This window comes from Micromonospora sp. B006, from assembly GCF_003408515.1.
GTDB classification, from domain to species: Bacteria; Actinomycetota; Actinomycetes; order Mycobacteriales; family Micromonosporaceae; genus Micromonospora; species Micromonospora echinospora_A.
The window spans coordinates 724,389-838,088 of sequence record NZ_CP030865.1; the positions used below are offsets into that span (position 1 = coordinate 724,389).

Below are 113,700 nucleotides of genomic sequence, written 5' to 3' on the forward strand. Positions count from 1 at the left end.
TCACCCCGGCGGCCGCCTGGGTCGCCACGGAGTCCGGCGAGGAACTGGAGGGGATCCTGCGCGCGAAGGGCTACCCGCCGGACCGGCTCCAGCAGATCAGTGAGCACGCGTCGTACGGGGACACGCTGTTCTGGTACGCGCTCGGGCTCGGCGCCGCGGCGCTGCTGCTCGTGCTGTCGACGAGCCGCTTCGTCGCGGGCCGGAACCTGCCCCGCTGGCTGCCGATCCTGCTCACCGTCGCGGTGGCGGTGCTGGCGGGCTTCGCGCTCGTGTACGTCTACCTGACCGGCGACAGCGGCGCCAAGATGGTGTGGGACGGCATCGTCTGACCGGTGCCGCACGGCGTTGTTTGACCGGTGCGGCACGGCGTTGTCTGACCGGCGCCGGTCAGAACAGCAGCCGGGAGCAGAGCAGGCAGGTGAGCAGCACCAGCACCACGGCGACGACCGCCCCGACGCCGTAGGTGAGCCGCTGCGCGCGCTGCTCCGCCTGATCCATCGCGGCCATGTCCTGCGGCGGGAGCCGGCGGGGTGGCGCCGGCTGGACGTGCACCGGCGGCCGCCAGCCCGGAGGCGGAGGCGTACTCGGCGGCGGACCGGCGTAGCCACCGGCAGCCGGGTCACCGGCGTACCGGCCCGGCCACGGCCCGCCCGCCACCGTCCAGCCGCCGGCCGCCTCCGGCTTCGCCCACGGGCTCTCGGTGGCCGCCTCGCGCGACCACGGGCTGTTGGGCCCGGCCGCCCCGGAGGCGTCGGCGGCGGTGGTGACGTTCGCCCCGGCCGCGCAGGTTCCGGTCGGCCGGTTCCCGGCTTCGCCGGTTCCGGGCGCGTCCCGCCCGCCGGGGTCGGCGTGGTGGCTCACGGGTTCGAAGCCGGCGGGGCGGCCGACCGGTCCAGGGTCGGCGGGGTGGCTCACGGGTTCGGGGCCGCCCACGGGTTCGGGGCCGGCCGGGTGGCTCACGGGTTCGGGATCGGCGGGGTGGCCCACAGGCCCTGGGTCAGCCGGGCGGCCCAGGGGTCCGGGACCGGCGGGGTCGCCCACATGTCCGGGGTCGGCCTGACCGGAGCCCGTCCCGCCTGGGCGGGACGCCCCGGCGTCGTTCTCCTCGCCCGTGGCCTGTTGCTCCGGGCGTCGCCAGGTCTCGTCGTCGGGGCTGCCACCGCTCGGCGTCGTCACGCCGTCCGACGCTACCAACGCCCCGGCCGGTCGGCCGCCCGACACCGGCACCTCGGCGCCTGCCTCTTGCGCGGCGGGCTCCGGCCCGCTGCCGGGCCCGACGGGATCGAGTGGCCCGTCCGGGCCGGGCCGCCCAGGATCACGGTGCCGCCGTGCCGGGCCGATCAGGATTACGCCCCGTCGTGCCGGCCCGTTCCGGTCATGTCCTCTCCGTGCCGGGCTGTTTGAAATCACGGCCCGGTCCGCGCCGGGCTGTTCCCGATCACGGCCCCCGTCCGCGACGGGCTGTTCCCGATCACGGCCCCCGTCCGCGACGGGCGTCGCGGGATCGAGGTGGCCGCCGGTCCGGCGGTATCGTTGCTGCTCGTGACCGACCCCGGCATCCGGACACCGCGCGGCGACGACGACCGCGTGGTCGACCTCAGCGAAGACTTTGTGGTGCTGCCCGAACAGACCACCGACGACACCGACCGCGGCTGGGGCGAGCGCCCCGGTGGCAACGACGACTGGCTGCTCGCCGAGCGCCCGCCGCACTGGGACTGACCGCCGGCTCCGCGTCACCCGCGTACGACCACGGCGAAGCGGCTGCCCTCCGGCAACCCGACCGCCCGTCGCGCCTGCTCCGGCGGCAGCGCCAGGTAGAGCGCGGAGGACCCGTCGACCGCCCCGGTGGCGCCGACCACGTCTAGCACCAGCGCGCGCGGCGCCAGCAGCATGGGATCGGCCGACCCGCCGGCCGGCACCACCAGGAGATCGACCCGGGCACCCGGGCGCAACACCGCGAGGGCGGCCGGCTCGGCCAGCCGGATCGGCACACCGACCGCACCGGCCGGCAACGCGCGTGGCCCGCCGGGCGGCGTACCGGCCGGTGCCGTCGAGGCTGCCGGTGGCGCGCCGGGTTGGCAGGACGGAGGTGTCTGGAGCACCGCCGCGGCCAGTCCCAGCAGCACCGCGACGAGTGCCACCCGTACCAGCGTCCGGCGCTGCGGCAACCCGCGCCAGCGGACCGGACGCAACGTCGCCTCGCCACCCGCCACCGCTGCCTCCCACCGTCGGTCAACCATCCGACCGCAGGCTAGGACCGGGCCACAGTCGCCCGCCGCCCCACCGCTCGTCCCTGTGGATAACCCGCCGCCCTGTGCACAACCGCAGTCCGGGCAGGGCCCGGCGTCACCACTTCGGGGAGGTGGTCACATCCGGTGCGGCCGGGGCCGCCAGTTCGGGGAAGTGGTGCTTTCCGGGCGGGCTGATGCAGCAACCTCGCCGAGCTGGTGAGCCGGGCGGGCGGATGCAGCAACTTCGCCGGGGTGGCGAGCAACGTGAGAGCCGTCGGGAGCGGGCGCCGCTGGGCGAGTCGGAGCCCGCTGATGCGGTAGAGGTGAGATCAACTCGGGGCTGGTGCAGCCGCCCCGCCGAGGTGGTGAGCAAGGCGGGGGTGACGCAGCAACCTCGCCGAGGTGGAGAGCAAACGCGGGGGGTGACGCAGCAACCTCGCCGAGGTGGAGAGCAAACGCGGGCGTGAGGCAGCAACCTCGCCGAGGTGGAGAGCAAACGCGGGGTGAGGCAGCAACCTCGCCGAGGTGGGGAGCAACTGCGGCGGGCCGGCCTGCCACACGAAACGTGGCCGCCCCGGAGACGGGACGGCCACGTGCAGCGCGAAGCGTTGGTCAGGAAGAGCTGGACGCCGCCGGCGCCTTGCCCGCCGTCGACCCGGAACCCGACCCGGAACCCGAGCCAGAACCCGAACCGGACGACGACCCCGAAGAGGACGACGAGGACGAATCAGACGACGACCCTGAAGAGGACGACGAGGACGACTCGGACTTGGCAGCCGGCTTGCTCGCTGCGCCGGTGCCGTTGTCGGACCCGGACGTACGGGAGTCCGTGCGGTAGAAGCCGGAGCCCTTGAACACGATGCCCACCGAGTTGAAGAGCTTTCGCAGCCGCCCCTCACACGCCGGGCACTCGGTCAGCGGGTCGTCCGAGAAGGACTGCACCGCCTCGAGCTGGTGGCCGCACGCGGTGCAGGCGTACTGGTACGTGGGCACGTTCTCCTCCGGATCTTGGCACGGCCTGTTGGCACTCGTGGTATTCGAGTGCCAATGGTGCGTCATCACCCCCGGGTTCGTCCAGCGGAAGCGCCCGGGCCCACACCCGGGACGGCCACCAGCCCGTCCGCCGGAGTGATCACACAGTGCACCGGGCGGTCGTGCGACTGGGCGGGGACCGCCTCGACCAGCTCGCCGTCGTGCAGCAGAGCCACAGTCGGCACTGTGGCGGGCACCCGGGCCAGCGCCCGGTCGTACGAGCCGCCGCCGCGGCCCAGTCGAATGCCCCGGCGGTCCACGGCGACGGCCGGCACCACGACCAGTCCCGCTCCGGCCACGGCGGCACGTCCCCGGGACGGCGCGGTCGGCTCGCGCATGCCCCGGCCGGCGGCGCGCAGCGATTCCCGCCCGGTGTAGGGGGCCCAGTCCAGGTCCAGGTCGTCGCAGAGCACCGGCAGCAGCAACTCGGCGTCGGGCGGCAGCGCGGCCCGCAGCACGTCCGGCAGGTCGTCCCCGCCGGGCTCGGAGGCGACCGGCACGTACGCGCTCATCCGGGCCGGTCGCAGCCGGCGTACCAGGGTCACCAGCTCGGCCTGGATGGCGGCTGCCGCCACCGCGCGGTCGGGCGCGGACAGCGACCGGCGGGCGGCGAGTAGCGCGACGCGCATCTTCTGCTTCGCATCGTGCGCTTCATCCGAAAATTCCGGCACGCAACACTCCTGACGCAACGCTTGCCTAATGGTCGCTCTGTGTCAGCATCGCACCAAGGGGCGCGGAACTTCCGGGGGGAAGCTTGACGCTACGCGGGCGGTTGACGGCAGCCTTCCTCGCGGTGGTGCTCGGCCCTGTCCTGCTCGGCGCGCTCTTCGTCGGGGCCGCGCTGAGCGCCGTCGACCGCAGCCGTGCCACCGAGCGACTGGGCCTGGCCGCGGCCGGTGTGCGTACCTCGATCGACGCGCTCTGCCAGCAACTGCGCGCGGCGGCTGACGCGGTCGCGCTCGTGGGTGACCCGGCCGCCCGGTCGCGTGCGGCCGACCAGGTGGTCGGCCGGGGGCTGGCCGCCGCCGTGCTGATCGCCGACGCCGCCGGCCGCACCACCTATGTCACGGCGGGCGGCCCGGCCGGGCGCTGGCAGGACTGCGCCGGCGCCCCCGCCACCCCGGTCGGCGCGCTCTCCGCCCAGGTGCGGCTGCGCGACCCGGCCGGCACCGACCTCGGCGCGGTCGCCGCCGCGCAGCCCGTCGACCGGGCTTTCGTGGCGCGGCTCGCCGCCGTCACAGGCGTCGCGGTCACCCTCCTCGACGCCCCCGGGCAGATCACCCACACGACCGAGGACCAGGGGGTACGCGCAGCGGTGCTGGCCGCCGCCAGCAAGGCGCACGGGAACGGGGTGGCCGGGACGGGCGACGGCCGGTACGTGCGGCGGGTGGGCCCGATGCCCGGTCAACCGCTGCCGCTGGTGCTCTCGATTCCCGGTGAGCGCCCGCCCGGCCTGTACGGTGCGCTGATCGCGGCGGTGGCGCTGGCCGCCCTGCTGGCCGTGCTGACCGCCTGGCGGCTCGCCCGGGTGACCACCCGTCCGCTGGGCGAGCTGGCCGGGGCGGTGGACCGGGTGGCGCGGGGCGACCTGAGCGCCCGGGTGCCGGTGCGCAGCCGGGACGAGATCGGGCGACTGGCCGGCGCGTTCAACCGGATGGCCCGGGAGACCGGCAGTTACGTGGCGGCGCTGACCAGCAGCCGGGACCAGCTCCGCAACCATCTGGCCGTGCTCGGCGACACGCTCGCCAGTACGCACGACCTGCAACGCATCCTCCGGGTGATCCTGGACAGCGCGATCGCCGCCACCGGCGCCCGGGCCGGCGCGGTGCTGCTCGTCGACGCCGAGGGCGTGCTCGTCGGCCGGTGCGTCGAAGGGCTGGCCGGACGCCGGCCCACAGGCGATCCGGCCGACCCGGCGACGCTGCGGGTGCCGGTCGGCGCCGGGGTGCTCGGCGCGGTCGCTGCCACCGGCGAGCCGCTGCGCGGCCGGTGGACCCCACCGGAGACCCCGACCGGGGAGCCGTCCTGCGAGACGTACGTGGCGGTGCCGTTCGCCACGCCCGGCGGCGCCGAGTCGCGCGGCCCGGACCGTCCCGGCCACCCGCCCGCCGACGGCGACCCGCCCGGCTCGGCCTGCGCGGCGCTCGGCGTGCTCGTGCTCTACGACCGGCTCGGCGGGCCCGAGTTCCACGACGACGACGTGGTGACGCTGCGGACGTTCGCCGGGCACGCGGCGGTCGCGGTGGAGAACGTCCGGGTGCACGAGGAGGCGCAGCGGCTCTCCCTCACCGACCCGCTGACCGGGTTGTGGAACTACCGCTACCTGCGCGAGTCGATCCGCCGGGAGGTGGAGCGGGCGAACCGGTTCGGCCGGATGCTCAGCGTGCTCGCGCTCGACCTGGACCGGTTCAAGCGCGTCAACGACACCTGGGGGCACGCCGCCGGGGACGCCGTGCTGGTGGAGTTCGCCCGCCGGGTACGCGGCGTGATCCGGGAGGTGGACCTGGCGTTCCGGCAGGGCGGCGAGGAGTTCGTGGTGCTGCTGCCGGAGACCGACGCGCGGGGCGCCACGATCGTCGCCGAGCGGCTCGGCGCGGTCGTACGGGACCAGCCGGTGACGGTCGAGGGGAACGCCGACGAACCGGTGCATGTGCCGGTGACCGTCTCCATCGGCATCGCCGTCTACCCGGACCACGCCGCCGACGGCCAGCAGGTGCTCGACGCCGCCGACGACGCGCTGTACGCGGCGAAGGCCGCGGGACGCGACGGCTACCGGCTGGCCCCGGCGCCCGATCCGGTTCCCACCGAGGACATCCCGGTGGTGGCCGCCACCGTCAGCCCGCCGGACGGGCTGCCCCGGGCGGGCACGGCGGACGCGCCGGGCGCCGTCCAGGGCGGCGCGTCTTCCGGTCCTCACCCGCCGCGGCAGAGCCGTGGCCGATAGTCTCGCGACATGTCGGAGCACTCAGCGAACCCCTCAGCGACCCCCGGTCGCTCCCGCGCGGTCAAGGCCGTGATCCCGGCCGCCGGCCTGGCCACCCGGTTCCTGCCGGCCACCAAGGCGGTTCCCAAGGAACTGCTGCCGGTCGTCGACCGGCCGGTTCTGCAGTACATCGTCGAGGAGGCCGCGCAGGCCGGCATCGACGACATCCTGCTGATCACCGGTCGCGGCAAGACCTCGATGGTGGACCACTTCGACCGCCGGCCCGACCTGGAGGAACGGCTCGCCAAGAAGCCCGAGCTGCTGGCCGAGGTCAAGCGCACCGAGGAGCTCGCAGCGATCTACACGGTCCGCCAGCCGGAACAGCTCGGCCTCGGCCACGCCGTCGGGTACGCCGAGTCGCATGTCGGCGACGCGCCCTTCGCGGTGCTGCTCGGCGACGAGTTCGTCAAGCCCTCCGAGCCGCTGCTGCCGGCCATGCTGGAGCTCCAGGCCCGCACCGGCGGCGTGGTGCTCGCCTTCTTCGAGGTCGACCCGGCCGAGACCAGCCGCTACGGCATCGCGTCGGTCGAGCCCGCCGAGTCGGAGTACGCCGACATCGCCGAGGTCGTCAAGGTCACCGGCATGGTGGAGAAGCCCAGCGCGGAGGACGCGCCCAGCAACCTGGCGGTCCTCGGCCGGTACGTGCTCCCGGGGAAGATCTTCGACGCGATCCGGCGTACCGACCCGGGCAGCGGCGGCGAGATCCAGCTGACCGACGCGATGGAGCTGCTGCGTACCGAGGGGGTGCCGGTGCACGCGATCGTCTACCGGGGCACCCGCTACGACACCGGCATGCCGCTGGGCTACCTGCAGACCGTGGTGCAGATCGCAGCCGAGCGGGAGGACCTGGGCGCCGAGTTCCGCAAGTGGCTGGCCGAGTTCGTCAACAACGGCGACGAGACGGTCACCGGGGCGATCCTCAACGGCGTGCGTGACGCGTCCGGCGGTGCCGATACATGACCGCGACGGCCGACGCCGAGGCGGCCGCGAACGAGTTGACGCCGCTCGCCGACTACCTGGGCAGTGTGCTGCGCAGGTTACGCGCGCTGCCTCCACTCGACCTCGACCTGACCCAGGCGTACGGCAACGTGCTCGCCGAGGACGTGGTCGCCCCGCACTCGTACCCCGCCTTCGACCAGGCGGCGGTGGACGGGTACGCCGCGCGCTGGGAGGACATCTCCGGTGGGAGTCGGGGGCCGGGCTACGTCCCGGCCCCCTCCGGTATGCCCGGTGGCCGCAGCATCCGCCTCAACGTGGTCGGTGACCTGGGCGCGGCGAGCTGGCGGCCGGTGCGGCTCACGCCCGGCTCGTGCTTCTCGGTCGCGGCGGGCGCGCCGCTGCCGATCGGCGCCGACGTGGTCGTCCCGGTGGAGTGGACCGACCAGGGCATGGCCGCCGTCGAGATCTTCCGCGCCCCCAAACGGGGGTACGGCCTGCGCCGCGCCGGGGAGGAACTGGTCGCCGGGACGCTGCTCGCCCGCGCCGGCGCGTACGTCTCACCGGCGCTCGTCGCGGTGTTCGCCGCCACCGGCATCGGGCACGTCGTGGTACGGCCCAGCCCGCGCGTGGTCATCGTGGCCACCGGCGACGAACTGGTCGACGTGGGCCGGGGCAGCCAGGCCGGGCAGGTGGTCGACACCAACTCGCACGCGCTCACCGCGGCGGCGGCCGAGGCGGGCGGGCTCGCGTACCGGGTGGGGATCTGCGACGACGACCCGGAGGCGCTGCGCGGCCTGCTGGAGGACCAGACGCTGCGGGCCGACCTGATCATCACCACCGGCGGCACCGGCACCGGCCCGGGTGACATGGTCCGCCGCATCCTGTCCCGCCGCGACGGCGGCCGGGCCGGACCGGTCACCTTCACAGAGGTGGCCCTCTATCCGGGAACGGCTCTCGGGTTCGGTACGGTCGGTGCCGAGGAGGTGCCGGTGGTGTGTCTTCCCGGCGAGCCCGGCGCGGCGCTCATCGGCTTCGAGGTGCTGGCCCGCCCGGCCATCCAACTGCTCGCCGGCGCCGAGCCGGTGTTCCGGCCGAGCGTCCGCGCGCACCTGCTGGAGACCGTCTCGTCGCCGGCCGGGCTGCGCGAGTTCCGGCCCGCGCACGTCGCCGAGCGGCGTGGCGGGGGATACACGGGGCAGCCGCTCGCCGGTGGCCCGTACACGCTGTCCGGCCTGGCCGAGGCGAACGGCCTGCTGGTGCTCGGCGAGCGGGTGACCACCGCCGCCGCGGGGTCCACCGTCGACGTGCTCCTGCTGGACCGGCGCCGGTGAGCGCGAGGAGTGAGCTTGCGAGCCCCGCAGTCGCGAACGAAAGGCCGGCTCGGTGAGCGCGAGGAGTGAGCTTGCGAGCCCCGCAGTCGCGAACGAAAGGCCGGCTCGGTGAGGTTCTGGCGGGCTCCGGGATGGCCGGCGGTGCTTGTGGACGGCCCGGTGGTGCTGCGGCCGTACCGGCGTTCGGACGCCGGCGCCTGGTCGGAAATCCGGCGCGCGAACCGCGAATGGCTGGCGCCGTGGGAGTCGCACGTGCCCGGCGGCTGGTACGAGACCAACTCGCCCGCGGCGTTCCGGCTGGTCCACGCCGACCAGCGCAAGTCCGCGCGCAGCGGTGAGGGCATGCCGTTCGCGGTGTGCCTGCGGGAGGACGGCCGGGAGCGGCTGGTCGGTCACGTCAACATCGGCAGCATCGTGCGGCGGGCGTTCTGTTCCGGGTACGTGGGTTACTGGGTGGACTCCCGGGTGGCCGGCCGGGGCGTGATCCCGACCGCTGTCGCGCTCGCCGTGGACCACGCCTTCGGACCCGGCGGGCTGCACCGGATCGAGGTGAACATCCGGCCGGAGAACATGCCGTCCCGCCGGGTGGTGGAGAAGCTCGGCTTCCGCGAGGAGGCCTATCACGTGCGCTACATGCACATCGACGGCGCGTGGCGCGACCACATCGGATACGCGATGACCGGCGAGGAAGTAGTGGCCGAGGGCGGCTTGCTGGCGCGGTGGCACCGCGTACGTGACACCCGCCGCTGACGTGCCCGCCCGGCGCGGCGCACTGTGAACTGGGTCGACGGCCCGTAACCTCAAGTAACTGCAAGCTGTGGCAAGCGCTGCCCGCCCGCACGAAGTGCGCCGTAAACGACGGTCGACGGAACAAGTTGCGGCGTGTGGCGCTCGCCAGAGAACTTTGGTGACGGGAGGGGTGAGGGTGCCCACGTCGGTGCTCCTCGCCGTCCTCGCCGCCGCCGGTCTGCTCGCCCTCGCTCCGGCGCTGGTCCGCCGGTACGACGCCACCGAGCGGCTGGTGGCGGAGCGGGCGCAGTCGACGGCGCGGGTGCTCCAGCGCCAGCGTCGACGGCGCACCGTGCCCGGGCGGCGGCCGCTGCACCCGCCGCGCTCCCTCGTGGTGACCCTCAGTGAAGACTCCGACACGGGTAGTCTCGCCCGTCCGGTCTCCGCGCCACCGCTGCGTCGCCGTTCCGGTCGGCTCCGGCCCGTCTCCGCCGTCCCGGCCCAGTCCCGCCGACGGAACCCGCCCCGGCGGCGGCACACCCCGGCGATCTACCGTCGGCGCCGGGTGCTCGCCGCCCTGCTGTTGCTCAACCTGGTGGAACTGGGCGGCGTGGTGCTCGTCGGACCCGGGTTCTGGATCAGCGTCTCGGTCACCGGGGTGCTGCTCGTGGCGTACGTCGTACACCTGCGGCAGCGCGCCCTGGCCGAGCGTCGGCGGCGGCGCGCGGACGCCCGGGAGGCGGCCTGGCTGGCCGCCCGCCAGGCCGAGGTGCGCCGCGAGCAGGCCCGGCGTGCGGCGGCCCGCCGGGAGGCGCAGCGCCGGCTGGCCGCCCAGCGCGAGGCGGTCCGGCGTACGGCGATGGGGCTGGACCGTCCCGCGGACCTGCCACCGGCGGCGAGCGGCGGCTCGGTGTCCTACCGGCGGGCCGGTGGCCTGCGCGGACGCCCCTACCAGTCCGGCCGAGGCGCCTGACCGATCTTCCCGTGCGCGCCCGGCTCGTCGGCTTTCGGCGGCGATCTTGGAAGGTTTGGGCCCCTCCGGGGGCCTTTTCCTTCCAAGATCTACGGGGGCGGTGGGGCGGTTCGCGCCGTGGGGGCGCGACCTGTTAGCCTTGTCGCCGGCCCACCCGGTGAAAGCTGGGTGGGACCGCGCCGGTTCGCCGGTGGAGGGGCTGTGGCGCAGACCGGTAGCGCACCTCGTTCGCATCGAGGGGGTCAGGGGTTCAAATCCCCTCAGCTCCACCCAGTTCAAAGGCCGTTTCCGCCAGTCGGAGACGGCCTTTTTCGATCTCGTACGGGGCAGCCCACCGGAACCATGTGCACTGCTAGCTTGGCTCTCTTCGGCGCACAACAGGGGAGCGCACATGCCCAACGTGGCCCTCATCTCCGGACCGGTCGTCGACCTGGCCTGCGCTGCGTCGGCTCTGGCAGACGCCCTCGGCCTGCAGGTCGTCAGCGCAGGCAATGTCTTCCGCGAACATGTACAGCAGCAGACTCCGCTGGGCGAAGAGGCGAACGGTTATATGCAGGCCGGACAGCTCGTCACCGATGAACTGATGGTCAGAGCCGTCGCCGGCGCACTGGCCGGCGTCGACCGTGGCTGGGTGCTGTACGGCTTCCCTCGCACCATCCGTCAGGCCGAGTTGCTGACGCGGAACGGCCATGTTCCCGACACAGCGATCGAACTCGTCCTGGCTGAGGACCAACTCCACCTCGCCGTTCAGCGCCGGGTGGAACGACGGGTGGAACTCGATCCCCAGGTCGCCGTGCGACGCCAGGAACTCCTGCTCACCTACGCGCACGCACAGGAGAACCACCAGGCGCAGATGGAGCCGTTGCGCGCCTACTACCGGGCCCGTGGCCTGCTGCAAACCGTCAGCGGCTTCGGCGATATCGAAGACGTAGCAGCCAGATTGATCCCTATCGCCTCCCAAGGCCAACGCCGCCCGTGAGATCGAGCAGGTAGGCCAGGCGACGCCCCCACGTTGTCAGGGCAGCCCTGGACGGGCCGCACGTGCCACCACCTGGGCGCGCGCGGCCCTTGCTCCGCCGGCGCTCCGAACCCGCTGCCCAACTCGCCGCCGTCAGTCGAACAGGCCGTCGAGCGCCTTCTGTTCAAGGTCGCGCCAGCGCTCGGCGTCCTTCAGCGCCTTGGCGATCTCCTTCTCGTCGAGGTGGTGGGCGCCCTCCTCGCGGATGCACGCGACGCTGAACGGCCCGCCGACCGACGGCGAGGTCCGCTCCAGCGCCTCAAGCACCCGGACCACACCCACCACGCCGTACTCGACGGGGCGCTTGGTCATCCGGAAGTGGGACAGCAGCGCGCCGGCCTGCTGGGCCATCGGCGCGCCGGAGCCGATGGCGTGGAAGCCCACGTCCTCGTAGCGGCCGATGAGCCCGTTGGGGTTGATCTCCACGATCCACGGCCCGCCCTGGCTGTAGCCGGCCGCGAGCAGGTACGCCGACACCCCGCCGCCGGAGCCCTCGCCGGGCACGTCCGGGATGTAGTTCTCGTAGTGCTTCTTGAAGACGGGCAGGACGCGCTCCTGCAACTCGTCGCCGATGTCCGGCGCTTCGAGAATGGCGGTGGCCGAGTCCTGGAGAAGAGGGCGCAGGTCGTTGAGAACTCCCCGCGCGCCGCTGCCGCCCCAGGCGGCGCAGTCGCCCAGCGGGTGCAGCTTCTGGGCGGGGAAGCTCAGACCACGGCCGCTCTCGGTGATCTGGGAGTCCGCGCCGATCACCACCCCGTCGTCGCAGACAACGGCGAGTACGACGGTCATGAGGTCCTCCTGTGCAGGGGTGCGGGGTTGGGCGCGAGGTACCCGGCATCCCGCCCGCCTACACCCCGAGGGGTGTCGGCCCGCTCACTACCCGGACCAGAATCACCCTCACATGACGGTGGCGGCGGTGAGGAAGAACGTGACCGCGTACGTGAACCGGCCCGCCTCGACCGCCTCGTCGAACTGCTCTTCGAACGCGCGAGCCTCGGCGGGGTCGAGCACGCCCCGCTGAGCCGCCGTGTCAGCCCAACTGCGCAGGCCGAGAACGTTGTCGGCGGCGTTCGGGTCCCGAACCAGCAGCGTTCGGGGCTCGACGGTGACCTCGGCCAGGCCGAGCGTGGCGAGAATCCCGGCGTGCTGGTGAGCCAGGGTGCCGTTGCGGAGCATGACGTCGGCCCGGAACCTCAGCACGCGCCGCGCCAGCTCCTGGTCGGCGATGTCGAGCACCTGCGTGTCGTAGTCGGGGTCGGCGAGAACGATGCGGCCACCCGGGCGGACGACCCTGGCGAGTTCCCTGACCGCGGCGCGGGGATCGGCGAGGTGCTGCACGGTGCGGTCGGCCCAGGCGCCGTCGATCGCGTCGTCGAGGAACGGCAGCTGATGCGCGTCGGCGACGGCGCACCGGGTCAAGCCACGGGCTCGCATGGCGACAGCCATGGTCAGGGAACGATCCACCGTCAGCACGGTGACGTCGTGATCGTCCCTCAGGCGGACCGCGCTCGCCCCGGTGCCCGCACCGACGTCGAGGTAGCGCCGGCCGGGCGAGGGGCGGAGCAACTCGCGTACCCGCTGCTGGTATGCCTGGTAGAAGGGCTCGCCGGTCAGGCGGTCGAGCACGCCCACCCACGATTTCGGGTCCGGCTGCCGGTCGACATCGGTGAATCCGTGCACGGACTGGAGCCTATTGCGCCGCTGTCAATTGATCCCGCAGCGTCGACGCGCGTCAGCGGGTCCGCTTGTCCTCGACGTGGACGACGGTCAGCTCGTGGCCGTCTCGATCTCGCTTGTGGCGCCCGTACAGACCAACCGCAAGGTCGCTGTCGTCCGAGACCTCGTCCGGGCCGACGTAGGTCAACACGTCGTTGTGATGGCCGTAGACCGCCCAGCCGGGTCCGGGATCGAGCGTGACGGTACCGAAGTCCGCGGACGGTGAGCCGACGTGGACGGGGCCGTACTCGCGCAGGATCTCGACGGCCTGTGCGGCGAGGTCGACGCCCGGCTCGGGGTCCGGCAGGACGACGCACGTGCCGTGCGCGAACACGACCCAGGACTTGCCGTCTCCCAGGATGATGCGACGCCAGATGTCGGCCAGGTTGTCGTTGGACATGAAGCTGATCATTGCCGAGTCCGTGCGCCGTCGCTACCCGCGAACCGTCCCGCCGCCGAACCATCTGGTCAGCGCACCCTCCAACGTCCGCTGGTCGTCGCCCACCCAGACCACGTGCCCGTCCGGCCGCAGCAGCGCCGCGGGCACGTCCAGCTCGTCGCCGGTGCCGGCGACGAGCCCGACCCGGTCGGCCCAGCCGTCCACCGACAGCTTCCCGGTCCCGTCCAGCAACAACCCGCTGCCGGTACGCATCAGCTCGTACAGGCGTCCCTGCGGCAGCGGTACGTCGCGCAGCCGCCGCCCGAGCAGAGGATGACCCTCGCCGACGTCGTACCTGACGCTGATCGCCGTGATCTTCTCGATCAGGAAGCGGTTGACCTCGTCGAAGTCCATGAGCTGCGTCAGCACCTGCCGTACCGCCTGCGGCCCGGGCTCATTGCTGGTCAGCAGCATCTGCGCGCGCGTGTTGGTCAGCACGTCGGCGGCCACCGGGCGCCGCTCGGACTCGTAGGTGTTGAGCAGATCGTCCGGCGCCCACCCGTTCACCTTCGCCGCCAGCTTCCAGCCCAGGTTGAACGCGTCCTGGATGCCCAGGTTGAGCCCCTGTCCGCCCAGCGGCGGGTGGACGTGCGCGGCGTCGCCGGCCAGGAACACCCGCCCGACCCGGTAACGCTCGGCCAGGCGGGTCGCGTCGCCGAAGCGCGACAGCCAGCGCGGGGAGTGCACGCCGAAGTCGGTGCCGGCGTACGCGGTCAGTTGCCGTTTGAAGTCGTCCAGCGTCGGCGGCGCCGATGCGACGTCGGCCGCCGGCACGACCACCCGGAACACGCCGGGCTTGCCCGACGGCCCGAGCCCGAACCGCTTCTCGGTGCGGCGTACCTCGGTCATGATCGCGGTGATCTCGTCCGGGGAGGCGGTCACCTCCATCTCGCCCAGCAGCGTGTCGACAGTCGACGGCTCGCCGGGGAACCCGACGCCGAGTAGCTTCCGGACGGTGCTGCGCCCGCCGTCGCAGCCGACGACGAAACGCGCCCGCAGCGGCTCTGAGGTCTCGTCGTCGAGGCGGACTGTCACGCCGTCGTCGTCCTGATCCAGCCCGGTCACCGCACGACCGCGCCGGATCTCGGCCCCCACCTCGGCCGCGTGGTCGGCGAGCAGCCGGTCGGTGAGCGTCTGCGGGATGCCGAGCACGTACGGGTGGGCGGTGTCCAGATCGGCGGGGGCGGGCTTGTCGATGCCGGCGAAGAACCCCCGGATCGGGTGCTTGCCGCCGTGTTCGAGGAACCGCTCCAGCAGCCCGCGCTGGTCCATCACCTCGATGCTGCGGACGTGCAGGCCGAGCGAGCGCACGTACGGCGGCGGCTCGGGGTCCCGCTCCAGCACGAGCACGCCGACGCCCTGGAGGCGCAACTCGCTCGCCAGCATCATGCCGGTCGGCCCGCCGCCGACCACGATCACGTCGAACACACTTTCCCCCGTGCCGAGTATCAGGCGACCGTCCCCTTGGGCGGCACGAACCGACCATAGCCGTTGTGTCGGTCAGCCTCGGCGGAACGTCCGGCGGTAGGTGTCCGGCGGTACGCCCACGGTGCGGTGGAAGTGCCGGCGCAGCGTCGTCGCCGTACCCATGCCTGACGCCTCCGCGACGGCGTCGATGCTGTCGTCGGTGTTCTCCAGCAGTTCCTGCGCCCGCCGGATGCGCTGCGTGGCCAGCCACTGCGACGGCGTCGCGCCGGTCGCGGCGGTGAAGTGGCGGACCAGGTTGCGGGTGCTCATGTTCGCCTGGCGGGCCAGGTCCGCGACTGTGAGCGGGCGGTCCAGCCGTGCCATCGCCCACGGCAGCAGCGCGGCGAGCGGGTGGTCCTCGCGGGCCGGGACCGGAGTAGTGACGTACTGGGCCTGGCCGCCCGCGCGGTGCGGCGGCACGACCAGGCGACGGGCGACCGCGTTGGCGACTGTGGAGCCGTGGTCGCGGCGGATCAGGTGCAGGCACAGGTCGATGGCGGCGGCCTTGCCGGCGGAGGCGAGCACGGTGCCGTTGTCGACGTAGAGCACGTCCGGGTCGACCTGGACGCGGGGGTAGCGGGCGGCGAGCGCCTCGGTGTGCGCCCAGTGGGTGGTGGCGCGCAGCCCGTCGAGGATGCCGGCGGCGGCGAACACGAACGCGCCGGTGCAGAAGGAAACCATCCGGGCGCCTGCCGCGTGGGCGGCGCGGACCGCCTCGACCAGGTCGGACGGCGGCTCGGCGTCGGTGTCCTCGATCGCCGGGACGATCACCGTATCGGCGCGGGCGAGGTGGTCCAGTCCGTGGTCGGGCGTGATGGCGAACCGGCCGACGCCGACCGGGCCGGGGCCGCAGACCACCAGGTCGTACCAGGGGTCGGCCAGCCCGGTCGGGTCGCGGACGAAGATCTCGCAGGCCGCTGCCAGCTCGAAGTGCAGCATCCCGTCGGTGGCGGCGAGCGCGATGGTGGCCATGTCCGAAACTGTACGGGCATTGGCGTTTGCGACACTGGCCCGGCACTCGGCGTCCGGCGAGGATCATTCCAGTCGATCTTTTGAGGGGGCGTCATGCGGGTGGCGGTGTTCGGGGCGTACGGGCACACCGGGCGGTTCGTGGTGGCGGAGCTGCGCGAGCGGGGGTACGAGCCGCTGCCGCTCGGGCGCGACGCCGGGAAGCTGGCGGCCGCGTTCCCGGAGGGGGAGCACCGGGTGGCGTCGGTGGATGATCCGGGCTCGCTGGACCGGGCGCTGGCCGGGGCGGCGGCGGTAATCAACTGCGCCGGGCCGTTCGCCTCGACCGCGGGCCCGCTGATCGAGGCCGCGCTGCGGGCCGGGATCCCCTACGTCGACGTGGCGGCCGAGATCGAGGCCAACCGGGACACGTTCGCGCACTACGCCGAGCGTGCCGAGGCGGCCGGTGTCGCGGTGGTGCCCGCGATGGCGTTCTTCGGCGGACGCGGTGACCTGCTGGTCACCGCCGCGATGGGGGACTGGGCGGCGGCCGACGAGGCGCATGTCGCGTACGGGCTGAGCAGCTGGCACCCGACGGCCGGGACGGTCGCCTCCGGCGTCGTGTCGCGCGAGCGCCGCGACGGCCGGCGGGTCCGCTTCACCGACGGGCGACTGGTGTACGCCGACGGCGACCTGCCCCGGCTGGACTGGGAGTTCCCGGCGCCGCTGGGGGTGCGGCCGGTGCTCGGCGAGTTCACCATGGCCGACGTGGTGACGGTGCCGAGTCACCTGGACATCCCGGAGGTGTGCACGTACATGACCGCCGACGCGGCCCGTGACCTGGCGGCGGGGGACGCTCCGGCCGCTGTGGACGAGCGCGGCCGGTCCGCGCAGACGTTCACTGTGGACGTGGTGGTGCGGGCCGGCGACGTCCGGCGGCGGGTGGTCGCGCAGGGGCAGGACATCTACGCGATCAGCGCGCCACTCGCGGTGGAGGCGACGCACCGCGTCCTGACCGGGCGGACCCGGGTGAAGGGTGTCGCCTCGGCCGGCCGGATCTTCGACGCGCCGGACTTCCTGCGCGCGCTGTCGGACCACCTCACAGTGCGGTCGTCGGTGTGACCGACGGAAACGGCCGGCCCACCCCGATCGGGTGGGCCGGCCGTTTCGCGGGTGGTCAGCAGCTGGTGTAGCCGCGTCCACCCTTGCCCCAGCTGCAGCTGTCGACCAGGCTGCCGGAGGGGTTGCGCAGGTAGGCGGTGTCGCCGTCGTTGTTCCAGACGTACGCGGCGCTGCCCCAGTAGCGGTGGGTGCCCTTGTTGGTGCCCTTGCCGGTGTGGATGACGATGCTGTTCCCGGCGGCCACCTTGAAGTCGCCGGTGAACGAGTAGACGTGGCCGGCCTTGTCGCGCACGTAGTAGCCCTTGAGGTTGAGGACCGTCTTGCGCTTGTTGGTCAGCTGGACGTACTCGGCGTTCAGGCTCGCGTTCGAGCGGGTGTCCTTGCCGGGGGAGTCGTAGTACACCTTGGTGATCATGAAAGGCGGCGTGGCGGCCTGGGCCGGAGCGGCGGCGGCGAACGTGCCGGCGAGGGCGATGGTGATCGCCGACGCGATGCCGAGAAGCCTTCTGCGCACGATGTCCCCTTGAGTTCAGAGCGGTGTTGGCGGGCGAGAGCGTAGCGAGGATTCCCAGCCGAGTTTGTTCCCACGAAGCGTGTCCGCCCGCCTTCGGACCGGCCGTCGGATCGATGTGTCCGGTCGTCGAACCGGCCCGGTCGGTGGGGTGAGGGCGGGATGCCGGAACGGTTACGCATCCACATATGCCGATTGACAATGTTTGGAATCCAAACTTATTCTCGCGCTGGGCGGGTGCGCGCCCCGCCTTCCCCGTCCACGCGCCCACCCCACCACGAAGGAACCACCATGTTCCGCTCTTTCCGTACCGCCCGAATGCGGGTCGGCCTGGTCGCGGCGACCGCCGCCACACTCGTGGCCGGCACCGCACTGCTGGCGACGAACGCCCAGGCGGCGGCCGGCTGCCGCGTCACCTACACGACCGCCAGCCAGTGGCCCGGCGGCTTCACCGCGAACGTCGACGTGACGAACCTGGGTGACCCGGTCAACGGCTGGAGCCTGCGCTGGACGTTCCCGTCCGGCCAGCGGGTCACCCAGGCGTGGAGCGCCGACGTCACCTCCTCCGGCGCCGACGTCACCGCCACGAACGTCGGCTACAACGGCGCGATCGCCACCAACGGCACCGTCTCGTTCGGCTTCAACGGCTCCTGGACCGGCGCCAACACCGCGCCCACCGCGTTCACGCTGAACGGGGTCGCCTGCACCGGCGGTGTCGTCGGGACCACCGCGCCGGCCACCACGCCCCCAGTGACCACGCCGCCGCCCACGACTCCGCCGCCCACCACGCCGCCGCCCGCCGGCAACGCCATGGCCGCCGTCGCCGCCATGCAGCCCGGCTGGAACCTCGGCAACTCCTTCGACGCGGTCGGCGCGGACGAAACCGCCTGGGGCAACCCGCGGGTCACCGAGGCGCTGCTGGACAACGTCCGGGCGCAGGGCTTCAACAGCATCCGCATCCCGGTGACCTGGAGCAACCACCACGGCGCCGCGCCGAACTACACGATCGACTCCGCCTGGCTCAACCGGGTACGCGAGGTGGTCGGCTGGGCGCTCGCCGACGGCTTCTACGTGGTGCTCAACATCCACCACGACTCGTGGCAGTGGATCAACACGATGCCCACCGACCGCACAGGCGTGCTGAACCGCTACAACGCGCTCTGGACCCAGATCGCCGCCGCGTTCAAGGACTCCTCGCCGAAGCTGACCTTCGAGAGCGTCAACGAGCCGCAGTTCACCGGCAGCTCCGGCGACGCGCAGAACGCCACGCTGCTCAACGAGCTGAACATGTCGTTCCACCGAATCGTCCGCCAGTCCGGCGGGAACAACGCCACCCGGTTGCTCGTCCTGCCGACCCTGCACACCTCCGCCGAGCAGGCCCGGGTGGACGAGCTGGTCAGCACGTTCAACACGCTCAACGACCCGAACCTGATCGCCACCGTGCACTTCTACGGGTACTGGCCGTTCAGCGTGAACGTCGCCGGCGGCACCAGGTTCGACGCCACGGTCCAGCAGGACCTGACCGACCAGTTCGACCGCGTCTACAACGCCTTCGTCACCCGCAACATCCCGGTCATCATCGGCGAGTACGGGCTGCTCGGCTTCGACCGGCACACCGGCACCATCGAGCAGGGCGAGAAGCTCAAGTTCTTCGAGTTCCTTGGCCACTACGCGCGCAGCCGCAAACTGACCACCCAGCTCTGGGACAACGGCCAGCACCTCGACCGCACGTCGTTCGTGTGGAAGGACCCCGAGCTGTTCGCGCAGATCAAGTCGAGCTGGACCACCCGCTCCGGCACCGCGTCCAGCGACCAGGTGTACGTGCCGCGCACCGGCACGATCACCGCCAAGAGCCTGACGCTCAACCTGAACGGCACCACGTTCCAGGGGCTGCGCCAGGGCACCACCGACCTGGTCAACGGCACCGACTACACGGTCTCCGGCAGCACCCTGACGCTCACCGCGTCGGCGCTGACCCGGCTGGTCGGCTCCCGCGCGTACGGCGTGAACGCCAACCTCCAAGCGCGCTTCTCCGCGGGCGTGCCGTGGCGGATCAGCATCATCACGTACGACCCGCCGGTGCTCTCCAACGCGACAGGCACCACCGCGGCGTTCACGCTCCCGGCGCAGTTCCGCGGCGACCAGCTCGCCACCATGGAGGCGAAGTACGCGGACGGCAGCAACGCCGGCCCGCACAACTGGACCTCGTACAAGGAGTTCGACGTGACGTTCGCGCCGAACTACACCGGCAACACGATCGCGCTGAAGCCGGAGTTCTTCGCCGAGGTCAACGACGGTCAGCGGGTCACCCTGACGTTCCACTTCTGGAGCGGCACGAAGCTGACCTACTACGTGACGAAGTCCGGCAGCACCGTCACCGGCACGGTGAGCTGACGGCGACGGCACGGCTCGCGGCGGCGGGCGTCGACACCGCCGCGAGCCGGTGCCGGCGGAGTTTCCCGCCGGACCGATGAATTCCCGGACCGGCGACGGTCGACAGAGGCATGAACACGCTTACTCTGCAGACGCCCGAGGTCGACCTCGTCTACGACATTCGCACGCCGAGCGCCGCCGACGCCGGACACCGGCCGCTGTTCATGATCGGCCAGCCCATGTGCGCCGACGGCTTCGCCACGCTGGCCTCGTACTTCCCGGACCGGACCGTCGTCACGTACGACCCGCGCGGGCTCGGGCGCAGCGTCCGCAAGGACGGCCGCGGCGACGACGTGCCCGAGGTCCAGGCCCGGGACGTACGCGACATCATCGAGGCCCTCGGCGCGGGACCGGTGGACATGTTCGCCAGCAGCGGCGGCGCGGTCACAGCGCTCGCCCTGGTGGCCGCGTACCCGGACGCGGTGGCCACGCTCGTGGCGCACGAGCCGCCGCTGGTCCAGGTGCTGCCCGACGCCGACGCCGCCCGGCGAGCCATGGCCGCCTGCCAGGAGGCATACCAGAAGAGCGGCTGGGGCGCGGGCATGGCGGCGTTCATCGCCATGACGTCGTGGCGGGGCGAGTTCACCGACGAGTACTTCGCCCAGCCACTGCCCGACCCCGCCGCGTTCGGTATGCCGACCGAGGACGACGGCAGCCGGGACGACCCGCTGCTCTCCGACCGGGCGGCGGCGGTCACCCGTTTCCGGCCGGACGTGGACGCGCTGCGCGCGGCGCGTACCCGGGTCGTCGTCGCGGTGGGCGAGGAGTCGGCGGACACCTTCACCGGACGCACGTCGGTGGCCGCGGCCGAGCTGCTCGGCGGGAAGGCCGCGGTCTTCCCCAGCCACCACGGCGGGTTCCTGGGTGAGGAGATGGGCCACGCCGGGCAGCCGGAGGCGTTCGCGCGCCGGCTGCGGGAGATCCTCGACGGCGCCGCCTGACCGGGCTCAGGCGCGGCGCACGTCGGTGACCATGACCGGGTAGGGGCCGGCCGGCATGTCGGCCCCCGCCTGGTCGGCGGGCACCACGTTCTCCATCCGCAGCCGCAGGGTGGCCGGGTCGGCGGCGTCCACTGTGATCCGCCATTCCCATCCGCCGCCGTACCCGGCGCTCAGCTCGACCGCCGCCGCGCCGCCCGCCGTGCCGGTCAGCGTCATCGGCGTCGGCTGCTGGTGCCACGAGTCGCCCCACCAGGCGACGAGCGAGCCCGGCTGCTCCCCGGCGGCGATCACCAGCAGACCGTCCTGCGGCCCGTCGTCCGGATGGGCCCACGAGTACGACACGGTGGTCAGGTGGCCCCCGGCGGCGGTCGCGACGGTGGCGGTGGCCGGCGACTCGGCGAGCGGGTCGGCGGGCATCAGACGGAAGCCGCTGGTGCCGGCCCAGGACCCGGTGACGTCAGTGAGAACCATCGCCCCAGGATAGGAACCACCCCCGACACCGCCCGCCGACGCGGATCACGCGGCGCGCCACCTCGCCCGGTCCTCGCCGGCCTTGCGCGTGCAGCGCATGAGCGTGCCCTTGGCGGTACGGCCGGTCGCGCCGACCGGCGAGCAGAAGGCGCCAGGGTGGACGGAGCCCTGGACGGTGCCGGTGGACGGTTTGGTGGTCCGGGGCGCGCTCGTGGTCCGCTTCGGCGTCGGCTTGGGCGTGGTCCGCTTCGGCTTCGGCCGAGGCGCCGGCCGCGCGGTCGCGGTCTGCGGCGACGGCTCGGCGGACCGCGTCGCCGGCAGGGCGGACGGCGCGTCGGTCGGTGTGGCGGCGTTCGAGGGCGAGCCGGACGAGTGGGCGGCAGGGGGCGGATCGGCGCTGCGCGCAGTCGCGGACGAGGCCGCGCTGATCGACGCGGGCTTCTCGTCCGTCGCGCCGCCGACGGCGGCGAGCCCGCCGCCGCAGCAGCACAGCATCAGTACCCCGCCGGACACGAGCACGGCTTTCGTGCCGCCGGAGAGCCGGCGCCACCAGGACTGCTTCGGTATCGGCCATGATCTCTGCGGTGATGGCTTGGTCACGCCACACAGTCTGCTTGCGCCATCAATGATTGCGATTGGTCAACTGGCGCGTTTCGCATCGACGCTCGGCGACATGCGCCGACAATCCGTCGGCATGCTCAGCCGACCGATGAAAGCCAGGGCACAGCCGACCCATCGGCGGTCCCCGATCGGGACGCGCGACGCCGCCAGGCGTACGGCATCCATCTGCCGATCATCGTGCGACCGGACGCCGCGAGATCTTGGAAGATTTCGGCCCCCGTGAGGGCTGTCATGTCCCGGGACATGTGTCAACGGGAAGTCCCGATAGATGTGTCAGGGGTTGTGGGTCATGGGGGTGGGGGTGAGGGGGATGTAGTTCTTGTCGGGGTTGAGGTGGAGGTGGCCGATGGGTTGGCCGTCGGGGTGGTAGATGGTGACGTGGTTGTTGTCGCGGATGGCGGTGACGGTGGTGCCGGCGTGGGTGGTGCCGACGCTGGTGCGGTGTCCGGCGACGGCGATGGCGCCGTTGCTGGCCACGGGGCAGTGGTGCAGGGTGGCGTCGGTTTGCAGGGGTGCGCTGGTGGGTCCGCCGAGGGTGGGTGCGTGGGTCCAGGCGTGGGCGGGTGTGGTGCGGCGGGGTAGGGCGCTGTGGCGGCGTTGGGTGTTGTAGTAGCGGCGGTAGGTGTCCAGGAGTGCTTGCAGGGCGGTGAGGGTCTGCGGTGGGGGTTGGGTGCTCAGCCATTTTTTGAGGGTTTGGTGGTGGCGTTCGACCTTGCCGCAGGTTTGTGGGTGGTAGGGGCTGGAGTTGATCGGGCGGGCGCCGTGGTCGATCAGGGTCTGCACGAAGGTGGAGATTGATCCGGGTCGGGTCCGGCGGCTGGTGAACGCGATGCCGTTGTCGCTGAGCACGATGGCCGGCACGCCGTAGGCGGTGAACGCCTGTCTGATCGCGGTGATCGCGGCTCGGGCGGTCTCCGCGGCGGCGGCGTGGCAGGCGACCAGGGTGCGGGTGCAGTCGTCCAGGACGTCGAAGACGACGACAGTGCGGCCGTCGGCGAGTTTCACTTCGGTGGCGTCGATCTGATAGCAGTCGCGGGGCCGGGCATAGCTGAAACGCCGCCACGAACTACGCGGTCGTTTAGCCGGAGTAGCCACGAGCAGGTCATGTCGGGCCAGCACCCGGTTGACCGTCGAGCGTGACGGCACCGACCAGGACGCGTCGGTGCGCTGGCGCACATCGTCCAACGCGTCTCGGATGAAGTCCGCCCCGTTGTCCGGGCCGAGTTCAGCGCGCAGTTTGCAGATCCACGCGTCCACCTCCGGCGGCGTGACCCGCGGACTGCTACGCGGACGCCGGGATCGTTCCTGCCACTGACCCTCGGCCCGGATACGTGCGCGGTGCCGGTACACCGTGCGCACCGACACCCCGTGCTCACGCGCGAACTCGGCCGCGTTCACCCGAACCCCCGCCGCCAGCTGCGCGTCCAGCAGGTTCATCACATGCCGCCGAGAAGCCATGCCCGGCAGCACATACCACCCGACCCAAGATCCCTACCACGTGACACATGTATCGGGACTTCAACGCTGACAGATGTCATGGGACTGAACAGCCCCCGTGAGGGCCGTTTGCTTCCAAGATCTGCGCTTTGGGGAGCGCGGAGACGCTAGGCGGTGAAGTTGTCGTCGGCGTCGCGGGCGTCCTCCTGGACGTGTTCGCCGGGGCGCTTGCCACGGATCTCGTCCAGTTCCCGCACCCGGTCGGCTTCGGCGTGTTCGTCCTGGTTCAGGTCACCCAGGCGGGCCCGGGCCGGACCGGCCAGGTTCTCCAGGTCGTTGTTCGCCCGCTCGACGCTCATGCCGCCTCCCCGGATCGTCGCGTGGCGGCCCTCGCCGCCTGCCACGTCGCGTCCCCGCTGACCCGCACGGCAAACCGCCGCCACCGGCTCGGCGTCAGCCCGCACCCCGGCACGGCCCGCGCCGCCCGGCCGTGGGCTGCGTCGGGCGGCCGTGGGCGCGCCGCCCGGCGGTGGCCGCGCCGGGCGGCTACGCGGGCGGCAGGGCTGTGAGCAGGTCCTCGGCGTGCCGCAGCGTGTCGGCCAGCCGGGCGCGCGACTCGTCGTCCAGCGGGACCGACCGGGCCTGCCGCACCCGTTCCCGGGCGGCCTCCGGCTCCCCGAGTTGCAGCGCCAGCTCGGCCCGGTAGACCAGCGCCTCCACCAGGACCGCGGGGTCGTCGGCCGCGTCCGGCCGGGCCAGCGCGCCGTCGAGAATGCGCGCGGCCTGACCGGGATCGCCGCGCGAGTCGCCCTGCACCACGGCGTTACCCAGCGTGCGGGCGAGCCCGCCCCGGTCGTCGGCGTCCGGCGCCGAGGCCCGGGCCACGAACCGGATCCAGTTGCCGCCCGGGTCGACGATGCTGAACCCGGAGTGCCCGTCCTGATTGCGGCGGGGCTGGGGCCGGGTCATCCGGGGTACGCCGGCGACCAGCACCTTGCCGTACGTGGTGCGCATGCCGTCGGCGAAGGCGCGGTGCAGGTCGGCCAGGTCGTCCACCACCACCAGGCAGGAGCCGTACGAGTCGGCCGGATCGAACTCGGCCATCCCGAAGAAGTGCAGGTTGAGATCCTCCCGGCACAGGGCCAGGTACGGGTTCGGGCGCTCCTGCCGGTACGTCACCTCGAATCCGAGCGCCTGGTAGAAGGGCGCCACGTCGTCAACTGAACGGCAGGGCAGCAGCGGGATGGTCGTCTCGTTCGCCATCCTCCGAGCCTGGCCACCGGGAGCGCCCACGCGCACATGGAAATGACCATTCGGCCGGCTGGCGCCGTCCGAACGGTCACCGGGGCCGGTCCGAGACGGACCGGCCCCGGTGCGGGTTAGGCGCGGGTCAGGGCTTCCAGGACCCGGCGGTACGGAAGCGGTGCTTGTACTCGACGACGCCGTTCTGGTCCTTGACGTCGAAGATGAGCTGACCGCTGCGCTTGGAACCGGCGGGCAGGTTGTTGCCCGAGGTCATCAGCTTGCCGCACCCCGAGAAGGCGCCGCCGATGCCGTTCTCCTCGGTGCCGTCCTCGGCCACCCAGGAGAAGTAGAACGGGTTGATCGAACCGGTGCCCTTGGTGATCTCGGCGGTCACGTCGGCGATCATGAACATGCCCTTCTTCGGGCCGGGCATGATCTCGTTGCAGGCGGCGTTCCGGGTCCGGAAGTTTCCGACAGTGATCTCGATGGTGCCGTCGGCGTCGTTGATGATCAGCTTGTCGCCGGCCGGCATGTTGAAGGTCTTGTCGTCGGTGGTGCCCGGCTGCGGCGTGCCGGTGGGAGCGCCGGTCGGGGTCTCCTGGGTCGGGACGCCGTCGGTGACGCTCGGCGTGGGCGGCGAGTCGACGACCTCCTGGGCCTTGTTCACGCCACTGTAGACGGCGAAGATGCCGCCACCGCAGCAGAGCAGCAGCAGGAGCGCCGCGACGATGCCGATCGTGATCCAGACGTTCTTGTTCGACTTCTTGGCCGACGGCCCGAAGGGCGCTCCCGGCGGCGGATACGGCGCGCCGGTGGGCGGATACGGCTGCCCACCGCCCGGCGGCGGGTAGCCCCCCGGCTGCTGGTACTCGCTGCCCGGCGGCGGGTACGGCGCGCCCGGCTGCTGGTACTCGCTACCGGGGGGCTGGTACGGCGCGCCCGGGGGCTGGTACTCGCTGCCCGGCGGCTGATACGCCGCGCCCGGCGGCTGGTATTCGCTGCCCGGCGGCGGGTAGGGCGCGCCCGAGGTCGGCGGCGCCGGCGGGAAGCCCTGGGTGGGCGCGGGTGGCGGGTACTGCTCACCCGGCCCCGGCTGCGGCGGGTACGGCGCACCGGAGGTCGGCGGATACGGCGTGCCCGACACCGGCGGATACGGCGCGCCCGAAACGGGCGGCTGCGGCGTGCCCGGAGGCGGCGGATAGGGCGCGCCTGAGACCGGGGGCGTCGGCGCGTCCGGGGCGGGCGGCGGCTCGTACGGGTCGCTCGGCGGCGTCGGCGCGGTGGGGAACGCCTGCGTCGGCGGCTCCGGTGGCTGCTGGTTCGGGTCCGGTGACCCGGACGGAGGCTGAGGGTGGCTCACCGTACTCCTTGGGGCGCCTTCGGGATTTTCAGTCGGAACGACGGTACAAGCCCGCGGCAACCCGGCCGACAGGGCGTCATCGATGTGGCAGGACGGCGGCGGTGCGCACCAGATCGTCGTCCACCGCGAACCGTCCGGTCACGCGGGACGGCGGGTCGGCCACCGGGGCGGCAGCGAGCCGGGCCGGCGCGATCTCGGCGTGGAACGTGCCCGCCTCCGGGTCGAGCGTGACGCGCGCGTCGGCGAAGCCCAGCCAGGTCCCGACGAGCGGGTGCCAGACCTTGTAGACGGTCTCCTTGGCGCTAAACAACACGGTCGGCCAGGGCATCCCGGCCGGCAGCCGGGCCAGGTCCGCCTCCTCGTCGGGGCGGCACACCTTCCGTCGTACCCCGGGGGAGAGCGGGCGGAGCCGCTCGGCGTCGATGCCGACGGCGCGCACGTCGGCGGCGCGGGCGGCGGCGGCCGCGCAGTAGTCCCGGGTGTGGGTGATCGCGCCGACGACGCCGGGTGGCCAGACGGGAGCCCGGTCCGCGCCGGCCGGTACCGCCGTGGCGGTCAGGCCGAGCGTGGCGAGCGCGCGGCGGGCGCAGACCCGGCCGGCGGTGAAGTCGCGGCGGCGGTGGAGCACCGCGCGGTCGCCGAGGGCGGCCTGTTCGGCCGGAAGCAGTTCGCCGGACCAGTCGGCCGGTCCGGCCACCGACACGGCGACCACGGCCGGCAGCAGATCACGCACGTGCGGTGGATGACGGGGACACGCGGTGAACGTACCGTAACGCGGGGGCGTGCCGCGGCGCTGACAGAGTGTTGCGGGGAGGCAACCGGTCCATCACCACCACGATCCTGGACAGGGAAGGAGCGGCGGATGACGCGTGGCGCGGAGGCACCGGGGAGGCGGGGCGGCGAGCACGCGCCGGTGACCCCCGACTGGACCTGCGGCTCGTGCGGTGACGAATGGCCCTGCGCCACGAAACGTCACCACTTGTTGAGCGAGTACCAGGTGGACCGGGCGTCGTTGAGCGTCTATCTCGGCTCCTGCCTGGCCGCCGCCACGCAGGACCTGCGCTCCGTGCCGGTCACCGCGCTCCAGGACCGCTTCATCGGCTGGGTGCCGCGCGGCCCGAGGACGATCTGAGCTTCCGGTGGCCGTCGCGTCGGGTTCACGACGGCCACCGGAAGTGGTTCTCAGCTGCGGCGGGGCCGCCGGGTGAGCGCGAATCCGACCACGCCGGCCACGGCCGCGAGCACGCCGCCCACGCCGGTCCACACCCAGCGCGAGCCCGCGTCGGGGAGCCAGCCGGTCAGGTCGGTCTCCTCCTCGGCCACCGGCTCGGGCGTCGGCTCGGCGGCCAGCACCGTGCCGGCCCTGGTGTTCGGCACCAGCGGCGCGGCCAGCTCGCCGTCGTCGCCGGACGCGCCGCCCTCGTCGGTCGCGCCGACGAGCATCTCCACCTCGACCGGCAGGCCGAGGTCGGGTTCGGGCAGGTCGGTGACGGAGAGCCGGACGTAGTAGGTGCCGGGCAGCGGGTCGCCCGACCACGGCTCGGCCCACGGCCGTACCCGGCGCAGCGTGCAGCCGAGCGCCACGCTCGTCGCCGCCGCGTCCGCTGTCGGCGTCTGCGCGCCGGCCGTGCACGCCTGCCGGCGGCGCAGCCCGTCGAAGACGTCGACGCTCCAGGTGGACGCGCCGGTGCGTCGCTTCGGGAACGTGACGGTGGCGGTGATCTCGTGCACCTGCCCGGCGTCGGCCCGGAACGACCAGTACAGGTGGTCGCCGGTCGACGCGCCCACCTGCACCGGCTGCCCGGCGGTGACGGTCGTGGCGGTGAGGAACGAGGTGCCGGCCTTGGTCACGGTGGTCGCGCCCGGTGACGGGCTGGGCGCGGCCAGGGCCGCCGCCGGGGTGAGGACGATTGCCGTGACGGCCGTCGCCGCCGCGGCGCGAATCAGCGTACGCATGCTCAGTTCACCCTCCACGTGTGCACCCACCAGCGGGTGAGTAGTCCGGCGACCAGCCCGGTGAGCAGTCCGGCAAGCGTGAGCAGGAGCAGCAGCACCCAGCCGCGGCCGAGGTCCGGCCCGTCCGGGGCGGGGGAGGCGGCCACCACGTCGACTGTCAGCTCCACCGGCATGCCCGGCTGGGCCTGCGTACCGGGCCGGGCCGCGAACGAGTTGCTGACCACCAGGCAGACGGTTCGTACGGCCTGCTCCGCGCCGGGGCTCGGCTCCGGGCTCGGGCCGTCGTCCTCCTCCTCGGCGGCCGACCAGCGCAGGCCGGCGGAGATCACGTCGGTGCGCCCGCTTCCGGCGTCGACGCCCCGGACCAGTTCCCGCCCGTCCGGCGCGGTGGCGCGCAGCAGCACGCCGTAGTCCGGGTTGACCGGCCGGTCCAGCGCGACGCTCACCGAGGCGCGCAGCTCCTGCCCGGGCCGCACCGGCACCCGGTACCAGCGGTGCTCGGAGAACGCCTCCCGGTCGCTGTAGACGCCGGGGGCGAGCAGCGGGGCGCCCTGGCACGCCGCGCCGCCACCGACCACCGCCGGGGTGGCCGTGTACGTGTCCCGGGCCCGGTCGACGAGCTGCTTGATCCGGCCGGTCAGCTCGTCGGCGCTCTGCGCCGCCGTGTAGGTGCCTCCGGTCGCGCCGGCGATGCAGAGCAGCTGCTTGCGTACCTTCTCGTCCGGGGCAAGGCCGAGCGTGTCGACGACGAGCCGGGTGCCCTGGGCGGCCAGTTCGCGCGCCACCTCGCACGGGTCGGGCGGGGCGCAGGTGTCCTCACCGTCGGTGATCAGCACGATCCGGCGGGCGGTGCTGCCGGTGCCCAGGTCCTGCGCGGCGGAGCGCAGCGCCAGCCCGACCGGTGTGAAACCGGTCGGGCGCAGCCCGGCGACGGCGGCCTTGGCCTGGGTGCGGTCCACCGGGCCGACCGGCACGATCTGCTGCGTGTCCAGGCAGCCCTGCTTCTTGTCCTTGCCCTGGTAGGTGGCACCGAGCACCCGGATGCCGAGTTGTGTCTCGTCCGGCAGGGCGTCGACCACCTCGTTGAACGCCTGCTGCGCGACGGAGATCCGGCTGCGCCCGTCGATGTCCCGGGCCCGCATCGAGCCGCTGACATCGAGGACCAGCTCTACCTTGGGCGGCTCGGCGACCGGCTCGGTGGTCTCGTCGTCGGCCCCGGCGGGGCTCGGCCCGATCAGCGCGGCGGCCGCCAGGAGTCCGAAGAGGACAATCGTCGATCGTCTCTTGTTGATCACCGGGCGAAGTGTAGTGAGATCCACTTTGGAAGATCATCCGGGTCTGGTGGCCCTCCGCGCGGCCGTTGCGCCGGAGATCGAACCCGTTATGTTCCCGCAGGATGACCCACGGTCAGATGATTGAGGCGACGTTCCGGGAGTGGCGTGCCCGTCGTAAATCTGACCGGCCCGCACCCGTTGTGCCCGTGCCGGAGTGTGGTTAAGCTCTGTCTTGCGCGCCCCAATCGCCCGCTTCCCCCGTGGCAGGCGATCGGGGCGCGCTTCTTTGTGCCGGCGCCCGCGCCTCAGATCCAGCGGCCGTCCAGCCACATGCGCGCCGACCACTCCGCGTACGGCAGCACCCGGCCCACGAAGATCGGGTAGAAGTACGCGAAACAGAGCGCCACCAGCAACACGTAGGCGCCCGCGATGATCCCGCCCACCATCCGCCGGTCCCGTAGCTGTTGCGGGTCGGGCGGCGCGGCCGTGGCGGTCGTCGCGGTCACCGGCGCCGGAGTGGTGATCGCGCCGAGCACATGGACCACCGCGAGCACCAGGAACGGCACCGCGGGCGCGGCGTAGAAGGAGAACATCGTCCGGCCGTCGAGGGCGAACCAGAACCAGGGCAGCAGGCCGGCGGCGACGCTGAGCAGGATCGCGCCCGCCCGCCAGTCCCGCCGGGCCAGGCCGAGCCAGGCGGTCGCGGCGATCGCCGGCAGGAACGACCACCACAGCAGCGGGGTGCCCAGCAGCAGCACCTCCGAGGCGCAGCTCGGCGCGCCGCAACTGCCGTCCCCGGACCAGTGGAACGCCACCGGGCGGCCGAGCAGCAGCCACTGCCACGGCCAGGACTGGTACTTGTGCGGGTCGTCGAGCTGGGTGTGGAAGCCGTACGAAGCCTTGTGGTATTCCCACAGGTTGTTCAGCGCCCCGATGAACGGGGTGTCGCTCAGTTCCGGGTTGTTCGGGTAGCGCTCGGCCAGGCGGTAGTAGCCCTCGTCGCTGAGCAGCCAGCCCGACCAGGTCGCGACGTAGGTGACCACCATCAGCACGCCGGCCGCGAGCAGCCAGGGCAGCTCGTCCAGCACCGCGTCACGCCACGGGCGGCGGACCCCGGCCGAACGGCGGACGCCCACCTCCCAGAGCAGCACCAGCAGCGCGAACGCCGGCACGAAGTAGATCGCGCTCCACTTGACCGAGCAGGCGCAGCCGAGCAGCACCCCGGCCGCCAGCCGCCACCACGGCCAGTTCCGCCACCCGGACGGAGGCCGCCCGGCGCGGCCCGGCCGGGTCGGGTCGAGCCCGGCCTCCAGGGCCCGCGTCCAGCGGCGCCGCCGGGCGTCCCGGTCGAGCACCAGCGCGCCGAATGCCGCCAGCACGAACAGCAGCAGGAAGATGTCGAGGATGGCCGTGCGGGACAGCACCAGGTGGAACCCGTCGAGCGCGAGCAGCAGGCCCGCCGCGCAGCCGAGCACCGTGGAGCGGAACATCCGCCGGCCGATGCGGACCAGCAGCAGCACCGACAGCGTGCCGGCCACCGCCGCGCCGAACCGCCAGCCGAACTCCGGCGACGTCGTGATCAGGTGGCCCGGCACCGAGACGCCGCTGTCCGCGTCCTGGTAGCCGAAGGCCCACTCGCCGATCCCGATCATCCACTTGCCCAGCGGTGGATGCACCACGTACGACGGGCCGTTGTCCTTGTAGTTCCACTCGACGCCGCGGTCGATCAGCCCGTACGCGTCCTTGGCGTAGTAGGTCTCGTCGAAGACCTTGCCGGGCGGGAAGCTGAGACCCACGAAACGCAGGATCGCCGCGATCGCCACCACCACGGCTGTGGCCAGCCATGCCTGCCCCCGACCGATGCGGTCGTCGACGGTGGCGAGCCGGCGCCGGACGGCGGCCGGAAGGCCGCCCCCGTTGCCGTCGCCCCGCTCGGCGGTGGAGGGATCCGGGTTCGCGCTCTGTGCTGTCGACGCACTCGTCACCCGGCGATCGTAGGCTGCGAGGGTGCCCGGTGGCGTCCATCGTCTCCGAAATTGGTACGACCTTCGATGAAGGAGCGCACGCCGTGGGGGAAATGTCCGAGGTCGGACGGCTGGTGTTGCTCGGCGCGCCGCTGGGCAACCCGGCCGACGCGTCCGCCCGGTTCCGCGAGGTGCTGGCCGCCGCCGACGTGGTCGCCGCCGAGGACACCCGGCGGCTCACCCGGCTCGCCCGCGACCTCGACGTGACAGTGCCCGGCCGGATCGTCTCCTACTTCGAGGGCAACGAGGAGCGGCGCACCCCGGAGCTGGCCGAGGTGCTCACCGCCGGCTACACGGTCGCGCTGGTCACCGACGGCGGCATGCCGAGCGTCTCCGACCCCGGATACCGGCTGGTCCGGGCCGCCCTGGACGCGGGCGTGCCGGTCACCGCGGCGCCCGGACCGAGCGCCGTCACCACCGCGCTGGCGCTGTCCGGGCTGCCCTGCGACAGGTTCTGCTTCGAGGGTTTCCTGCCCCGTACCCCCGGCGCCCGCCGCTCCCGCCTGCGGTCCCTCGCCGCCGAGGACCGCACGCTCGTGTTCTTCGAGGCGCCGCACCGCATCGCCGGCGCGCTCGCCGACCTGGCCGAGGCGTTCGGCCGGGACCGGCCCGCCGCGCTCTGCCGCGAGCTGACCAAGACCTACGAGGAGGTGGTCCGCCGCCCGCTGGGCGACCTGGCCGAGTGGGCCGCCGACGGCGACCCCCGGGGGGAGATCACGCTCGTCGTGGCGGGCGCGCCGGCCACACCAGCGGTCCGGCCCGACGACGACACGCTGCGCGCCGCGGTGGCCGAGCGCGAGGCGGCCGGGCTGTCCCGGCGGGACGCGATCACCGAGGTCGCCACCGCGTACGGGCTGCGACGGCGCGAGGTCTACGCGGTCGTGCACCAGTGAAAGGAAGGGCCCCCTGTTAACGCCTCAGGTAGCGGAAGGGCCCCCTTTTAACACAGCACCTCACCAAGCGGCGGCCAGGAACCCGACGGTGATCAGCGCCGGACCGGCCAGCGCCAGGCCGACCGCCCAGCGGCGCTGCCGCTCGTCCGCCAGCCGGGTCGCCCCGGTCCACCTGGCGATTCCGGCGGCGCACCCGGCCACCAGCGCCAGCCCGAGCAGCCAGCGCAGGTGCCGTCCGGGGCCGGTGTCCGCGTAGGCGGTGGACCCGTCCGGCCCGGTCATCCGTGCCGGCAGCAGGGTGCCGGTGGCGGTTCGCCCGGCCGGTACGCCGCTGACCCGTACACCCTGGGCCTGGAACCGGTCGCCGTCGGCCAGGAAGATCCCCCGGCAGCGCTGGGTGAGCCCGCCGCCCACGCACTCGGTGATCATCACGGTGCCGCCTGTCGAGTGCCCGGCCGCCAGCCAGAACGGCCCGGCGCTCACCCAGGCGAAGAACGCGGCGAGCAGGCTCAACGTCAGCAGCACGGCGAGGCCGACGGGCGGGGTCGGCGGGGGGACCGGGCGGGCCGGCTCGCGGCGGACCGGCGGCCGGACGGGGAGCGCGTGCGGCTCGTCGCGCAGCGGCGTGCCGTCCCAGTGCACCTCCTCGATCGGCGCCCAGCCACCCGCCTGCGCGGCCTTGCGCTGCCAGCGCGGCTGCCGCACCGGGACCCGGCTCGGCACCGCGTCCACCGGCGCGCCGGTGGTGGGCTCCACCTCGACCGGCGGGTCCGCCGGGTCGAGCCGGGGCTGCGGCGCGACGGGCGCGCCCGCCGGGGCGGGCCGCGCCCGCCGGGCGGTGGCCGCCGACGGCTCCGGCGCCGCTGGTCTGTTGGTCACGATGTTCATTTCACACCGGTACGCCGGGCTTGCGAGGAAGCTCATGCCGCGTGTCGGCGACAAATCGGACGTACGGCCAGCGCCTGCCGCCCATTGGTTCGCGGCCGGCCCACCGCAATCACTAGGCTTGCTGCTCATGAGTCACGTTCTCGCCGCGGTCGCCTGGCCCTACGCCAACGGCCCGCGCCACATCGGCCACGTATCCGGATTCGGCGTTCCCTCCGACGTCTTCGCCCGGTACATGCGGATGGCCGGTCACGACGTGCTCATGGTCTCCGGCACCGACGAACACGGCACCCCGATCCAGGTGCAGGCCGACGCCGAGGGCGTCACCCCGCGTGAGCTGGCCGACCGGTACAACCGGGTGATCGCCGAGGACCTGCGGGCGTTGGGCCTGTCCTACGACCTGTTCACCCGCACCACCACGCGCAACCACTACGCGGTGGTGCAGGAGCTGTTCACCGGCCTGTACCGCAACGGGTACATCGTCCCGAAGGTCACCACCGGGGCGATCTCCCCGTCCACCGGCCGGACGCTGCCCGACCGCTACATCGAGGGCACCTGCCCGATCTGCGGCTACGACAGCGCGCGCGGCGACCAGTGCGACAACTGCGGCAACCAGCTCGACCCGATCGACCTGATCGACCCCAAGTCGAAGATCAACGGGGAGACGCCGGAGTTCGTCGAGACGGAGCACTTCTTCCTCGACCTGCCCGCCCTGGCCGACGCGCTGCGGCAGTGGCTGGACAACCGCGAGGGCTGGCGCCCCAACGTGCTGCGGTTCTCCCGCAACCTGCTCGACGACCTCCAGCCCCGGGCCATCACCCGGGACCTGGAGTGGGGCGTGCCGATCCCGCTCGACGACTGGCGCGACCGGCCGGACAAGCGGATCTACGTCTGGTTCGACGCGGTCATCGGCTACCTGTCCGCGTCCATCGAGTGGGCCCGGCGCACCGGCGACCCGGAGGCCTGGCGCAAGTGGTGGTCGGCCGACGGTGAGGGCAAGGACGCCCGCTCGTACTACTTCATGGGCAAGGACAACATCGTCTTCCACTCGGTGATCTGGCCGGCGCTGCTCGGCGGCTACTCCGGCGAGGGCGCCCGCGACGGCGAGCCGGGCGAGCTGGGCCGGCTCAACCTGCCCACCGAGGTCGTCTCCAGCGAATACCTGACCATGGAGGGACGGAAGTTCTCCTCCTCCCGCAAGGTGGTCATCTACGTCCGGGACTTCCTGGAGCGCTACGACGCCGACGCGCTGCGCTACTTCATCGCGGTGGCCGGGCCGGAGAGCAACGACACCGACTTCACCTGGGCCGAGTTCCTGCGCCGCAACAACGACGAGTTGGTCGCCGGCTGGGGCAACCTGGTCAACCGGTCGGTCTCGATGGCGGCGAAGAACTTCGGCGCGATCCCGCCGGTCGACCCGGCCGGGCTCACCGAGGCCGACCAGGCGCTGCTGGACACCGCCAAGGCGGGCTTCGCCACCGTTGGCGACCTGATCGCCCGGCACCGGCAGAAGCAGGCCATCGGCGAGGCCATGAAGGTCGTCGCCGAGGCCAACAAGTACCTCTCCGAGCAGGCGCCCTGGAAGCTCAAGAGCGAGGACGACAAGCCCCGGATGGGCACCATCCTGCACGTCGCCCTCCAGGTGGTCAGCGACGCCAACACGCTGCTCACCCCGTTCCTGCCGCACTCCGCCCAGAAGATCCACGAGCTGCTCGGCGGCACCGGCACGCACGCGCCGATGCCGGTGATCGAGGAGGTCGACGACCTCGACGGCGGGCCGTCGTACCCGGTGCTGACCGGTGACTACACGGTCGGGACGCGCTGGGAGTCCGTACCCCTGGAAGTGGGCCGGCCGCTAGCGGCGCCGAAGCCGGTGTTCCGCAAGCTCGACCCGTCCATCGTCGAGGAGGAGCTGGCCCGCCTGGCCGGCTGAGCACACGCGCGAACCGCGGCCCCGGGGATCTCCCCGGGGCCGCGGTCGTCCGCCAGGTCAGGCGGTCGCCATGCTCGGCTTGCCGATGAACTCCATGATGGCCTTGTTGACCTCGGTAGGATGGGTCCACGGCGTGCCGTGCGGCGCACCCTTCAGCGTGACCAGCTTGGCGTCGGACAGCATGTTCACCAGCCGCTGGCCCGTCACCGGGTACGGCAGCACGTTGTCCTTGTCGCCCTGGATGATCAGCACCGGCACGTCGATGTTCGGCAGGTCACCGCGGAAGTCGGTCTGCCAGGCGTCCACCGAGTCGTGGGTGCCCTTGGCCGACGCCTGCGCGCCGATCTGCCAGTGCGCGTGGTACGCCTCGTCGCTGACCAGCTTCCCCCGGTTCTCGCTGGCGTTGAAGAACGCGTCGCAGAACTGGGTCAGGTAGGCGAACCGGTCCTGGATGATCGCCTTCTGGAACCCCTCGAACATGCTCTTGTCGACGCCCTCCGGGTCGTCGGGCGTCTTCAGCAGGTACGGCGCCAACGGGGCCAACAGGACCGCCCGGTCCACCCGGTCCGACCCGTACGCGCCCAGGTAGCGGGTCACCTCACCGGTGCCCATGGAGTGCCCGACCAGGATCGCGTTGCGCAGGTCCAGTTCGGTCATCAACACGTCCAGGTCGGCGGCGAACGTGTCGTAGTCGTAGCCCATGGCCGGCTGGGCGGAGTTGCCGAACCCTCGCCGGTCGTACGTGATCACCCGGTATCCGGCGTTCAGCAGCGGACCGCTCATCTTCTCCCAGGTAGCCCCGTTGAACGGGAAACCGTGGATCAGCACGATCGGCTGACCGGAACCGTGATCCTCGTAGTACAGGTCGATGGGTGCGGAGTTCTCCGTACCGACGGTGACGAAAGGCATGTCGGGATTCCCCCTCGCGCGGGTTTCTCGGACGCCCCACGCCTTCCCCACGCGCCCCCGTCTATGCGTGCCGCGCCGGATAGGGCAGATCCACCACCCGGTCGTCGGTCAGCTCGGCGCCCGGCGCCCAGACCTCGTAGACACCCCGTTCCAGGCACTGGGCCCCGGTCGCGGCCAGCGCGTCCGGATCCGGACGGCGCAACCGCAACCGCAGCCAGCCACCCTCCTCCCGCAGCACCAGGCACTGCGCCCCGCGCCACGCCGCCACCCGCAGCCGCCGGGCCGCCACGTCCACCGGGTACCGGGCCGCCCGGGTCATCGCCAGCACCCGGAACCCGCCCGGCTGGTCGGCCACCGCCTCGTACTCCGAACCCGCGTACGCGCCGACGAGCCGGGTGGAGCGCGGCGCCTCGCCGGTCGGCACGTACTCCTGGTCGGCGGAAAGCCCGGGCACCGCGGCGAGCAGGTGCCGCCACTGCGGACCCGCCAGGCGCAGCCAGCCCCGCTGCTCCGCCTGGTAGGTGTAGAGCACCACCTCCACCCCCTCGGCCGGATAGGCCAGCAACGTGGCGTTCGCCGGCATCGGCAGGTCGGCGAACTCCCGGGTGACGAACTCCGGCACGAGCTGCGCGCTGCTCGGCACGAACCCGGTGCCCAGCACCGGCGGCCCCAGCCGGTCCCGGGGCGGCAACGCCATCAGCCCCCGGTGCGCCTCGCCCACCGGCACGTCGTAGTCGGCCGGGTCGGCGGCCCGCCAGCGCAGCGCGTACGCCACGTCACCGCCCTCGGAGTCGCCCCGCAGCACCGCCATCCCGGCCGGCGTCCGCAGGTGCGCCACGTCGTGCTCCCGGTAGCAGAAGCCGTGCGGCAGCCAGCCCCGCACGTAGCCGGCGAGCTGCCGGGCGGAGAGCACCTTCACCATCCGGGTGCCCGGCCGGATCACCGCCGAGGCCCGCACCGCGGCCAGCGTCGGGTCACCCGCCGCCCCCGGCTGCTGGCTGAGCCGGTGTACGTACGCCCAGCCCCGGTCGCGGTGCACCGGCATCAGCAGCGGCGCGTCCGTCTCGTCGGCCGTCCCGGGGCCCCCGTGCACCGCGTCCACCTCGGTCGCGTGCACGAACCGGCGCCACGGGTAGCCGCCCCCGGGCCGGGGACACCACTCGAACCCGGGCGCCTCGTCGGCGCTGAACAGCTCGTACGCCGCGCCCCGGGCGATCTCCTCGGCCGGGTGCACCCGACCGGCGTACGTCACGCGCAACCCGGCCCGGTCGGAGGCGGGCCCACCGGTCTGGTCGGTGACTGTCACTCCAGGACGCTAAGCCCGCCAGATGTGGGGCGTGTGAACGGCCGGTGGCGGTCCGGGAACGCCGCCCCGGGCCGGTGTGTGATGCTGGCCGCGATGACCGAGCAGACCGAGACCCGCAAGCAGCGCGCCGCCCGCCGGGCCGGGGAGTTCCCGCCCGCACCCGAGCCGCTGCCCGTGCCCGTGCTGGACAGCCACACCCACCTCGACATCACCGTCGGCGAGTTCGGGACACCCCCGGGCGGCACCCCCGGCGACGACCCGGTGGCCGCCGCGATCGACGTCGCCGCCCGGGCCGGCGTGGACCGGCTCGTCCAGGTCGGGGTGGACGTCGACTCGTCCCGGTGGAGCGCCGACGTCGCCGACCGGTACGCCCCGGTGCTCGCCACCGTCGCGCTGCACCCGAACGAGGCGCCCCGGCTGGCTGACCTCGACGAGGCGCTGCGCGAGATCGAGACGCTCGCCGGCCGGGACCGGGTACGCGGCATCGGCGAGACCGGCATGGACTTCTTCCGTACCGGCGAGGAGGGGCGGGCCGCGCAGGAGGAGAGCTTCCGGGCGCACATCGCCATCGCCAAGCGGCACGGCAAGGCGCTCGTCATCCACGACCGCGACGCGCACGCCGACGTGCTGCGCATCGTCGACGACGAGGGCGCCCCGGACACCGTGGTCATGCACTGCTTCTCCGGCGACGCCGACTTCGCCCGCGAGTGCGTCCGGCGCGGCTTCCTGCTCAGCTTCGCCGGCACCGTCACGTTCGGCAGCGCCGCCGCGCTGCGCGAGGCCGCCGCCGTCACCCCGCCGGAGCAGATGCTGGTGGAGACCGACGCGCCGTACCTCACCCCGATGCCGTACCGGGGCCGGCCCAACGCCTCGTACCTGATCCCGCTGACCGTCCGCTTCCTCGCCGAGACCACCGGCGCCGATCTGGACACCCTCTGCGCCACCATCTCCACCAACGGTGAGCGCGCGTTCGGCCCGTGGCGTTAAGAAGGGGCCCCTGCATATCGCGAGGCGTTAAGAAGGGGCCCTTCCTTCCCCTCGGGCGAGGGCGCTTACGCTACGGGGCGTGACCGGACTCCTCGGCCCGGCGGAGATCCGGGAACTCGCCGCGCGCCTCGGCGTCACGCCGACCAAGAAGCTCGGCCAGAACTTCGTGCACGATCCGAACACCGTGCGCCGCATCGTCACCACCGCCGGGCTGACCCCGGACGACGTGGCGCTGGAGGTCGGCCCCGGGCTCGGCTCGCTCACGCTCGCCCTGCTGCCGGTCGCCGCGCACGTGCACGCCGTGGAACTCGACCCGGCGCTGGCCGCCGCGCTGCCGGAGACCGCCGCCCGCTTCGCCGGCGAGGCCGCCGCGAGGCTCACCGTCCACCCGGCCGACGCGCTGCGGGTCACCGCCGCCGACCTGGCCGACCCGGCGCCGACCGCGCTGGTGGCGAACCTGCCCTACAACGTCGCCGTGCCGGTCGTACTGCACCTGCTCGCCGAGCTGCCCACCCTGCGGCACGGCCTGGTGATGGTGCAGAAGGAGGTCGCCGACCGGCTCGTCGCCGGTCCCGGCTCCAAGGTGTACGGCATCCCGTCGGTCAAACTCGCCTGGTACGCCCGCTCCCGGGCCGCCGGCAAGGTCCCGCCGAACGTGTTCTGGCCGGTGCCGAACGTCGACTCCGGCCTGGTCGCGTTCACCCGGCGCGAACCGCCCCGGCCGGACGTACCCCGCAAGGCCGTCTTCGCTGTCGTCGACGCCGCGTTCGCCCAGCGCCGCAAGACGCTGCGCGCCGCCCTGGCCGGCTGGGCCGGCGGCGCGGACCGGGCCGCCGCGACGCTCGCCGCGGCCGGTGTCGACCCGGGCGCCCGCGGCGAATCGCTCACCGTGGAGCAGTTCGCCGCCATCGCCGCGTCGGCCCCCGACGGCTCCGCCGCCGAGCAGTAGGCTGGCGCCGTTGCCCGACCCCGCCGAGGAGCTGACCGTGCAGAAGCCGTTCGACATCCGCCCGCGTCCAGGGGAGCTCACCCGGTGACCGAGGCATGGCGACCGGAGGACGAGGACGGGCAGCGACGCGGGGCCAGTGGCCCGGTCAAGGTGCGGGTGCCCGCCAAGATCAACCTGCATCTCGGGGTGGGACCGCTGCGCCGCGACGGCTACCACGAGCTGAACACCGTCTACCACGCGATCTCCATCTACGACGAGCTGACCGCCCGGCGCGGTGACACGCTCACCCTCACCATGGAGGGCGAGGGCGCCGGAGAGCTGGCGCTCGACGACACCAACCTGGCGCTGCGCGCCGCGCACGCGCTCGCCGGCGCCGCGGGCGTCGCCCCGCACGCCCGGCTGCACCTGCGCAAGCAGATCCCGCTCGCGGGCGGCCTCGCCGGCGGCAGCGCCGACGCCGCCGCCGCGCTCGTCGCCTGCGACACGCTCTGGGGCACCGGGCTGTCCCGCGACGAACTCGCCGGCATCGCCGCCGACCTCGGCTCCGACGTGCCGTTCCTCATCCACGGCGGCACCGCGCTCGGCACCGGCCGGGGCGAGGCGGTCAGCCCCGTGCTGGCCCGCCCCACCTCCTGGCACTGGGTGGTGGCGATCGCCGACGGCGGCCTGTCCACCCCGGCCGCCTACCGGGAACTGGACCGGCTGCGTGACGCCGGCGCCGCCGGCACGCCGCGGGGCAGCACCGACGCGCTCCTCGCCGCACTGCGCCAGCGCGACCCGCGGGTGCTCGCCGCCACGCTCGGCAACGACCTCCAGGACGCCGCCCTGACCATGCGTCCCTCGCTGGCCGAGACGCTCAAGGCCGGCGAGGCGGCCGGCGCGCTCGCGGGCATCGTCTCCGGCTCCGGGCCCACCTGCGTCTTCCTCGCCGCCGGCGAGGCCGACGCGGGGCGGATCGCCGCCGAGCTGACCGCCGCCGGGGTGTGCCGGGAGGCCCGCGTCGCGCACGGACCGGTCGCCGGCGCCCGCGTGGTCTGACGCCCCGTACCCTTGACTCAGGCGTCCCGGGCCCCGGGACGCCTGAGTCGTGAAAGGTGGGGAATGGCCAACATCGTCAACCTGGACCGGGTGTCCAAGGGGTACGGCGCCGCCGGGCCGCTGCTCACCGACGTCTCGCTCGGCCTCGACGACGCCGACCGGGTCGGCGTGGTGGGCCTCAACGGCGCCGGCAAGTCGACGCTGCTGCGGCTGCTCACCCGCGCCGAGGAACCGGACGACGGCCGCGTCACCCACCGGCGCGACCTGCGCGTCGCCTGGCTGCCGCAGCGCCTGGACCTGGCCCCCGACCTCACCGTGCGGGACGTTGTGCTCGGCACCGCCTGGCTCGACGAGAGCATGGGCGCCGAGCACGAGTGGGCCGGCGACGCCGGCGTGCGCGCCATCCTCGACGGCCTCGGCATGCCCCACCTCGGCCTGGACACGCCGGTCGGCCCGATGTCCGGCGGGGAACGCCGCCGCGTCGCGCTCGCCGCCCTGCTGGTCCGCGACGCCGACCTGCTCGTCCTCGACGAGCCCACCAACCACCTCGACGTCGGCGGCGTCGACTGGCTGGCCCGCCACCTCGTCACCCGCAAGGGCGCGCTCGTCGTGGTCACCCACGACCGCTGGTTCCTCGACGCCGTCTGCACCGCCACCTGGGAGGTCGCCGACCAGACCGTCCGGGCGTACGAGGGCGGCTTCGCCGCGTGGACGCTGGCCCGCATCGAGCGGCAGCGCGTGGCCGCCGCCACCGAGGCCCGCCGGCAGAACCTGCTCCGCAAGGAGATCGCCTGGCTGCGCCGCGGCGCGCCGGCCCGCACCTCGAAGCCCAAGTTCCGCATCGACGCGGCGAACGCGCTCATCGCCGACGTGCCGGAACCCCGCGACACCATGTCGCTGCAACGGCTCGCCACCGCCCGGCTCGGCAAGCAGGTGTACGACCTCGAAGGCGTCCGGCTGCACGCCGGCCCGAAGGAGATCCTGCACGACACCACCTGGCAGGTCGGGCCCGGCGACCGGGTGGCCATCCTCGGCCGCAACGGCGCCGGCAAGACCACCCTGCTGCGGATGCTCGCCGGGGTGACCGGCCCCGACGGCGGGCGCTTCGCCGCCGGGCAGACCGTCCGGCCCGCGTTCCTCTCCCAGGAACTCGCCGAACTTCCCGGTCACCTGCGTGTGCTGGAAGCCGTCGAGGAGGTGGCCCGCCGGGTGCAGTTCGGCGACCGGGAGATCAGCGCCGCCCAGCTCGCCGAGATCTTCGGCTTCGACGACCGGCGGCTCTGGACCCCGGTGAGCGACCTGTCCGGCGGTGAGCGCCGCCGCCTGCAGATGCTGCGCCTGCTCGCCGGGGAGCCCAACGTGCTCCTGCTGGACGAGCCCACTAACGACCTGGACACCGACACGCTCGCCGCGCTGGAGGACCTGCTCGACTCGTGGCCCGGCACGATCGTGGTGGCCAGCCACGACCGCTACCTGATCGAGCGGGTCACCGACGTCGCGTACGGCATGTTCGGCGACGGCCGGCTGGTGCACCTACCCGGCGGCGTCGACGAGTACCTGGCGCGCGCCGCCGCGGCCGGCGGCCCGGCGCCCGCCGACCTCACCCCGGCCACCGCGGCGCCGGCCCGCGAGGGCATGTCCGCCGCCGAGGTACGCGTCGCGAAGAAGGAACTCAACCGGCTGGAACGGCAGATCGCCAAGCTGGAACAGAAGGAGGCGGCCCTGCACGAGCAACTCGCCGCGAACGCCACCGACTACGCCCGGGTCGCCGAGCTGGACGCACAGCTCAAGGAGGTACGGGCCGAGCGGGACCGCACCGAGGAGACCTGGCTGGCCCTGGCCGAGGAGCTGCCCGGCGGCTGACCTGCCGCCGGGGTGGGGGGTGTGCGGCGTCACTGACCGGCGTACGGGACAATCACCGGTGGAACCCTCGTCCGAACGGTCTTTTGGAGACGCAGAGATGGCCCACACCCCCGTCAACCACCCCGCGCGGCCGATCTACCGGGCGATCGGCGGGATCGTTGGTCTGTACTTCGTCGTCTTCGGCGGCCTCGGCGTCATCGCCAGCGCCGGCGGCGATTTCTTCGCCCAGGACGACACCAAGGTGCTCGGCCAGGGCACCAACATGGCGTTCTCGCTGGTGTCCGTGCTCGTCGGCGTGGTGATCCTGGTCGGCACCGCGATCGGCCGCAACCTCGACGTGGCGGTCAACCAGTGGCTGGCCTACACCCTGATGGTGATCGGCCTGGGCTCGCTGGCGTTCCTGCAGACCGACGTCAACATCTTCAACTTCTCGATCATGACCGACGTCGTGGTCCTGACCCTGGCGCTGGTGCTCCTGATGGCCGGCATGTACAGCAAGGTCGGCTCCGACGAGGAGCACGAGGCGTGGCAGAAGGCCCGCCTGGTGCTCTGACCCCTCTCGCACGAAGGCCCGGCGCGCGGCGCGCCGGGCCTTCGGTGTTTTCCGGACGGGAACGGACAACCCGGGCGACAATTGCCCCGAATCAGTCACACGACTGGAGGGCACCATGGCGCACTTCCCGGTGAACCACCCCGCGCGGCCCCTCTACCGGGTGCTGTCCGGGCTCATCGGCCTATACATCCTGGTCTTCGGCGTCTACGGCGTCTTCCTGACCTGGGGCGAAGGACTGTTCGGCCGGGGCAGCGACTGGGCGCTGGGCCTGCGCACCAACCTGGCCTTCTCGCTGGTCTCGGTCGTCTTCGGCGCGGTCCTGCTGGTCGGCGCGTCCCGCCGCGACAACCTCGGGCACTACATGAACCTCACCGCCGGCGCGGTCTTCCTGGTCACCGGCATCCTGATGATGTCAGTGCTGCAGACCTCGGCGAACTTCCTGAACTTCTCGATGTCGACGGTCATCGTGTCGCTGCTGTTCGGGCTGGTCCTGCTCGCCACCGGCCTCTACGACAAGGTCGGCACCCCGGAGCAGTCCGAGGAGGAGCGGCAGCGCCGCTACCACCCGATCGGCGAGCGCTGAGCCGGCTGTCGTCGCCGCCACCACGGGCGTCGCGGCTCATTCCCGCGTCGACGGGACCTCGTCGGCCCGGTCGGCCCGCGGACCGTGGAGCGCGCGAAGCGCGTCGAGTGCGACAGCGGTGAGAACGCTGCGGCCGACACCGGCACGGCCGAGCAACTCCATCCCCCGGGAGACCGCGACGAAGTAGACCGCCAGTGACTGCACGTTCGCGTCCTCCGGGAGATCCCCGTTCTCCCGGGCGTGTTCCAGGCATCCGGCGTAGATCCCGGCGAGCTGCTCGATGCCGGCTTTCGTGACAGTGGAGAGCGGGTCCTCCTCGCCGGTCGACTCGACGAGCGCGCGCGTGGTGAGCGAGACCCGCCGGTCACTGCTGCTGAACTCGATCGCCATGCGGAGCATGTGACCCCGGATCCGTTCCAGCGGCGAAGCGCCGTCGTGCCCGAGCGCTTCCGAGACGGCGCGCGTCGCCTCCTCCCGATCCTCGGAGAGCGCCCGGAGGAACAGTTCCCGCTTCCCGCCGAACGCGTTGTAGAGGCTCTGCTTGCCCAGGCCGGTCGCCCGCACCAGGTCGTCGAGGGTCGAGGCGGCGAGGCCGTGCACGGCGAACACCTCGCTGGCGCTGCTGACGACATCGCTCTCGACGAACTTGCGGGGACGGGGCACGTGGGCAGCCTACGTTATTGACCATCTGGTCAAAAACTTGTTAACGTGGCTGCGGCGCGCATCGATGAGAGCTGTTTCCCGCTGCGGCACGACAATCAAGGACGGGCAGAATGAAGAGCAACGAAGAGATCGTTCGCGAGGCATACCGGCTGGCGGAAGGGGACGTCCTCGACGGAACCGGCTTTCGCGCCCTGTTCACCGAGAACGGAACGTTCAACGACGTGCCCAATGGGCTGACCTTCCGCGGAGGCCAGATTCCTCAGGCGCTGACGGGCTTCGCCGGCGTCTTTCCCGACGTCCACCGCGAGCTGCTCGACGTGCATGCTCTCGGTGACGTCGTCGCCGTCGAACTACGAATTCAGGGAACCCACCTCGGCGGTTTCCCCACCCCGGCCGGCGAGATCCCGCCGACCGGCAACCGGATCGACGTGCCGACGGCTGATCTCTGGCATCTCCGTGACGGAAAGATCGAAAGGTTCGACTGCTACAACGCGGCGAACGTGCTGCTCGCCCAGATCGGTGCCGCCCCCGACTTCGACTCGGCGATCGCGGCTGCCGCAAGGGCTTAGCGCCACCGCTGCACCGCACCGGGCCGAGGATCCAGCTCAACCCCGGGGGATCGGACCCGGCTTCGACTCCAGGTGCGACAACCCGTTCCAGGCCAGGTTCACCAGGTGCGCGGCCACCGTCTCCTTGCGGGGCTTGCGCACCTCCAGCCACCAGCGCCCGGTCAAGGCCACCATGCCCACGAGCGCCTGGGAGTAGAGCTCAGCCAGCTTCGGGTCGTACCCCCGGATGGAGAACTCGCCCGCCAGGATGTGCTCCACCTGGTGCGCCACGTCGTTCATCACGCTGCTGAAGTTGCCCGTCGCCGACATCAGCGGCGACTCCCGGACCAGCACCCGGAACCCGCTGGTCTCCTCCTCGATGTAGGTCAGCAGCGTCAACGCGGCCTGCTCCAGCAGCTCCCGCGGATTGCCCGCGGTCAACGCCGTGGTGATCCGGTCCAGCAGGGCCCGGACCTCCCGGTCCACCACCACCGCGTAGAGCCCCTCCTTGCCGCCGAAGTGCTCGTAGACCACCGGCTTGGAGACCTTCGCGCGCGCCGCCACCTCCTCGATCGAGGTCGCGTCGAAACCACGCTCGGCGAAGATCTGCCGGGCGATCGAGATCAACTGCTCGCGCCGCTGCGTCGCGGACATCCGCACCCGGGACGGCTTCGCCGCCGGCGCGGGCCGCCGGCGGGCGCGGTCACTGCCGGGAACGTCGGTCACCCGCCCCATCCTGCCAGGCGAGGCGTACGCGGTCCGACCGGTTGATTTGTCGTACGCCAGTTCTAGTCTCTGAGGGTGACTCCTGGTGATCGCTCGAACGCGCACGGCTCCTATCGTGGCCGAAAGCCTGAGCTGCACGCCCAGGCGCTGGCACTGCGGCGTGCCGGCTGTCCCGTCGGGGAGATCGCGGAGCGGCTCGACGTCTCCAAGTCGACGGCGTATCTCTGGACTCGCCACCTACCGCTCGACCCGGCGTTGGTGCGGCGGCGTCGTCAGGCCGCGCGGCGGGCCCGATCCGATGCGCAGTGGGGCGCGCACCGCGCCGCCCGTGACGCGGCCAGGGCGGAGACGGTCGCGGCGTCCGCCGACTGGGTGCGAGGGCTGGGCCTGCGCGAACTGCTGCTGATCGGGGCGGCGATCTACTGGTGTGAGGGCGGCAAGGCCAAGCCGTGGCGTCCGCACGACTGCAGGATCAAGTTCGTCAACAGCGATCCGTTGCTCGTGGGCCTGTTCCTGCGCTTCCTGGATGCCGTCGAGGTCCCGCCCGAGGATCGACGATTCCGGGTCAGCATCCACGAGACGGCTGACGACGCGGCGGCGGTCCGGTGGTGGACCGAGCGGGTGGGTGTGCCCGCTGATCGCTTTCAACCCACCACTATCAAGAGGCATCGTCCACTGACGACACGGAAGAACGTCGGAGCCGACTATCGCGGCTGCCTGACCATCCATGTGGTGGGCGGGAGCCGGCTCTACTGGAGGATCGAGGGGATCATGAAAGGAATGAGCAATGAAGATCCACCACGTGACCGGTAAGGTGTAGGCAGCCGGCGGGCAGCTTGCTTTTTGCCCGTTTTCGACCGTCCCGGGTCGTCTAATGGCAGGACGTCAGGTTTTGGTCCTGATTATAGGGGTTCGAATCCTCTCCCGGGAGCTTCTGCTGTTTGCCCTCCCGCGGGTGGTTAGCATGACCGCGAGACTGTCGCCGTCCCGACGGGAGAGCCACGTCGTGTCCCAGCCCCACCTCCGCACCGTTGTCGTGCTCGCCGCCGGTGAGGGCAAGCGGATGAAGTCGTCCCTGCCCAAGGTGCTGCACCCGCTGCTCGGCCGTACCCTGCTCGGTCACGTCCTCGCCGCGGCCGCGCCGCTCGGCGCGGACCGCACCGTGGTGGTGGTCGGCCACGGCGCCGACCAGGTCCGCGCGCACCTGACCGACGTGGCCCCGGCGGCGACGCCGGTGCTCCAGGAGCGCCAGCTCGGCACCGGGCACGCGGTCCGTATCGCGCTGGACGCGGTGCCGGACACCACCGGCACCGTCGTGGTGATCAACGGGGATGTGCCGCTGCTGCGGCCGGAGACGGTCCAGGCGCTCGTCGAGGCGCACGAGGAAGCCGCCGCCGCGGCGACGGTGCTCGCCGCCGAGGTGCCGGACCCGACTGGCCTGGGCCGGATCGTGCGGGACGTGCAGGGGCAGCTGGAGCAGATCGTCGAGGAACGCGACGCCACCCCCCAGCAGCGCGCGCTGCGGGAGATCAACGCGGGCATCTACGCGTTCGACGCGGCCCGGCTGCGGGAGGCGCTGGGCAAGCTCTCCACCGACAACGATCAGGGCGAGGAGTACCTGACCGACGTCTTCGCGCTGCTGCGCGACGCCGGGGAGCCGGTCGCGGTGCACTGCGCCGCCGACCACGTGGAGACGCTCGGCTGCAACGACCGGGTCGAGCTGTCCGCGCTGCGGCGGCTGCTGCGCGACCGGGTGAACGAGGGCTGGATGCGTACCGGGGTCAGCATCCTCGACCCGCACACGACGTGGATCGACGTGACGGTGACCGTCGAGCGGGACGCGGTGATCGACCAGAACACGCAGCTGCAGGGTGCCACGGTGGTCGGTGAGGGCGCGCTCGTCGGCCCGGACACCACGCTCGTGGACACGGTGGTGGGCGCGGGCGCGAGCGTGGTGCGCTCCCACGCGCTCGGCGCCGAGGTGGGGCCGGAGGCCAGCGTGGGCCCGTACGCGTACCTGCGGCCGGAGTCGCGGCTGGGCCGCAAGGCGAAGGTCGGCACGTTCGTGGAGACCAAGAAGGCGTCGATCGGTGACGGGTCGAAGGTGCCGCACCTGTCGTACGTGGGGGACGCGACGATCGGTGAGCACAGCAACATCGGCGCGGCCACTGTCTTCGTCAACTACGACGGGGTGCGCAAGCACCACACCACCATCGGCAGTCACGCGCGTACCGGAGCGGACAACATGTTCGTGGCGCCGGTGCGGGTCGGCGACGGCGCGTACACGGCCGCGGGTTCGGTGATCACCGGGGACGTGCCGCCGGGTGCGATGGCGGTGGCGCGGGGCCAGCAGCGCAACGTGGAGGGCTGGGTGCTGCGCAAGCGGGCCGGTACGGAGGCCGCGGAGGCGGCGCGGCGGGCCGGTGAGGATGCGTCGGAGACGGGCGGGGCCGCAAGGGAAGGTGACTGACTCCACGGGGATCGGCGGGCCGTGGGTGGATCGTTGAACCGGGGGCATACTGCAACCGAACACTCCCCGGCCCCACCGCCGCCGGGCACCACCGACATACGGGAGCAGACGGGCCCATGGGCAGCATCGTCGCCGAAAACCGCAAGAGCCTGATGCTCTTCTCCGGGAGGGGTTTTCCGGAGCTGGCCAAGGAGATCGGTGAGGTGCTCGGCGTCGCGCCGACGCCGGCCGACGCGTACGACTTCGCCAACGGCGAGATCTTCGTCCGGTACAAGGACTCGGTTCGTGGTTCGGACGCCTTCGTGGTGCAGTCCGTGACGCACGGCGTGAACACCTGGGTCATGGAGACCCTGATCATGGTCGACGCGCTGAAGCGCGGTTCGGCCAAGCGGATCACCGTGGTGCTGCCGTTCTACCCGTACGCGCGGCAGGACAAGAAGCACCGCGGCCGGGAGCCGATCTCGGCGCGGCTGATCGCCGACCTGCTCAAGACGGCCGGCGCGAACCGCATCCTGACCGTCGACCTGCACACCGCGCAGATCCAGGGCTTCTTCGACGGCCCGGTGGACCACCTGTTCGCCATGGACGTGCTGGCCGAGTACGTGGAGCACAAGTACGCGGGCCGGCCGATGACTGTGGTGGCGCCGGACTCGGGCCGGGTCCGTGTGGCGGAGCGGTGGACCGACCGGCTGGGCGGCTGCCCGCTGGCGTTCATCCACAAGACCCGTGACCCGCTGAAGCCGAACCAGGTCGTGGCGAACCGGGTGGTCGGTGAGGTCGAGGGCCGGGTGTGCCTGATCGTGGACGACATGATCGACACCGGTGGCACGATCACCAAGGCGGCGGACATCCTCAAGGAGCAGGGCGCGGCGGAGATCGTGGTCGCCTCGACCCACGCGCTGCTGTCCGACCCGGCGACCGAGCGGCTGAAGAACAGCCCGATCAGCGAGGTCGTGGTGACGAACACGCTGCCGCTGCCGTCGGAGAAGCAGTTGGACAAGCTCACAGTGCTGTCGATCGCCCCGCTGCTGGCGCGGGCGATCCGTGAGGTCTTCGACGACGGTTCGGTGACCACCCTGTTCGGTGGCCTGAGCTGATCGTCGCGGTCCGGTCGCCGGTACGTCCGGCGGCCGGGCCGATGCCCTGCGGAACAGGCGCGGCGGTGATATGGGGGACTGCCGGAGAGCCGGGAAAGCCCTCGGGTAGACTGGTGCGGTTGCCACGGCGAGGGTGCCCGGCGGGCTGCTGACAAGCACCGCACGGAGGCGCCGTCATCGACGCGGTGCTCCGGGCGGTCGTTCATGACCCTAGCCCCAGCGAGCCCCTCGCCCCAGCACCGCCAGACGACAAGCCGCCGCAGCGAAGCATCAGGAGTTTCCCCGTGTCCGAGGTAAAGATCAGCGCCGAGCCCCGTACCGAGTTCGGCAAGGGTGGTGCCCGTCGTACCCGCCGGGCCGGCAAGGTGCCCGCCGTGCTGTACGGCCACGGCGAGAAGCCCAAGCACATCGCGCTTCCGGCGCGGGAGTTCGCCGCCGCGATCCGTAAGGGTGGCGCGAACCAGCTCTTCGCGATCGAGGTCAGCGACGGCACGCAGGTGCTGGCGCTGCCGAAGGCGATCCAGCGTGACCCGATCAAGGACACCTTCGAGCACGTGGACCTGCTGCTGGTCCGCCGGGGCGAGAAGGTCACCGTCGAGGTCCCGGTCCAGCTGACCGGTGAGGCCGCGAAGGACACCCTGATCGTGCACGACCACGACACGCTGTCGGTGACCGCTGACGCGACCAAGGTGCCGGACCACCTGGAGGCGTCGATCGAGGGCGCCGAGCCGGGCACCACGATCACCGCCGCCGACGTCGAGCTGCCGGCCGGCGTCGAGCTGGCCACCGACGACAGCACCGCTGTCGCCTCGGTGACCGCCGCTCCGACCGCCGAGCAGCTCGAGGCCACCCTCCCCGAGGTCGAGGAGGCCACCGAGGAGGCCGAGGCCGAGGTCGGCGAGGAGACCGCCGAGGGTGCCGAGGGCGCTCCGGCCGCCGAGGGCGAGGAGGCCCCGGCCGAGGCGAAGACCGAGGCCTGACCGGTCCGCAAGGCTGTGCGACAGGCGTCCCCGGTTCCCGGGGGCGCCTGTCGGCGTATCGGGACGGCTGGTCGGCGAAGCGAGCGGGAAGGGACGTCGGGTGACGGACGAGGCGGGACCGTGGCTGGTGGTCGGCCTGGGCAACCCCGGCCGGGAGTACGCGAACAACCGGCACAACGTCGGGTTCATGGTGGCCGACCTGCTGGCGGCCCGGGTGGGCGCGAAGTTCGGGCGGCACAAGCGCGCGATGGCCGAGGCCGCCGAGGGGCGGCTGGGGTTCGGCGGCCCGAAGCTGGTGCTGCTCAAGCCGTTGACGTACATGAACCTCTCCGGCGGTCCGGTGGCCGGGCTGGCGCAGTTCCACAAGATTCCGCCGGCGCACGTGATCGCCGTGCACGACGAGCTGGACATCCCGTACGGGCAGGTGCGGGTGAAGTGCGGCGGTGGCGAGGGCGGCCACAACGGCCTGCGTTCGATGTCGAAGTCGCTCGGTACGAAGGACTACGTGCGGGTGCGGTTCGGCATCGGCCGGCCGCCGGGTCGGCAGGACCCGGCTGACTACGTACTCTCGGATTTTTCCTCGGCGGAGCGCAAGGAGCTGGAGTTCCTGGTGGACCGCGCGGCGGACGTGGTGGAGTCGGTGGTTCTCAAGGGTGTGGAGCCGACGCAGAACCTGTACCACGGGGGCTGACCGGCTCGGGTGACGGAGCGAAGGGGCGACGGGAGCATCATGGGCAGTCCTCCGATGATCGACGGCGGCTTCGCCCGGTGGCTGGCGTCGCGGGCCGGCCAGGCGTTGACGGCGTTGCGTACGGAGCTGGGGTTCGCCGACGCGGGAGCGCTCCGGTCGGCCGGGGACAAGGTTTCGCACGACCTGATCCGCACCGAGCTGGCGAGGTGGCGGCCGGCGGACGCGGTGCTGTCGGAGGAGGACGAGGGTTCGCGGCTGGCCTGGACGGCGGAGGTGACGAGCGAGGCGCTGTCCCGCCTGACCGCCGACCGGGTCTGGATCATCGATCCGCTGGACGGCACCCGGGAGTACGCGGAGGAGGGGCGCGCGGACTGGGCGGTGCACGTGGCGCTCTGGTCGCGTAACGCGTCGAAGCCGCACGGTCTGGTGGCGGGCGCGGTGGGCCTGCCGGCCCAGCACCGGGTGCTCGGCACGGATCATCCGCCGGCCTACCCGCCGATGACCGTCGAGGCGGCCGTGGGCGGAAGCCGGCGGGTCATCCGGTTGGCGGCCAGTCGTAGCCGTCCGCCGGTTTTCCTGACCGATCTGGCAGAGGACGTCGGCGCTCATCTGGTCCCGATGGGCTCGGCGGGCGCGAAGATCGCCGCCGTGGTCACCGGTGAGGTCGACGCGTACATCCACGCGGGCGGTCAGTACGAGTGGGATTCGGCCGCTCCGGTCGCTGTGGCGACGGCCACCGGTCTGCATGCTTCCCGGATCGACGGTTCTGCGCTGAAATACAACGGGGCCGACCCGCGCCTACCGGATCTGCTGGTCTGCCGCAAGGATCTCGCGAGTCGGTTGCTTGCAGCGTTGCAGCGGCATTCCGGGTAACCTGAGCGTTCTTCTTCACGAGTCCGACCTGAAAGGTCTGGAATCCGATGTACGGATCCGTGCGAATCGAGTTCGTGTCATGACGTCCCCCGCCGCGTACCAGGTGTCGCACCTCGACGCCCTCGAGGCGGAGAGCATCTTCGTGATGCGCGAGGTGGTCGCCGAGATGGAGCGGCCGGTGCTGCTCTTCTCCGGTGGCAAGGACTCGATCGTGATGCTCCGGTTGGCCCAGAAGGCGTTCGCGCCGGCCAACATCCCCTTCCCGGTGATGCACGTGGACACCGGGCACAACTTTCCCGAGGTGCTCGACTACCGCGATCAGCGGGTGGCCGAGCTGGGCCTGCAGCTGATCGTGGCGAGCGTGCCGGAGGCGCTGAACAAGGGCCTGGTCCGCGAGTCCGCCGACGGCATGCGCAACCGCATCCAGACGCCGGTGCTGCTGGAGGCGGTCGAGAAGCACCGCTTCGACGCGCTGTTCGGCGGCGCCCGGCGCGACGAGGAGAAGGCGCGGGCCAAGGAGCGGGTGTTCAGCTTCCGCGACGAGTTCGGCCAGTGGGACCCGAAGAACCAGCGTCCGGAGCTGTGGGCGCTGTACAACGGCCGGCACCACCCGGGCGAGTCGATCCGGGTGTTCCCGCTGTCGAACTGGACCGAGCTGGACGTGTGGCACTACATCGCGCGGGAGCGGATTCCGCTGCCGTCGATCTACTACGCGCACGAGCGCGAGGTGATCGAGCGCGACGGCATGCTCTACGCGGTGAACGAGTTCTTCCGGGCCCGCGCCGGTGAGCAGCCGTTCAAGACCCAGGTGCGGTACCGGACCGTGGGTGACGCCTCCTGCACCGCGGCGGTCCGCTCGGACGCCGACACGGTGGAGAAGGTGATCGAGGAGGTGGCCGCCACGCGGATCACCGAGCGCGGCGCGACCCGCGGCGACGACCGGGTCAGCGAGGCCGCCATGGAGGACCGCAAGCGAGAGGGCTACTTCTGATGAGCGTCGAGACCCTGGCGCCGGCCGAGAGCGAGACCGCGCGGCCGATGGACCTGCTGCGGTTCGCCACCGCGGGCAGCGTCGACGACGGCAAGTCGACGCTCATCGGCCGTCTGCTCTACGACACCAAGTCGCTGTTCACCGACCAGCTCGCCGCGGTCGAGGCGGTCAGCGCGGCCCGTGGCGACGAGTACACCAACCTGGCGCTGCTCACCGACGGCCTGCGCGCCGAGCGGGAGCAGGGCATCACCATCGACGTGGCGTACCGCTACTTCGCCACGCCGCGGCGCAAGTTCATCATCGCCGACACCCCGGGGCACATCCAGTACACCCGGAACATGGTCACCGGCGCCTCGACCGCCGACCTGGCGCTGATCCTGGTGGACGCGCGCAAGGGCCTGGTGGAGCAGTCCCGCCGGCACGCGTTCCTCTGCTCGCTGCTGCGGGTGCCGCACCTGGTTCTCTGTGTGAACAAGATGGACCTGGTCGACTGGTCGCAGGAGGTCTACGAGCGGATCGCCGACGAGTTCACCGCGTTCGCGGCGAAGCTCGACGTGCCGGACCTGACCGTGGTGCCGGTCTCCGCGCTCAAGGGCGACAACATCGTCACCCGCTCGGAGAACATGCCGTGGTACGAGGGGCCGTCGCTGCTGCACCACCTGGAGCGGGTGCACATCGCCTCGGACCGCAACCTGGTCGACGTGCGGTTCCCGGTGCAGTACGTGATCCGGCCGCAGTCCACCACCGTCACCGACTACCGGGGCTACGCCGGGCAGGTGGCCTCGGGCGTGCTCAAGCCGGGCGACGAGGTGATGGTGCTGCCGTCCGGGTTCACCAGCCGTATCGCCGCGGTGGAGACCGCCGACGGCCCGGTGGACGAGGCGTTCCCGCCGATGTCGGTGACGGTCCGGCTGACCGACGAGCTGGACATCTCCCGCGGTGACATGATCTGCCGGCCGAACAACGCTCCGATGGCCGTGCAGGACATCGAGGCGATGGTCTGCTGGATGGACGAGACCCGCCCGTTGCAGGTCGGCGGCAAGTACGCGATCAAGCACACCACCCGCTCGGCGCGGGCGATCGTGCGCGGCCTGCACTACCGGCTGGACATCAACTCGCTGCACCGGGACGAGACGGTGGGGGAGCTGAAGCTCAACGAGATCGGCCGGGTCCGGCTGCGGACCACGGTGCCGCTGCTCGCCGACGAGTACCGCCGCAACCGCACCACCGGCGGCTTCGTGATCATCGACGAGGCCACGAACCGTACGGTCGGCGCCGGCATGATCGTCGAGGCCGGCTGACCCCTGCGTGTAAGGAAGGGCCCCTTGTTAACAGCTCACTGTTAACAAGGGGCCCTTCCTCTACCGCAGGCGTTAATAAGGGGCCCTTCCTTACACCTCACCCCAGGCGGGTTACGCCTCCTGCGGGGCGGACGGTCAGGGTGCCGGGGGCGGTGAAGCCGCGCTTCGCGTACGCCTCGGTGACGGCGGCGGCCACCGGGTCGGCGGCGTCCGCGTCGACCAGGGCGAGCACGCAGCCGCCGAAGCCGCCGCCGGTCATCCGGGCGCCGTACGCCCCGGCGGACAGCGCCGCCTCGACGGCAGTGTCGATCTCCGGCACGGTGATCTCGAAGTCGTCGCGCATGGAGGCGTGCGAGGCGGTCAGCAGCGGACCGGTGTCGCGGACCCGGCCGGCGCGCAGCAGCGCGACCGTGTCGAGCACCCGCTGGTTCTCGGTGACGACGTGCCGGACCCGGCGGCGGGTCTCGTCGTCGTCGAGGCGGGCCAGCGCGGTGTCGAGGCCGGCCACGTCGACGTCGCGCAGCGCTGCGACTCCGAGCGCGGCGGCGCCCCGTTCGCAACTGCGGCGCCGGGCGGCGTACTCGCCGTCCGCGTGCCGGTGCGGCGCCCGGCTGTCGATCACCAGCACGGCCAGCCCGGCGGCGTCCAGGTCGAACGGGATCTGCTCGACCTCCTCGGTGCGGCAGTCGAGGAACAGCGCGTGCCCCTCCCGGCCGCGGATCACGGCGGACTGGTCCATGATCCCGGTGGGCGCGCCGACGTAGTCGTTCTCGGCCCGCTGGGCGAGCCGGTGCCACGCCTGCGCGGGCAGGTCCAGGCCGCCGAGGTCGACCAGCGCCGCCAGCACCGCCGACTCGATGGCGGCCGACGAGGAGAGACCGGAGCCGACCGGCACGTCGGAGGCGACGGCGAGCCGCGCGCCCGGCACGTCGTGCCCGGCGGCGCGCAGCGCCCACACCACCCCGGCCACGTAGGCGGCCCAGCCGTCGACGCCGCCGGGCTCGTCGGCCTCCGCGGCGCCGAACTCCACCGGCTCGTCGTCCAGCTCCGACCAGACCGTCCAGCGCCCGTCGGGGTCGGGCGCGGCGGCGACCACGGTACGCAGTGGCAGCGCGAAGGGCAGCACGAAGCCGTCGTTGTAGTCGGTGTGCTCGCCGATCAGGTTGACCCGCCCGGGCGCCGCCCAGCGGCCGGCCGGCTCGGTGCGGTACCGCTGCCGGAAGCCGGCGGTGGCGCGGTCGGCGACGGTCATGAGGGCTGTCCCGCGACGTGTGCCCGGTAGAACGCCCACGCGTCGCCGACCATGTCGTGCAGGGTCGGCTTGGCCGGCGTCCAGCCCAGCTCGTCGCGGGCCAGCGCGGAGGACGCGACCAGCTCCGCGGGGTCGCCCTCGCGGCGGGGGGCCACCTCGACCGGCAGCGGGTGGCCGGTGACCTCGCGGACCACGTCGACCACCTGCCGGTTGGTGAAGCCGTTGCCGTTGCCCAGGTTGTAGATGCGGTGCCGGCCCGGGGTGGCCGCGTCGAGCGCGAGCAGGTGGGCGCGCGCCAGGTCCTCCACGTGGATGTAGTCGCGGACGCAGGTGCCGTCGATCGTGGGGTAGTCGTCGCCGAAGAGCTGGAGCTTCTCCCGCCGCCCGGCGGCGACGTCGAGCGCGATCGGGATGAGGTGCGTCTCCGGGTCGTGCCGTTCGCCGATGGCCAGCCCGTCGCGCAGGTACGCCCCGGCGACGTTGAAGTAGCGCAGCGAGACGGCGGCCAGGTCGTGAGCGATCGCCTCGGAGGTGAGCGCCATGTCGACGGCCAGCTTGGTCGCGCCGTAGGTGCTGGTGGGGGCCTTGACGGCGGTCTCCGGGATGGGCAGCTCGGTGGGGTTGCCGTAGACGGCGGCGGTGGAGGAGAAGACCATCCGGGGCACCCGGGCGGCGCGGACCGCGTCGATGAGCGCGATCGAGCCGACGGTGTTGGTGTGCCAGTACAGCTCGGGCCGGATCATCGACTCGCCGGCGGCGATCAGGGCGGCGAAGTGCAGCACGCCGTCGAACCCGGCGTCGGGGGTGAGCACCCGGGCGGCCTCGTGCACCGGCAGGTCGACGTGGGTCGCCTCGGGGGCGATGGCTTCCCGGTGACCGGTGCGCAGGTCGTCCAGCACGGCCACCTGGTGGCCGTGGTCGAGCAGCATCCGGGTCACCACGCTGCCGATGTAGCCGGCGCCGCCGGTGACGAGCAGTTTCACGTCGGTCGTCCTCCTGCCTGGGCCGCGTCGCGTGGCGGCCGTCCCGCGATCACCCTACGGCCGGGGGCGGTGTCGCGGCTGTCGAGTTGAGTCCGCCTCCATTCCATCATAATCCTTCATGATTGAACAGATCCGAACATTGGCCCGGGCGCACGGTGGCCGCTGTCTACCATCCTTCTCATGCGGGAGGGTGGTGGTCCCGGGCCCCGGCGGCGTCCGTCGGGGCGGCTCCGCCGCGAACCCGGCCCGCTGGCCCGTACCGTGGCCCGCCTGGTGGTGCGGGCGGCCGACGGCGCCACCCGGCTGGTGACCGACCTGCTCGGCGCCAGCCCGGTCGCCGGACGGGAGCGGATCACCGAGGCCGAGCTGCGCGATCTGGTCGCGGCGAACACGCTGCTCGACGCCGACGAGCGCCGGATCATCGACGAGGTGCTGCTGGCCGGCGCCCGGCTCGTACGCGAGGTGATGGTGCCGCGCACCGAGGTGGTCTTCCTCAGCGCCGCCCTGCCGCTGGCGCGGGCCCAGCGGCTGGTCCGGGACGACCCGCACACCCGCTACCCCGTGGTCGACGGCACGCACGACGACGTGGTCGGCATGGTGCACCTGCGGGACGTGCTGCTGCGCCCGGAGCCCGACCGGCCGCTGGTGGTCGGCGAGCTGACCCGCGAGGTGAAGCGCCTGCCGGACAGCAAGCGCGTGCTCGCGGCGCTGACCGAGATGCGCCGGGAGGGCCACCACCTGGCCGTGGTGATCGACGAGTACGGCGGCACCGCCGGCATCGTCACCTGCGAGGACCTGGTCGAGGAACTGGTCGGGGAGATCCGGGACGAGGAGCACGGCCCGCTCGAACCGGAGGCCGCCGGCCTGCCCGCCGTCGTGGACGGCCGGCTCAACCTGACCGACTTCGCCGAACGGACCGGTGTGCCGCTGCCCGCCGGCCCGTACGAGACGGTGGGCGGGTTCGTGATGGCCGCGCTGGGCCGGCTGCCGGTGGCCGGGGACGAGGTGCCGGTGGCGCTCGACCCGGACAGCGGATCGGTCCCCGCCGATCCGGCCGGCTGGCTGCTGCGGGTGCTGGCGCTCGACGGACGGCGGGTGTCCCGCCTGGCGGTCTCCGCCGCGCGGCTGCCCGAGCCCCGGCGTGAGGTGAACGGTCCGCTTCCGCCCGTACCCGCCCGATCCACCGGCCCGTCATGACGGACGCCGGGGCTTGCTGACAGAATTGCCGCCATGTCCGACGTACCCGCCCGCCCGCGCGTCTTCTCCGGCATCCAGCCGACGGCCGACTCGTTCCACCTCGGCAACTACCTGGGCGCGCTGCGGCACTGGGTGGCGTTGCAGGACAGCCACGACGCGTTCTACTGCGTGGTCGACCTGCACGCGATCACCGCCGGGCACGACCCGAAGGTGCTCAAGCACCGCAGCCGGGTGGCCGCCGCGCAGCTGTTCGCGCTGGGCCTGGACCCGGAGCGCAGCACGCTGTTCGTCCAGTCGCAGGTGCCCGAGCACCCGCAGCTGGCCTGGGTGCTCGGCTGCATCACCGGCTTCGGCGAGGCCGGCCGGATGACCCAGTTCAAGGACAAGTCGCAGAAGCAGGGCAGCGAGCGGGCCAGCGTCGGCCTGTTCACGTACCCGATCCTGCAGGCCGCCGACATCCTGCTCTACCAGGCGAACGCGGTGCCGGTCGGCGAGGACCAGCGGCAGCACCTGGAGCTCTCCCGGGACTTGGCGCAGCGGTTCAACTCGCTGTTCGGCCGCACCTTCACGGTGCCCGCGCCGCACATCGTGAAGGACACCGCGAAGATCACCGACCTCCAGGACCCGACGGCCAAGATGTCGAAGTCGTCGTCCTCCCCGGCCGGCATCATCGACCTGCTGGAGGACGCGGCCCGCTCGGCCAAGAAGATCCGCTCGGCGGTCACCGACACCGGCCGCGAGATCGTCTTCGACGCCGAGGGCAAGCCGGGCATCAGCAACCTGCTCACCATCTACTCGGCGCTGTCCGGGCGGGGCATCGACGACCTGGTGGCCGCGTACGACGGCAAGGGCTACGGCGACCTGAAGAAGGACCTGGCCGAGGTGGTGCGCGAGTTCGTCACCCCGATCCAGGAACGCACGAACGGCTACCTGAACGACCCGGCCCAGCTCGACAAGCTGCTCGCGCGGGGCGCGGAGAAGGCCCGGGTGGTGGCCGCCGCGACGCTGCGTGACGCGTACGAGCGGGTCGGTTTCTTCCCGCCGGTGCGGTTCGAGTAGCGGCCCGGTCGGGCGGGAACGGGTGACGCAGCCGGTGGCCGAAGGGGTGGCGCGCAACGTGGCGGGCAGTGACGCGGTGCCGGGCGGCGCAGACACGATCCAGATCGGGATCGCCGTCGACGTCCCCGAGCCCTGGGGCGGGATGCTCACCCGCCGCCGGGTCGAGGCCGGCGACCCGGCCGCCGTCCCCGCGCACGTCACCCTGCTCGGGCCCACCGAGATCCCGGTACGCGCGCTGCCCGCCGTCGAGGATCACCTGGCCCGGGTCGCCGCCGCGCACCTGCCGTTCACCCTGCACCTGCGCGGCACCGGCACGTTCCGCCCGGTCACCCAGGTGGTGTTCGTGACGGTGGCGGCCGGGATCAGCGAGTGCGAGCTGCTGGCCGCCGCCATCAACTCGGCCCCCGAGCTGCGGCGCGAGCTGCGTTTCCCCTACCACCCGCACGTCACGGTTGCTCAGGACGTGCCGACCGAGGTGCTCGACAAGGCGTACGAGGACCTGGCCGACTTCTCCGCGTTGTTCCAGGTGGAGGCGTTCACGCTGTTCTCGCACAGTGGGGCGACCCGGTGGCAGCCCCGCCGCGACTTCCGGCTCGGCGGGCAACGCTGAACATCCGACCGGCCGGGGCACCTCCACCGCGGGCGAAGATCGGCGAGGATGGCGGGGTGAACGTCTTCGGCCGGATCGAGGCGGCGGTGGGGCGCCGCATCGACGCGGCGCGTGGCCGCTCGTCGGCCTTCGACCACGTCTGGCGGGCCGGGACGCTCTACGCCGACCTGCTCGCCGGTCGGCTCGCCGCCGCCATCGCGTACTACGGCTTCTTCGCCGTGTTCGCGCTCGCCCTGGTCGCGTACTGGATCTTCGGCGCGGTGCTGCGCGACAACGAGGAGGTCAGCCGCGCGGCGGCCCACTTCCTGGAAGAGAACCTGCCCTTCCTCGACCCGGCGCAGATCGCCGAGAGCAGCAACACCGTCGGCGTGGTCGGCCTGGTCATCCTGGTCTTCACCGGCATCGGCTGGGTGGAGGCGATCCGCTCCTCGCAGCGGCTGATGTACGGCTTCAACCAGCAGCCCGGCAACCTGGTGATGCGGCGCCTTGTCGACCTGGGTGTGCTGGTCGCCGTCTTCGTGCTGCTGTTCGTCTCGGTGGCCGCCGTGGACGCGCTGGAGTCGCTGCTGCGCTTTCTGCTGCGCAGCACCGGCTCGGTGGGCCTGACCACGATCAGCGCGGTGCTGAGCGTGCTCGTCAACGCCGTGCTCGCCGCCGCGATGCTGCTGGCCGTGCCCCGGCTGCGGATGAGCCGGCGGCGGCTGCGACCGGCGGTGCTCGCCGTCGCGATCGGGATCACCCTGCTCAACACCGTCGGTCGTTACTACGTGGTACGCACCGAGCGGAACCCGGCGTACACAGTGGTCGCCACCGCCGTGGGCCTGCTGCTCTACCTCTACCTGCTCAACCAGTTGGTGCTCTTCGGCGCGGCGCTCGCCGCGACCAGCCCGTACGGCCGGGTGGTGGACATGGCCGAGGGCGGAGCCCGGGAGGTGGACGTGGAGGCGGACGTGCTCGACGAGGAGACCGAACCGGGAACGCCGGGAGGGGCGGGATGAGCGCGCGGATCCGGATCGATGCCGCGTCGGCGGTGCCGCCGTACGAGCAGGTGCGCGCGCAGTTCGCGGCGCGGATCGGCGACGGGCGGCTGCCGGTGGGCACCCGGCTGCCCGCGGTGCGGCAGCTCGCGGCGGACCTGGGGCTGGCGGTGAACACGGTGGCGCGGGCCTACCGGGAGCTGGAGGCCGCCGGGCTGGTCCAGACGCGCGGCCGGCACGGCACGGTGGTCGCGCCGGGACGGGACGACGCCGCCGACCGGCTGCAGCAGGCCGCCGCCGGGTACGCCGCCGAGGCACGCCGCCTGGGCGTACCGCCGGAGCGGGCGGTCGCCCTGGTCCGTGCGGCGCTGGACGCCGGCACGCATGGTTGAGCGCGGTCCCCTGAGCGGGGAGAGTCTCCGCCGATGCGGTCCCCGGGCGAAGCGCGGCCGACGATGATGGGCCGGTGGGCGCACTCGTGACACTCGACCTGCCGGACGACTCGCCGATGCTCGGCCTGCCGTGGATCATCACGTTCGGCCCGCTCGGCGCTGACGACGAGTGGGAGCCGGTGGTCTGCGGCCCCTACGAGCGGGCGCACGCGCTGGCGCTGGCCGAGGCGGTGGTGGCCGAGGAGCAGCTGATGGCGGTGGTGGAGCCGCTGCTGCCGGCGCTCACGCCGGAGGAGATCCGGGGCGAGATCGCCGCGGCGCAGATCGCCGCCGAGGACGAGGCGGCCGAGATCGACCAGGCCGATCTGTACGGCGACTTCGAGGACGTCATCGACGAGGAGCTGGAACTGGCAGCCGAGCGGCAGCCCGAGCCCGAGCCGGCGAATCCGCCCGACCGGGAGGAGATCCGGGCCGGGTTCGCCCGGATCGCCGCGCTGCTCACCGCCAAGGGCGGCTGAGGACGCTCAGCGCGGCGGCCCGTCGAGTACGCAGAACTCGTTGTCCTCCGGGTCGACGAGCACCACGAACCCCTCCGCGCCGGTCTGCCCGACGTCGGCGAGCCGGGCGCCGAGCCCGATCAGCCGCTCGACCTCCGCCGTCTGCCCCTCGTCGGCGACCAGGTCCAGGTGGAGCCGGTTCTTGCCGTGCTTCGGGGTGCCGCTGCCCTGCAACCAGACGGTCGGGCCGGGCCGGCCGGACGGCGGGTAGAGCTTCGCGTTGCCGTCGTCGCCCTGCGAGACCGTGTAGCCGAGGGCGGCGGACCAGAACCGGGCCATCCGGTCCAGGTCGCTGACGTCGAGGGTGTACTGCGCCACGCGTGCTGTCATCCCCCGGTGGTACCCAGGGCTGCCGGGATGGACACCGGCCCCCCGGGAGCGGACTCCCGAGGGGCCGGGACCACCTCACCCCCCACCACAAGGGGTCGGCAGCCCAGCCGCCCGTCGGCGCGGGGCACAACGGACGGCCAGGTCGTTGGCGGGTTACCCGGCTCAGCGCCGTTCGAACCACGCAGCCGCGTCCACCGGCAGGACGTGTCCGTCGCCCCGCTCGGTGAGGTCGGCGCTCGCGACGACCGGGCGGCCGTGGCCGCTCACCGTCACGTCGGCGCCGCTGATGTTGACCACACAGGTCAGGTCGGCGTCCCCGGCGGCGCGGCGGAACGCCAGGACGCCGGGCTCGGTCTCCAGCCAGGTGATGCCGCCGACCTCGGCGAGCGCCGGGTGCTCGTGCCGGATCCGCAGCGCGGTCCGGTACAGCTCCAGCGTCGAGCCGGAGGTCCCGGTCTGCGCGGCCACCGACAGCGACCGCCAGGTCGCCGGCGCGGGCAGCCAGCTCAGCTCGCTGCCGTCGGGCCCGAATCCGTACGGGGGCAGCTCGCCGCCCCACGGGATCGGCACCCGGCAACCGTCGCGGCTCTCCCCGGTACGCCGGAACGCCGGGTCCTGGCGCAGCTCGTCGGGGAGGTCCAGCACCTCCGGCAGGCCCAGTTCCTCGCCCTGGTAGACGTACGCGCAGCCGGGCAGCGCGAACATCAGCAGCGCGGCGGCGCGGGCGCGGCGCAGGCCGACCTCGCCGTCGCCGTACCGGGTGACGTGACGCTGCCGGTCGTGGTTGGACAGCACCCAGGTGGTCGGCGCGCCGACGATCGTCGACTCGGCCAGCGCGGTGTCGATCACCTTGCGGAACGAGTCGGCCGACCAGGTGGCGTCGAGGAAGTCGAAGCTGAACGCCTGGTGCAGCTCGTCCGGGCCGATGTAGCGGGCCAGCCGCTGCGGCGTCTCGGCCCAGGCCTCGGCCACAGCCATCCGGCCACCCGGGTAGCTGTCCAGGATCGGGCGCCAGGCGCGGTAGATGTCGTGCACCTCGTCCTGGTCGAAGTACGGCAGCCGGCCCTTGCCCAGCAGCTCGGACTGGCGCTGGCCGGTGGTCATCGAGTTGAAGCCGACGTCCGGTAGCCCTTCGGCCTTGATCATCCCGTGGGCCACGTCGATCCGGAAGCCGTCCACGCCCCGGTCCAGCCAGAAGCGCAGGATGTCCTCGAACTCGGCCCGCACCTCGGGGTGACGCCAGTTCAGGTCGGGCTGCGCCGGGTCGAACAGGTGCAGGTACCACTGGCCGTCGACCACGCGCGTCCAGGCCGGGCCGCCGAAGATGCTCTCCCAGTCGTTCGGGGGCAGCTCGCCCTGCTCGCCCTTGCCGTCGGCGAACAGGTAGCGCTCGCGCTCCGGCGAGCCGGGGCCGGCGGCGAGCGCCGCGGCGAACCACGGGTGCGCGCTGGAGGTGTGGTTGGGCACCATGTCGACGATGATCCGCAGGCCGAGCGCGTGCGCGTCGGTGATCATCTCGTCGAAGTCGGTCAGGTTGCCGAACAGCGGGTCGACGTCGCGGTAGTCGGCCACGTCGTAGCCGGCGTCGACCTGGGGAGAGGTGTAGAACGGCGTCAGCCAGAGCGCGTCCACGCCGAGGTCACGCAGGTAGGGCAGGCGCTGCCGGATGCCCTGGAGGTCACCGACCCCGTCGGAGTTCGCGTCGGCGAAGCTGCGGACGTACACCTGGTAGACGACCGCGGACCGCCACCAGTCGTCGTCGGCGGTCCGTGGCGTGGGGGTGGTGGCGGAGGTCATCGCTGTCGATTCCCGTTCTGTGGCGGCGCAGGGTGTCTGAGCAGAATGCCGCCACAGCACTGCAAGAGTCAAGCATTCCTTGCGCAAGAAATGACAGCCATCACCCGCCGCCCTTCCAAGCCCTTCTCCCGCATCCCGAGACACCCACCCGCCCCTCAGGCGGTTGATCAAGGAGTTCGTGTCCCGGTTGGAGATCGACTCGGACACAAACCCCTTGATCAACAGGGGGGGAGGGGCCCGCGGGCGCGGGGAGGGGCCCGCGGGTGCGGGGAGGGGGTCAGGCGGGGATGGGGAGGGGGGAGGAGGGGGTGGGGCGCTGGCGTTTCGGGGGGTCGGCGGGGCGGGTCACCGCGGTGGAGCCGCGTACCACCAGCTCGGGGCGGAACAGGTACTCCGAGTTCGGGGAGGGATGGCCGTTGATCTCGTCGACCAGGGCCCGCACCGCGGCGACCGCCATGGCGGCGACCGGCTGACGCACGGTGGTCAGCGGCGGGTCGGTGAAGGCCATGAGCGGAGAGTCGTCGTACCCGACCACGGAGATGTCACCGGGCACCGAGAGGCCGCGCTGGCGGGCCGCCCGGATCGCGCCGAGCGCCATCAGGTCGGAGCCGCAGACCAGGCCGGTCACGCCGCGCTCGATGAGCCGGCCGGCGGCCGCCTCGCCGCCCTCCACGCCGAACAGCGACAGCTCGGTCAGCTCCGTCAGCTCGTCGGAGGTGATGTCGGTGAGGCGCCCCATCGCGGCCTTGTAGCCGGCGACCTTGCGCTGCACCGGCACGAACCGGTCCGGGCCGGTGATCAGGCCGATCCGGCGGTGCCCGAGCGCGACCAGGTGGGCGACTGCGAGTTCGGCGGACTCGCGGTCGTCGCAGGAGACGAACGGGGCGGGGATGCCCGGGGCGTACCCGTTGATCATGACGATCGGCAGCGGCCGGGCCAGCAGCGTGCGGTAGCGGTCGTGGTCCGCGGCGGTGTCGGCGTGCAGGCCGGAGACGAAGACGATGCCGGAGACCTGCCGGTCCAACAGCATCTCCACGTACTCGTCCTCGCGGACGCCGCCCGGCGTCTGCGTGCAGAGCACCGGGGTGTAGCCGGTCGGGGCGAGCGCGGACTCGATGATCTGGGCGAACGCCGGGAAGATCGGGTTGTCCAGCTCCGGCACGACCAGGCCGACCAGCCCGGCGCTGCGCTTGCGCAGCCGGGCCGGGCGTTCGTAGCCGAGCACATCGAGGGCGGTGAGGACGGCCTGCCGGGTCTCGGGGGCCACACCGGGGCGGTCGTTGAGCACCCGCGACACCGTGGCCTCGCTGACTTCAGCCTGTTGGGCGATGTCGGACAGTCGAGCGCGCATGTGCGGCACTTTAGCCCAACGGCAAAGTCTTGCGTACACTTCTGCAAGCCCTTCCATTCTCTGCAACCTCTTGCTAACGTCCCCGCAACATGCGAGAGCAGCGGCGCAGCACCACGGCGCCGGTCAGCAAGAAATTTCAGAGGTTTCCACTGGCGGGCCGCCCTTCCCCCGGCGGGCCGCCATGACGACAGGAGTACCGATGCGCATCCGTACCGCGGGTGTGGTCGCCGTCCTCGGCCTGGCGCTCGCCGCCTCCGGCTGTGGTGACAGCGGCAGCGACGACAAGCCGGCCGCCGGTGAGTCCGCCAAGGCGACCGGCGGCAAGCTGGTCATCTGGGCCGACGACAAGCGCACGGCCGCGCTCAAGCCGTTCGCCGAGGAGTTCGGCAAGGAGAACGGCGTGACCGTCGAGGTCCAGGCCGTCTCCAAGGACCTGCAGACCAACTTCGTCACCGCCTCGCAGCAGGGCAGCGGCCCGGACGTCGTGGTCGGCGCGCACGACTGGATCGGCAACCTGGTCCAGAACGGCGCCATCGACCCGGTGCAGCTCCCGGCCGAGCAGAAGGCCGGCTTCAACGAGACCGCCATCAAGGCCGTCACGTTCAACGGCCAGCTCTACGGTGTGCCCTACGCCACCGAGAACGTCGCGCTGATCCGCAACACCGAGCTGGCCCCCGAGGCGCCGAAGACGATCGAGGACCTGGTCGCCGCCGGCAAGAAGCTCAAGGCCGAGAAGAAGGCCAGCGAGATCCTGTGCCTGCAGTCCGGCCAGAACGGCGACGCGTACCACATCTACCCGCTCTACACCTCCGGCGGCGGCTACCTGTTCGGCACCACGGCGAACGGCGACTACGACCCGAAGGACCTGGGCGTGGGCAAGCCGGAGTCGATCGCTGCCTTCCAGAAGATCGCGAAGCTGGGTGAGAAGGGCGAGGGTGCGCTGAAGCGCTCCATCACCGGCGAGAACTCCATCGCCACCTTCACCGGCAAGAAGTGCGCGTTCCTGGTCTCCGGCCCGTGGGCCGTGGCCGACGCCAAGAAGGCCAACATCTCCTACGACATCTCCCCGGTCCCCGGCTTCGCCGGTGGCCAGGAGGCCCAGCCGTTCGTGGGCGTGCAGGCGTTCTACGTGGCCGCCAAGGGCAAGAACAAGGCCCTGGCCCAGGAGTTCGTCACCAACTACGTGACCAAGCCCGAGCTGGCCGTCGCGCTGTACAAGGCCGAGCCGCGCCCGCCGGCGCTGACCGCCGCCTTCGACCAGGTCAAGGGTGAGGACGCGGACCTGGCCAAGTTCTCCGAGGCCGGCAAGAACGGCCAGGTTCTCCCGGCGATCCCGGCCATGGCCGCGATCTGGGACCCGTTCGGCAAGGCGGAGGCCGCCATCATCGGCGGCGCCGACCCGGCCAAGACGACCACGGCCGCCGGCAAGACCATCCAGGGTCAGATCAAGTAATGAGCGCGCCGCTGTCCGGCCCGGGGTCTGCACCGCAGGCCCCGGGCCGGGAGCCCGTACGCCGTGGGCTCCCGCGCACGTCCCGTACCGCGCGGCAACACGCGCCGATCACCGCGACCGGCCTCGTCGTCAAGGTGGTCCTGCTCGGCCTGGTGGCCGGGATCGCGATCTGGGCGGCCTTCCCGCTCATCGAGGCCGAACACTGGATCGGGCTGGGCATCCTGGTGGCCACCACCGCCGGCCTGTTCTACCTCTACCTGAGCCGCCGGCACATCCCCGCCAAGTACCTGGTCCCCGGCACGCTCTTCCTGATCGCCTTCCAGGTCTTCCCGGTGCTCTACACCGCGAGCACCGCGTTCACGAACTTCGGCGACGGCCACCGCGGCAGCAAGGACGACGCGATCGTCGCCGTGCAGACCTCCTCGGTGAAGCAGGTCCCCGGCTCGACCGAGTACAACCTCACCATCGCCACGAAGGGCGATCCGGCGACCGGCGCCCTGGTCTTCCTGCTCAGCGACCCGAAGACCAAGGACATCTTCGCCGGCGACGCGGAAGGGCTGCGCAAGCTCGACGCCGCCGACGTCGAGGTGAGCAGCCTCAGCGGCAAGATCACCGCGGCGGACGGCTACACCCTGCTGAACATCGGGCAGGCCAGCAGCCGCAGCGACGCCGTCACCGCGCTCATCGTGCCCACCGACGAGGGCGCCATCCGCTCCAACGGCCTCACCCGGGCCTACGAGGGCAAGGCGCTCCGGGCGTACGACGCCGCGTGCGACTGCGTCAAGGACAGCGAGACCGGCAAGACGTGGACCGCCGACGAGGGGTCCGGCTCCTTCGTCGCCGCCGACGGTGAGCGGCTCGCCCAGGGCTGGAAGGTCGACGTCGGGCTGAAGAACTTCACCGCGGTGCTCACCGACCCGAACATCTCCCGCCCGTTCTTCGGCACGCTGGCCTGGAACTTCGCGTTCGCGATCGGTTCCACCGGCCTGACGTTCCTGCTCGGCATGGCCATCGCGCTCGCGCTGCACTCACCCCGGATGCGGGGGACCAACTTCTACCGGGTGCTGCTGATCCTGCCGTACGCCATGCCGTCGTTCGCCATGCTGCTGATCTGGCGGGACATGTTCAACACCGACTTCGGCCTGCTCAACAACCTGTTCGGGCTGAACGTCGACTGGTTCGGCGGCAGCTGGTCGGCCCGGATCGCGGTGCTGCTGGTGCAGCTCTGGCTCGGCTACCCGTACATGTTCCTGGTGGCCACCGGCGCGTTGCAGGCCATCCCGCGGGAGCTGACCGAGGCGACCTCGGTCGACGGCGCGTCGCCCTGGCAGTCGTTCAGGTCGGTCACCCTGCCGCTGCTGCTGGTGGCGCTCTCGCCGCTGCTGATCGCGTCGTTCGCGTACAACTTCAACAACGTCAACGCGATCCTCTTCACCACCGAGGGCGGCCCGTTCGCGCCGGACAACCCGACGAACGGCGCCACCGACCTGCTGATCACCTACACGTACCGGCTCGCGTTCGGCGCCCAGGGCGCCGAGTTCGGCCTGGCCGCCACCGTCTCGATCTTCATCTTCGCGATCGTGGCGACGGTGTCGGCGATCAGCTTCCGGCGGACCCGTAAGCAGGAGGAGGTGTACTCGTGACGACAATCGCGGAGACGCCCACGACCACCCGCACGCCGGCCCGCCGCTCGCGCGGCCGCTGGTTCGCGCAGGTCGGCTGGCGGCACGTGGTGGGCGTGCTGGCGGTGGCGTTCAGCCTCTTCCCGATCCTGTTCGTGATCTCGGCGGCGTTCAACCCGCTCGGCACGCTCTCCTCCACCGAGCTGCTGCCGACCGGGGCGTCGCTGGAGAACTTCACGAACCTGTTCGACCGGACCGCGTTCGGCCACTGGTTCCTCAACTCGCTGCTGCTGGCGGGTGTGGCCAGCTTCGCGTCGATCTTCCTGTCGTCGCTCGCGGCGTACGCGTTCTCCCGGATGCGCTTCGCCGGGCGCCGGGTGGGCCTGCTCGCGCTGCTGCTGATCCAGATGTTCCCGCAGTTCCTGGCGATCGTGGCGATCTTCCTGATCTTCACCACGCTCACCGACCTCTACCCGTCGATCGGGTTCAACACCCCGTGGGGCCTGTTCCTGCTCTACATGGGTGGCGCGCTCGGCGCGAACACCTGGCTGATGAAGGGCTTCTTCGACACGCTGCCGAAGGAGCTGGACGAGTCGGCGACCATGGACGGCGCGTCGCACGTGCAGGTCTTCTTCCGGATCATGCTGCCGCTGGTGGCGCCGATCCTGGCGGTGACCGGCCTGCTCGCGTTCATCGGATCGATCAACGAGTTCATCATCGCCAACGTGTTCCTCACCGAACCCGAGGCGAAGACCCTCGCGGTCGGCATGTACGGCCTGGTGGCCGGCGAGCGCAACAACAACTTCGGGATGTTCGCGGCGGGCACGCTGCTCACCGCGATCCCGACGGTGCTGGTGTTCCAGTTGCTCCAGCGCTACATCGTCTCCGGACTCACCTCCGGAGCGGTAAAGGGCTGAGCCTCCTCGGCTCACGCTGCGGCAAGGGCGTCGTGTCGGCGTACACCGGAGCGGTTTGAAGGGCGGACCGCCGCGGTCGGGTGAACCGACCGCGGCGGGTGCCCGCCCCTCTCCCTGTCGGTAGACGCGAAAGGCAGCACCATGTCCCTTCAGCCGCACCACGACGGCTCCGCCACCTACGTCCCGGAGCAGGAGCCCGCGCTCGGGCAGACCGTCCCGGTCTTCGTCCGGGTCCCGGCCGGCTCCGGCGTCTCCCAGGTGCACGTGCGCACCACCGGCGACGGCGAGCCGCGCTTCGCCGAGGCACGGGTCGACCGCACCGCGAACGGCGACGTGTGGTGGCGGGCCGACGTCGAGGTCCGCAACCCGGTCAGCAACTACCGCTTCCTCCTCGACGGCGAACGCGGCGCGCGCTGGCTCAACGCGGCCGGGCTGTCCGGCCACGACGTGCCCGACAACGGCGACTTCAAGCTGGTCAGCTACGCCCCGCCGCCGGCCTGGGCCCGGGACGCGGTGATCTACCAGATCTTCCCGGACCGGTTCGCCCGCTCGGCCGCCGCCGACGACCGGACCACGCCGGACTGGGCCATCGGATGCGACTGGGACACCCCGGTCGTCGGCCGCGGCCCGGAGACGCCCCGCCAGTTCTACGGCGGCGACCTCGACGGCGTCACCGAACACCTGGACCACCTGGACCGGCTCGGCGTCAACACCGTCTACCTCACGCCGGTGTTCCCGGCGCGCTCCAACCACAGGTACGACGCGTCGAGCTTCGACACCGTCGACCCGCTGCTCGGCGGCGACGCGGCGCTGGCCCGGCTCGCCGACGCCGTGCACGCCCGGGGCTGGCGGCTGCTCGGCGACATCACCAGCAACCACACCGGCGACGCCCACCACTGGTTCACCGCCGCCGTCTCCGACGTGCACGCGCCGGAACGCGAGCTGTACTACTTCGACCTGCCCGGCTCGGACTACGAGTCGTGGAACGGGGTGAAGTCGCTGCCGAAGCTGAACTGGGGCAGCGCGGAACTGCGCCGCCGGTTCGCCACCGCCGAGGACTCGCTGCTGCGCCGCTGGCTGCGCCCGCCGTACGGACTGGACGGCTGGCGGGTCGACGTGGCGAACATGACCGGGCGCCGCGGCGCGGACGCGTACACCCACGAGGTGGCGCGGCTGCTGCGCGAGGTGGTCGCCGAAACCCGCGCGGACGGGCTGCTGCTCGCCGAGCACGGCCACGACCACACCGGTGACCTGGACCGCGACGGCTGGCACGGGACGATGAACTACGTCGGCTTCACCGACCCGGTCTGGTCCTGGCTGCGGCACGGCGACGACCCGGTGCCGAACTTCCTCGGCACCCCCGGCGGGGTACGGCGGCGCGACGCGGCGGCGGTGCTCGCCACCATGAACACCTACCGGTCGCTGATCTCCTGGCGGTCGTACACCCACTCGTGGCAGCTGCTCGGCTCGCACGACTCGGCCCGGATCCGCACCGTGGTCGGTGACGCGGCACGGCAGGAGGTGGCGGCCGGGCTGCTCGCCACCATGCCCGGCACGCCTGTGGTCTTCGCCGGGGACGAGCTGGGCCTGACCGGTACGAACGGGGAGGGCTCGCGTACCCCGATGCCGTGGCACCGGCCGGAGAGCTGGGACCGGCGCACGTTCGAGGCGTACCGGTCGTTGCTGACGCTGCGCCGCGACGAGCCGGCGCTGCGCCACGGTGGCCTGCGCTGGGTGCACGCGGACGCGGACACGCTCGTCTTCCTGCGCGAGTCGCCCACGTCGACGGTGCTGGTGCTGGCAAGACGTGCCGCAGGCACCCCGGTACGCCTGCAAGGCGTGGGCGCCGCCCACAACGTCTACGGCAACGCCCCCGCCCTCCGCCCCGACGCCGAGGGCGCGGTGACCCTCCCCGCCGAGGGCCCCACGTTCCAGGCGTGGCGCCTGCGCTGACCTTCCGTCGATCTTGCGGTTGCGGCCCGTGTGGCGCGGCTTCTGCCCCGTTTGCCGGGGCGGCAACCGCAAGATCGCGGGGGAGTGTGGGGTCACGGTATGACGGCAGGTCGGCGGGGTGACTACTACGAAGCGTCGTTGATGAGGGAGGATGGGCGGCGTGGAAGCTCTTCGACTGATTCTTCTCTACGTCCATCTGATCGGTTTCGCGCTGCTGCTCGGCGGTGGGATCGCCCAGTACGTCTCCGGCAAGCTGCGCATCAACGCGGCCATGCTCTGGGGCGCGATCATCCAGGTCCTCACCGGCATCGGGCTGTCCGCCCCGCTGCGCGACGGGGACGAGCCGGCCCCGGCGAAGCTTGTTACCAAGTTGGTGCTCGCGCTGCTCATCTTCGTCATGGTCTTCTTCTCCCGTAAGCGGGAGACCGTCAACCGCGGCCACTTCCTCGCGATCGTCGGGTTGACGCTGGTCAACGCTGCCGTCGCGGTGTTCTGGCGTTAATTCGCCAGACGTCGGGGAAGCCCGGGGAAAGGGACGTTCGCGACATCGCCGCGCACGCCCACCGGCCTGATTAGTGACCTGCCCCACGCAAGGGTTACACCGGGGTAACGGACGCTCAACAGTCGTGCACGATTGTCGGCCGGTGGGTGGGCGCGGGCGTACGCTCCCGTCCGTAACGTGGGACGCCGGCGGCACATCGCAGGTCGGCGAAGGGCTGCACACCGCGCACGACGCGGTGTGCAAGGGGAAGGAGACGTCTTGCGCTCTGTGCGTGGGATGCGGATTGCCTCCGTCATTGCGGCGGGTGGACTCGTGCTGGGCGCTGCCGCGTGTGGTGAGGCTCCGGACGACGACAACAACGCCGGCGGCGACGGTGGCAAGAAGTTCAGCGCCTGCATGGTGACTGACGTCGGCGGCGTCGACGACAAGTCCTTCAACGCCTCGGCCTGGAAGGGCCTGCAGGAGGCGCAGAAGGAGAACGACAAGATCGACATCAAGTACGTCCAGTCGAAGGCCGAGGCGGACTACGAGGTCAACCTGACCGGGTTCGTCAACCAGAAGTGCGACTTCATCCTGGCCGTCGGTGGCCTGATGTCGGACGCCACCAAGGCGGCGGCTGAGAAGAACCCGAACCAGCAGTTCGCCATCGTCGACGCCAACCCGGGTGTGTCGAACGTCTACCCGATGCAGTTCGACACCGCGCAGGCCGGGTTCCAGGCCGGCTACCTGGCCGCCGGGATGAGCAAGTCCGGCAAGGTCGGCACCTACGGCGGCCTGCCGATCCCGCCGGTCACCATCTTCATGGACGGCTTCGCCGACGGCGTGGCGTACTACAACAAGGCCAAGAGCAAGAACGTCCAGGTGCTGGGCTGGGACAAGGCCACCCAGAAGGGCTCCTTCGCCAACTCGTTCGAGAAGCAGGACGAGGGCAAGAAGGTCTCCGACGCGCTCGTCGCGCAGGGCGCCGACATCGTGATGCCGGTCGCCGGTGGCGCCGGTCTCGGCACCACCTCCGCGGCCAAGGCCTCGGGCGGCAAGTACTCGGTCGTCTGGGTGGACATCGACGGCTGCGAGAGCACCCCGGACTGCTCGGCGATCCTGACCACCGTGGTCAAGAACATCCCGGACGCCGTCAAGGAGGCCGCTCTGAAGGCCGCCGGTGGCGAGAAGCTCCAGGCCACGCCGGGCTTCGTCGGCACGCTCGCCAACAACGGCGTCTCGATCGCCCCGTACCACGACTTCGACAGCAAGGTCCCGGCGGACCTGAAGGCCGAGGTCGACAAGATCAAGACGGACATCGCCGCCGGCACCATCACTGTCACCTCGAAGGCCCAGCCGACCAAGTGACAGTCCCGCCGGCCGCCGCGATGCCATCATCGGCAGCGAGGGCCGGCGGGCACCAGGCATGACGATCCGGCCGTCCCGGCGCAACGGGGTCCCGAACCCCGGCGCCGGGGCGGCCGATCACCTTGAATCCCCCGAACATCCCCACCCGGCGCGGTGGCGGCGCGGCAGGTCGCTACGCTGCACCATCGCTCGCACTCCAGGAGGTTGCGCTGAGACTCGAACTGCGCGGCATCACCAAACGGTTCGGTGATCTGGTCGCCAACGACCACATCGACCTGACGGTGGAGCCTGGAGAGATCCACGCCCTGCTCGGCGAGAACGGCGCCGGCAAGTCGACCCTGATGAACGTGCTCTACGGCCTCTACCAGCCGGACGAGGGCGAGATCCTGGTCGACGGCAAGCCGCTGAAGCTGAAGGGCCCGTCGGACGCGATCGCCGCCGGGATCGGGATGGTGCACCAGCACTTCATGCTCGTGCCGGTCTTCACCGTGGCCGAGAACGTGATGCTCGGCGCCGAGCAGGTCAGGGGGCCGTTCGCCGGCATCCTCGACCGGCGACGGGCCCGGCGCGAGGTCGCCGAGGTGTCCGAGCGGTACAACCTGCGGGTCGACCCGGACGCGGTGATCGAGGACCTGCCGGTCGGCATCCAGCAGCGGGTGGAGATCGTCAAGGCCCTCACCCGCGACGTCGACCTGCTGATCCTCGACGAGCCGACCGCCGTGCTCACCCCGCAGGAGACCGAGGAGCTGCTCACGGTCATGCGGTCGCTCAAGGCCGCCGGCAAGTCGATCGTGTTCATCACCCACAAGCTGGGCGAGGTGAAGGCCATCGCCGACCGGATCACCGTGATCCGGCGCGGGAAGACGGTCGGCACCGCCGAGCCGAGCGCCAGCCGGGACGAGCTGGCCGCGCTGATGGTGGGACGCAGCGTCCGGCTGACGGTGGACAAGAAGCCGGCCACGCCGGGCAGGCCGGTCCTGGAGGTCGTCGGCCTGGTCGTTGACGACGACCGGCAGGTACGCGCTGTCGACGGCGTCGACCTGACAGTGCACGCCGGTGAGGTGCTCGGCGTCGCGGGCGTGCAGGGCAACGGCCAGACCGAGCTGATCGAGGCGATCATGGGCCTGCGCCCGACGCTCGCCGGCACGATCAGCCTCGACGGCGAGCCGACGTCCGGCTGGTCGACGAAGAAGGTGCTCCACGCCGGCGTCGGCTACGTGCCGGAGGACCGCAGCGTGGACGGCCTGGTCAAGGAGTTCTCCGTGGCGGAGAACCTGGTGCTGGACATCTACGACCGGCCGCCGTTCGGCAAGGGCCTGTCGCTCAAGCCCGAGGCCATCGCGAAGTCGGCCCGGGAACGGATCGAGCAGTTCGACGTGCGTACCTCCTCGGCCGACGCGGCGGTCGGCACGCTCTCCGGCGGCAACCAGCAGAAGGTGATCGTGGCGCGGGAGCTGTCCCGGCCGCTGAAGCTCTTCATCGCGGCCCAGCCAACCCGGGGCGTGGACGTCGGCTCGATCGAGTTCATCCACAGCCGGGTCATCCGCGAGCGGGACATCGGCACCGCGGTCATGGTGGTCTCCAGTGAGCTGGACGAGGTGATCGGCCTGGCCGACCGGATCGCGGTCATGTACCGCGGGCGGATCATCGGCGTCGTCGGCCCGGACACCCCGCGCGAGGAGATCGGCCTGCTGATGGCCGGCATCACCCCGGACGCCGCCACCCCGGACGCCGCCACCGCGACCGACGACGGCCCTGGCAACGAGGACGAGGCATGACCAACCCGAACCCCGTCTCGGGCTCCCCGGACAAGGAACCGGCGACCGAGGCGCAGGAGTCGCTGAGCGAGGCCCGGGCGACGCCGACGCAGCCGGCCGGTGACACCGAGCAGACGGTGCCCGCCACCGCGACCGCGAAGAAGCCGGCCCCGGCGGGAGAATCCCGCCCCGGCATGGGCCGGATGTTCCTGGACAACCTCTGGGCGGCCAACACGGTCACCGTGACAGTGCTCGCGGTGCTGCTGGCCATGGTGGTCGGCGCGGTGCTGATCATCGTGTCCGACCCGGAGGTGCTGGCCACCTACAGCTACATCACGGCTCGCCCCTCGGACGCGCTGAACGCGAGCTGGACGGTGGTCAGCGAGGCGTACGCGAACCTGTTCAAGGGCGCGATCTTCGACCCGGACGCGGTCGGCTTCACCGCCGTCATGAGCCCGATCTCGGAGACGCTCACCTACGCCGCGCCGCTCGTCTTCACCGGCCTGTCGGTGGCGCTCGCCTTCCGGGGCGGCCTGTTCAACATCGGCGCCCAGGGTCAGGCGACGATCGCCGTCATCCTGGCCGCCGTGGCCGGCTTCGCGCTGCCGCTGCCGCCCGTCGTGCACCTGCTGGTGGCGCTGATCGCGGGCGCGCTCGGCGGCGCGCTCTGGGGCTTCATCCCCGGCATCCTCAAGGCCCGGGCCGGCGCGCACGAGGTGATCAACACGATCATGCTCAACTACGTGGCGGTCTACTTCCTGTCCTGGATCATCGTCCAGAACGGGGTGCAGAACCCGAACCGGTCGGACGCGATCAGCAAGCCGGTCGACTCCACCGCGCAGCTGCCCCGCCTGCTCGGCGAGGACCTGCGGGTGCACGCCGGCATCCTGCTCGCGGTGGCGGCCACCTGGTTCATCGCCTGGCTGCTCAACCGCTCCACGCTCGGCTTCGAGCTGCGGGCGGTGGGCGCGAACCCGGACGCGGCCCGGACCGCCGGCATCAGCGTGACCAAGACGTACGTGCTGGTGATGGTGATCGCGGGCATGCTGGCCGGTCTGGGCGGCTCGACCATGGTGCTCGGCACCACCGCCAACGCGCTGACCCCGCTGGTGATCGCGCAGATCGGCTTCGACGGCATCCTGGTCGCGCTGCTCGGGCGTGTGAAGCCGTGGGGCGTGCTGCTGGCCGCGCTGCTGTTCGGCGCGCTCCAGGCCGGCGGCAACCGGATGCAGTCGTACTCCGGCATCTCGCTGGAACTGGTCACCGTGCTCCAGGCGCTCATCGTCATCTTCATCGCCGCGCCTGCCCTGGTGAAGACGATCTTCCAGCTCCGGGCGGCCCGCGCCGCCCGGTTGCAGACGAGCCTCGCGAAGGGCTGGTGAGCATGTCCACCACCGCTGTCCCCGAGGTCGCCGTTACCGCGGTCGACGAGGGTTTCTGGACCCGGAACCGCAAGATCGGCGCGGTCCTGCTGGCGCTCGGCGTGCTCGCGGCGGTGCTGTTCGGCGCGCTCGCGACCAGCCAGCACGCGCGGTTCACGCTCAGCGAGACCGAGGGCGGGGCCGCCCTGGAGATCAACGGTACGGTCGGCGCGATCCTGTTCGGGCTGATCACCGCCGCGACCGGAGGCGCGCTGCTGGCCGGCGTGCACAAGCGCTGGTTCTCGCTGCTGCTCGGCGCCGGGCTGGTCGCCTTCGTGCTGAGCTTCCTGTGCTGGCAGGTCTCCGCCGCGCCCGAGGGCCGCAACTTCATGCCGCTGGTCAACGTCGTACGCGGCACGTTCATCCTGGCCCTGCCGCTGATCTTCGGCGCGCTCGCCGGTGTGCTCTGCGAGCGCTCCGGCGTGGTGAACGTGGCGATCGAGGGCCAGCTCCTGATGGGCGCGTTCTCCGGCGCGCTGTTCGGCAGCATGTCCGGCAGTGTCTGGGTGGGCCTGGTGGCCGCCGCCATCGGCGGCGCGTTCATCTCGTTCCTGCTGGCCGTGTTCTCCATCCGCTACCTGGTCGACCAGGTGGTCATGGGCATCGTGCTCAACCTGCTCGCGGTCGGCATCACCGGCTTCCTCTACGAGCGGCTGATGCAGACCGACGCGGCGAAGTACAACAGCGCGCCCCGGTTCGGCAACTGGGAGATCCCGCTGCTGTCCGACATCCCGCTGATCGGTCCGGCGCTGTTCCGGGGCAACATCTTCCTCTACCTCGGCCTGCTGCTGGTGCTGGTCATCCACCTGGCGCTGTTCCGTACCCGGTGGGGGCTGCGGACCCGGTCGGTCGGCGAGCACCCGACCGCCGCCGACACGCTGGGCGTGAAGGTGCTGCGGCTGCGCTACCGCAACGTGATCCTGGCCGGTCTGGTGGCCGGCGTCGGCGGCGCCTCGTACACGCTGGCGCTCTACTCGTTCACCAAGAACATGATCGGCGGTAAGGGCTTCATCGCCCTGGCCGCGCTGATCTTCGGCCGGTGGAGCCCGACCGGCGCGCTGCTCGCGGCGCTCTTCTTCGGCTTCGCCGACCAGCTCGCCACGTACCTGGGCGCGATCGGCAGCAGCATCCCGAGCCAGTTCCTGGCGATGCTGCCCTACCTGGCGACGATCCTGGCCGTGGCCGGGCTGGTCGGCAAGGTCCGGGCGCCGGCCGCCGACGGCAAGCCGTACATCAAGGGCTGACCGCCCGCCGCGACACCGTGCCCGGCGGGGCGACCCGCCGGGCATCGTCGTCTCCGGCCGTGCCGCGACCGATCGGCGCAAATTGGGCAGAATGGGAGTCGTGATGGAGATCGACTGGGAAGGGTTGCGCGCCGCCGCCACCGAGGTCATGCGGCACGCCTACGTGCCGTACTCGAAGTTCCCGGTGGGCGCCGCCGCGCTCGTCGACGACGGCCGCGTCGTGGTCGGCTGCAACGTGGAGAACGCCGGATACGGCGTCACGCTCTGCGCCGAGTGCGGCGTGGTCTCGCAACTGCACGCGACCGGCGGGGGCCGGATCGTGGCGCTGTCGTGCGTCGACGCCACCGGTGAGCCGCTGATGCCGTGCGGGCGGTGCCGGCAGCTGCTGTGGGAGCAGGGCGGGCCGGAGTGCCTGGTCGAGGCGAAGGGCGGGCCGCTGCGGATGGCCGAGCTGCTGCCGCACGCCTTCGACGTGGCCGACATCGAGGCGGTGACCGGCGAGCACCCGGTGCCGGTGGTGCCGGACCGGCTGGCCGCCTGGCGGGGCCGGGGCACCGTGTTCGTGCACCCGGACCTCTCGGCCGGGCAGCAGGTCTGGACGGCGTACTGGGAGCGGTCCTCCGGTGGCGCCGAGGACGCCGAGACCGGCGTGCTGGAGGAGGGCTCGACCTGGGACGACCCGGCGAGCGCGATCGAGTGGGGGCTGGCGCGTACGCCGCGCGTGGTGGTGGTGGATGCTTCGGGCACTGTCTTCTGGGCTGGTGAGGGTGAGCCTCCTTCGGAGATTCCGGTTCGCTGGGGTTGAGGTTGTGGGCCGGGGCCGACCTGGTCACCGTTCGCGGGTCGGTGCGGCCACGCGCGATCAAATTGATTGGATCTTGAGAAGTGAGTGCTTTTGCGGCGGTTGATGTCATTCGGGCGAAGCGGGACGGGGGTGTGCTGAGCGAGGGGCAGATTGACTGGGTGGTCGACGCGTACACGAAGGGGCTGGTCGCCGACGAGCAGATGTCCGCGCTGGCCATGGCGATCCTGCTGCGCGGCATGACCGCGCCGGAGATCGCCCGGTGGACCGCCGCCATGATCGCCAGCGGCGAGCGGCTCGACCTGTCGCCGGTGGCCCAGCCGACAGTGGACAAGCACTCCACCGGCGGCGTCGGTGACAAGATCACCCTGCCGCTGACCCCGCTGGTGGCCGCGTGCGGCGCGGCCGTGCCGCAGCTGTCCGGCCGGGGCCTGGGTCACACCGGCGGCACGCTGGACAAGCTGGAGTCGATCCCGGGCTGGCGGGCGGCGCTCACCAACGACGAGTTCATCGCCCAGCTCCGCGACGTGGGCGCGGTGATCTGCGCGGCCGGTGACGGGCTCGCCCCGGCCGACCGCAAGCTGTACGCGCTGCGCGACGTCACCGGCACCGTCGAGGCGATCCCGCTGATCGCCAGCTCGATCATGAGTAAGAAGATCGCCGAGGGGACCGGCGCGCTGGTGCTCGACGTGAAGGTCGGCTCCGGCGCGTTCATGAAGAACGCCGACGACGCCCGCGAGCTGGCCCGCACCATGGTCGAGCTGGGCGGCGCGCACGGCGTGCGGACTGTCGCCCTGCTCACCGACATGTCCACGCCGCTCGGTCTGGCCGTCGGCAACGCGGTCGAGGTGACCGAGTCGGTGGAGGTGCTGGCCGGTGGCGGCCCGGCCGACGTGGTGGAGCTGACGCTGGCGCTGGCCCGGGAGATGCTCCACGCGGCCGGCCTGCCGGACGCCGACCCGGAGGCGGCGCTGCGGGACGGCCGGGCGATGGACTCCTGGCGGACGATGATCCGCGCGCAGGGCGGCGACCCGGACGCGCCCATGCCCACGGCGAACGAGGTCGAGGTGGTCACCGCGGCCGAGGACGGCTGGGTCGCGGAGCTGGACGCGTACGCGATCGGGGTGGCCGCCTGGCTGCTCGGCGCCGGCCGGGCCCGCAAGGAGGACCCGGTGAGCATCCCGTCCGGCGTGGTGCTGCACAAGCGCCGCGGTGACCGGGTGCGTGTCGGCGACCCGCTGTTCGAGGTGCGCGCCGAGCACGCCGAGCGGATCCCGGCCGCGCTGGCCGAGGCGCGCGAGGCGGTGCGGATCGCGCCGGACGCGCCGGACGCGACGCCGCTCGTCATCGAGCGGATCGGCTGAGGGCCATGGTGCCGGCCCGGTCGGAGTCGCTATCCTCCCAGGCCAGGGGGGACCGACCGGCGAGGACCCGAACAGACAGGGACTGACCGTGCGCGTACCCGCTCCCGACCCCCGGGCCGTCCGGGAGGCGAGCCTGGACGAGTTGTCCCGGCTGGGCCTCCCGCTGCCCCCGCCGCAGTTCCCGCTGGTCTGGGAGCCGGGCGACGAGATCGAGCTGCGTCCGACCCCGGAGATCGAGGCCCGGATCGCGGTGCTGCACGTGATCCTGGCCCGCTGCTTCGGCATGCCCGCGCAGGCGGCGATGAGCTGGCTGCTGGAGTCGCACCTGGTCGACTCGGTGACCCCGCCGGAGTGGCAGTTCGTGATGGGCGGCCGGGGCGACCACAGGTCGTTCGTGCTGCACCACGACGCGCTGTTCTCGCTGGCCTGGGTGCTCGGGCTGGCCAAGGAGCTGGACCCGACGGTGCCGGTGGACGAGCGGCTGGTCGAGCGCATGCCGAACCTGGTCGCCGGTGAGACGTTCGGCGAGTGGCGGGCCCGGATCCTGGCCGCGCCGCAGCACCCCGGGGACGCCGCCGCGCTGCTCGACCTGCACTACTGCCTGGACTGGGCGTACCTGGAGACCGAAGAGGCCGGGCGCGCGCTGCCGGGGCTGGTGGACGCCAACGCGATCGGCCAGCGGCGGTGGGCGCTGGAGTGGGCGGTGGTGCTGCGCGGGCCGTACCACGACGAGCCGCCGGGCTGGGAAGAGGTCGACCTGTCCACCTGAGCCGGGTCAGCGCGGGCGGTGCACGCCGAGCCGGACCGAGAGCGTGACCGAAGCGGGCTCAGGCAGCGCGGCGATGCGCGCGGCGAGCCGTTCCGGCTCGGCGTGCCAGGCGCTCGGTCCCATCCCGACGAGCGTGGTGACCTCGGCGCGGGTGAGCGTCAGCCGGGCCCGGTGCCCGGTTGCGGACTCCTCGCTGAAGTGGGCGCCGAGGCTGCCCGTGACCCGGTCGGCCTTCGCCGGGTCCACCCGCAGCAGGCCCAGCGCCTCGACCAGTTCGGTCAGGTGGTCGGCGGCCGGGGTGACGACGAGCAACGCGCCGCCGGGGTCGAGCACCCGGTGGAACTCGGGGCCGTTGCGCGGCGCGAACACGTTCAGCAGCACGGTCACCGACCGGTCGGCCAGCGGCAGGCGCTGCCAGGTGTCGGCGAGCGCGGCGGCGGCCCGCGGATGGGCGCGGGCCGCGCGGCGCAGCGCCGGCTTGGAGACGTCCAGGGCCAGGCCGGCGGCGTCCGGCAGCGCCGCCAGCACCGCCGCGAGGTAGTGCCCGGTCCCGGCGCCGGGTTCCACCACCAGGGGGTACGGGTCGAAGCCCGCGACGCGGACCGCGGTGTCGGCGAGCGCGGCGGCGACGGTGTCGTAGTGGCCGGCGGCGAGGAAGTCGGCCCGGGCGGCGACCATGTCGGCGCTGTCCCCGGTGTGCGGGGAGCGGCCGGCGAGCAGGTTGACGTACCCCTGCCGGGCGGTGTCGAAGCTGTGCCCGCGCGGGCAGCGCAGGGCGCGGGTGGTGCCGGCGGTGGCCCCGGTGAGCGGTTCGGCGCAGACCGGGCAGCGCAGCCGGGCCAGGACGCGGTCGTCCACGGCTCAGCCCTTCGCTTCCGGGCGGGCCGTGAGATGGTCGATCACCCGCTGGCTGAGCGTGCCGAGCGCGGACACCTCGGCCGGGGTGAGCCGGTCGATCAGGTGCCGGCGGACGGCCGCGACGTGTCCGGGCGCGGCGGCCTCGACGGCCTGGCGCCCGGCCGGGGTGAGCACGACGACCGAGCCGCGGCCGTCGGTGGCGCACTCCTCCCGGGTGACCAGGCCGCGTTGCTGCATCCGGGAGATGTGGTGGGACAGGCGGCTGCGGGACCAGAGCATCCGGTCGGCGAGTTCGCTGAGCCGCAGCCGTTGTTCAGGGGTCTCGGACAGGTCGGTCAGGACGTCGTAGTCCGGCTCGGAGAGACCGGCGTCCTGCATCAGTTCCCGGGCCAGTTCCAGGTCGAGCAGGCGGCGCATGCGGCGGTAGCCGCGCCACGCGCGCTCCTCCTGCTCGTCCAGCCAGCGCGGTTCGTCCATGCGCCGATCCTACCGGTGTTGTTGACATGTCACCAATCCGCGGTCTAGCTTGATGACATGTCAACCAAACTGCCGTCCCGGACGGTGCGGCTCCTCACCGGCCTCGCGCTGTTCGGCGTCAGCGTCGCGCTGATGGTCCGCGCCGACCTGGGGCTCGCGTCCTGGGACGTGTTGCACCAGGGCGTCGCCGACCGCACCGGCCTGCCGATGGGGCTCGTGGTCAACGGGGTGGCGCTGCTGGTGCTGCTGCTGTGGATCCCGCTGCGGCAGCGCCCCGGCGTCGGCACGGTGGCGAACGTCGCGCTCGTCGGCCTGGCACTCGACGCGACGCTGGCAGTGCTGCCGCCGCTCGAACCACTCGCCGGCCGCATCGGCCTGCTGGTAGCGGGCATCGTGCTCAACGGCCTCGCCACCGCGCTCTACCTCGGCGCCCGGCTCGGCCCGGGCCCGCGCGACGGGCTGATGACCGGCCTGGCCGCCCGCGGCCTCCCGCTCGGCCCGGCGCGCACCGGGATCGAGGTGACAGTCCTGGCGGCCGGCTGGCTGCTCGGCGGCGCCGTCGGCCCCGGCACCCTGCTCTACGCGATCGGCATCGGGCCGATCGTCGCCTGGTTCGTCCCCCGACTCGCCGCGCCGTCCCCGGCCGCCACCCCGACAGGAGCCACCTCGCCATGCCCCGCCTGAACGTGATCGTCGCCAGCACCCGTCCCGGCCGGGTCGGCCGCCGCATCGGTGACTGGTTCGCCGCCGCCGCCGTCCGCCACGCCGGCTTCGACGAGGTACGCCTCCTCGACCTGGCCGAGGTCGGGCTGCCCTTCCACGACGAGCCGCACCACCCGTCCGAGCGGGTCTACCTGCACGAGCACACCCGCGCCTGGAGCGCCGAGATCGACGCCGGGGACGCCTTCGTCCTGGTGATGCCGGAGTACAACTACGGCTTCAGCGCGCCGCTGAAAAACGCGATCGACTACCTCTACCACGAGTGGCAGCACAAGCCGGTGGGCTTCGTCAGCTACGGCATGACCTCCGGCGGTCTGCGCGCGGTGCAGATGATCAAGCAGGTGGTGACCACGCTGAACATGACCCCGGTCAACGACGCGGTGGTCGTCTTCCTGCGGCAGGCGCTGGACGAGTCGGGCGAGCTGCGACCCGACCCGGCTCGCGAGGAGGCTGCCGCGCTCATGCTGGATCAGCTCGTCCGGCTGGCCGCCGCGCTGGCGCCGCTGCGGGTGACGGCGTGAGCGCGGCGGACGCGCGGCTGTGGGAGCTGTTCGGCGAGCGCGGGCGCGGGGTGCTCGTCACGCTGCGCCGCGACGGCCGGCCCCAGCTGTCCAACCTCGACTACCTGGCCGAGCCCGGCCTGATCCGCTGCTCGACCACCGACAACCGGGCGAAGGTGCGCAACCTGCGCCGGGACCCCCGGGCGAGCTTCCACGTGACCACCGCCGACGGCGGGGCGTACGCGGTCGCCGAGGGCGCCGTGACGCTCACCCCGCCGGCCGCCGCCACCGACGACGCGACCGTCGAGGAGCTGGTCGAGGTCTACCGGCGCATCCGCGGCGAGCACCCCGACTGGGCCGAGTACCGCGCCGCCATGGTGGCCGACGGGCGGCTGGTCCTGCGGCTGGCGGTGGAGCGGGTGTACGGCTGGCGGCCCTGAACCGGCCCGGTCCACCGCCGCGCCCCTGCCGGGGGTGACTAGGGTCGGAGCATGGTCGCAATCTCGTACGAGGACATCGTCAAGGTCCCGAAGGCGCTGCTGCACGATCACCTCGACGGCGGCCTGCGGCCCGCGACGATCGTCGAACTGGCCGCCGAGGTCGGCCACGAACTGCCCACCACCGACCCGGCGGCGCTCGGTGTCTGGTTCGCCGAGGCGGCGAACTCCGGCTCGCTGGAGCGTTACCTGGAGACGTTCGCGCACACGGTGGCGGTCATGCAGACCGCCGGCGCGTTGCGCCGGGTCGCCCGCGAGTGCGCGCTGGACCTGGCCGCCGACGGCGTGGTCTACGCCGAGGTGCGGTTCGCCCCGGAGCAGCACCTGGAGCAGAACCTGACGCTGGACGCGGTGGTCGACGCGGTGGTCACCGGGTTCCGGGAGGGCAGCGCGCTGGCCGCCGAGGCCGGCACCCCGATCCGGATCGGCACGCTGCTCACCGCCATGCGGCACGCCGCCCGCTCGCAGGAGATCGCCGAGCTGGCCGTGCGGCACCGCGACACCGGGGTGGTCGGCTTCGACATCGCCGGCGCCGAGGCGGGCTTCCCGCCCACCCGGCACCTGGACGCGTTCGAGTACCTCCAGCGGGAGAACTTCCACTTCACCATCCACGCCGGGGAGGCGTTCGGCCTGCCGTCGATCTGGCAGGCGATCCAGTGGTGCGGCGCGGATCGGCTCGGTCACGGCGTACGCATCGTCGACGACATCACCCCCGGCAACCCGCCGGTGCTGGGCCGGCTGGCCGCGTACGTGCGGGACAAGCGCATCCCGCTGGAGCTGTGCCCGTCGTCGAACGTGCAGACCGGCGCGGCGGCCTCGATCGCCGACCACCCCATCGGCCTGCTGCGCGACCTGCGGTTCCGGGTGACAGTGAACACCGACAACCGGCTGATGAGCGGCACCTCGATGTCCCGGGAGATGGCGCTGCTGGTGGAGGCCTTCGGCTACGGCTGGAAGGAACTCCAGTGGTTCACCATCAACGCGATGAAGAGCGCGTTCATCCCGTTCGACGAGCGCCTGCGGATCATCGACGAGGTGATCAAGCCGGCGTACGCCGAGCTGATCGGCTGATCACGACTGGCGGGGGTGGCCGGAGAGCAGCGCGGCCACCCCGCGCAGCACCTGACCGGCCCGGGCCGCCTCCGCGCCCAGCCCGGTCTGCCGGCGCAGCACGGCCGGCTCGGCGCGCAGCAGCGCGACCCCACGTCGCAGCAGCACCCGGGGGGCCTTGCGCTGCTCGGCGAGATCCCGGGCGAGGCGGCGCAGGAACGTCGCCCCGCGCGGGCGGCGCAGCGCGTACGCCCCGGCGAGCAGCCCTCGCCGCCGGCACTCGGCCACGATCTCGGCGGCAAAGATCCCCTCGGCGACAAAGATTGGCGATCCGTCGATGTCAAATGGCCGGGTGGCCACCCTGCGGTCCGCGCCGATCGCATAAACCGGCACTTCGGCCTTGCCCTCCCGGGCCAGTCGGGTGATTGTTTGCACCGCTGTGTCCGCATCCCAGGACAGTGGGGACTCCCAATCCACCTGTCCGTTCCGACGTGGACACGTAGGGTCATCGCCGTCCTTGTAGAAGTCATCCAGGCAGAGCACCGGAAGTCCGGTTCGCTGCGCTATGTATGACTTTCCTGACCCGGAAGGGCCAGCGAGCAGGACAACGCGATGCGGATGTTCCATTACCTTCAGTGACTCCGGCCAGACGGATTGCTATCAAATTGCATCAACATCTCATCACACCTCCGGTGAGGGACAACCTGGTCTTTCTCTTTGCGGGGCGGCGTGATGGAATCTCGGAGGTCCGACCCGCCGGGTCGGTCGCTCGGCGTTGCCCTCAGGCAGCGTCGGGCGCGGTAATGCGAGGGCGGTGACGTGAGCAAACGGCCAACGACGGCGGGCTCCTTCCTGTCGCGGCTGCGCCGGCCGATGAATCGGCTGCGCGACATGCCGATCTGGTCCAAGCTCGGTCTGATCATGATCGTGCCGACCATCGCCACGGTCGTGGTGGGCACCAGTGGTCTGGTCGACCACCTGGAGACGCTCAACAATGCCAACCGGGCGGGGGATCTGGCCAACCTGATCGGCTACTCGGGTGACCTGGTCGACACCGTGCAGGACGAGCGGGTCGGCGCCGTGCTCTTCCTCGGCGCGAAGGAGTTCCAGACCCGGGCCCAGTACCAGGAGGGCTACAACCGGACCAACCAGCGGGTGGACCAGGCGAAGTCGCCCTACCTGCGGCAGCGTGGCGAGATCGACGACCTGCCCCGCAACTTCGTCGGGCTGCTCGACACGATCGACACCCAGCTGAAGGACCTCCCGGCGACCCGGAGTCAGGTGCTGAACGGCAAGCTCAAGATCAATGACGCCGACCAGGCGTACCGGCAGCTGATCGAGGACCTGCTGTCGATCCGCGACTCGGCCACCCAGCTCGCCGGTGACAACGACCTGAGCGACCGGATGCGCGCGGCCGGCGCGGTGGCCCGGCAGAAGGAATACCTGACCCAGCGCCGCGTGGTCGTCCACCAGGCGATCACCCAGAACCAGTACACCGCCGCGCTGCGCGAGCAGTTCATCGCCAGCGGCACCGGCCAGGCGCAGTCGCTCGCGACGTTCCAGGCGATCGCCACCGAGCCGGACAAGCTGTTCTACGACCAGACCGTCTCCGGGCCCGACCTGCGCAAGGCGGACCGCTTCACGAGCTTCATCTCCAGCAACAACAACGGCTCGATGGCGAACGCCCCGTTCGGCCCGGACCAGTGGGACCAGACCATGGTCGCCAACGCCAAGCTGATGCGCAGCGTGGAGTCCCGCCTCGACGGCAACGTGGTCCGGCAGGCCGACGCGCTGCGCTCGGACACCCAGCGCCAGGTGTTCCTGGAGACCGGCCTGCTGCTCACCATGCTGCTGCTGGCCATCCTCTTCGCGTACCTGGTCGCCCGCTCGATGGCCCGTTCGCTGCGCGACCTGCGCCAGGGCGCCCTGGCGGTGGCCCAGTACGGGCTGCCACAGGCGGTCGCCCGGCTACGCGACCCGCAGGTGACCGGCCAGCTCACCCCGGTGCAGCTGGCCAACCAGATCGCCGAGCCGCTGCCGGTGCGCAGCAAGGACGAGTTCGGCCAGGTGACCGAGGCGTTCAACGCCGTCCACCTGGAGGCCGTCCGGACCGCCGCCGAGCAGGCCGCCCTGCGGGCGTCGGTCGCCACCATGTTCGTCAACCTGGCCCGCCGCTCGCAGATCCTGGTCGACCGGCTGATCGGCCACCTCGACCGGCTGGAGCGCGGCGAGGAGGACCCGGACCGGCTCGCCGAGCTGTTCCAGCTCGACCACCTGGCCACCCGGATGCGCCGCAACGACGAGAACCTGCTGGTGCTCGCCGGCGCGGACTCCACGCGCGTGCAGCGCGAGCCCGCCGCCCTGATCGACGTGCTCCGCGCCGCCCAGTCCGAGGTCGAGCACTACACCCGGATCGAGTTCGGGGTGATCGACCGGGACATCGAGGTCGCCGCCCACGCGGTGAACGACCTCGTGCACCTGGTCGCCGAGCTGTTCGACAACGCGACCGCGTTCTCCCCGCCCGACTCCCAGGTCATGGTGGAGGCCCGCCGGGTCGGCGACCGCGCCTCCCTCTACGTGGAGGACCGGGGCATCGGCATCAGCCCGGAGCAGCTCCGTGACCTCAACGAGCGGCTGGCCACGCCGCCGCAGGTGGACGTCGCGGTCTCCCGGATGATGGGCCTGGTCGTGGTGGCGCGGCTGGCCGCCCGCCACGGCGTCCGGGTCGAGCTGCGACCGGGCACCGACCGGGGCACCGTCGCCGACGTCACGCTGCCCACCACGGTCCTGGTGCCGCGCGCCCTGGCCGGCCGCGGACAGCCGGGGCCGGCCCTGCCGGCCGCCGGTCCGCAGCAGAGCGGCCCGACCCCGGCCTTCGGCGCCCTGGCCGCCTTCGGCAGCAGCCCGCAGAGCCTGCCGCCGGCCCCGCACCCGGGCGCCTCCGGCAACCAGGTCACGCTCGGTGGACGCGCGTTCGACCCGGCGTCCCGCAACGGCTCCGGCACCCCGGCGAACGCCGGTGGCGGCCGCGCCATGCCGGCCTGGTCCGACCTGACCGGCGCCAACCCGGGCGGCGGGGACGGCGGGTTCGGCTCCCGGCCCTCGTCCGGTTCCGGGTTCGAGCCGCTGCCCCAGCGGCGCAACCCGGCCGAGGGCGACCCGGGCACCAGCGGCCAGCAGCCGGCGATCCCACGCCAGCTGCCGAGCAGCCCCGAGGCGCGGCCCTACAGCCCGCCGCCGGTATCCGCGCCGCCGGTCCCGCCGGTGTCGGCGCCGCCGCTGCCGCCGGTCTCCGGCGCCCCGGCCGCCGGCCACCAGCTGCCGTACCGTCCGGTCTCGGCCGCCCCGGTCTCCGGTGACCCGTGGTCCGGCCGCCCGGTCTCCGCCGCGCCGGTTTCCGGCCAGCCCACCTCGGCCGTGCCGGTCTCCGGTCAGCCGACCGGTTACCAGGTCTCCGCGCCGCCGGCGAACCAGCTGCCGGCGCGCCCGCAGACGCCGATGCCGGGCGTGGGCGCGCCGCCGGTCTGGCCGCCGGTCGCACCGCCCCCGGCCCCGGCCCCCGTGGCGCCGGAGCGGCCCACCAGCGGCATGGACATGACCACCGAGCTGCCCCGGGTGCCGCGCACGGAAATGCCGGCCACCCAGCAGCCCGCGACCGGCCAGCCGGCCGCCGCCACCCCGGCGACGAACCGGCCGGCCGCCACCCCGGCGGCGCGGCCGGCCCCGGCGCAGCAGCAGGGCAACCGCCAGCGGTACGCGGACGAGACGATGGAGCTGCCGATCTTCCGGGAGCTGGAGTCGGCGTGGTTCCGTACCCGCCGGCCCGGGCCCAACGACGAGGCGGCGGCCCCGGCCCCGGCCGCGACGACGAACGGCGGCGCCGCCACCCAGCAGTTCGCCAAGGTGGACACCACTGGCCGGCCGGTGCCGCAGCCGACACCCGCAACGACAGGTAACGCACCGATGGCACCCACTCCGACGGCCGGCGGAGCACCGCGTGACAACGGCGCGGCGAACGGGAACACCCGTCCCGCGTACGCCGGAGGGCTGCCCACCCGGCAGCCGACCGCGTCGCCGCAGTCCTCGCCCTGGCAGACCGCGGCCGACGACGGCTGGCGCGCCGCCTCGGCGGCCACCGAGGTGCCGGTCGCGGAAACCACCCAGAAGGGCCTGCCGAAGCGGAAGCCGATGGCCCAGCTCGTGCCGGGCAGCATCGACAAGCCTTCTGCCTCGGTGCAGCGGCGGACGCCGGAGGGCGTCCGGGGTCTGCTCTCGGCCTACCATCGGGGCGTGCAGCGCGGGCGTAACACCGACAGCAACACGACCGGCCCGGAGGGCACTCCGGGCGGGCAGCAGTCCTCGCAGTCTGGCTCAGGCCCGGTGGCCGGGAGCGGGCAGAAGGAGCAACAAGGATGACTACTACGCAGGATCTCGGATGGCTGCTCGCCAACTTCGCCGACCGGGTGCCCGGTGTGGCGCACGCGGTCGCGGTCTCGGCCGACGGCCTGCTTCTGGCCTCGTCCCGTGACCTTCCGCGGGACCGGGCCGACCAGCTCGCCGCGATCGCGTCCGGTCTGGTCAGCCTGACCCAGGGCGCGGCCCGCTGCTTCGAGGGCGGAGCGGTGTTGCAGACAGTCGTCGAGATGGACAACGGTTTCCTGTTCCTGATGTCCATCTCCGACGGTTCGTCGTTCGCCGTGCTGGCGGCGCGGAGCTGCGACGTGGGTCAGGTCGGGTACGAGATGGCCCTGCTCGTGGACCGGGTGGGCGATGCCCTGACGCCGCAGCCGCGCACGGCTGTGGGGATGATGGGCTGAATGACGCGCTGGCCGGTGGGTCAGGTGCGGGAACAACAACGACAGCGACGAATGTCACCGGGGCGAGCCGGTGCCGGGTACGAGGGAGGTGAGCGGCGACATGGATCGTGACGAGCCGACCGGCGCATTGGTCCGGCCGTACGCCGTCACCCGTGGTCGTACCCGTCCCCGGCTCGACATCGCCCTGGAGGCGCTCGTCGAGACGACGGTGCGCGGCCGAGCGGTTGCCACTGGCAATGGTGGCCACGGTCGTGAACACCAGTACATCGCCGCGTTGTGTGACGGACGTGTGCAGTCGCTCGCCGAAATCGCGGCGCGGATGCAGCTTCCGCTCGGCGTGGCCCGGGTGCTCATCGCCGACATGGCGACGGACGGCCTGGTCGCGGTCCACGAGCCGACCATCCTGGACGACTCCGACGACGCGGTGGGCACTGAACTGCTGGAGAGGGTGCTGAGTGGACTTCGCAGGCTCTGACATGTCGCACCGGCCGCCGGCCCCGAGCGGGCGCGTGACGTCGGCGAAGATCGTTATCGCCGGTGGGTTCGGCGTCGGCAAGACGACGCTGGTCGGCTCGGTCTCGGAGATCACGCCGCTGACCACCGAGGCGATCATGACCTCCGCCGGTGTCGGCGTCGACGACACCCGGCAGGTGCCGGGCAAGACGACGACCACGGTGGCGATGGACTTCGGTCGTATCTCGATCGACCGTGACCTGATCCTGTACCTCTTCGGTACGCCGGGTCAGACGCGGTTCTGGTTCATGTGGGACGAGTTGGTCCGGGGTGCGATCGGCGCTGTCGTGCTGGTCGACACCCGGCGGCTCGCCGACTGCTTCGCCGCCATCGACTTCTTCGAGCACCGGCGGCTGCCGTACCTGGTGGCCATCAACTGCTTCGACGGCATGCAGTACCACGATCCGCAGGACGTCCGGGACGCGCTGGCGATCTCCCGCGACGTGCCGGTGGTGCCGTGCGACGCCCGTAACCGGGAGTCCACGAAGCACGTGCTCATCTCGCTCGTCGAGTACGTGCTCACCATGCGGCGCTCGCGGGCCGTCGCGCCCGCCTGACCGACGCGCGGAAGCGCCCGGCGGCCTGAGGCCACCGGGCGCTTCCTGCCGTCCGGGGTCGGACACGGTACGCGGTCGACCGGTGACCCTCCAGGTAGGACGGCCGCCGGGCGTCGTTCCGGTCAGGCGTACCGGGTCCAGCTGCCCCGGTAGACCTGGTAGACGGCGAGCGAGTCGCGCTCCATGCCGCCGTGCCGCCCGGCGCTGAACGCGTACCCGCCCGCGATGCCCTCGACGGTCTGCGCCTGGAGCAGCGCCCGCAGCCGGCCCCGGTCCAGGCTCGTCGCCATCCGCGCCGACATGGCGAGGAGCTGGAGCGCGTCCGAGGCGTACGGGGCGAAGTCCGGGCTGCCGCCGTGCCGCTGCGTGTAGCGGTTGGCGAAGTCCCGCCGGGCCAGCTGCGCAGTGGTGGTGGCGACCGCCCCGGAGATGTCCAGGCAGGCCGGGTGCACCGCGTACGCGCCCTCCACCGCGGCGGCGTTGGCGCCCTGCACGGTGTCGTCGGCGACCGCGCCGGCGTCGAAGAAGATCGGGCCGCGGTGCCCGGCGGCGCGGAGTTCCCGGGCCGCGGCGCCGGAGTCCGGCGCGGTGGCCCAGATGACCACTCCGTCCTCCGTGCCGCCCGCGACCCGGTCGGCGGCGGCGCGGAAGCGCCGGCCGGTCCCCGGCAGGCGGACCGTGCGGGCCAGGTCGGTGCTGCTGTCGGCGAGCGCGTCCCGCATCGCCCGCACACCCGAGTCACCGTGCAGCCCGTCCGCGGCCAGCAGGGACACCTGCCGGATCCGCTTCGACTCGAACAGCTCCACCAGGCGGCCTGCCATGTCGACGGCGTCCGGGGTGAGCTTGTAGGTGAACGTGCGCTCGTCCAGCGGCAGCACGATGCGGTCACCGTAACCGAGCGACAGGAAGGGCGTCTTGACCCGCTGGGCGGCCGCAGCCAGGGCGGCGGAGGTCTCGCCGAGCACGCCGCCGATCAACGCCTGCGCCCCGGCCCGGGTCAGGTCTGCGGCATGACGGGCCGCGACCTGAGGATTGCTGCCGTTGTCCAGGATCTGGAGCCGGACCGACCGGACCAGGTTGCCGACCGGGATGCCGGTGCGGTTGAGCGAGTCGGCGGTGAGTTGCAGCGCCTGCCGCTGGGCGGCGCCGAGCAGTGCCCCCGCGCCGGTCAGCTCCAGACTCGCGCCGACGATCAGGTCCTGGTCGCTCGGCGCGCTGCTGGACGGGCCGTCGTCCGGCCGCTGGCCCTGCGGCGCGCAACCCGCGAGCAGCAGGCTCCCGGCCGCGGCGGCGAGGACGCCCCGACGGGTGAGCACAGTGGAGTCGAACGCCGGTGTCGCCATTGGAATCGCCTTCCCACCCCGGCGATCAGGCGCCGCCGCTGGTCCGCCGGGTATGTTCCCGGCCGGTCAGACCCAGCGTCAAATCACCCGGGTGTGGGATGAAACACCCCAACTGCGGACTCGGCGAACCCCGATCAGGAGCGGTAGCCGGCCGAGCGGTACTCGTACTCCCGGTCGTCCTCGCGGTCCCCGCTGTCGCGGGTGAAGTCCCAACCGCCGGCCGCCTCGCGGCCCGGACGGCCGCCCACGGCGAAGCCGCCGATCTCCTGGCCACGCCGCCAGCCCCGGAAGTATCCGGTGGTGTTCTCGGCGAGGCTCGCCGCGTTCCGGACGATCCGCAGGGGACGCTCCTCGCGCAGCGGAGAGCCCGGCACCAGGTTGGCCTGCGGCACCCGTTTCGGCAGGCCGGCCTTGGTCTCCGCGCCGACGGCCGGGCGGGCGGCCTGCTCGGCCGCCTGCCAGCCGGTGTCCGCAGTGCTGGACCACTCCAGGTCGGCCTCGTCGCCGTGCCCGACGAACCAGGCGGACTTGGCCTGCGCGAAGATCAGCAGGTCGCCGTCGCCGTCGTCGGAGACCGGCGGCGGCCGGTGCTCCTTCGGCGCGGGACGCCGCTCGGGCGGGGCCGGAAGTGCGGCGCGGCTCGGGTCGCCATGGTCGACGAGGCGCAGCGGCGGCGTGTCCAGCCCCGGATCGGCCGGCCGGCTCATCTCGCCGCGCAGCGCCCGGTCGGCCAGCGGCGGCGGCTCCACCAGCCGCAGCATCGGCGGCTCCTGCGGGAGGTCGTCGGCGAGCCACGGCGGGGTGACCCGGCCCGGGTCGCTCGGCGCGTCCACGCCCCGCCCGTACGGGTAGGTGGTGCCCTCCCGCTCCCGGGCGGTGTCGTCCTCGTTGTTCACCAGCGGCCAGTTCGCCCGGGAGCCCGGCGGCGCGGCCTCCGGCGCCGGCGGGCGCGGAGCCGGCACCGGGATGCTCAGGTCGGTGGCGCTGAACCCGCCGGTCGGCGGTTCCTGGTGCTGATTGGTCTTGGGACGGGGCGGGATGACGGTGCGCTGCCGCTCCGCCCGCGCCTTGTTGATCGCCGCGGTGGTCAGCGTCGGGCGGAACGGCTCGCCGGCCTCGGCCGGTGGCACGGCGCCGCGCGGCGACGGGGCGATCGGGGTGATGCCGGGCGGCGGCGGGGGCGGCGCCGAGATCGGCCGGTTGGTGGGTCCGTCCACCCGCGACGGCAGCGGCGCGCCGGTCGGCTCGGGCCGGGACTGCGGTGCGGAGGCCGGGCGGCCCAGCGAGGCCGCCGGGGCCACGGGCGTCACCGGGGCCGGGGCGACCGGCGGAGGCGTGACCGGAGCGGGTGCGACGGGCGGCGGGGCGAGCGGCCGGGGCGTCGTCGTGGCGGCCGGGCCGGAGACCGGCTCGGGCCGGCCGCGGCGCCCGCCGGGGATCGGCTCCGGGCGACCACGTCGCCCGGTCGGCTCGGGTGCGCCGGCCGGCTCGGGACGACCACGGTGGGATGCCGGCTCGGCGACCGGCTCGGGCTGGACCGGCCGCACCGCGCGCAGGTCGGTGGCCGGGGGCAGCTCGTCGACCTGCTCACCGCGTCGGGCGGCGGCCCGGCGGCCGGTGGCGGGCGCGAGAGCGGGGGCGGTGCGTTCGGCGAGCGCGCCCACGAGCGCGTCGCATCCGGCGTCACAGGTCCGGACGGAGGCGACCGCCTGCCGTACCGTCTCGGCGACGGCGGCGGTGAGCGTCCGGTTGACGGTGGCCCGCCGGGGTGTCTCGGAGATGGCGACCCGCAGCGCGGTCACCGCGTCGGAGACGGCGTCTGTGGCCGCCACACCCTCGGCGACCAGATGGGCGACCACCGCGTCGGCGGTCAGCCCGCCGTCCCGGCCACGGGCCGCGGAACCGGTGAGCATCCCCGGCTCGGGCAGCGCGTCGAGAACCGCGAGGGCGACCCGGTCCGCCGGGTCCGGGTACGCGCGCAGCGCGGCCGGGTAGAGCTCGCGGAGCACCTCGCGCAGCGTCACCGCGGCCGAGTGGCGGCCGCTCGCGAGCGCCGCGTGCGCGGCCAGGACCTGCGTGTATCCGGCGAGTTCACGCGGCGCCGGGAGGGTCACCGCGGAGAGCGCGCCGGCCTGCAGCGCGCGGGCCAGCCCGACCGCGCGGCGTTCGGCGGGCGGGGACTGCATCTCCTCCAGGGAGTCGTCGTCGGCGAAGCGCTCGGCGAAGTCGTCGACGGAGTCGTCGTCGGCGATCGCCAGCGGACGGCCGGCGGCGCTCAGCAGCGAGGTGACGATGTGGTCGTCGCTGTCCGCGGCGATGGCCGCGCCGCTCGGACCGCCGGACCGCTCCACCAGCAGCGCGACCAGCTGGGCGTACCCGGCGGCCTCGTCCCCGATCTCACAGACGTGCAGCAGACGGCCTGCGTCGTCGACCACAGCGGACGTCAGCGTCGTTCCGGCCGAAGCCGTTCGGTCGGCCGGATCTGCCGAGGCCAGACCGCAGTACACGCGCACGAGCGCCACGGCGTCGTCCTCCTCCCGGGACACAGGTCTTGTTCTGCCAGAGACTGATGCTCCCCGCTCCGGGTCAGTCGCGCCAGTCCACAACCGCAGAGATCTTGCCGACAATGGTGCGCCAACCCAAACTTGCGGTTTGTGCCCCGATTTTCTTCAACCGGCGACGGCCGAGGAAACCACCGATTCCGCCATTGACGGAAGCCCGCAGCGCCTCGTCCAGGTCGTCCAGGCTGGAGCCGGCGGAGAGCATGTCCAGCACGGCTGGTAGCCGCAGGGCGTACGCCAGGTCACGGGCGATCTCACCGGCTTCGATGAGCAGCTCGTGGTCCCACGCGTCGTGGCCACCGCGCAGGTTCTCCACCACCAGGTCGAGTTCGTAGGTGTCCTCGTCCAGCGGGGCGATGTCGGCCGGTTCCAGCCGTTCGGACAATTCATTCCAGCTGTCCAGTTGGGACAGGTCGTTGGGCGCGCCGGAGCGGATGAAAGAGACCAATGACTCCGGGGTCTTGAACAGCAGGAGCCGGCCCTTGTGGGTGAGGAAGACCGGCACCTCCTCGTCGCCCGCGGCGTCTTCGTCCTCGTCCTCGTCGTCTTCCTCGGCCTCTTCCTCGTCGTCCTCGGACTCGGCCTTGTCCTCGGCCGCGTCGTCGTCGGCCTTGCCCTTGCGGCGCCCCTTGGCGGCCTTCTCGTCGTCCTCGTCGTCCTCCTCGGCGGAGAGGGCGGCGAACTCCTCGTCGAGGATCACCACCTCCTCGTCGTCCTCGGTCTCGACGACCTGGCGACGGGCCAGGAAGGGGTCGTCCTGGTCGCGCTCGACGACGTCGGTCGGGGTCAGCTCGCGCGCCGGCCGGTACGCCCGCAGCGTGAAACCGGTGCCGGCGGGCAGCGCGATCTCCACCGGGTCGATCCGCACCTCGTCCCAGAGCGCGCGGTTGACCGGCGGGCGGTCCGCCTCGACCTCGTCGGCTGCGGCGGGCGCCTCGGTGTCGTCGAGCTCGGGCTCGTCGGCGTCGGGCCGTTGGGGCGACTGGCGGGCCACGCTGACCTCCGTGTGCGTTCGGTTGCCCACCCGGCGGCGTCGCGCCGCCGAGTGACTCTGCGCACATACCCTAGTGGGCGAACGGTTCCGGCCGGGAGCCGCACCCCATGGCGTTCCGGAGACCCGACAAGTAGCGTTGCTACGCATGAAGGCGCAGGCGCTGCACGGACACCTCGACGCGCTGCTGCTCGCCGTGCTGGAACAGGGCCCGCGGCACGGCTACGCGATCATCGAGGCGCTGCGCGCCCGCAGCGGCGGGACGCTGGATCTGCCCACCGGCACCATCTATCCGGCGCTGCGCCGGCTGGAGCGGGCCGGGCTGGTGGCGAGCACGTGGAGCACCGTCAACGGGCGGGAACGCCGCACCTACGAGCTGACCGAGGCCGGTGGCCGGGCGCTGGCCGGGGAGCGGGCCGGCTGGCGCGAGTTCAGCGCCACCGTCGGCCGGTTCCTCGGGGCGGACGAGCCGCCCACGGCGCCGGCCTGACCCCGCCGACCGAATCGGCCGGGCCGTGGGCCGGCCACTGCGGCCGGCGACTCAGCCGGCCAGCCGCCGCTCGGCGAGCACCCAGCAGCGGGCGGCCCGGACCAGGGCGAACCAGGCCGCCGAGACCACCGTCGCCCCGATGATCATCGGAGGCCAGGTGAGCGCGGCGTCCCACAGCCCGACCGACCAGCCGAACAGCGCGCCCCCGGCGACCACACCGAGCGCCAGGGCACCGGTCAGACCGAAACCGATCAGCCGGGCCGGACGGACGAGCCGGGGCGACCCCCACCGGGCGGTGAGCGGGCCGACGAGCAACGCGGCCAGCGCCAGCGCGGCCACCACGACCCAGATGACGTCCAGCCCGGCGGAGAGCAGCAGGTAGCTCGCCGGCGGCGGGGGACCGCCGCTCCAGCTCGACCCCTGCCAGGTCAGGTCACCGGCGGCGATCAGCACCACCGAGATCAGGAGCGTGCGCAGCGCAAGCCCGCGCAGCGCCCCGGTGGCCAGCTCGGCCTGGAACTCCGGCACGAGCTGCCGGTCGCTGCCGAACTCGGCGACCGCCCGCCGCTCCGCCTCCGCGCGCGGCAGGCCCCCCTCCCGGTACGCCTCGACGGCGTCCTCCAGCGCGTGCCGCGTCTCGGTCAGCAGGTCGGTCTTGAGCCGGCCCGGCCCGTACAACCGCCCGGACAACTCGCGCAGCCGGCGGTCGACCACTGCCTCGTCATGGACCCGCATGCGCACAAGCCTGCCATCGGGGACCGGCTGCCGCGTCGGGGAAAACCCCGATCGGATTCAGGGCCGCCCGGCGTACGCGGGGCCGGAGCGCTACGGGGTGATCGCCAGGTAGCCGCGTTCGGCCGTCTGCTGCCGCAGCCACTGCTCCCGGTACCAGCCGGGACGTGCCACCAGCTCGTCGTGCCGACCGCGTTGCACGACCCGGCCGCCGTCGAGCACCACGATCTCGTCCAGCCCGGCCAGGCCGCTGAGCCGGTGACTGATCAGCAGCACCGAGTGCCCGGCCGGGGTGGCGGCGAGCGCGGAGTCCAGCACCGCGTCGGCAGCCGCCGGGTCGAGCCCTTCGGTCGGCTCGTCGAGCACCAGCACCGGCGGGGCGGCCAGCAGCGCCCGGGCCAGCGCGAGACGCTGCCGCTGCCCGCCGGAGAGCTGACCGCCCTGCTCACCGACCACTGTGTCCCAGCCCTCGGGCTGCTCGCGTACCCAGTCCAGCAGGCCGGCCGCCCGGGTGGCGGCGACCAGGTCCGCCTCGGTGGCGTCCGGACGGCCGAGAAGCAGGTTCTCCCGGACGGTGGCGTGGAAGACGTACGCCTCGGCGAGCAGGCCGCCGACCACCCGGGGCAGGCGCTCGTCCGGGATCCCGGCCACCGGCGCGCCGCCGACTGTGACCCGGCCGGCGTCGGGGCGTACCGCGGCGGTGAGCACGGCGGCGAGCGTGCTCTTGCCGGCGCCGCTCGGCCCGACCACCGCCACCCGGCGGCCGGCCGGCAGGTCGAGGTCGAACCCGGCCAGCGCGGGGGCGGCCCCGGCCCGGTAGCGGACCGTCACGTCGGCGAACTCCACGTCGTGGCCGTCGATCGCCGGCTGCGCCTCGCTCCGCGGCGCCGCGGCGGCGGGCTCGGCCAGCAGGTCGGCCACCCGGGCCAGCCCGGTCCGGAGCTGGGCCCGCTGGCGGGCCGCCGCGACGAGCGCGAGGGCCACCTCCACGGCGGCGAGCGACCCGACCGCGAGGACACCCACCAGGACCCCGCCGACCCCGGCCCGCAGCGCGACTGCGACCACCGCGGCGGCGGTGAGGCCACCCACGAGTACGCCGGTCGCGTCCACCGCGAAGCCGGTCGCGGCGAGCCGGCGCTCCAGCCGGGCCAGCCGTCCGGCCCGGCCCTCGGCGGCGGCGAGCGCGGCGCCGGTCGCCCCGAACGCGGCCAGGTCGGCGGCGCCGTGGGTGAGGTCGACCGCGTCCACCGCGAGGGCGCCGCGCAGCGGGGCGACCTCGTCGGCGGCGCGACGGGTGAGCCGGGTGGCGAGCGCGGGCAGCGCCACGCCGGCCACCAGCAGGCCGACCGCGAGCACACCGGCGGCCGGCGGTGAGATCAGCGCGGCGACGCCGACGGCGAGCACGCTGACCACCGCCGCCGCCGCTCCCGGCACCAGGACGCGCAGGAGCAGGTCCTGAGCCGCCTCCACGTCCGACACCAGGCGGCTCAGCGCGTCCCCGGTACGGCGGCCGGCGTCGCGCCGGGCGGCGAGCGTGGCGAACACCCGCGCCCGGACGTCGGTGATCATGCGGAGGACGGCGTCGTGCCCGGCGAGCCGTTCGGTGTACCGCAGCACGCCGCGGCTGACCGCCAGCGCCCGGACCGCGACGATCGCCACCGTCAGCCGGTCCAGCGGCGGGCGGCCGGCCGCGCTCATCAGCAGCCAGGTGGCGGTGGCCATCAGCGCCAGGCCGGCGAACTCGGTGGCGGCGGCGACGAGGCCGGCGCCGAGCAGCCGGCTCAGGTACGGCCGGGCCAGGCGCAGCACCGCCCGCTCGGCGCCGGGCCGGGCAGGCGAGGGCGGCTCCGGCGACCCGGACGGCTCCGCCGCGACCGGGGCCGGGCCGGCGGGCGTACGGCCCACCGGCGTCACGCCGTCGCCGGCGGTCACCGGGTCACCGCCGTGCGGGCGGGGGAGACGATCATCGGGTCACCGCCGGGCCGGTCGGGTGCAGTTCGGTGACGCGGCCGTCCTCGACGCGCAGGATCCGGTCGGCGTCGGCCAGCAGCGCGGGCCGGTGCGCCACGAGCAGCGCGGTACGTCCGGCGACCAGCCGCCGGGTCGCGTCCAGCACCACCGCCTCGCTGGCGCTGTCCAACCGCGCGGTCGGCTCGTCGAGGAGCACGATCGGGGCGTCCCGGAGGAACGCGCGGGCCAGCGCGACACGTTGCCGCTGCCCGCTGGACAGGCCGTGGCCGCGCTCGCCGAGCCGGGTGTCCAGCCCGTCGGGCAGGGCGTCCACCACCTCGTCCAGCGCGGCGTCGGCGACCGCGGCGCCCAGCGCGTCGTCAGGGGTGTCCGGGGCGCCGAGGCGGATGTTGTCGGCCAGCGACCCGGCGAACAGGTGCGCCCGCTGCGGCACCCAGGCCAGCTCACGGCGCCAGGCGTCGAGGTCGACCTCGGCCAGGTCGACGCCGTCGACGGTGACCCGGCCGGAGGTCGGGGTGACGAAGCCGAGCAGCAGGTTCAGCAGCGTGCTCTTGCCCGCGCCGCTGGGCCCGATGACGGCGATCCGGTCACCGGGCCGGACGGTCAGCGTGACGTCGCGCAGCGCGGTGGTCCGGTCGTACGCGACGCTCACGCCCTCGAAGCGGATCTCACCCCGGCCGCCCGGCGCCGGACGCCGGGGCTCGGCCGCGGCGGGCGCGCCGGTGTCGGAGAGCGTGAGCGCCTCGTCCAGCGCGGTGAGCCCCTCCATGCTGGCGTGGAACCGGCTGCCCGCGGCCCGCAGCGGCAGGTACGCCTCCGGGGTGAGCAGCAGCACCAGCAGCGCTGTGGAGAGCGCGAGGCCGCCGCCGAGCAGCCGGATGCCGACCGGCACCGCGACGAGCGCGACGGAGAGCGTGGCGACCAGTTCCAGCACCAGCGCGGACAGGAACGCGATCCGCAGCGTCTTCATGGTGGCCTCGCGGTGGCCGTCGGCCATCCGGCGTACCACGTCGACCTGGCCCTTGGACCGGCCGAACGCGCGCAGCGTGGGCAACCCGGCCACCATGTCGAGGAAGTGCCCGCCGAGCAGCGACAGCCGCCGCCACTGCCGCTCGGTGGCGGCCTGCGCCTGCCAGCCCAGCAGCGCGCCGAAGATCGGGATGAGCGGGATGGTGAGCGCGATGATCAGCGCCGAGCTCCAGTCGGCGAACACGATCCGGGCCAGCACCGCCACCGGCACCGTGACGCTCAGCACGAGCTGCGGCAGGTAGCCGGTGAAGTACGGGTCGAGCGCGTCCAGGCCGCGTCCGGCCAGCGTGGCGAGCTGCCCGGCCCGCTGCCCGGCGACCCAGGTGGGGCCGTGCCGGCCGACCGCGCCCAACAGGTCGGCGCGCAGCGCCGCCTTGACCGTCGCGGCGGCCCGCGCCGCCACGGTGCCCTGCGCCCAGCTCACCAGCGCCCGCCCGGCGACCGCCGCCACGAACCCGGCCAGCGCCGGCCGGTGCAGCCGCCCGTCGAACGCGGCGGCCAGCAGCGTCGCCAGCGCGGTGGCCTGGGCGATCACCAGCAGCGCGGTCAGGCCGCCCAGCGCCGCGAGCACGGCGAGGTCGCGCCGGGCCGCGGGGACCCGACGCAGCAGACGCGGGTCGAACGGGCGGCGGCTCACCAGTACACCGGTGCCCTGCCGTCGATCCGTCCCCGGAACACCCACCAGCACATCGCCTGAAAGCCTAGTAGGGCCGGCACGAGCGGTAACGCGAGCCATCCCAACAGTGCCAGCGTCGGTCGGCTGGCGGCCGCCTCGGCCACCGTCAGCGAGGCCGCCGGATCGGTGGTGGAGACCAGGATCCGGGGCCAGAGCGCGGCCCCGACCAGCGGCGCGGGCAGCGCCAGCGCCGCCGCGGTCGCCGCGAAGGCGACCCCGCCCCGGCCCCGCCGCAGCGCCGCGCGGGCCATCAGCAGCGCGGCCACGAGCGCCAACGGCAGGAGTACGGCCACAGCCGGGCGCGCCACCGCGGCGCGTACCCGGTCGGAGAGCACGCCCAGGACGGTGGCCGAGGCGACGGCGGTGAGTGCGGCGGGCACCAGGCCGCTCGCCAGTCGGGCCAGGGCCGGGGCGTCGGCGGCCGGCAGCCGCAGCGTGAGGAATGTCGCACCGTGCACCGCTACCAGCGCCAGCAGGGCCAGCGCGGCGGCGGCGACGAACGGGGTGGCGAGATGACCGACACCGACCACGTGCCCGTCCGCGCCGAGCGGCACGCCCTGGAGCAGCCCGCCGAGCACCGCGCCCCAGCCCAGCGCGGCCAGCACGCTGCCGACCACCACCACCCGGCCCCAGCCGGCGCGGGCCGCCTCGGAGGCGGGCCGGCTGCGCAACTGCACCCCGGCGGTCACCAGCACCACGCCGGTCAGCGCGGCGAGCACCGCCGGGTAGAAGCCGGAGAGCAGCTCGCCCTCCAGCCGGGGGAACGCGCCGAACAGGATGCCGACGGCGGCCACCAGCCAGACCTCGTTGCCGAGGAAGAACGGCCCGAGCGCGGTGAGCGTGGCCCGGGGTCCCGGCGCCGGGCCGCGCCGGGCCAGCAGCAGGCCGACGCCGTAGTCGTAGCCGCCGAGCACGAGGTACGTGGCGAAGAAGAGGCCGAGCAGGGCGTACCAGGCGAGTTCCACGGGCGGGCTCCCTCAGACGAGCACGGGCTGGTGGTGGGGGTCGGTGTCGGGCGCGGGCGGGCGGCCGAGGGCGGGGTCGTGCGCCCCGCGTGCGGCGTGCCGGGCCAGCAGCGTCCAGTTGGTCACCGCGAGCGCGCCGAGCAGCAGGCTGAACCCGATCAGCGAGGCGAGCATCAGGGCGGGCGAGACCGGTGACACGGCCTGCGCGGTGGGCAGCAGCCCGTACGCGGCCCAGGGCTGGCGGCCCACCTCGCGGGCGATCCAGCCGAGCAGCATCGCCACGAACGGCAGCGGCAGGCCGAGCAGGATCAGCCAGAGCGGGAACCGCAGCCGGATGATCCAGTCGCGCCAGAGCAGCGGCAGCAGCAGCCAGACGGCGCCGAGCGTGAAACCGATCAGGATCATGAAGCCGAGACCGACGTTGGAGAGAACCGGCGGATCCCAGTCGCCGGGGCCGAACCGCGCGGTCCAGTCGGCGACGAGCGCGTCGCGGTCCGGGCCGCCGCCGAACTTTGTCGGCTGGACCTGCGTGACCGGCCCGAACTGGGCGAAGCCGAAGCCCTGGAGCAGGCTGACCGAGAGCGCCGCGGTGATCAGGCCGAGCCGCAGCGAGGTGCGGAACAGGGCGAAGTCGCTGGTACGCCGCAGCAGGTGCCAGGCGCTGACCGCGGCCATCAGCAGGCCGCCGGTGACCAGGCTCGCCGAGACGACGTGGCCGAACGCCATGCCGAACGTGGGATTGGTGAGCAGCGCGCCGAAGTCGGTGAGGTGGGCGACGCCGTCGCGGACCTCGTACCCCACCGGGTTCTGCAGCCAGGCGTTCGCCACCATGATCCAGAACGCCGAGGCGTACGCGGTGATCGCCACGCCCCAGAGCAGCGCCAGGTGTACGCCGCGCCGCAGCCGGTGCCACCCGAAGATCCACATGCCGAGGAACGTGGATTCCAGGAAGAACGCCAGGAGCGTCTCGATGGCCAGCGGCGCCCCGAACACGTTGCCGACGTAGCGCGACAGCCCACTCCAGTTCAGCCCGAACTGGAACTCCATCACGATGCCGGTGGCGATGCCGAGCACGTAGTTGATCACGTAGAGCTGACCCCAGAACCGGGTCAGCCGCTCGTACGCCGGCTTGCCGGTCAGGAAGCCGGCCGTCTGCAGGCCGACCAGGAGCGTGACCAGGCCGAGCGTGACCGCCACGAACAGGAAGTGGATCGAGGTGGTGGTGGCGAACTGGAGGCGGGCGAGGAGCAGCGGGTCCACGGGCGTCCTCCCACAGGTTGGCTCGCTTGTCGTAGTCAAGCTACACGTAGCGGCGCTACCTATACGGGCCCGCGAACCCGGAGAAGTCCCGTAGGGGGCGGATCAGCTCAGGAACAGGGCGAACGGCAGGGAGACGAGCGTGCCCGCGACCGCGAGGGCCACCGCGCCGAGCACCCGCGGCGGGCGGTCCGCGACGAGCAGCCGCTGCACCCGTACGTCCAGGTCGCGGTCGCCGAGACCGAGCGTGCCGGCCGGTTGCACCCGGTGCTCGGCGGCGGCGAACCGGCGCAGCGCGCCCGCGAGCGGCGCGTCCGCGTGCAGCTCCCGGGCCTTGTCGTCGGCGCGCATCTCCACCAGCAAGGCCACCCGCGCGTGCGCGTCCCGCACCCACCGGAACCAGGGCAGCGCCCGGCACAACGCGGTGAACGGCAGCAGCACCAGATCGTGCCGTTCCTGCGCGTGCGCCCGCTCGTGCGTGAGCACCGCCGCCAGCTCCGCCGGGTCGAGCAGGTCGAGCGTGCCCGCGCTCACCACCACCCGGGGCCGCACCCCGGGCAGGCAGTACGCCGCAGCGCTCGGATGGTCGAGCACCAGCGCGCCGGGCACCGTCGGGTCACGCCGGGCCACCAGGTGCAGCAGCTCGCGGTGCCGGCGCTGGGCGCGTACCGCGCCGTGCAGGCTGCGTACCGTCGTGGTGAGCAGCACCGCGCCGATGCCGAGACCGACGCCGACCAGGCTGAGGTGCACCGCGCCCACACCGGCCGGCAGCGTGCCGTGGGCCAGGTCGCTGACGAGGGCCACCAGCGCCCACCCGGTCGCCCGGTCGTAGACGTCGAGGCCCAGCGCCATCGGCAGCCCCATGGCCGACAGGCCGAGCGCCAGCCCGACCGCCTGCCAGCACAGGATCGCCACCCGGGGCGCGCGCCACGTCCAGCGCGCGGCGGCGAGGACCTGCGCCGTCAGCCAGCAGGCCAGAATGGTCGCGGCGAAGTGCAGGGCGTACGCCACGGCGGCCGCCTACCGGTCCGTCGCCTCGTCGAGCGCCGGCCGGCCGGACCGGGGGTCCTCGATCCGGCCGGTCGGACCGTCCTCGACGGTCGCGGGTTCGGTGGCCCCGGCCTCGGCGCCGAGCGCGGCGCGGAGCACGTCCGCCTCCGTGCCGGTCACCGAGCGGGCGAAGCGTACGAGCGCGGCGTCCCGGCTGCCGCCGAGATCGAGGGCTTCGAGCATGAGCTGGGCGATGTACGCCTCACGGGTGGCGGCGGGGCGGTAACGCCAGGCGCGGCCTTCGCGTTCACGCTGCACCATGCCCTTGCCGGCGAGCCGGTCGAGCACGGTCATGACAGTGGTGTAGGCGAGTTCACGGCCGTCCAGGGCGTCGGCGACCTCGCGCACCGTCACACCGCCCGAGGCGGCTGGTGCCGCGTCCCACAGCACGTCCATCACCGCACGCTCAAGGTCCCCCAGCCGAGTCACCCGTCAATCCTACCCCCGGTAGTAGATCCCTTCCGCCGGCCCGGTCGTCCTCCCTGGTCAGCGCCAGTTCGGGGAGGTGGTGCGGTCCGGGGCGGGTCAATGCAGCCACCTCGGCGTGCTGCTGTCGATCTTCCCGACCGGGAGCCCGGGCCGCTTCCGGGGAAGCCGGTGTCGACCTTGCCGTTCTCGGGCGGGCGCTCACCGGCAAGATCGACACAAGTTCGGGGAGGTGGTGGTGTCGGGGGCCGGTTGATGCAGCCACTTCGGCGAGGTGGTGTCGACCTTGCCCGTCTCGGGTGTGCGCCCTCGGTGCAAGTTCGGGGAGGTGGTGGTGTCGGGGGCCGGTTGATGCAGTCACTTCGGGGAGGTGGTGTCGACCTTGCCCGTCTCGGGTGTGCGCCCTCGGTGAGATCGACACCGGCTCGGGGAGGTGGTGTCGTCCCGGGCTGCCCGATGCAGCCACCTCGGCGTGCTGGTGTCGATCTTGCCGGTCGGGAGCCCGGGCCACTTCCGGGAAAGCCGGTGCCGACCTTGCAGTGGTCGGCTGGGCGCCCGTCGGCAAGATCGACACAAGTTCGGGGAGGTGGTGCTGTCCGGGGCCTTTTGATGCAGCCACTTCGGGGAGATGGTGTCGATCTTGCTCGTCCCGGGTGCGCACCCGGTGAAGATCAACGCCGGCTCGGCGAGGTGGTGCCGTCCCGGGCTGCTCGATGCAGCCACTTCGGCGTGCTGGGGTTGATCTTTCCCCTCAAGGGTTGGTGCCCCGGGTGAGATCAACACCGACTCGGGGAGGTGGTGCCGTCCAGGGCTAGTTGGTGCAGTTACTTCGAGGGGTGGGTGTTGATTTGTTGGCTTCGGGCGGGCGCCGGGCAAGGTCCGGAGCACTTCGGGGGTCTGGTGTTGATTCTGCCGATCCGGAGCGAGTGTCCCGGGCAAGGTCATCACCAGCTCGGGGAGCTGGCGGTATTCGAGGCGGGTTGATGCGGCCACCTCCCCGTTCTGGTGCTGATCTTGAAGCTCGGGGTGAGGGCCTGGACAAGATCCGCACTGGTTCGGGGAGGTGGCGGCATCGGGGTGGGTGGATGCAGCCACCTCGCCGCTCTGGTGTTGATCTTGCTGGCCGGGGTGGAGTGTTGGGGGCAAGGTCAACACCGGCTCGGGGAGGTGGTGCCGTCCGGGGCTGGTTGATGTGGCCACATCGGGGAAATGGTGTTGATCTTGCCCGGTGGGATCGACACCAGCTCGGGGAAGTGCGGGAACGGGAAGTGGCGGCAACCCGGGTGGGTGTGCCGCCACTTCGGGCCGGACTGGACTGCCGTCGGTCAGACGCCCTTGGGGTGCCAGACCGTCTTGGTCTCCAGCAGCGTGGTCATCCGGGTGACGCCGGGGTCGGCGTGCCAGTCGTGGTCGGCCGGTGCCGGCCGGAGCACCCGCTTGAGGTTCTCCGCGGCCTTGACCTCCAGGTCGGCGGCCAGCTCGGCGTCGGCGACGCCGGTCAGGTCGATCGCGTTGACGTCCATGTGCGAGGCGAGCGCCGGCACGGTCTCGGTCAGCCGGCCGGTGAGGATGTTGACCACCCCGCCGGGCAGGTCGGAGGTGGCGAGCACCTCGGCCAGCGTCACCGCCGCCAGCGGCTCGGCCGGGGAGGCGGCCACCACCACCGTGTTGCCGGTGACGATCGCCGGGGCGATGACGCTCACCAGGCCGAGCAGCGCGGGCGCCTCGGGGGCCACCACCGCCACCACGCCGGTCGGCTCCGGCGCGGACAGGTTGAAGTACGGGCCGGCCACCGGGTTGGCGCCGCCGTACACCTGGGCGATCTTGTCGGACCAGCCCGCGTACCAGACCCAGCGGTCGATCGCGGCGTCCACCTCGTCGGCCGGGACGCCCAGGGCGACGAACTGCTCGCGGCGGCCCTCCAGCATCTCGGCGACCCGGTAGAGGATCTGACCCCTGTTGTACGCGGTCGCCCCGGCCCAGCCCTTCACCGCGGCGCGGGCGGCCACCACCGCGTCCCGCGCGTCCTTCCGGGAGGCAAGAGACACGTTCGCGGATTGCACGAGATACGACCGTCCCGACTCGCTGCGCGGGAACTTCCCGCCGATGAAGAGCTTGTACGTCTTGCGTACCGCGACCCGCTCAGACATTGAGGTACCCCTCCAGCCCGTGCCGGCCGCCCTCGCGACCGTAGCCCGACTCCTTGTAGCCGCCGAACGGCGAGGTCGGGTCGAACTTGTTGAACGTGTTGGCCCACACCACGCCCGCGCGCAGCCGGTCCGCCAGCCACAGGATCCGGGAGCCCTTGTCGGTCCAGATCCCGGCCGACAGCCCGTACGGCGTGTTGTTGGCCTTTTCGACGGCCTCCGCCGGGGTGCGGAACGTGAGCACGGACAGCACCGGGCCGAAGATCTCCTCGCGGGCGATCCGGTGCGCCTGGGTGACGCCGGTGAAGATCGTCGGCGCGAACCAGAAGCCGCGCTCGGGCAGCTCGCACGGCGGCGACCAGCGCTCCGCGCCCTCGGCGGACCCGGCGTCGGACAGCTCCCGGATGCGGGCGAGCTGCGCGGCCGAGTTGATCGCGCCGACGTCGGTGTTCTTGTCCAGCGGGTCACCGACGCGGAGCTGGGCCATCCGGCGCTTGAGCGACTCCAGTACCCGGTCTGCCACCGACTCCTGGACCAGCAGCCGGGACCCGGCGCAGCAGACGTGCCCCTGGTTGAAGAAGATGCCGTTGACGATCCCCTCGACGGCCTGATCGATCGGCGCGTCGTCGAAGACGATGTTCGCGGCCTTGCCACCCAGCTCCAGCGTGAGCTTCTTGCGGGTGCCGGCGACCGAGCGGGCGATGGCCCGGCCGACCTCGGTGGAGCCGGTGAACGCGACCTTGTCCACGCCCGGGTGCTCGACCAGCGCCCGGCCGGTGTCGCCCGCGCCGGTGACGATGTTGACCACGCCGGCGGGCAGGTCGGCCTGCTGGCAGATCTCGGCGAACAGCAGCGCGGTCAGCGGGGTGGTCTCGGCCGGCTTGAGCACCACCGTGTTGCCGGCGGCCAACGCCGGGGCGATCTTCCACGCCAGCATGAGCAGCGGGAAGTTCCACGGGATGACCTGCGCGGCCACGCCGAGCGGCTTCGGGTCGGGGCCGAAACCCGCGTGCGGAAGCTTGTCGGCCCAGCCCGCGTAGTAGAAGAAGTGCGCGGCGACCAGCGGCAGGTCGACGTCGCGGGACTCCTTGATCGGCTTGCCGTTGTCCAGCGACTCCAGCACCGCCAGCTCGCGCGAGCGCTCCTGGATGATCCGGGCGATCCGGAACAGGTACTTGGCCCGGTCCCGGCCCGGCATCGGACCCCACACCTTCTCGTACGCGGTCCGGGCGGCGCGTACCGCGCGGTCCACGTCGTCGACGCCCGCCTCGGCGATCTCGGCCAGCACCTCCTCGGAGGCCGGGTTCACCGACTTGAAGCTGCCGCCGGAGGCCGGGTCGACGAACGCGCCGTCGACGAAGAGCCCGTACGAGGGCTTGATGTCCACCACCGAGCGGGACTCGGGGGCGGGAGCGTATTCGAACATCGCGTTCAGTCCAGGGTGAAGTAGTCGGGGCCGGCGTAGACGCCGGTCGTCAGCTTGGTGCGCTGCATGAGCAGGTCGTTGAGCAGGCTCGACGCGCCGAACCGGAACCAGTCCGGGCTCAGCCAGTCGGCGCCGACTGTCTCGTTGACCATGACCAGGTACTTGATGGCGTCCTTTGTGGTCTTGATGCCGCCGGCCGGCTTGACGCCGACCTGACGCCCGGTGGCGGCGCGGAAGTCGCGGACCGCCTCCAGCATCACCAGCGTCACCGGCAGGGTCGCAGCGACCGGGACCTTGCCGGTGGAGGTCTTGATGAAGTCGCCGCCGGCAAGCATGGCGAGCCAGGAGGCGCGCCGCACGTTGTCGTACGTGGCCAGCTCGCCGGTCTCCAGGATCACCTTGAGGTGGGCGTCCCCGCACGCTTCCTTGGTGGCCACGATCTCGTCGTAGACCTCGGCGTAGCGCCCGGCCAGGAACGCGCCCCGATTGATCACCATGTCGATCTCGTCGGCGCCGGCCTCGACGGCGGCCCGCACGTCGGCGAGCTTGATCTCCAGCGGGGCCTGCCCGGACGGGAACGCGGTCGCCACGCTGGCCAGGTGCACGCCGCTGCCGCGCAGCACCTCGGCCACGTACGGGACCATCGACGGGTAGACGCAGACGGCGCCGACGTGCGGGCAGCTCGGGTCGGCGGGGTCGGGGCGCAGCGCCTTCGCGGCCAGCGCCCGAACCTTGCCCGGCGTGTCAGCGCCTTCCAGGGTGGTCAGGTCGACCATCCGGATCGCCAGGTCGATCGCCTCGGCCTTCGCCGTGGTCTTGATGGAGCGGGTGCCGAGCTGTGCCGCCCGCTGCTCCGCGCCGACCTGGTCCACGCCGGGCAGGCCGTGCAGGAAGGTCCGCAGAGCGGTCTCGGATCGTCCCAGCTCGGAGAGATCCGACCGGGCCGACGTCGTTGTCGCCGTCATGCCCCGAATAGTACGCACTCGCGATTCCTGTGATCTTGGTCACGGTGAACGGGTTGCGAGCGTCGTACGTGAGCGGGGTCGCTGGTCGGGCCGCACCCACCGTGCGCCGGGCCGCGGGGCGGTAGGTTGAGCGATCGTGGACGTACACGTCATTGACCATCCGCTCGCCCAGACGCGGCTGACCGCCATGCGGGACGCCCGGACCGACTCGTCGTCGTTCCGGGCGGCGCTGCGCGAACTCACCACCATGCTGGTGTACGAGGCCGCGCGCTCCTTCCCGGTCGAGAAGTACTCGATCCAGACCCCGGTCACCGCCACCGAGGGCAGCCGGCTGGCGAATCCGCCGCTGCTGGTGCCGGTGCTGCGGGCCGGTCTCGGCATGGCCGACGCCGCGCTCGGCCTGCTGCCCGAGTCGTCGATGGGCTTCGTCGGCCTGGCCCGCGACGAGGAGACGTACGAGCCCCGCGCGTACATGGAGTCGCTGCCGCGCGACCTTAGCGGCCTGCCGGTGCTGGTGCTCGACCCGATGCTCGCCACCGGCGGCTCGCTGGAGCACTGCTGCCGGCTGCTCGCCGACCGCGGCTGCACCGACATCACAGTGCTCTGCGTGCTGGCCGCGCCGGTCGGCATCGAGCGGCTGGAGCGCTCCGGCCTGCCGTTGCGCCTGGTCACCGCCTCGATCGACGAGGGCCTCAACGACCGGATGTTCATCGTCCCCGGCCTCGGTGACGCCGGTGACCGCCAGTTCGGCGGCATGCCCCGCTTCTGAGACCGATCCGGTGCGGAGGGCCGACCCCTCCGCACCGGAACCGGACTGCCCCGGCGAGTTGGTGCGCGGGGGTGCGGGGAGGCGCTAGCGTTCCGGGCCATGACTGGTGTTGCGCTCGCCGAAGAGCTGCTGCTCCTCGCGTACGACGACGAAACCGGCAAGGCCACCATGCCGCGGATCAGCCTTGACCTGGGCATGGCCGCCGCGGTGCTGGTCGAGCTGGCCCTGGCCGGACGGCTCGCGTACGCGGACGGGAACCTGGCGGTGATCGATCCGGCGCCGACCGGTGAGCCGATCGCCGACGCCGTACTCGCGAAGATCGCCGCGGAGACCCCGCACACAACCTCGTCCTGGGTGCAGCGGCTGCGGCACGGGCTGCGCGACCGGATCCTCACCGACCTGTGCGGGCGGGGCGTGGTCCGGGACGTGGAGGAGACCGAGCTGGACTTCATCCACGTGCACCGCTACCCGGTGGCGGACCCTTCGGTCGAGGCGGACATCCGGCAGCGCCTGGCCGACGCGCTGACCAGCGGGCAGCTCCCCGACGAGCGGACCGCCGCGCTCGCCACACTCGTCGCGGTGCTGCGGATGGAGCCGGCGCTCGGGCTCACCGGCCCGGCTGCCGAGGACGCCGGGCGCCGCCTGGAGGAGATCGCCGCGGGCGCCGGGTTCTCCGGCACGGTGAGCCTGGACGACAGCGTGGTGCGCCCGTCGATCAGCCTGGTCATCGCCGCGCTGGGCCAGGCCGTCGACGCCGCCCTGGGCAAGCGGTAAGGAAGGGCCCCCTCTTAACGCCTCCGGTAGAGGAAGGGCCCCTTTTTAACGCCTCGCGTTAAAAAGGGGCCCTTCCTTACATCCGGGTCAGAGGCCGAGGGCGGCGGCGATCTCGTTGCGCAGCTCGGTGACCGCGGCACGCGCTCGCTGCCGGGCCGCCGGCACGTCGCCGCCGGTCACCGGCTCCACCACCTCCAGGTACGCCTTGAGCTTCGGCTCGGTGCCGGAGGGCCGGATCACCACCCGGGCCGCGCCGGTACGCAGGATCACCACGTCCGCGTCGGGGAGCAGGTCGGACGCCTCGGTCACCGGCTGCCCGAGCAGCGTGGCCGGGGTGGCCGCCCGGATCCGCGCCATCGAGTCCGCGATGACCCGCAGGTCCTCCACCCGGACCGAGAGCTGCTCGGTGTGGTGCACGCCGAACTCGGCGGCCAGCTCGTCGAGCCGGTCGAGGAGCGTACGGCCCTCCGCCTTGAGACCGGCGGCCAGCTCGGCGACCGTCAGCGCGGCGGTGATGCCGTCCTTGTCGCGTACGTGCTCGGGCGCGACGCAGTAGCCGAGCGCCTCCTCGTAGCCGTACGCCAGTGGCTCCCGGCCGCCGCCGGCCCGGACGATCCACTTGAACCCGGTGAGCGTCTCGTCGTAGGGCAGCCCTCGGGCCGCCGCCATGGCCCGCAGCAGCGCCGAGGACACGATCGTGGTGGCGTACAGGCCGGTCACGCCGCGTCGCATCAGGTGATCGGCGAGCAGCGCGCCCACCTCGTCGCCGCGCAGCATCCGCCAGGACCCGGCATCGCGTACCGCCACCGCGCAGCGGTCCGCGTCCGGGTCGTTGGCGACGGCGAGGTCCGCGCCGGTGCGGTCGGCGAGCGCGACCAGCAGGTCCACCGCGCCCGGCTCCTCCGGGTTGGGGAAGCTGACGGTCGGGAACGCCGGGTCCGGCTCGGCCTGTTCCGGCACCACGCCCGGCACCCCGAACCCGGCGCGCGCGAACGCGGCGGTCAGCACCGCGCCGCCCACCCCGTGCAGCGGCGTGTACGCCACCTTCAGGTCCCGCGGCCCGGTCGGGTCCACCACGGCGGCGGCCCGTTCCACGTACGCGGTCACCAGGTCGTCGCCGAGCATCTGCCCGGCCGGTCCGAGCGGCACCTCGGCGAGCGGGCCGACGGCCCGGATGGCCGCCTCGATGCCGGCGTCGGCGGGCGGCACGATCTGCGCCCCTGCGCCCAGCTCACCGCCGAGCTGCGCGCCCAGGTAGACCTTGTAGCCGTTGTCCTGGGGCGGGTTGTGGCTGGCGGTCACCATCACCCCGGCTACCGCGCCGAGCTGCCGTACCGCGAACGCCAGCACCGGCGTGGGCAGTGGCCCGGGCAGCAGCAGCGCCGGGCGGCCCGCCCCGGTGGCCACCTGCGCGGTGCGCTCGGCGAACGCACGCGAGCCGCGGCGGGCGTCGTACCCGATCACCAGCGGGCCCTCGGCGCCCTGTGCGGCGAGCCAGCGGACGAGCCCGGCGGCGGCCTGGGTGACCACGGCGAGGTTCATGCCGTTCGGCCCGGCGCGCAGCGGGCCGCGCAGCCCGGCGGTGCCGAACGTCAGCGGGCCGGCGAACCGGTCGGCCAGGTCGGCCGCCGTGCCGGGCAGCCCGTCGAGGACGGCGCGCAGCTCTTCGCGGTCGGCCGGGTCGGGGTCGTCGGCGAGCCAGCGCTCGGCTCGGACGCGAAGGTCGTCAAGGTCAGTGGTTTCCGCCGCCATTGCCTCTTGATAGCACGGCGGCGGATCACCACTGGCCGTCGGCCTCGACTCAGTTCGCCTCGGTGAGCTGGAACGAGCCGACCATCGCGTCGAAGATCGGCTTGCTCTCCGCGAACCGCGCGTCGGTCGAGGAGAGGTAGAACGAGTAGACCTTGCCGTCCTTGACCAAGCCCCGCCAGATGCCGTGACGCATGGACTCACCCTCGCCGCAGGTGTATTCGAGCTGACCCGCGGTCTGCCCGGCGAGTGGCTGCTCCGAGACCGAGATCTCGGTGTAGGGGGCGGGGCAGGACTTGCTCTTGGCGCTGTTCTTGTTCAGGTTCCGCGAGGCGAACTCGGCCCAGCTGATCGAGGTGCCGCCCCACGGCTCGGCGATCACCCGGACCTTGCGGCCCTCGTCGGCCGGGTCGACGTAGTCGACGTAGAGGCCGCCGGTCTGCCGCTGCCAGCCCTTCGGCACCTGGATTGTCACGCCCTTGACGGTCTGCTCCTGCATCTCGGGCGCGGCGGCGGCCGAGTTCGACGGCAGCGTGCCCACGATCGGCGGTGGCGCGTCGTCGCCGCCGCTGGTCAGCGCGATCACGCTCACCAGCAGCACCACTGCGAGGCCACCGGCGGCGGCGAGCTGGACCTTGCGCGGCCACGCCTTGACCCGGCCGAGCAGGCCCTTGGCCGAGCCGGGCGCGCCGCCGCCACCGGCGGTGGCCGGCGCGGTGGCCGCTGTGGTCCACGGCTGGCCGGTGCCGGGCACCGACCACTGGTTGCCGCCGCCGTACACCGGCTGGGTGGCGTCGGCGGCACGGCCGTAGACCGGCCGGGTGGTCGGCACCTGCTGGGTGGCGTCCGCCCCGGCGCCCTGGCCGAGCCGGACGGTGGCGTCCGGCGAGATGCGCTGGGTGGCCTCGGGCCCGGACATCGCGCCGGTCGGGGTGTGCAGCGGGCCGGCCAGCGCGTCCGCGCTGGTCTCGTCCAGCGCGGCGTCGCCCGCCGCCGCCTTCTCGCCCGTGGGCCGCTCTCCGCGGCGCAGCGCGGCGAGCCGGTCGGTCAGCGACTCCTCGGGGCCGATCATGGCCCGGCCGCCGATCTGGCCGCTCGGCTTCGGCTCGGCCGCGATGGCGGGCGGCGTGGTCGGGGGCGGCACCGGCACCACCGCGTACGGGTCGGTGACCGAGTTGACGGCGGTGGCGGTGCTGGTCAGCGGCCCGGCGAGCAGTTCGCGCAGGTTGGCGCGGGCCCGGTGCACGTCCATCCGGCGGGCCGGGTCCTTCTCCAGCAGCCCCATCAGCACGCCGGTGAGCGGGCCGCTGCGCTGCGGCGTGGCGGGCGGGTCCTCGACCACCGCGTGCATGGTCTCGATCGGGTCGCCCTTGTCGAACGGGGGACGGCCCTCGACAGCTGTGTAGAGCGTCACACCGAGCGAGAACAGGTCGCTGGGCGGCCCGAACTCCTGGCCCATGGCCCGCTCGGGGGAGATGAAGTGGGGCGAGCCGAGCACCATGCCCGGCGTGGTGAGCTGCACGTCGGTGGGCATCCGGGCGACGCCGAAGTCGGTGAGCACGCAGCGGCCGTCGGAGCAGATCAGCACGTTGGCGGGCTTGACGTCGCGGTGCAGCACGCCGATGGCGTGCGCCACCTCGAGCGCGCCGAGCAGCGCGATCCCGATCTTGGCGACCGCGCGCGGCGCGACCGGCCCGTCCTCGATCACCATGTCGGCGAGGCTGCGGGCGTCCAGCAGCTCCATCACGATCCATGGCCGGCCGCCCTCGGTGACCACGTCGTAGACCTGCACCACTGCCGGGTGCTGGATCGCGGCGGCGGCGCGGGCCTCCCGCAGCGTCCGTTCGTAGAGCGCGTCGCGGTCGCTCGGGGCGAGCCCCGGCGGGAGGACGACCTCCTTGACCGCCACGTCGCGGCGCAGCAATGTGTCTGTGGCCCGCCAGACCGTGCCCATGCCTCCGTTGCCCACGGGGGAGCGCAGCGAGTAGCGACCACCGATGGTGGTGCCGGGCGCCGCGCGTCCCGTGGGGGGACTGGCCGGTCCGCCGCTCCACGTCGGAATCTGAGTCACAGAAAAGCCACCGGGGGATATCGAGGGGGCTGGGACACAACCCCTCTATCTTGCTGGTTCCGACGCCCGATGCGAAACCCGACGCGGCGGGCGTTTACCTACTCGACGGTATGTGTCCGGTCGCTCACCTCCGGTGGTTCGCCGTGGCCAGGTGTGCGGTATCCCTCACCCACCAGGCGGTCAGCGCGTCCTACCATCCGGTAATGAGCGATGCGCGGTCAAGCGAGTCGGGTTTCCCGATCCAGGGCCTCTACACGGCGGCAGACCTTCCGGCGGACCTGGAGGACCGGCTGGGCGAGCCGGGTGAGTTCCCGTACACCCGCGGGGTCTACCCGACGATGTACACCTCCCGGCCGTGGACGATGCGACAGTACGCCGGCTTCGGCACCGCGACCGAGAGCAACGCGCGGTACCACCAGTTGCTGCGCGCCGGGACGATGGGCCTGTCCGTCGCGTTCGACCTGCCCACCCAGATGGGGTACGACTCGGACGACCCGATCGCGCACGGCGAGGTGGGCAAGGTCGGTGTCGCCATCGACTCCATCGAGGACATGCGCACGCTGTTCGGCGGCATCCCGCTGGACAAGGTCTCCACCTCGATGACCATCAACGCGCCCGGCTCGGTGCTGCTGCTGCTCTACCAGCTCGTGGCCGAGGAGAACGGCGTGCCGGGGGCGGCGCTCAACGGCACGATCCAGAACGACATCCTCAAGGAGTACATCGCCCGGGGGACGTACATCTACCCGCCGAAGCCCTCGCTGCGGCTGGTCGCGGACACCTTCGCCTACTGCCGGGCCGAGGTGCCGAAGTGGAACACCATCTCGATCTCCGGCTACCACATGGCCGAGGCCGGCGCCTCGCCCGCGCAGGAGGTCGCGTTCACGCTCGCCAACGGCGTGGAGTACGTCCGAGCGGCGCTCGCCGCCGGGCTGGCCGTGGACGACTTCGCGCCCCGCCTGTCGTTCTTCTTCGTGGCCCGCACCACGCTGCTGGAGGAGGTCGCGAAGTTCCGCGCGGCCCGGCGGATCTGGGCCCGGCTGATGCGCGACGAGTTCGGCGCGAAGAACCCGAAGTCGATGATGCTGCGGTTCCACACCCAGACCGCCGGCGTGCAGCTCACCGCCCAGCAGCCGGAGGTGAACCTGGTCCGGGTGGCGGTGCAGGGCCTCGGCGCGGTGCTCGGCGGCACCCAGTCGCTGCACACAAACAGCTTCGACGAGGCG

106 protein-coding genes, 2 tRNA genes and 2 pseudogenes (2 of these 110 running past the window's edge) are annotated in these 113,700 nt (G+C 72.6%); 63 read left to right on the forward strand and 47 right to left on the reverse strand.

Annotated features, from left to right (window positions below; translation table 11 throughout):
* Positions 1–329 carry the 3' portion of a DUF2231 domain-containing protein gene (locus MicB006_RS03640; protein ID WP_073827026.1) on the forward strand. Its footprint begins 154 nt before the window's first position, so the window shows 329 of its 483 coding nt (coding positions 155–483); the start codon falls outside the window, past its left edge; the stop codon is at positions 327–329.
* A gap of 58 nt (positions 330–387) precedes the next feature.
* On the opposite strand, the gene MicB006_RS03645 is transcribed toward MicB006_RS03640, so the two are convergent.
* On the reverse strand, positions 388–861 hold the full coding sequence (locus tag MicB006_RS03645) for a hypothetical protein (protein WP_152037816.1): 474 nt from the start codon (positions 859–861) through the stop codon (positions 388–390).
* 681 nt (positions 862–1,542) lie between these two features.
* Here MicB006_RS03645 and MicB006_RS03650 point away from each other — a divergent pair.
* Entirely contained in the window at positions 1,543–1,719 is a 177-nt protein-coding gene (locus MicB006_RS03650) for a hypothetical protein (protein ID WP_370013414.1), read from the forward strand.
* 14 nt (positions 1,720–1,733) lie between these two features.
* On the opposite strand, the gene MicB006_RS03655 is transcribed toward MicB006_RS03650, so the two are convergent.
* Positions 1,734–2,240, reverse strand: a complete 507-nt coding sequence (locus MicB006_RS03655; RefSeq protein ID WP_225980632.1) for a flagellar biosynthesis protein FlgA — start codon at positions 2,238–2,240, stop codon at positions 1,734–1,736.
* Positions 2,241–2,796: 556 nt separating this feature from the next.
* On the opposite strand from MicB006_RS03655, the gene MicB006_RS32215 reads away from it, so the two are divergent.
* Entirely contained in the window at positions 2,797–3,069 is a 273-nt protein-coding gene (locus MicB006_RS32215; protein WP_225980874.1) for a hypothetical protein, read from the forward strand.
* A 62-nt stretch (positions 3,070–3,131) separates the two neighbouring features.
* On the opposite strand, the pseudogene MicB006_RS32220 reads toward MicB006_RS32215, so the two are convergent.
* Together MicB006_RS32220 and MicB006_RS03665 are read right to left on the reverse strand one after the other, a co-directional pair.
* Positions 3,132–3,290, reverse strand: a pseudogene (locus tag MicB006_RS32220) (FmdB family zinc ribbon protein); the annotation flags it as partial.
* Positions 3,290–3,934, reverse strand: a complete 645-nt coding sequence (locus tag MicB006_RS03665; RefSeq protein ID WP_116503812.1) for a 5-formyltetrahydrofolate cyclo-ligase — start codon at positions 3,932–3,934, stop codon at positions 3,290–3,292. The gene MicB006_RS03665 and the pseudogene MicB006_RS32220, both read right to left, overlap by 1 nt.
* Before the next feature lie 83 nt (positions 3,935–4,017).
* Here MicB006_RS03665 and MicB006_RS03670 point away from each other — a divergent pair, with 83 nt between their 5' ends.
* The 7 genes from MicB006_RS03670 (at position 4,018) to MicB006_RS03700 (ending at position 11,197) form a co-directional block, all read left to right on the forward strand.
* Positions 4,018–6,207, forward strand: a complete 2,190-nt coding sequence (locus MicB006_RS03670) for a diguanylate cyclase (RefSeq protein ID WP_192900187.1) — start codon at positions 4,018–4,020, stop codon at positions 6,205–6,207.
* Between the two features lie 9 nt (positions 6,208–6,216).
* On the forward strand, positions 6,217–7,206 hold the full coding sequence (locus MicB006_RS03675; protein WP_116503814.1) for a UTP--glucose-1-phosphate uridylyltransferase: 990 nt from the start codon (positions 6,217–6,219) through the stop codon (positions 7,204–7,206).
* Positions 7,203–8,516, forward strand: coding sequence for a gephyrin-like molybdotransferase Glp (glp, locus tag MicB006_RS03680; RefSeq protein WP_116503816.1), 1,314 nt, complete (start codon positions 7,203–7,205; stop codon positions 8,514–8,516). The genes MicB006_RS03675 and glp overlap by 4 nt, the downstream gene beginning before the upstream one ends.
* Before the next feature lie 108 nt (positions 8,517–8,624).
* A complete protein-coding gene (locus tag MicB006_RS03685) occupies positions 8,625–9,266 on the forward strand; it encodes a GNAT family N-acetyltransferase (protein ID WP_116503818.1) in 642 nt (213 codons plus the stop codon).
* Between the two features lie 169 nt (positions 9,267–9,435).
* Positions 9,436–10,218, forward strand: a complete 783-nt coding sequence (locus MicB006_RS03690; RefSeq protein WP_192900188.1) for a hypothetical protein — start codon at positions 9,436–9,438, stop codon at positions 10,216–10,218.
* A gap of 195 nt (positions 10,219–10,413) precedes the next feature.
* A tRNA-Ala gene (locus MicB006_RS03695) sits at positions 10,414–10,487 on the forward strand.
* Positions 10,488–10,609: 122 nt separating this feature from the next.
* Positions 10,610–11,197: a nucleoside monophosphate kinase gene (locus MicB006_RS03700; RefSeq protein WP_116503821.1), complete on the forward strand. Its 588-nt coding sequence runs from the start codon at positions 10,610–10,612 to the stop codon at positions 11,195–11,197.
* A gap of 132 nt (positions 11,198–11,329) precedes the next feature.
* On the opposite strand, the gene MicB006_RS03705 is transcribed toward MicB006_RS03700, so the two are convergent.
* From MicB006_RS03705 to MicB006_RS03725, 5 genes are all read right to left on the reverse strand, one after another.
* The gene (locus MicB006_RS03705; protein ID WP_116503823.1) at positions 11,330–12,025 is read right to left on the reverse strand and encodes a proteasome protein; all 696 of its coding nucleotides are present in this window, start codon (positions 12,023–12,025) and stop codon (positions 11,330–11,332) included.
* 108 nt (positions 12,026–12,133) lie between these two features.
* Positions 12,134–12,916, reverse strand: a complete 783-nt coding sequence (locus tag MicB006_RS03710) for a methyltransferase domain-containing protein (protein WP_116503825.1) — start codon at positions 12,914–12,916, stop codon at positions 12,134–12,136.
* Between the two features lie 52 nt (positions 12,917–12,968).
* The gene (locus MicB006_RS03715; protein ID WP_225980633.1) at positions 12,969–13,352 is read right to left on the reverse strand and encodes a hypothetical protein; all 384 of its coding nucleotides are present in this window, start codon (positions 13,350–13,352) and stop codon (positions 12,969–12,971) included.
* 33 nt (positions 13,353–13,385) lie between these two features.
* Positions 13,386–14,819, reverse strand: a complete 1,434-nt coding sequence (rox, locus tag MicB006_RS03720) for a rifampin monooxygenase (protein ID WP_116503827.1) — start codon at positions 14,817–14,819, stop codon at positions 13,386–13,388.
* A gap of 72 nt (positions 14,820–14,891) precedes the next feature.
* Positions 14,892–15,830 carry a helix-turn-helix domain-containing protein gene (locus MicB006_RS03725; RefSeq protein WP_116503829.1) on the reverse strand — a complete coding sequence of 313 codons (939 nt, stop codon included), beginning with the start codon at positions 15,828–15,830 and terminating at the stop codon, positions 14,892–14,894.
* 93 nt (positions 15,831–15,923) lie between these two features.
* On the opposite strand from MicB006_RS03725, the gene MicB006_RS03730 reads away from it, so the two are divergent.
* Positions 15,924–16,928, forward strand: coding sequence for a saccharopine dehydrogenase NADP-binding domain-containing protein (locus MicB006_RS03730; RefSeq protein WP_116503831.1), 1,005 nt, complete (start codon positions 15,924–15,926; stop codon positions 16,926–16,928).
* 55 nt (positions 16,929–16,983) lie between these two features.
* On the opposite strand, the gene MicB006_RS03735 is transcribed toward MicB006_RS03730, so the two are convergent.
* Positions 16,984–17,442 (reverse strand): lamin tail domain-containing protein, encoded by a 459-nt coding sequence (locus MicB006_RS03735; RefSeq protein WP_073825437.1) that lies wholly within the window; start codon positions 17,440–17,442, stop codon positions 16,984–16,986.
* A 288-nt stretch (positions 17,443–17,730) separates the two neighbouring features.
* Between MicB006_RS03735 and MicB006_RS03740 the strand changes: the two genes are divergently transcribed.
* Positions 17,731–19,833, forward strand: coding sequence for a cellulase family glycosylhydrolase (locus MicB006_RS03740; protein ID WP_116503833.1), 2,103 nt, complete (start codon positions 17,731–17,733; stop codon positions 19,831–19,833).
* Between the two features lie 110 nt (positions 19,834–19,943).
* Positions 19,944–20,813 (forward strand): alpha/beta fold hydrolase, encoded by an 870-nt coding sequence (locus tag MicB006_RS03745; protein WP_116503835.1) that lies wholly within the window; start codon positions 19,944–19,946, stop codon positions 20,811–20,813.
* Between the two features lie 6 nt (positions 20,814–20,819).
* On the opposite strand, the gene MicB006_RS03750 is transcribed toward MicB006_RS03745, so the two are convergent.
* Positions 20,820–21,284: a hypothetical protein gene (locus MicB006_RS03750; RefSeq protein WP_116503837.1), complete on the reverse strand. Its 465-nt coding sequence runs from the start codon at positions 21,282–21,284 to the stop codon at positions 20,820–20,822.
* A gap of 97 nt (positions 21,285–21,381) precedes the next feature.
* Here MicB006_RS03750 and MicB006_RS31610 point away from each other — a divergent pair, with 97 nt between their 5' ends.
* A complete protein-coding gene (locus MicB006_RS31610; RefSeq protein ID WP_152037817.1) occupies positions 21,382–22,128 on the forward strand; it encodes a hypothetical protein in 747 nt (248 codons plus the stop codon).
* A 50-nt stretch (positions 22,129–22,178) separates the two neighbouring features.
* On the opposite strand, the gene MicB006_RS03760 is transcribed toward MicB006_RS31610, so the two are convergent.
* The 5 genes from MicB006_RS03760 to MicB006_RS03785 all read right to left on the reverse strand — a co-directional run bounded on the left by MicB006_RS03760 (position 22,179) and on the right by MicB006_RS03785 (position 26,680).
* Positions 22,179–23,363 (reverse strand): DDE-type integrase/transposase/recombinase, encoded by a 1,185-nt coding sequence (locus tag MicB006_RS03760; protein WP_116511149.1) that lies wholly within the window; start codon positions 23,361–23,363, stop codon positions 22,179–22,181.
* A gap of 146 nt (positions 23,364–23,509) precedes the next feature.
* Positions 23,510–23,701 carry a general stress protein CsbD gene (locus MicB006_RS03765; RefSeq protein WP_073825423.1) on the reverse strand — a complete coding sequence of 64 codons (192 nt, stop codon included), beginning with the start codon at positions 23,699–23,701 and terminating at the stop codon, positions 23,510–23,512.
* A 187-nt stretch (positions 23,702–23,888) separates the two neighbouring features.
* The gene (locus tag MicB006_RS03770) at positions 23,889–24,605 is read right to left on the reverse strand and encodes a VOC family protein (protein WP_116503841.1); all 717 of its coding nucleotides are present in this window, start codon (positions 24,603–24,605) and stop codon (positions 23,889–23,891) included.
* Positions 24,606–24,732: 127 nt separating this feature from the next.
* Positions 24,733–25,947, reverse strand: coding sequence for a hypothetical protein (locus MicB006_RS03775; RefSeq protein ID WP_192900190.1), 1,215 nt, complete (start codon positions 25,945–25,947; stop codon positions 24,733–24,735).
* 76 nt (positions 25,948–26,023) lie between these two features.
* Positions 26,024–26,680, reverse strand: coding sequence for a 4'-phosphopantetheinyl transferase (locus MicB006_RS03785; RefSeq protein WP_192900191.1), 657 nt, complete (start codon positions 26,678–26,680; stop codon positions 26,024–26,026).
* A gap of 129 nt (positions 26,681–26,809) precedes the next feature.
* Here MicB006_RS03785 and MicB006_RS03790 point away from each other — a divergent pair, with 129 nt between their 5' ends.
* Entirely contained in the window at positions 26,810–27,079 is a 270-nt protein-coding gene (locus MicB006_RS03790) for a hypothetical protein (RefSeq protein ID WP_116503844.1), read from the forward strand.
* 50 nt (positions 27,080–27,129) lie between these two features.
* Here the strand turns inward: MicB006_RS03790 and MicB006_RS03795 are convergent, their stop codons facing one another.
* The 3 genes from MicB006_RS03795 to MicB006_RS03805 all read right to left on the reverse strand — a co-directional run bounded on the left by MicB006_RS03795 (position 27,130) and on the right by MicB006_RS03805 (position 31,162).
* The gene (locus MicB006_RS03795) at positions 27,130–27,903 is read right to left on the reverse strand and encodes a peptidase (RefSeq protein ID WP_116503846.1); all 774 of its coding nucleotides are present in this window, start codon (positions 27,901–27,903) and stop codon (positions 27,130–27,132) included.
* 2 nt (positions 27,904–27,905) lie between these two features.
* Positions 27,906–29,198, reverse strand: a complete 1,293-nt coding sequence (locus MicB006_RS03800; RefSeq protein ID WP_073825409.1) for a VWA domain-containing protein — start codon at positions 29,196–29,198, stop codon at positions 27,906–27,908.
* Positions 29,199–29,482: 284 nt separating this feature from the next.
* On the reverse strand, positions 29,483–31,162 hold the full coding sequence (locus MicB006_RS03805) for a dolichyl-phosphate-mannose--protein mannosyltransferase (RefSeq protein ID WP_116503848.1): 1,680 nt from the start codon (positions 31,160–31,162) through the stop codon (positions 29,483–29,485).
* 92 nt (positions 31,163–31,254) lie between these two features.
* Between MicB006_RS03805 and rsmI the strand changes: the two genes are divergently transcribed.
* On the forward strand, positions 31,255–32,094 hold the full coding sequence (gene rsmI / locus MicB006_RS03810; protein ID WP_370013464.1) for a 16S rRNA (cytidine(1402)-2'-O)-methyltransferase: 840 nt from the start codon (positions 31,255–31,257) through the stop codon (positions 32,092–32,094).
* 60 nt (positions 32,095–32,154) lie between these two features.
* Here rsmI and MicB006_RS03815 read toward each other — a convergent pair whose 3' ends face one another.
* A complete protein-coding gene (locus tag MicB006_RS03815) occupies positions 32,155–32,982 on the reverse strand; it encodes a hypothetical protein (protein ID WP_225980634.1) in 828 nt (275 codons plus the stop codon).
* Positions 32,983–33,109: 127 nt separating this feature from the next.
* Between MicB006_RS03815 and metG the strand changes: the two genes are divergently transcribed.
* Complete coding sequence (metG, locus tag MicB006_RS03820; protein ID WP_116511155.1) at positions 33,110–34,912, forward strand: methionine--tRNA ligase; 1,803 nt, start codon at positions 33,110–33,112, stop codon at positions 34,910–34,912.
* Positions 34,913–34,969: 57 nt separating this feature from the next.
* Here the strand turns inward: metG and MicB006_RS03825 are convergent, their stop codons facing one another.
* Complete coding sequence (locus tag MicB006_RS03825; protein ID WP_073825393.1) at positions 34,970–35,821, reverse strand: alpha/beta fold hydrolase; 852 nt, start codon at positions 35,819–35,821, stop codon at positions 34,970–34,972.
* A 61-nt stretch (positions 35,822–35,882) separates the two neighbouring features.
* Positions 35,883–37,127 (reverse strand): hypothetical protein, encoded by a 1,245-nt coding sequence (locus MicB006_RS03830; RefSeq protein WP_116503852.1) that lies wholly within the window; start codon positions 37,125–37,127, stop codon positions 35,883–35,885.
* Positions 37,128–37,208: 81 nt separating this feature from the next.
* On the opposite strand from MicB006_RS03830, the gene MicB006_RS03835 reads away from it, so the two are divergent.
* From MicB006_RS03835 to MicB006_RS03860, 6 genes are all read left to right on the forward strand, one after another.
* Positions 37,209–38,114, forward strand: coding sequence for a TatD family hydrolase (locus tag MicB006_RS03835; protein ID WP_116511157.1), 906 nt, complete (start codon positions 37,209–37,211; stop codon positions 38,112–38,114).
* A gap of 79 nt (positions 38,115–38,193) precedes the next feature.
* Positions 38,194–39,063, forward strand: a complete 870-nt coding sequence (gene rsmA / locus MicB006_RS03840) for a 16S rRNA (adenine(1518)-N(6)/adenine(1519)-N(6))-dimethyltransferase RsmA (RefSeq protein ID WP_073825385.1) — start codon at positions 38,194–38,196, stop codon at positions 39,061–39,063.
* A gap of 84 nt (positions 39,064–39,147) precedes the next feature.
* Entirely contained in the window at positions 39,148–40,101 is a 954-nt protein-coding gene (locus MicB006_RS03845; protein WP_116503853.1) for a 4-(cytidine 5'-diphospho)-2-C-methyl-D-erythritol kinase, read from the forward strand.
* Positions 40,102–40,164: 63 nt separating this feature from the next.
* Positions 40,165–41,964: an ABC-F family ATP-binding cassette domain-containing protein gene (locus MicB006_RS03850; RefSeq protein ID WP_073825382.1), complete on the forward strand. Its 1,800-nt coding sequence runs from the start codon at positions 40,165–40,167 to the stop codon at positions 41,962–41,964.
* A 97-nt stretch (positions 41,965–42,061) separates the two neighbouring features.
* Positions 42,062–42,517, forward strand: coding sequence for a DUF4383 domain-containing protein (locus MicB006_RS03855; RefSeq protein WP_116503855.1), 456 nt, complete (start codon positions 42,062–42,064; stop codon positions 42,515–42,517).
* A gap of 115 nt (positions 42,518–42,632) precedes the next feature.
* Positions 42,633–43,100, forward strand: coding sequence for a DUF4383 domain-containing protein (locus MicB006_RS03860; protein WP_116503857.1), 468 nt, complete (start codon positions 42,633–42,635; stop codon positions 43,098–43,100).
* A gap of 36 nt (positions 43,101–43,136) precedes the next feature.
* Here the strand turns inward: MicB006_RS03860 and MicB006_RS03865 are convergent, their stop codons facing one another.
* Positions 43,137–43,763, reverse strand: a complete 627-nt coding sequence (locus tag MicB006_RS03865; RefSeq protein ID WP_116503859.1) for a TetR/AcrR family transcriptional regulator — start codon at positions 43,761–43,763, stop codon at positions 43,137–43,139.
* A 110-nt stretch (positions 43,764–43,873) separates the two neighbouring features.
* On the opposite strand from MicB006_RS03865, the gene MicB006_RS03870 reads away from it, so the two are divergent.
* On the forward strand, positions 43,874–44,332 hold the full coding sequence (locus MicB006_RS03870; protein WP_116503861.1) for an ester cyclase: 459 nt from the start codon (positions 43,874–43,876) through the stop codon (positions 44,330–44,332).
* A 36-nt stretch (positions 44,333–44,368) separates the two neighbouring features.
* On the opposite strand, the gene MicB006_RS03875 is transcribed toward MicB006_RS03870, so the two are convergent.
* A complete protein-coding gene (locus tag MicB006_RS03875; RefSeq protein WP_043326808.1) occupies positions 44,369–45,037 on the reverse strand; it encodes a TetR/AcrR family transcriptional regulator in 669 nt (222 codons plus the stop codon).
* A gap of 75 nt (positions 45,038–45,112) precedes the next feature.
* Between MicB006_RS03875 and MicB006_RS03880 the strand changes: the two genes are divergently transcribed.
* The 9 genes and pseudogenes from MicB006_RS03880 to MicB006_RS03920 all read left to right on the forward strand — a co-directional run bounded on the left by MicB006_RS03880 (position 45,113) and on the right by MicB006_RS03920 (position 53,440).
* On the forward strand, positions 45,113–45,850 hold the full coding sequence (locus tag MicB006_RS03880) for a helix-turn-helix domain-containing protein (RefSeq protein WP_116503862.1): 738 nt from the start codon (positions 45,113–45,115) through the stop codon (positions 45,848–45,850).
* Positions 45,851–45,897: 47 nt separating this feature from the next.
* Positions 45,898–45,968, forward strand: a tRNA-Gln gene (locus MicB006_RS03885).
* A gap of 33 nt (positions 45,969–46,001) precedes the next feature.
* Positions 46,002–47,567: pseudogene (gene glmU, locus MicB006_RS03890) on the forward strand (bifunctional UDP-N-acetylglucosamine diphosphorylase/glucosamine-1-phosphate N-acetyltransferase GlmU); the annotation flags it as partial.
* A gap of 56 nt (positions 47,568–47,623) precedes the next feature.
* A complete protein-coding gene (locus MicB006_RS03895) occupies positions 47,624–48,604 on the forward strand; it encodes a ribose-phosphate diphosphokinase (protein WP_030501163.1) in 981 nt (326 codons plus the stop codon).
* A 284-nt stretch (positions 48,605–48,888) separates the two neighbouring features.
* Positions 48,889–49,584, forward strand: a complete 696-nt coding sequence (locus MicB006_RS03900; RefSeq protein WP_116503866.1) for a 50S ribosomal protein L25/general stress protein Ctc — start codon at positions 48,889–48,891, stop codon at positions 49,582–49,584.
* Between the two features lie 100 nt (positions 49,585–49,684).
* Complete coding sequence (gene pth, locus MicB006_RS03905; protein WP_116503868.1) at positions 49,685–50,275, forward strand: aminoacyl-tRNA hydrolase; 591 nt, start codon at positions 49,685–49,687, stop codon at positions 50,273–50,275.
* A 39-nt stretch (positions 50,276–50,314) separates the two neighbouring features.
* On the forward strand, positions 50,315–51,148 hold the full coding sequence (locus MicB006_RS03910) for an inositol monophosphatase family protein (protein ID WP_116503870.1): 834 nt from the start codon (positions 50,315–50,317) through the stop codon (positions 51,146–51,148).
* 79 nt (positions 51,149–51,227) lie between these two features.
* On the forward strand, positions 51,228–52,139 hold the full coding sequence (cysD, locus tag MicB006_RS03915; RefSeq protein WP_073825338.1) for a sulfate adenylyltransferase subunit CysD: 912 nt from the start codon (positions 51,228–51,230) through the stop codon (positions 52,137–52,139).
* Positions 52,139–53,440: a sulfate adenylyltransferase subunit 1 gene (locus MicB006_RS03920; RefSeq protein ID WP_116503872.1), complete on the forward strand. Its 1,302-nt coding sequence runs from the start codon at positions 52,139–52,141 to the stop codon at positions 53,438–53,440. The genes cysD and MicB006_RS03920 overlap by 1 nt, the downstream gene beginning before the upstream one ends.
* Positions 53,441–53,537: 97 nt before the next feature.
* Here the strand turns inward: MicB006_RS03920 and galK are convergent, their stop codons facing one another.
* Both galK and galE read right to left on the reverse strand, forming a co-directional pair.
* A complete protein-coding gene (gene galK, locus MicB006_RS03925; protein WP_116503874.1) occupies positions 53,538–54,692 on the reverse strand; it encodes a galactokinase in 1,155 nt (384 codons plus the stop codon).
* Positions 54,689–55,675, reverse strand: a complete 987-nt coding sequence (galE, locus tag MicB006_RS03930; RefSeq protein WP_116503876.1) for a UDP-glucose 4-epimerase GalE — start codon at positions 55,673–55,675, stop codon at positions 54,689–54,691. Before galE ends, galK begins: the two co-directional genes overlap by 4 nt.
* A 180-nt stretch (positions 55,676–55,855) precedes the next feature.
* Here galE and MicB006_RS03935 point away from each other — a divergent pair, with 180 nt between their 5' ends.
* The 6 genes from MicB006_RS03935 (at position 55,856) to MicB006_RS03960 (ending at position 60,428) form a co-directional block, all read left to right on the forward strand.
* The gene (locus MicB006_RS03935; RefSeq protein WP_225980636.1) at positions 55,856–56,872 is read left to right on the forward strand and encodes a hemolysin family protein; all 1,017 of its coding nucleotides are present in this window, start codon (positions 55,856–55,858) and stop codon (positions 56,870–56,872) included.
* A 33-nt stretch (positions 56,873–56,905) separates the two neighbouring features.
* Positions 56,906–57,931 carry a tryptophan--tRNA ligase gene (gene trpS / locus MicB006_RS03940; RefSeq protein WP_116503878.1) on the forward strand — a complete coding sequence of 342 codons (1,026 nt, stop codon included), beginning with the start codon at positions 56,906–56,908 and terminating at the stop codon, positions 57,929–57,931.
* A gap of 22 nt (positions 57,932–57,953) precedes the next feature.
* Positions 57,954–58,541, forward strand: a complete 588-nt coding sequence (locus tag MicB006_RS03945) for a 2'-5' RNA ligase family protein (RefSeq protein ID WP_073825315.1) — start codon at positions 57,954–57,956, stop codon at positions 58,539–58,541.
* 56 nt (positions 58,542–58,597) lie between these two features.
* Entirely contained in the window at positions 58,598–59,539 is a 942-nt protein-coding gene (locus MicB006_RS03950) for a YhjD/YihY/BrkB family envelope integrity protein (RefSeq protein WP_073825311.1), read from the forward strand.
* Entirely contained in the window at positions 59,536–59,910 is a 375-nt protein-coding gene (locus MicB006_RS03955) for a GntR family transcriptional regulator (RefSeq protein ID WP_073825307.1), read from the forward strand. The genes MicB006_RS03950 and MicB006_RS03955 overlap by 4 nt, the downstream gene beginning before the upstream one ends.
* A gap of 74 nt (positions 59,911–59,984) precedes the next feature.
* Positions 59,985–60,428, forward strand: coding sequence for a hypothetical protein (locus MicB006_RS03960; RefSeq protein ID WP_073825304.1), 444 nt, complete (start codon positions 59,985–59,987; stop codon positions 60,426–60,428).
* 6 nt (positions 60,429–60,434) lie between these two features.
* Here MicB006_RS03960 and MicB006_RS03965 read toward each other — a convergent pair whose 3' ends face one another.
* The 3 genes from MicB006_RS03965 to MicB006_RS03980 all read right to left on the reverse strand — a co-directional run bounded on the left by MicB006_RS03965 (position 60,435) and on the right by MicB006_RS03980 (position 63,945).
* Positions 60,435–60,797, reverse strand: a complete 363-nt coding sequence (locus MicB006_RS03965; RefSeq protein WP_073825300.1) for a VOC family protein — start codon at positions 60,795–60,797, stop codon at positions 60,435–60,437.
* Positions 60,798–60,959: 162 nt separating this feature from the next.
* Positions 60,960–62,594, reverse strand: a complete 1,635-nt coding sequence (locus MicB006_RS03970) for a glycoside hydrolase family 13 protein (RefSeq protein ID WP_116503880.1) — start codon at positions 62,592–62,594, stop codon at positions 60,960–60,962.
* A 277-nt stretch (positions 62,595–62,871) separates the two neighbouring features.
* Positions 62,872–63,945, reverse strand: coding sequence for a LacI family DNA-binding transcriptional regulator (locus MicB006_RS03980; RefSeq protein ID WP_116503882.1), 1,074 nt, complete (start codon positions 63,943–63,945; stop codon positions 62,872–62,874).
* A gap of 199 nt (positions 63,946–64,144) precedes the next feature.
* Here MicB006_RS03980 and MicB006_RS03985 point away from each other — a divergent pair, with 199 nt between their 5' ends.
* The 12 genes from MicB006_RS03985 (at position 64,145) to MicB006_RS04040 (ending at position 79,096) form a co-directional block, all read left to right on the forward strand.
* Entirely contained in the window at positions 64,145–65,398 is a 1,254-nt protein-coding gene (locus tag MicB006_RS03985) for a maltose ABC transporter substrate-binding protein (RefSeq protein ID WP_116503884.1), read from the forward strand.
* Positions 65,398–67,041 carry an ABC transporter permease subunit gene (locus MicB006_RS03990; RefSeq protein ID WP_116503886.1) on the forward strand — a complete coding sequence of 548 codons (1,644 nt, stop codon included), beginning with the start codon at positions 65,398–65,400 and terminating at the stop codon, positions 67,039–67,041. The genes MicB006_RS03985 and MicB006_RS03990 overlap by 1 nt, the downstream gene beginning before the upstream one ends.
* On the forward strand, positions 67,038–67,937 hold the full coding sequence (locus tag MicB006_RS03995; protein ID WP_116503887.1) for a sugar ABC transporter permease: 900 nt from the start codon (positions 67,038–67,040) through the stop codon (positions 67,935–67,937). Before MicB006_RS03990 ends, MicB006_RS03995 begins: the two co-directional genes overlap by 4 nt.
* A gap of 141 nt (positions 67,938–68,078) precedes the next feature.
* The gene (locus MicB006_RS04000; protein WP_116503889.1) at positions 68,079–69,890 is read left to right on the forward strand and encodes a glycoside hydrolase family 13 protein; all 1,812 of its coding nucleotides are present in this window, start codon (positions 68,079–68,081) and stop codon (positions 69,888–69,890) included.
* A 160-nt stretch (positions 69,891–70,050) separates the two neighbouring features.
* Positions 70,051–70,392, forward strand: coding sequence for a hypothetical protein (locus MicB006_RS04005; protein WP_030501184.1), 342 nt, complete (start codon positions 70,051–70,053; stop codon positions 70,390–70,392).
* A 276-nt stretch (positions 70,393–70,668) separates the two neighbouring features.
* On the forward strand, positions 70,669–71,739 hold the full coding sequence (locus MicB006_RS04010) for a BMP family protein (protein WP_192900259.1): 1,071 nt from the start codon (positions 70,669–70,671) through the stop codon (positions 71,737–71,739).
* 122 nt (positions 71,740–71,861) lie between these two features.
* Positions 71,862–73,517 (forward strand): ABC transporter ATP-binding protein, encoded by a 1,656-nt coding sequence (locus tag MicB006_RS04015; protein WP_116503893.1) that lies wholly within the window; start codon positions 71,862–71,864, stop codon positions 73,515–73,517.
* A gap of 173 nt (positions 73,518–73,690) precedes the next feature.
* A complete protein-coding gene (locus MicB006_RS04020) occupies positions 73,691–74,878 on the forward strand; it encodes an ABC transporter permease (protein WP_370013465.1) in 1,188 nt (395 codons plus the stop codon).
* A 2-nt stretch (positions 74,879–74,880) separates the two neighbouring features.
* Positions 74,881–76,161, forward strand: coding sequence for an ABC transporter permease (locus tag MicB006_RS04025; RefSeq protein WP_116503897.1), 1,281 nt, complete (start codon positions 74,881–74,883; stop codon positions 76,159–76,161).
* A 103-nt stretch (positions 76,162–76,264) separates the two neighbouring features.
* Positions 76,265–76,966: a cytidine deaminase gene (locus tag MicB006_RS04030; RefSeq protein ID WP_116503899.1), complete on the forward strand. Its 702-nt coding sequence runs from the start codon at positions 76,265–76,267 to the stop codon at positions 76,964–76,966.
* 80 nt (positions 76,967–77,046) lie between these two features.
* Positions 77,047–78,327: a thymidine phosphorylase gene (locus tag MicB006_RS04035; protein WP_116503901.1), complete on the forward strand. Its 1,281-nt coding sequence runs from the start codon at positions 77,047–77,049 to the stop codon at positions 78,325–78,327.
* Positions 78,328–78,415: 88 nt separating this feature from the next.
* A complete protein-coding gene (locus tag MicB006_RS04040) occupies positions 78,416–79,096 on the forward strand; it encodes a DUF4272 domain-containing protein (RefSeq protein ID WP_116503903.1) in 681 nt (226 codons plus the stop codon).
* 6 nt (positions 79,097–79,102) lie between these two features.
* Here MicB006_RS04040 and MicB006_RS04045 read toward each other — a convergent pair whose 3' ends face one another.
* On the reverse strand, positions 79,103–79,954 hold the full coding sequence (locus MicB006_RS04045) for a putative RNA methyltransferase (RefSeq protein ID WP_116503905.1): 852 nt from the start codon (positions 79,952–79,954) through the stop codon (positions 79,103–79,105).
* A 3-nt stretch (positions 79,955–79,957) separates the two neighbouring features.
* Positions 79,958–80,431 (reverse strand): MarR family winged helix-turn-helix transcriptional regulator, encoded by a 474-nt coding sequence (locus MicB006_RS04050; protein WP_116503907.1) that lies wholly within the window; start codon positions 80,429–80,431, stop codon positions 79,958–79,960.
* Positions 80,432–80,488: 57 nt separating this feature from the next.
* On the opposite strand from MicB006_RS04050, the gene MicB006_RS04055 reads away from it, so the two are divergent.
* Genes MicB006_RS04055 through MicB006_RS04070 form a run of 4 tightly spaced genes read left to right on the forward strand, consistent with a single transcriptional unit; the run spans position 80,489 to position 83,219 of the window.
* Positions 80,489–81,115, forward strand: coding sequence for a YitT family protein (locus MicB006_RS04055; RefSeq protein ID WP_116503909.1), 627 nt, complete (start codon positions 80,489–80,491; stop codon positions 81,113–81,115).
* The gene (locus MicB006_RS04060) at positions 81,103–81,672 is read left to right on the forward strand and encodes an NADPH-dependent FMN reductase (RefSeq protein ID WP_116503910.1); all 570 of its coding nucleotides are present in this window, start codon (positions 81,103–81,105) and stop codon (positions 81,670–81,672) included. Before MicB006_RS04055 ends, MicB006_RS04060 begins: the two co-directional genes overlap by 13 nt.
* Positions 81,669–82,091, forward strand: a complete 423-nt coding sequence (locus MicB006_RS04065; protein WP_116503911.1) for a PPOX class F420-dependent oxidoreductase — start codon at positions 81,669–81,671, stop codon at positions 82,089–82,091. Before MicB006_RS04060 ends, MicB006_RS04065 begins: the two co-directional genes overlap by 4 nt.
* Positions 82,092–82,142: 51 nt before the next feature.
* A complete protein-coding gene (locus MicB006_RS04070; protein WP_073825242.1) occupies positions 82,143–83,219 on the forward strand; it encodes an adenosine deaminase in 1,077 nt (358 codons plus the stop codon).
* Here MicB006_RS04070 and MicB006_RS32225 read toward each other — a convergent pair whose 3' ends face one another.
* The gene (locus MicB006_RS32225) at positions 83,220–83,486 is read right to left on the reverse strand and encodes a hypothetical protein (protein ID WP_225980637.1); all 267 of its coding nucleotides are present in this window, start codon (positions 83,484–83,486) and stop codon (positions 83,220–83,222) included.
* A gap of 531 nt (positions 83,487–84,017) precedes the next feature.
* Here MicB006_RS32225 and MicB006_RS04080 point away from each other — a divergent pair.
* The 4 genes from MicB006_RS04080 (at position 84,018) to MicB006_RS04095 (ending at position 89,085) form a co-directional block, all read left to right on the forward strand.
* Positions 84,018–87,614, forward strand: coding sequence for a sensor histidine kinase (locus MicB006_RS04080; protein WP_116503912.1), 3,597 nt, complete (start codon positions 84,018–84,020; stop codon positions 87,612–87,614).
* Positions 87,611–88,015: a roadblock/LC7 domain-containing protein gene (locus MicB006_RS04085; protein WP_013283992.1), complete on the forward strand. Its 405-nt coding sequence runs from the start codon at positions 87,611–87,613 to the stop codon at positions 88,013–88,015. Before MicB006_RS04080 ends, MicB006_RS04085 begins: the two co-directional genes overlap by 4 nt.
* A 100-nt stretch (positions 88,016–88,115) precedes the next feature.
* A complete protein-coding gene (locus MicB006_RS04090; RefSeq protein ID WP_073827018.1) occupies positions 88,116–88,490 on the forward strand; it encodes a DUF742 domain-containing protein in 375 nt (124 codons plus the stop codon).
* Between the two features lies 1 nt (position 88,491).
* Positions 88,492–89,085, forward strand: a complete 594-nt coding sequence (locus MicB006_RS04095) for an ATP/GTP-binding protein (RefSeq protein ID WP_030501201.1) — start codon at positions 88,492–88,494, stop codon at positions 89,083–89,085.
* 122 nt (positions 89,086–89,207) lie between these two features.
* Here MicB006_RS04095 and MicB006_RS04100 read toward each other — a convergent pair whose 3' ends face one another.
* The 3 genes from MicB006_RS04100 to MicB006_RS04110 all read right to left on the reverse strand — a co-directional run bounded on the left by MicB006_RS04100 (position 89,208) and on the right by MicB006_RS04110 (position 94,013).
* Positions 89,208–90,428, reverse strand: coding sequence for an ABC transporter substrate-binding protein (locus MicB006_RS04100; RefSeq protein ID WP_116503913.1), 1,221 nt, complete (start codon positions 90,426–90,428; stop codon positions 89,208–89,210).
* Between the two features lie 134 nt (positions 90,429–90,562).
* On the reverse strand, positions 90,563–92,974 hold the full coding sequence (locus MicB006_RS04105) for a transposase (protein ID WP_116503915.1): 2,412 nt from the start codon (positions 92,972–92,974) through the stop codon (positions 90,563–90,565).
* Between the two features lie 40 nt (positions 92,975–93,014).
* Positions 93,015–94,013 (reverse strand): DNA primase, encoded by a 999-nt coding sequence (locus MicB006_RS04110; RefSeq protein ID WP_116503916.1) that lies wholly within the window; start codon positions 94,011–94,013, stop codon positions 93,015–93,017.
* 115 nt (positions 94,014–94,128) lie between these two features.
* Here MicB006_RS04110 and MicB006_RS04115 point away from each other — a divergent pair, with 115 nt between their 5' ends.
* A complete protein-coding gene (locus MicB006_RS04115) occupies positions 94,129–94,470 on the forward strand; it encodes a PadR family transcriptional regulator (RefSeq protein ID WP_116503918.1) in 342 nt (113 codons plus the stop codon).
* 51 nt (positions 94,471–94,521) lie between these two features.
* Here MicB006_RS04115 and MicB006_RS04120 read toward each other — a convergent pair whose 3' ends face one another.
* From MicB006_RS04120 to deoC, 10 genes are all read right to left on the reverse strand, one after another.
* Positions 94,522–95,205 carry a permease prefix domain 1-containing protein gene (locus tag MicB006_RS04120; protein WP_116503920.1) on the reverse strand — a complete coding sequence of 228 codons (684 nt, stop codon included), beginning with the start codon at positions 95,203–95,205 and terminating at the stop codon, positions 94,522–94,524.
* Positions 95,206–95,295: 90 nt separating this feature from the next.
* Entirely contained in the window at positions 95,296–97,134 is a 1,839-nt protein-coding gene (gene cydC / locus MicB006_RS04125) for a thiol reductant ABC exporter subunit CydC (RefSeq protein ID WP_116503922.1), read from the reverse strand.
* A gap of 31 nt (positions 97,135–97,165) precedes the next feature.
* The gene (cydD, locus tag MicB006_RS04130) at positions 97,166–98,839 is read right to left on the reverse strand and encodes a thiol reductant ABC exporter subunit CydD (protein WP_116503923.1); all 1,674 of its coding nucleotides are present in this window, start codon (positions 98,837–98,839) and stop codon (positions 97,166–97,168) included.
* Positions 98,836–99,843 (reverse strand): cytochrome d ubiquinol oxidase subunit II, encoded by a 1,008-nt coding sequence (locus tag MicB006_RS04135; RefSeq protein ID WP_116503925.1) that lies wholly within the window; start codon positions 99,841–99,843, stop codon positions 98,836–98,838. The genes cydD and MicB006_RS04135 overlap by 4 nt, the downstream gene beginning before the upstream one ends.
* A 12-nt stretch (positions 99,844–99,855) precedes the next feature.
* Complete coding sequence (locus tag MicB006_RS04140; protein WP_116503927.1) at positions 99,856–101,103, reverse strand: cytochrome ubiquinol oxidase subunit I; 1,248 nt, start codon at positions 101,101–101,103, stop codon at positions 99,856–99,858.
* Positions 101,104–101,205: 102 nt separating this feature from the next.
* Entirely contained in the window at positions 101,206–102,111 is a 906-nt protein-coding gene (locus MicB006_RS04145) for a M56 family metallopeptidase (RefSeq protein WP_116503928.1), read from the reverse strand.
* A 9-nt stretch (positions 102,112–102,120) separates the two neighbouring features.
* Complete coding sequence (locus MicB006_RS04150; RefSeq protein ID WP_073825200.1) at positions 102,121–102,579, reverse strand: BlaI/MecI/CopY family transcriptional regulator; 459 nt, start codon at positions 102,577–102,579, stop codon at positions 102,121–102,123.
* A 1,322-nt stretch (positions 102,580–103,901) separates the two neighbouring features.
* Positions 103,902–104,726, reverse strand: a complete 825-nt coding sequence (locus tag MicB006_RS04155) for an aldehyde dehydrogenase family protein (RefSeq protein WP_116503930.1) — start codon at positions 104,724–104,726, stop codon at positions 103,902–103,904.
* A complete protein-coding gene (locus MicB006_RS04160; RefSeq protein WP_116503932.1) occupies positions 104,719–106,149 on the reverse strand; it encodes an aldehyde dehydrogenase family protein in 1,431 nt (476 codons plus the stop codon). Before MicB006_RS04160 ends, MicB006_RS04155 begins: the two co-directional genes overlap by 8 nt.
* A 5-nt stretch (positions 106,150–106,154) precedes the next feature.
* On the reverse strand, positions 106,155–107,114 hold the full coding sequence (gene deoC / locus MicB006_RS04165; protein ID WP_030501215.1) for a deoxyribose-phosphate aldolase: 960 nt from the start codon (positions 107,112–107,114) through the stop codon (positions 106,155–106,157).
* A 136-nt stretch (positions 107,115–107,250) separates the two neighbouring features.
* On the opposite strand from deoC, the gene upp reads away from it, so the two are divergent.
* Positions 107,251–107,883, forward strand: a complete 633-nt coding sequence (gene upp / locus MicB006_RS04170) for a uracil phosphoribosyltransferase (RefSeq protein ID WP_030501216.1) — start codon at positions 107,251–107,253, stop codon at positions 107,881–107,883.
* A 99-nt stretch (positions 107,884–107,982) separates the two neighbouring features.
* Entirely contained in the window at positions 107,983–108,657 is a 675-nt protein-coding gene (locus tag MicB006_RS04175; RefSeq protein ID WP_116503934.1) for a GPP34 family phosphoprotein, read from the forward strand.
* 87 nt (positions 108,658–108,744) lie between these two features.
* Here MicB006_RS04175 and MicB006_RS04180 read toward each other — a convergent pair whose 3' ends face one another.
* Positions 108,745–110,409, reverse strand: coding sequence for a phospho-sugar mutase (locus tag MicB006_RS04180; protein ID WP_116503936.1), 1,665 nt, complete (start codon positions 110,407–110,409; stop codon positions 108,745–108,747).
* A 49-nt stretch (positions 110,410–110,458) separates the two neighbouring features.
* Complete coding sequence (locus MicB006_RS04185) at positions 110,459–112,477, reverse strand: serine/threonine-protein kinase (RefSeq protein WP_116503938.1); 2,019 nt, start codon at positions 112,475–112,477, stop codon at positions 110,459–110,461.
* A 203-nt stretch (positions 112,478–112,680) separates the two neighbouring features.
* Here MicB006_RS04185 and MicB006_RS04190 point away from each other — a divergent pair, with 203 nt between their 5' ends.
* Positions 112,681–113,700, forward strand: the 5' portion of a protein-coding gene (locus tag MicB006_RS04190; protein WP_116503940.1) for a methylmalonyl-CoA mutase. The gene runs 564 nt beyond the window's last position; the window shows 1,020 of its 1,584 coding nt (coding positions 1–1,020); its start codon is at positions 112,681–112,683; the stop codon falls past the right edge of the window.

What these genes read in the sequence shown, in the direction of transcription:
- MicB006_RS03765 (WP_073825423.1), bottom strand. Translation starts at nt 23,701, where the DNA reads ATGAGCGTCGAGCGGGCGAACAACGACCTGGAGAACCTGGCCGGTCCG.
- galK (WP_116503874.1), bottom strand. Translation starts at nt 54,692, where the DNA reads ATGACCGTCGCCGACCGCGCCACCGCCGGCTTCCGGCAGCGGTACCGC.
- MicB006_RS03770 (WP_116503841.1), bottom strand. Translation starts at nt 24,605, where the DNA reads ATGGCGAACGAGACGACCATCCCGCTGCTGCCCTGCCGTTCAGTTGAC.
- MicB006_RS04120 (WP_116503920.1), bottom strand. Translation starts at nt 95,205, where the DNA reads ATGCGGGTCCATGACGAGGCAGTGGTCGACCGCCGGCTGCGCGAGTTG.
- MicB006_RS03860 (WP_116503857.1), top strand. Translation starts at nt 42,633, where the DNA reads ATGGCGCACTTCCCGGTGAACCACCCCGCGCGGCCCCTCTACCGGGTG.
- MicB006_RS04070 (WP_073825242.1), top strand. Translation starts at nt 82,143, where the DNA reads ATGGTCGCAATCTCGTACGAGGACATCGTCAAGGTCCCGAAGGCGCTG.
- MicB006_RS03870 (WP_116503861.1), top strand. Translation starts at nt 43,874, where the DNA reads ATGAAGAGCAACGAAGAGATCGTTCGCGAGGCATACCGGCTGGCGGAA.
- MicB006_RS03795 (WP_116503846.1), bottom strand. Translation starts at nt 27,903, where the DNA reads ATGCGTACGCTGATTCGCGCCGCGGCGGCGACGGCCGTCACGGCAATC.
- MicB006_RS03985 (WP_116503884.1), top strand. Translation starts at nt 64,145, where the DNA reads ATGCGCATCCGTACCGCGGGTGTGGTCGCCGTCCTCGGCCTGGCGCTC.
- rsmI (WP_370013464.1), top strand. Translation starts at nt 31,255, where the DNA reads ATGTCCGAGGTCGGACGGCTGGTGTTGCTCGGCGCGCCGCTGGGCAAC.
- MicB006_RS03850 (WP_073825382.1), top strand. Translation starts at nt 40,165, where the DNA reads ATGGCCAACATCGTCAACCTGGACCGGGTGTCCAAGGGGTACGGCGCC.
- MicB006_RS03750 (WP_116503837.1), bottom strand. Translation starts at nt 21,284, where the DNA reads ATGGTTCTCACTGACGTCACCGGGTCCTGGGCCGGCACCAGCGGCTTC.
- MicB006_RS04095 (WP_030501201.1), top strand. Translation starts at nt 88,492, where the DNA reads ATGTCGCACCGGCCGCCGGCCCCGAGCGGGCGCGTGACGTCGGCGAAG.
- MicB006_RS03970 (WP_116503880.1), bottom strand. Translation starts at nt 62,594, where the DNA reads ATGACCTCCGCCACCACCCCCACGCCACGGACCGCCGACGACGACTGG.
- MicB006_RS04160 (WP_116503932.1), bottom strand. Translation starts at nt 106,149, where the DNA reads ATGTTCGAATACGCTCCCGCCCCCGAGTCCCGCTCGGTGGTGGACATC.
- glp (WP_116503816.1), top strand. Translation starts at nt 7,203, where the DNA reads ATGACCGCGACGGCCGACGCCGAGGCGGCCGCGAACGAGTTGACGCCG.
- MicB006_RS03745 (WP_116503835.1), top strand. Translation starts at nt 19,944, where the DNA reads ATGAACACGCTTACTCTGCAGACGCCCGAGGTCGACCTCGTCTACGAC.
- MicB006_RS04000 (WP_116503889.1), top strand. Translation starts at nt 68,079, where the DNA reads ATGTCCCTTCAGCCGCACCACGACGGCTCCGCCACCTACGTCCCGGAG.
- MicB006_RS03790 (WP_116503844.1), top strand. Translation starts at nt 26,810, where the DNA reads ATGACGCGTGGCGCGGAGGCACCGGGGAGGCGGGGCGGCGAGCACGCG.
- MicB006_RS04060 (WP_116503910.1), top strand. Translation starts at nt 81,103, where the DNA reads ATGCCCCGCCTGAACGTGATCGTCGCCAGCACCCGTCCCGGCCGGGTC.
- MicB006_RS03920 (WP_116503872.1), top strand. Translation starts at nt 52,139, where the DNA reads ATGAGCGTCGAGACCCTGGCGCCGGCCGAGAGCGAGACCGCGCGGCCG.
- MicB006_RS03955 (WP_073825307.1), top strand. Translation starts at nt 59,536, where the DNA reads ATGAGCGCGCGGATCCGGATCGATGCCGCGTCGGCGGTGCCGCCGTAC.
- MicB006_RS04025 (WP_116503897.1), top strand. Translation starts at nt 74,881, where the DNA reads ATGTCCACCACCGCTGTCCCCGAGGTCGCCGTTACCGCGGTCGACGAG.
- MicB006_RS03740 (WP_116503833.1), top strand. Translation starts at nt 17,731, where the DNA reads ATGTTCCGCTCTTTCCGTACCGCCCGAATGCGGGTCGGCCTGGTCGCG.
- MicB006_RS03935 (WP_225980636.1), top strand. Translation starts at nt 55,856, where the DNA reads ATGCGGGAGGGTGGTGGTCCCGGGCCCCGGCGGCGTCCGTCGGGGCGG.
- MicB006_RS03990 (WP_116503886.1), top strand. Translation starts at nt 65,398, where the DNA reads ATGAGCGCGCCGCTGTCCGGCCCGGGGTCTGCACCGCAGGCCCCGGGC.
- deoC (WP_030501215.1), bottom strand. Translation starts at nt 107,114, where the DNA reads ATGACGGCGACAACGACGTCGGCCCGGTCGGATCTCTCCGAGCTGGGA.
- MicB006_RS03910 (WP_116503870.1), top strand. Translation starts at nt 50,315, where the DNA reads ATGGGCAGTCCTCCGATGATCGACGGCGGCTTCGCCCGGTGGCTGGCG.
- MicB006_RS03700 (WP_116503821.1), top strand. Translation starts at nt 10,610, where the DNA reads ATGCCCAACGTGGCCCTCATCTCCGGACCGGTCGTCGACCTGGCCTGC.
- MicB006_RS03815 (WP_225980634.1), bottom strand. Translation starts at nt 32,982, where the DNA reads ATGAACATCGTGACCAACAGACCAGCGGCGCCGGAGCCGTCGGCGGCC.
- cysD (WP_073825338.1), top strand. Translation starts at nt 51,228, where the DNA reads ATGACGTCCCCCGCCGCGTACCAGGTGTCGCACCTCGACGCCCTCGAG.
- MicB006_RS04175 (WP_116503934.1), top strand. Translation starts at nt 107,983, where the DNA reads ATGACTGGTGTTGCGCTCGCCGAAGAGCTGCTGCTCCTCGCGTACGAC.
- MicB006_RS03715 (WP_225980633.1), bottom strand. Translation starts at nt 13,352, where the DNA reads ATGTCCAACGACAACCTGGCCGACATCTGGCGTCGCATCATCCTGGGA.
- MicB006_RS03835 (WP_116511157.1), top strand. Translation starts at nt 37,209, where the DNA reads ATGCTGGCCGCGATGACCGAGCAGACCGAGACCCGCAAGCAGCGCGCC.
- MicB006_RS04155 (WP_116503930.1), bottom strand. Translation starts at nt 104,726, where the DNA reads ATGTCTGAGCGGGTCGCGGTACGCAAGACGTACAAGCTCTTCATCGGC.
- MicB006_RS03730 (WP_116503831.1), top strand. Translation starts at nt 15,924, where the DNA reads ATGCGGGTGGCGGTGTTCGGGGCGTACGGGCACACCGGGCGGTTCGTG.
- trpS (WP_116503878.1), top strand. Translation starts at nt 56,906, where the DNA reads ATGTCCGACGTACCCGCCCGCCCGCGCGTCTTCTCCGGCATCCAGCCG.
- MicB006_RS03895 (WP_030501163.1), top strand. Translation starts at nt 47,624, where the DNA reads ATGGGCAGCATCGTCGCCGAAAACCGCAAGAGCCTGATGCTCTTCTCC.
- metG (WP_116511155.1), top strand. Translation starts at nt 33,110, where the DNA reads ATGAGTCACGTTCTCGCCGCGGTCGCCTGGCCCTACGCCAACGGCCCG.
- MicB006_RS04020 (WP_370013465.1), top strand. Translation starts at nt 73,691, where the DNA reads ATGGGCCGGATGTTCCTGGACAACCTCTGGGCGGCCAACACGGTCACC.
- MicB006_RS03825 (WP_073825393.1), bottom strand. Translation starts at nt 35,821, where the DNA reads ATGCCTTTCGTCACCGTCGGTACGGAGAACTCCGCACCCATCGACCTG.
- MicB006_RS04085 (WP_013283992.1), top strand. Translation starts at nt 87,611, where the DNA reads ATGACTACTACGCAGGATCTCGGATGGCTGCTCGCCAACTTCGCCGAC.
- MicB006_RS03760 (WP_116511149.1), bottom strand. Translation starts at nt 23,363, where the DNA reads ATGGCTTCTCGGCGGCATGTGATGAACCTGCTGGACGCGCAGCTGGCG.
- MicB006_RS03855 (WP_116503855.1), top strand. Translation starts at nt 42,062, where the DNA reads ATGGCCCACACCCCCGTCAACCACCCCGCGCGGCCGATCTACCGGGCG.
- MicB006_RS04100 (WP_116503913.1), bottom strand. Translation starts at nt 90,428, where the DNA reads ATGGCGACACCGGCGTTCGACTCCACTGTGCTCACCCGTCGGGGCGTC.
- MicB006_RS04115 (WP_116503918.1), top strand. Translation starts at nt 94,129, where the DNA reads ATGAAGGCGCAGGCGCTGCACGGACACCTCGACGCGCTGCTGCTCGCC.
- MicB006_RS04050 (WP_116503907.1), bottom strand. Translation starts at nt 80,431, where the DNA reads ATGGACGAACCGCGCTGGCTGGACGAGCAGGAGGAGCGCGCGTGGCGC.
- MicB006_RS04010 (WP_192900259.1), top strand. Translation starts at nt 70,669, where the DNA reads ATGCGGATTGCCTCCGTCATTGCGGCGGGTGGACTCGTGCTGGGCGCT.
- MicB006_RS03705 (WP_116503823.1), bottom strand. Translation starts at nt 12,025, where the DNA reads ATGACCGTCGTACTCGCCGTTGTCTGCGACGACGGGGTGGTGATCGGC.
- MicB006_RS03725 (WP_116503829.1), bottom strand. Translation starts at nt 15,830, where the DNA reads ATGGCCACCATCGCGCTCGCCGCCACCGACGGGATGCTGCACTTCGAG.
- MicB006_RS31610 (WP_152037817.1), top strand. Translation starts at nt 21,382, where the DNA reads ATGAGCGTGCCCTTGGCGGTACGGCCGGTCGCGCCGACCGGCGAGCAG.
- MicB006_RS04030 (WP_116503899.1), top strand. Translation starts at nt 76,265, where the DNA reads ATGGAGATCGACTGGGAAGGGTTGCGCGCCGCCGCCACCGAGGTCATG.
- MicB006_RS03965 (WP_073825300.1), bottom strand. Translation starts at nt 60,797, where the DNA reads ATGACAGCACGCGTGGCGCAGTACACCCTCGACGTCAGCGACCTGGAC.
- MicB006_RS04180 (WP_116503936.1), bottom strand. Translation starts at nt 110,409, where the DNA reads ATGGCGGCGGAAACCACTGACCTTGACGACCTTCGCGTCCGAGCCGAG.
- MicB006_RS03980 (WP_116503882.1), bottom strand. Translation starts at nt 63,945, where the DNA reads ATGCGCGCTCGACTGTCCGACATCGCCCAACAGGCTGAAGTCAGCGAG.
- MicB006_RS04055 (WP_116503909.1), top strand. Translation starts at nt 80,489, where the DNA reads ATGTCAACCAAACTGCCGTCCCGGACGGTGCGGCTCCTCACCGGCCTC.
- MicB006_RS04090 (WP_073827018.1), top strand. Translation starts at nt 88,116, where the DNA reads ATGGATCGTGACGAGCCGACCGGCGCATTGGTCCGGCCGTACGCCGTC.
- MicB006_RS03675 (WP_116503814.1), top strand. Translation starts at nt 6,217, where the DNA reads ATGTCGGAGCACTCAGCGAACCCCTCAGCGACCCCCGGTCGCTCCCGC.
- MicB006_RS03655 (WP_225980632.1), bottom strand. Translation starts at nt 2,240, where the DNA reads ATGGTTGACCGACGGTGGGAGGCAGCGGTGGCGGGTGGCGAGGCGACG.